Source organism: Salmonella sp. SJTUF14076, assembly GCF_015534835.1.
Taxonomy (GTDB): domain Bacteria; phylum Pseudomonadota; class Gammaproteobacteria; order Enterobacterales; family Enterobacteriaceae; genus Salmonella; species Salmonella enterica.
Window position 1 is genome coordinate 743,382 of the sequence record NZ_CP064674.1, and the last position, 114,787, is coordinate 858,168.

General features: G+C 52.2%; 111 protein-coding genes, 1 tRNA gene, 1 other RNA gene and 4 pseudogenes (2 of these 117 only partly in view). 65 read left to right on the forward strand and 52 right to left on the reverse strand.

The genetic code is table 11. The features are described from left to right. Positions 1-625, forward strand: the final stretch of a protein-coding gene (parE, locus tag HU143_RS03685) for a DNA topoisomerase IV subunit B (RefSeq protein ID WP_000195318.1). Its footprint begins 1,268 nt before the window's first position; only the last 625 of its 1,893 coding nucleotides appear in the window; its start codon lies off the left edge, out of view; it ends in the stop codon at positions 623-625. 124 nt (positions 626-749) lie between these two features. On the opposite strand, the gene HU143_RS03690 is transcribed toward parE, so the two are convergent. From HU143_RS03690 to qseB, 4 genes are all read right to left on the reverse strand, one after another. Beyond that, the gene (locus HU143_RS03690; RefSeq protein ID WP_000958587.1) at positions 750-1,064 is read right to left on the reverse strand and encodes a putative quinol monooxygenase; all 315 of its coding nucleotides are present in this window, start codon (positions 1,062-1,064) and stop codon (positions 750-752) included. A gap of 31 nt (positions 1,065-1,095) precedes the next feature. Next, positions 1,096-1,677: an NAD(P)H-dependent oxidoreductase gene (locus HU143_RS03695; protein WP_000065416.1), complete on the reverse strand. Its 582-nt coding sequence runs from the start codon at positions 1,675-1,677 to the stop codon at positions 1,096-1,098. Positions 1,678-1,783: 106 nt separating this feature from the next. Beyond that, on the reverse strand, positions 1,784-3,133 hold the full coding sequence (gene qseC / locus HU143_RS03700; RefSeq protein ID WP_000779328.1) for a quorum sensing histidine kinase QseC: 1,350 nt from the start codon (positions 3,131-3,133) through the stop codon (positions 1,784-1,786). Beyond that, positions 3,130-3,789: a quorum sensing response regulator transcription factor QseB gene (qseB, locus tag HU143_RS03705; protein ID WP_001221574.1), complete on the reverse strand. Its 660-nt coding sequence runs from the start codon at positions 3,787-3,789 to the stop codon at positions 3,130-3,132. The genes qseC and qseB overlap by 4 nt, the downstream gene beginning before the upstream one ends. A 151-nt stretch (positions 3,790-3,940) precedes the next feature. On the opposite strand from qseB, the gene HU143_RS03710 reads away from it, so the two are divergent. The 10 genes from HU143_RS03710 (at position 3,941) to HU143_RS03755 (ending at position 17,888) form a co-directional block, all read left to right on the forward strand. Further along, positions 3,941-4,333 carry a YgiW/YdeI family stress tolerance OB fold protein gene (locus HU143_RS03710; protein WP_000731552.1) on the forward strand — a complete coding sequence of 131 codons (393 nt, stop codon included), beginning with the start codon at positions 3,941-3,943 and terminating at the stop codon, positions 4,331-4,333. A 71-nt stretch (positions 4,334-4,404) separates the two neighbouring features. Further along, on the forward strand, positions 4,405-5,271 hold the full coding sequence (locus HU143_RS03715) for an AraC family transcriptional regulator (protein ID WP_000998790.1): 867 nt from the start codon (positions 4,405-4,407) through the stop codon (positions 5,269-5,271). A gap of 110 nt (positions 5,272-5,381) precedes the next feature. Then, positions 5,382-7,640 carry a DNA topoisomerase IV subunit A gene (parC, locus tag HU143_RS03720; RefSeq protein ID WP_080229775.1) on the forward strand — a complete coding sequence of 753 codons (2,259 nt, stop codon included), beginning with the start codon at positions 5,382-5,384 and terminating at the stop codon, positions 7,638-7,640. Positions 7,641-7,896: 256 nt separating this feature from the next. Beyond that, positions 7,897-8,634 carry a 1-acylglycerol-3-phosphate O-acyltransferase gene (plsC, locus tag HU143_RS03725; protein ID WP_000965730.1) on the forward strand — a complete coding sequence of 246 codons (738 nt, stop codon included), beginning with the start codon at positions 7,897-7,899 and terminating at the stop codon, positions 8,632-8,634. 73 nt (positions 8,635-8,707) lie between these two features. Beyond that, positions 8,708-10,120, forward strand: coding sequence for a cell division protein FtsP (ftsP, locus tag HU143_RS03730; protein ID WP_000010658.1), 1,413 nt, complete (start codon positions 8,708-8,710; stop codon positions 10,118-10,120). 182 nt (positions 10,121-10,302) lie between these two features. Next, a complete protein-coding gene (locus tag HU143_RS03735; protein WP_129406982.1) occupies positions 10,303-10,875 on the forward strand; it encodes a hypothetical protein in 573 nt (190 codons plus the stop codon). A gap of 876 nt (positions 10,876-11,751) precedes the next feature. Further along, entirely contained in the window at positions 11,752-12,657 is a 906-nt protein-coding gene (locus HU143_RS24745; RefSeq protein WP_306291951.1) for a hypothetical protein, read from the forward strand. Positions 12,658-12,672: 15 nt separating this feature from the next. After that, positions 12,673-14,097, forward strand: a complete 1,425-nt coding sequence (locus HU143_RS03745; protein ID WP_051129146.1) for a hypothetical protein — start codon at positions 12,673-12,675, stop codon at positions 14,095-14,097. Positions 14,098-14,161: 64 nt separating this feature from the next. Continuing rightward, the gene (locus HU143_RS03750) at positions 14,162-15,583 is read left to right on the forward strand and encodes a DUF4459 domain-containing protein (protein ID WP_023226564.1); all 1,422 of its coding nucleotides are present in this window, start codon (positions 14,162-14,164) and stop codon (positions 15,581-15,583) included. A gap of 133 nt (positions 15,584-15,716) precedes the next feature. Continuing rightward, positions 15,717-17,888: a YgiQ family radical SAM protein gene (locus tag HU143_RS03755; RefSeq protein ID WP_023226563.1), complete on the forward strand. Its 2,172-nt coding sequence runs from the start codon at positions 15,717-15,719 to the stop codon at positions 17,886-17,888. Between the two features lie 135 nt (positions 17,889-18,023). Here the strand turns inward: HU143_RS03755 and HU143_RS03760 are convergent, their stop codons facing one another. From HU143_RS03760 to yqhD, 4 genes and pseudogenes are all read right to left on the reverse strand, one after another. Next, positions 18,024-18,479, reverse strand: coding sequence for an HIT family protein (locus HU143_RS03760; RefSeq protein WP_000128238.1), 456 nt, complete (start codon positions 18,477-18,479; stop codon positions 18,024-18,026). A gap of 44 nt (positions 18,480-18,523) precedes the next feature. Further along, a pseudogene (locus tag HU143_RS03765) lies at positions 18,524-20,009 on the reverse strand (DASS family sodium-coupled anion symporter). Between the two features lie 165 nt (positions 20,010-20,174). Beyond that, positions 20,175-21,002, reverse strand: a complete 828-nt coding sequence (dkgA, locus tag HU143_RS03770) for a 2,5-didehydrogluconate reductase DkgA (protein ID WP_000013100.1) — start codon at positions 21,000-21,002, stop codon at positions 20,175-20,177. A 105-nt stretch (positions 21,003-21,107) separates the two neighbouring features. Then, complete coding sequence (gene yqhD, locus HU143_RS03775; RefSeq protein ID WP_023226562.1) at positions 21,108-22,271, reverse strand: alcohol dehydrogenase; 1,164 nt, start codon at positions 22,269-22,271, stop codon at positions 21,108-21,110. A 192-nt stretch (positions 22,272-22,463) separates the two neighbouring features. Between yqhD and HU143_RS03780 the strand changes: the two genes are divergently transcribed. Continuing rightward, on the forward strand, positions 22,464-23,363 hold the full coding sequence (locus HU143_RS03780) for an AraC family transcriptional regulator (protein ID WP_001078198.1): 900 nt from the start codon (positions 22,464-22,466) through the stop codon (positions 23,361-23,363). A 63-nt stretch (positions 23,364-23,426) separates the two neighbouring features. Here the strand turns inward: HU143_RS03780 and yghB are convergent, their stop codons facing one another. Next, positions 23,427-24,086 carry a DedA family general envelope maintenance protein YghB gene (gene yghB, locus HU143_RS03785; protein WP_000268441.1) on the reverse strand — a complete coding sequence of 220 codons (660 nt, stop codon included), beginning with the start codon at positions 24,084-24,086 and terminating at the stop codon, positions 23,427-23,429. Positions 24,087-24,225: 139 nt separating this feature from the next. After that, positions 24,226-25,413: a cystathionine beta-lyase gene (gene metC / locus HU143_RS03790; RefSeq protein ID WP_000130270.1), complete on the reverse strand. Its 1,188-nt coding sequence runs from the start codon at positions 25,411-25,413 to the stop codon at positions 24,226-24,228. A 251-nt stretch (positions 25,414-25,664) separates the two neighbouring features. On the opposite strand from metC, the gene exbB reads away from it, so the two are divergent. Beyond that, positions 25,665-26,399, forward strand: a complete 735-nt coding sequence (exbB, locus tag HU143_RS03795) for a tol-pal system-associated acyl-CoA thioesterase (protein WP_000527859.1) — start codon at positions 25,665-25,667, stop codon at positions 26,397-26,399. 6 nt (positions 26,400-26,405) lie between these two features. After that, on the forward strand, positions 26,406-26,831 hold the full coding sequence (exbD, locus tag HU143_RS03800; RefSeq protein WP_001251476.1) for a TonB system transport protein ExbD: 426 nt from the start codon (positions 26,406-26,408) through the stop codon (positions 26,829-26,831). Between the two features lie 112 nt (positions 26,832-26,943). On the opposite strand, the gene HU143_RS03805 is transcribed toward exbD, so the two are convergent. The 3 genes from HU143_RS03805 to HU143_RS03815 form a co-directional block, all read right to left on the reverse strand. Beyond that, positions 26,944-27,828, reverse strand: a complete 885-nt coding sequence (locus HU143_RS03805) for an SDR family oxidoreductase (protein WP_000019032.1) — start codon at positions 27,826-27,828, stop codon at positions 26,944-26,946. A 123-nt stretch (positions 27,829-27,951) separates the two neighbouring features. Further along, a complete protein-coding gene (locus HU143_RS03810) occupies positions 27,952-28,356 on the reverse strand; it encodes a hypothetical protein (protein ID WP_000665654.1) in 405 nt (134 codons plus the stop codon). Further along, positions 28,343-28,753, reverse strand: a complete 411-nt coding sequence (locus HU143_RS03815) for a hypothetical protein (RefSeq protein ID WP_000936449.1) — start codon at positions 28,751-28,753, stop codon at positions 28,343-28,345. Before HU143_RS03815 ends, HU143_RS03810 begins: the two co-directional genes overlap by 14 nt. 103 nt (positions 28,754-28,856) lie before the next feature. Between HU143_RS03815 and HU143_RS03820 the strand changes: the two genes are divergently transcribed. The 14 genes from HU143_RS03820 (at position 28,857) to HU143_RS03885 (ending at position 41,043) form a co-directional block, all read left to right on the forward strand. Continuing rightward, positions 28,857-29,360, forward strand: a complete 504-nt coding sequence (locus tag HU143_RS03820) for an ESA_00282 family adhesion-associated protein (RefSeq protein WP_001532618.1) — start codon at positions 28,857-28,859, stop codon at positions 29,358-29,360. A 278-nt stretch (positions 29,361-29,638) separates the two neighbouring features. Then, positions 29,639-30,133, forward strand: a complete 495-nt coding sequence (locus HU143_RS03825) for a TIGR00645 family protein (RefSeq protein WP_000439335.1) — start codon at positions 29,639-29,641, stop codon at positions 30,131-30,133. 306 nt (positions 30,134-30,439) lie between these two features. Further along, positions 30,440-32,083: a methyl-accepting chemotaxis protein gene (locus HU143_RS03830; RefSeq protein WP_001238434.1), complete on the forward strand. Its 1,644-nt coding sequence runs from the start codon at positions 30,440-30,442 to the stop codon at positions 32,081-32,083. An 84-nt stretch (positions 32,084-32,167) separates the two neighbouring features. Then, positions 32,168-32,455 (forward strand): DUF2623 family protein, encoded by a 288-nt coding sequence (locus HU143_RS03835; RefSeq protein WP_001059119.1) that lies wholly within the window; start codon positions 32,168-32,170, stop codon positions 32,453-32,455. 189 nt (positions 32,456-32,644) lie between these two features. Continuing rightward, the gene (gene hybO, locus HU143_RS03840; RefSeq protein WP_000145429.1) at positions 32,645-33,763 is read left to right on the forward strand and encodes a hydrogenase 2 small subunit; all 1,119 of its coding nucleotides are present in this window, start codon (positions 32,645-32,647) and stop codon (positions 33,761-33,763) included. A 2-nt stretch (positions 33,764-33,765) separates the two neighbouring features. Then, on the forward strand, positions 33,766-34,752 hold the full coding sequence (gene hybA, locus HU143_RS03845) for a hydrogenase 2 operon protein HybA (RefSeq protein WP_001081721.1): 987 nt from the start codon (positions 33,766-33,768) through the stop codon (positions 34,750-34,752). Beyond that, the gene (gene hybB / locus HU143_RS03850; protein WP_000017678.1) at positions 34,742-35,920 is read left to right on the forward strand and encodes a Ni/Fe-hydrogenase cytochrome b subunit; all 1,179 of its coding nucleotides are present in this window, start codon (positions 34,742-34,744) and stop codon (positions 35,918-35,920) included. The genes hybA and hybB overlap by 11 nt, the downstream gene beginning before the upstream one ends. Then, positions 35,917-37,620 carry a hydrogenase 2 large subunit gene (gene hybC / locus HU143_RS03855; RefSeq protein WP_000083045.1) on the forward strand — a complete coding sequence of 568 codons (1,704 nt, stop codon included), beginning with the start codon at positions 35,917-35,919 and terminating at the stop codon, positions 37,618-37,620. The genes hybB and hybC overlap by 4 nt, the downstream gene beginning before the upstream one ends. Further along, a complete protein-coding gene (locus HU143_RS03860; RefSeq protein WP_001221962.1) occupies positions 37,620-38,114 on the forward strand; it encodes a HyaD/HybD family hydrogenase maturation endopeptidase in 495 nt (164 codons plus the stop codon). The genes hybC and HU143_RS03860 overlap by 1 nt, the downstream gene beginning before the upstream one ends. Next, positions 38,107-38,595 (forward strand): hydrogenase-2 assembly chaperone, encoded by a 489-nt coding sequence (gene hybE, locus HU143_RS03865; RefSeq protein WP_023226560.1) that lies wholly within the window; start codon positions 38,107-38,109, stop codon positions 38,593-38,595. Before HU143_RS03860 ends, hybE begins: the two co-directional genes overlap by 8 nt. Continuing rightward, a complete protein-coding gene (gene hypA, locus HU143_RS03870; protein ID WP_000544945.1) occupies positions 38,588-38,929 on the forward strand; it encodes a hydrogenase maturation nickel metallochaperone HypA in 342 nt (113 codons plus the stop codon). Before hybE ends, hypA begins: the two co-directional genes overlap by 8 nt. A gap of 27 nt (positions 38,930-38,956) precedes the next feature. Beyond that, on the forward strand, positions 38,957-39,205 hold the full coding sequence (gene hybG / locus HU143_RS03875; protein WP_000334889.1) for a hydrogenase maturation factor HybG: 249 nt from the start codon (positions 38,957-38,959) through the stop codon (positions 39,203-39,205). Between the two features lie 75 nt (positions 39,206-39,280). Then, positions 39,281-40,333, forward strand: a complete 1,053-nt coding sequence (locus HU143_RS03880; protein WP_001032010.1) for an ABC transporter substrate-binding protein — start codon at positions 39,281-39,283, stop codon at positions 40,331-40,333. After that, positions 40,333-41,043: a molybdate ABC transporter substrate-binding protein gene (locus HU143_RS03885; RefSeq protein WP_001582361.1), complete on the forward strand. Its 711-nt coding sequence runs from the start codon at positions 40,333-40,335 to the stop codon at positions 41,041-41,043. The genes HU143_RS03880 and HU143_RS03885 overlap by 1 nt, the downstream gene beginning before the upstream one ends. A 67-nt stretch (positions 41,044-41,110) precedes the next feature. Here HU143_RS03885 and yghU read toward each other — a convergent pair whose 3' ends face one another. Continuing rightward, the gene (gene yghU / locus HU143_RS03890) at positions 41,111-41,977 is read right to left on the reverse strand and encodes a glutathione-dependent disulfide-bond oxidoreductase (RefSeq protein WP_000774853.1); all 867 of its coding nucleotides are present in this window, start codon (positions 41,975-41,977) and stop codon (positions 41,111-41,113) included. A 226-nt stretch (positions 41,978-42,203) separates the two neighbouring features. Between yghU and gss the strand changes: the two genes are divergently transcribed. After that, on the forward strand, positions 42,204-44,060 hold the full coding sequence (gene gss, locus HU143_RS03895) for a bifunctional glutathionylspermidine amidase/synthase (RefSeq protein WP_000033690.1): 1,857 nt from the start codon (positions 42,204-42,206) through the stop codon (positions 44,058-44,060). 669 nt (positions 44,061-44,729) lie between these two features. Then, a complete protein-coding gene (locus HU143_RS03900) occupies positions 44,730-45,788 on the forward strand; it encodes a methyl-accepting chemotaxis protein (RefSeq protein ID WP_000475246.1) in 1,059 nt (352 codons plus the stop codon). Between the two features lie 299 nt (positions 45,789-46,087). On the opposite strand, the gene uxaC is transcribed toward HU143_RS03900, so the two are convergent. The 3 genes from uxaC to uxuA all read right to left on the reverse strand — a co-directional run bounded on the left by uxaC (position 46,088) and on the right by uxuA (position 50,279). Further along, entirely contained in the window at positions 46,088-47,500 is a 1,413-nt protein-coding gene (uxaC, locus tag HU143_RS03905) for a glucuronate isomerase (protein ID WP_000190182.1), read from the reverse strand. Positions 47,501-47,511: 11 nt separating this feature from the next. Beyond that, a complete protein-coding gene (locus tag HU143_RS03910; protein WP_064441657.1) occupies positions 47,512-48,984 on the reverse strand; it encodes a fructuronate reductase in 1,473 nt (490 codons plus the stop codon). Between the two features lie 110 nt (positions 48,985-49,094). After that, positions 49,095-50,279, reverse strand: coding sequence for a mannonate dehydratase (gene uxuA, locus HU143_RS03915; RefSeq protein ID WP_000815487.1), 1,185 nt, complete (start codon positions 50,277-50,279; stop codon positions 49,095-49,097). 404 nt (positions 50,280-50,683) lie between these two features. On the opposite strand from uxuA, the gene HU143_RS03920 reads away from it, so the two are divergent. The 6 genes and pseudogenes from HU143_RS03920 to HU143_RS03945 all read left to right on the forward strand — a co-directional run bounded on the left by HU143_RS03920 (position 50,684) and on the right by HU143_RS03945 (position 56,553). After that, positions 50,684-51,988, forward strand: coding sequence for an MFS transporter (locus tag HU143_RS03920; RefSeq protein ID WP_001582357.1), 1,305 nt, complete (start codon positions 50,684-50,686; stop codon positions 51,986-51,988). Positions 51,989-52,383: 395 nt separating this feature from the next. Beyond that, on the forward strand, positions 52,384-53,262 hold the full coding sequence (locus HU143_RS03925; protein WP_000089254.1) for a carbon-nitrogen hydrolase family protein: 879 nt from the start codon (positions 52,384-52,386) through the stop codon (positions 53,260-53,262). 38 nt (positions 53,263-53,300) lie between these two features. After that, positions 53,301-54,224, forward strand: coding sequence for a polysaccharide deacetylase family protein (locus HU143_RS03930; protein WP_023226558.1), 924 nt, complete (start codon positions 53,301-53,303; stop codon positions 54,222-54,224). Between the two features lie 783 nt (positions 54,225-55,007). After that, positions 55,008-55,705 (forward strand): IS1-like element IS1B family transposase gene (locus HU143_RS03935; protein ID WP_095033700.1). Its coding sequence is split into 2 segments (ribosomal slippage): positions 55,008-55,257 and positions 55,257-55,705, totalling 699 coding nucleotides; the frame shifts between segments, so codons are not numbered across the junction. Positions 55,706-55,721: 16 nt separating this feature from the next. Further along, positions 55,722-56,018 (forward strand): annotated as a pseudogene (locus HU143_RS03940) (APC family amino acid permease); the annotation flags it as partial. Then, positions 55,996-56,553 (forward strand): DUF3156 family protein, encoded by a 558-nt coding sequence (locus HU143_RS03945; RefSeq protein WP_023226555.1) that lies wholly within the window; start codon positions 55,996-55,998, stop codon positions 56,551-56,553. The pseudogene HU143_RS03940 and the gene HU143_RS03945, both read left to right, overlap by 23 nt. A gap of 104 nt (positions 56,554-56,657) precedes the next feature. Here HU143_RS03945 and HU143_RS03950 read toward each other — a convergent pair whose 3' ends face one another. From HU143_RS03950 to HU143_RS03965, 4 genes are all read right to left on the reverse strand, one after another. After that, the gene (locus HU143_RS03950) at positions 56,658-57,341 is read right to left on the reverse strand and encodes a helix-turn-helix transcriptional regulator (protein ID WP_001275355.1); all 684 of its coding nucleotides are present in this window, start codon (positions 57,339-57,341) and stop codon (positions 56,658-56,660) included. A 1,702-nt stretch (positions 57,342-59,043) separates the two neighbouring features. Further along, positions 59,044-60,363 carry a ferric reductase-like transmembrane domain-containing protein gene (locus tag HU143_RS03955; RefSeq protein ID WP_051129304.1) on the reverse strand — a complete coding sequence of 440 codons (1,320 nt, stop codon included), beginning with the start codon at positions 60,361-60,363 and terminating at the stop codon, positions 59,044-59,046. A 75-nt stretch (positions 60,364-60,438) separates the two neighbouring features. Continuing rightward, a complete protein-coding gene (locus HU143_RS03960) occupies positions 60,439-60,702 on the reverse strand; it encodes a YdgH/BhsA/McbA-like domain containing protein (protein WP_023226552.1) in 264 nt (87 codons plus the stop codon). Positions 60,703-60,727: 25 nt separating this feature from the next. After that, positions 60,728-61,183 (reverse strand): FMN-dependent NADH-azoreductase, encoded by a 456-nt coding sequence (locus tag HU143_RS03965; protein WP_301270835.1) that lies wholly within the window; start codon positions 61,181-61,183, stop codon positions 60,728-60,730. A 268-nt stretch (positions 61,184-61,451) separates the two neighbouring features. Here HU143_RS03965 and HU143_RS03970 point away from each other — a divergent pair, with 268 nt between their 5' ends. Then, the gene (locus HU143_RS03970) at positions 61,452-62,366 is read left to right on the forward strand and encodes a LysR family transcriptional regulator (protein ID WP_001582341.1); all 915 of its coding nucleotides are present in this window, start codon (positions 61,452-61,454) and stop codon (positions 62,364-62,366) included. Between the two features lie 215 nt (positions 62,367-62,581). On the opposite strand, the pseudogene HU143_RS24420 reads toward HU143_RS03970, so the two are convergent. The 3 genes and pseudogenes from HU143_RS24420 to HU143_RS03980 form a co-directional block, all read right to left on the reverse strand. Continuing rightward, a pseudogene (locus HU143_RS24420) lies at positions 62,582-62,743 on the reverse strand (Arm DNA-binding domain-containing protein); the annotation flags it as partial. A gap of 159 nt (positions 62,744-62,902) precedes the next feature. After that, positions 62,903-62,978 (reverse strand) — tRNA-Phe (locus tag HU143_RS03975). A gap of 105 nt (positions 62,979-63,083) precedes the next feature. Then, the gene (locus tag HU143_RS03980) at positions 63,084-63,791 is read right to left on the reverse strand and encodes a DUF554 domain-containing protein (RefSeq protein ID WP_000234466.1); all 708 of its coding nucleotides are present in this window, start codon (positions 63,789-63,791) and stop codon (positions 63,084-63,086) included. A 425-nt stretch (positions 63,792-64,216) separates the two neighbouring features. Between HU143_RS03980 and HU143_RS03985 the strand changes: the two genes are divergently transcribed. After that, a complete protein-coding gene (locus tag HU143_RS03985; RefSeq protein WP_023226758.1) occupies positions 64,217-66,352 on the forward strand; it encodes an ornithine decarboxylase in 2,136 nt (711 codons plus the stop codon). Positions 66,353-66,413: 61 nt separating this feature from the next. On the opposite strand, the gene HU143_RS03990 is transcribed toward HU143_RS03985, so the two are convergent. From HU143_RS03990 to mutY, 4 genes are all read right to left on the reverse strand, one after another. Next, entirely contained in the window at positions 66,414-67,670 is a 1,257-nt protein-coding gene (locus HU143_RS03990) for a nucleoside permease (protein ID WP_001049804.1), read from the reverse strand. 216 nt (positions 67,671-67,886) lie between these two features. Further along, the gene (gene mltC / locus HU143_RS03995; protein WP_000976289.1) at positions 67,887-68,972 is read right to left on the reverse strand and encodes a membrane-bound lytic murein transglycosylase MltC; all 1,086 of its coding nucleotides are present in this window, start codon (positions 68,970-68,972) and stop codon (positions 67,887-67,889) included. Between the two features lie 112 nt (positions 68,973-69,084). Further along, positions 69,085-69,360, reverse strand: coding sequence for an oxidative damage protection protein (locus HU143_RS04000; protein WP_000091706.1), 276 nt, complete (start codon positions 69,358-69,360; stop codon positions 69,085-69,087). Between the two features lie 27 nt (positions 69,361-69,387). Beyond that, on the reverse strand, positions 69,388-70,440 hold the full coding sequence (gene mutY / locus HU143_RS04005; protein ID WP_001148959.1) for an A/G-specific adenine glycosylase: 1,053 nt from the start codon (positions 70,438-70,440) through the stop codon (positions 69,388-69,390). A 154-nt stretch (positions 70,441-70,594) separates the two neighbouring features. On the opposite strand from mutY, the gene trmB reads away from it, so the two are divergent. The 5 genes from trmB to HU143_RS04030 all read left to right on the forward strand — a co-directional run bounded on the left by trmB (position 70,595) and on the right by HU143_RS04030 (position 74,784). Continuing rightward, entirely contained in the window at positions 70,595-71,314 is a 720-nt protein-coding gene (gene trmB / locus HU143_RS04010; RefSeq protein ID WP_000786890.1) for a tRNA (guanosine(46)-N7)-methyltransferase TrmB, read from the forward strand. Then, a complete protein-coding gene (locus HU143_RS04015) occupies positions 71,314-71,640 on the forward strand; it encodes a YggL family protein (RefSeq protein ID WP_001107574.1) in 327 nt (108 codons plus the stop codon). Before trmB ends, HU143_RS04015 begins: the two co-directional genes overlap by 1 nt. 49 nt (positions 71,641-71,689) lie before the next feature. Continuing rightward, positions 71,690-72,409 carry a DUF2884 domain-containing protein gene (locus tag HU143_RS04020; protein ID WP_000984827.1) on the forward strand — a complete coding sequence of 240 codons (720 nt, stop codon included), beginning with the start codon at positions 71,690-71,692 and terminating at the stop codon, positions 72,407-72,409. 188 nt (positions 72,410-72,597) lie between these two features. After that, positions 72,598-73,644 (forward strand): L-asparaginase 2, encoded by a 1,047-nt coding sequence (ansB, locus tag HU143_RS04025; RefSeq protein ID WP_000394189.1) that lies wholly within the window; start codon positions 72,598-72,600, stop codon positions 73,642-73,644. Between the two features lie 132 nt (positions 73,645-73,776). Next, the gene (locus HU143_RS04030) at positions 73,777-74,784 is read left to right on the forward strand and encodes a DUF1202 family protein (RefSeq protein ID WP_023226759.1); all 1,008 of its coding nucleotides are present in this window, start codon (positions 73,777-73,779) and stop codon (positions 74,782-74,784) included. 91 nt (positions 74,785-74,875) lie between these two features. On the opposite strand, the gene hemW is transcribed toward HU143_RS04030, so the two are convergent. Genes hemW through HU143_RS04055 form a run of 5 tightly spaced genes read right to left on the reverse strand, consistent with a single transcriptional unit; the run spans position 74,876 to position 78,182 of the window. Next, positions 74,876-76,012, reverse strand: coding sequence for a radical SAM family heme chaperone HemW (hemW, locus tag HU143_RS04035; protein WP_001096530.1), 1,137 nt, complete (start codon positions 76,010-76,012; stop codon positions 74,876-74,878). Beyond that, positions 76,005-76,598 (reverse strand): XTP/dITP diphosphatase, encoded by a 594-nt coding sequence (locus tag HU143_RS04040; protein ID WP_001174773.1) that lies wholly within the window; start codon positions 76,596-76,598, stop codon positions 76,005-76,007. Before HU143_RS04040 ends, hemW begins: the two co-directional genes overlap by 8 nt. A 7-nt stretch (positions 76,599-76,605) precedes the next feature. After that, the gene (gene yggU, locus HU143_RS04045; protein ID WP_001277203.1) at positions 76,606-76,896 is read right to left on the reverse strand and encodes a DUF167 family protein YggU; all 291 of its coding nucleotides are present in this window, start codon (positions 76,894-76,896) and stop codon (positions 76,606-76,608) included. Further along, complete coding sequence (locus HU143_RS04050; protein ID WP_001094848.1) at positions 76,893-77,459, reverse strand: YggT family protein; 567 nt, start codon at positions 77,457-77,459, stop codon at positions 76,893-76,895. The genes yggU and HU143_RS04050 overlap by 4 nt, the downstream gene beginning before the upstream one ends. Positions 77,460-77,477: 18 nt before the next feature. Beyond that, a complete protein-coding gene (locus HU143_RS04055; protein WP_000997790.1) occupies positions 77,478-78,182 on the reverse strand; it encodes a YggS family pyridoxal phosphate-dependent enzyme in 705 nt (234 codons plus the stop codon). Between the two features lie 17 nt (positions 78,183-78,199). On the opposite strand from HU143_RS04055, the gene HU143_RS04060 reads away from it, so the two are divergent. Further along, positions 78,200-79,180, forward strand: a complete 981-nt coding sequence (locus HU143_RS04060; protein WP_023226760.1) for a type IV pilus twitching motility protein PilT — start codon at positions 78,200-78,202, stop codon at positions 79,178-79,180. 129 nt (positions 79,181-79,309) lie between these two features. Beyond that, complete coding sequence (locus HU143_RS04065) at positions 79,310-79,996, forward strand: IclR family transcriptional regulator domain-containing protein (protein ID WP_023226761.1); 687 nt, start codon at positions 79,310-79,312, stop codon at positions 79,994-79,996. 46 nt (positions 79,997-80,042) lie between these two features. On the opposite strand, the gene ruvX is transcribed toward HU143_RS04065, so the two are convergent. The 8 genes from ruvX to metK all read right to left on the reverse strand — a co-directional run bounded on the left by ruvX (position 80,043) and on the right by metK (position 87,432). Beyond that, complete coding sequence (gene ruvX / locus HU143_RS04070; protein ID WP_001285491.1) at positions 80,043-80,459, reverse strand: Holliday junction resolvase RuvX; 417 nt, start codon at positions 80,457-80,459, stop codon at positions 80,043-80,045. Further along, positions 80,459-81,022, reverse strand: coding sequence for a YqgE/AlgH family protein (locus HU143_RS04075; RefSeq protein ID WP_001053167.1), 564 nt, complete (start codon positions 81,020-81,022; stop codon positions 80,459-80,461). Before HU143_RS04075 ends, ruvX begins: the two co-directional genes overlap by 1 nt. Positions 81,023-81,237: 215 nt before the next feature. Next, on the reverse strand, positions 81,238-82,185 hold the full coding sequence (gshB, locus tag HU143_RS04080) for a glutathione synthase (RefSeq protein WP_000593248.1): 948 nt from the start codon (positions 82,183-82,185) through the stop codon (positions 81,238-81,240). 19 nt (positions 82,186-82,204) lie between these two features. After that, positions 82,205-82,936 (reverse strand): 16S rRNA (uracil(1498)-N(3))-methyltransferase, encoded by a 732-nt coding sequence (gene rsmE, locus HU143_RS04085; protein WP_001222489.1) that lies wholly within the window; start codon positions 82,934-82,936, stop codon positions 82,205-82,207. 76 nt (positions 82,937-83,012) lie between these two features. Further along, positions 83,013-83,720, reverse strand: a complete 708-nt coding sequence (endA, locus tag HU143_RS04090) for a deoxyribonuclease I (RefSeq protein ID WP_001650639.1) — start codon at positions 83,718-83,720, stop codon at positions 83,013-83,015. Positions 83,721-83,814: 94 nt separating this feature from the next. After that, complete coding sequence (locus tag HU143_RS04095; protein ID WP_000856775.1) at positions 83,815-84,312, reverse strand: SprT family zinc-dependent metalloprotease; 498 nt, start codon at positions 84,310-84,312, stop codon at positions 83,815-83,817. 78 nt (positions 84,313-84,390) lie between these two features. Continuing rightward, positions 84,391-85,785, reverse strand: a complete 1,395-nt coding sequence (gene galP / locus HU143_RS04100) for a galactose/proton symporter (protein ID WP_001113171.1) — start codon at positions 85,783-85,785, stop codon at positions 84,391-84,393. A gap of 492 nt (positions 85,786-86,277) precedes the next feature. After that, positions 86,278-87,432, reverse strand: coding sequence for a methionine adenosyltransferase (gene metK, locus HU143_RS04105; protein ID WP_001062140.1), 1,155 nt, complete (start codon positions 87,430-87,432; stop codon positions 86,278-86,280). Between the two features lie 55 nt (positions 87,433-87,487). Between metK and HU143_RS04110 the strand changes: the two genes are divergently transcribed. The 6 genes and pseudogenes from HU143_RS04110 to HU143_RS24795 form a co-directional block, all read left to right on the forward strand. Continuing rightward, the gene (locus HU143_RS04110; RefSeq protein WP_001543499.1) at positions 87,488-87,787 is read left to right on the forward strand and encodes a hypothetical protein; all 300 of its coding nucleotides are present in this window, start codon (positions 87,488-87,490) and stop codon (positions 87,785-87,787) included. A 59-nt stretch (positions 87,788-87,846) separates the two neighbouring features. Further along, positions 87,847-87,996, forward strand: coding sequence for a hypothetical protein (locus HU143_RS24750; protein ID WP_001751809.1), 150 nt, complete (start codon positions 87,847-87,849; stop codon positions 87,994-87,996). Positions 87,997-88,081: 85 nt separating this feature from the next. Next, the gene (gene yqgB, locus HU143_RS04120; protein WP_000729109.1) at positions 88,082-88,213 is read left to right on the forward strand and encodes an acid stress response protein YqgB; all 132 of its coding nucleotides are present in this window, start codon (positions 88,082-88,084) and stop codon (positions 88,211-88,213) included. A gap of 8 nt (positions 88,214-88,221) precedes the next feature. Beyond that, complete coding sequence (speA, locus tag HU143_RS04125) at positions 88,222-90,198, forward strand: biosynthetic arginine decarboxylase (protein WP_001278580.1); 1,977 nt, start codon at positions 88,222-88,224, stop codon at positions 90,196-90,198. Positions 90,199-90,426: 228 nt separating this feature from the next. Next, the gene (speB, locus tag HU143_RS04130; protein ID WP_000105550.1) at positions 90,427-91,347 is read left to right on the forward strand and encodes an agmatinase; all 921 of its coding nucleotides are present in this window, start codon (positions 90,427-90,429) and stop codon (positions 91,345-91,347) included. 3 nt (positions 91,348-91,350) lie between these two features. Beyond that, positions 91,351-91,435 (forward strand): annotated as a pseudogene (locus HU143_RS24795) (hypothetical protein); the annotation flags it as partial. 12 nt (positions 91,436-91,447) lie between these two features. Here HU143_RS24795 and HU143_RS04135 read toward each other — a convergent pair. Then, a complete protein-coding gene (locus HU143_RS04135) occupies positions 91,448-92,206 on the reverse strand; it encodes a M48 family metallopeptidase (RefSeq protein WP_000701824.1) in 759 nt (252 codons plus the stop codon). A 275-nt stretch (positions 92,207-92,481) separates the two neighbouring features. On the opposite strand from HU143_RS04135, the gene tkt reads away from it, so the two are divergent. Next, positions 92,482-94,473 carry a transketolase gene (gene tkt, locus HU143_RS04140; protein WP_020839033.1) on the forward strand — a complete coding sequence of 664 codons (1,992 nt, stop codon included), beginning with the start codon at positions 92,482-92,484 and terminating at the stop codon, positions 94,471-94,473. Between the two features lie 42 nt (positions 94,474-94,515). Here the strand turns inward: tkt and HU143_RS04145 are convergent, their stop codons facing one another. Genes HU143_RS04145 through HU143_RS04165 form a run of 5 tightly spaced genes read right to left on the reverse strand, consistent with a single transcriptional unit; the run spans position 94,516 to position 97,568 of the window. After that, positions 94,516-95,172 (reverse strand): ABC transporter ATP-binding protein, encoded by a 657-nt coding sequence (locus HU143_RS04145; protein WP_023226762.1) that lies wholly within the window; start codon positions 95,170-95,172, stop codon positions 94,516-94,518. Beyond that, positions 95,166-95,843, reverse strand: a complete 678-nt coding sequence (locus tag HU143_RS04150) for an ABC transporter ATP-binding protein (RefSeq protein WP_001524843.1) — start codon at positions 95,841-95,843, stop codon at positions 95,166-95,168. Before HU143_RS04150 ends, HU143_RS04145 begins: the two co-directional genes overlap by 7 nt. Beyond that, positions 95,831-96,538, reverse strand: coding sequence for an energy-coupling factor transporter transmembrane component T (locus HU143_RS04155; RefSeq protein WP_023193720.1), 708 nt, complete (start codon positions 96,536-96,538; stop codon positions 95,831-95,833). Before HU143_RS04155 ends, HU143_RS04150 begins: the two co-directional genes overlap by 13 nt. After that, the gene (locus HU143_RS04160; protein WP_000124001.1) at positions 96,539-97,117 is read right to left on the reverse strand and encodes an ECF transporter S component; all 579 of its coding nucleotides are present in this window, start codon (positions 97,115-97,117) and stop codon (positions 96,539-96,541) included. A gap of 25 nt (positions 97,118-97,142) precedes the next feature. Beyond that, on the reverse strand, positions 97,143-97,568 hold the full coding sequence (locus tag HU143_RS04165; RefSeq protein WP_000218564.1) for a PPC domain-containing DNA-binding protein: 426 nt from the start codon (positions 97,566-97,568) through the stop codon (positions 97,143-97,145). A gap of 373 nt (positions 97,569-97,941) precedes the next feature. Here HU143_RS04165 and epd point away from each other — a divergent pair, with 373 nt between their 5' ends. From epd to HU143_RS04195, 6 genes are all read left to right on the forward strand, one after another. Further along, positions 97,942-98,988 carry an erythrose-4-phosphate dehydrogenase gene (gene epd, locus HU143_RS04170; RefSeq protein ID WP_000218338.1) on the forward strand — a complete coding sequence of 349 codons (1,047 nt, stop codon included), beginning with the start codon at positions 97,942-97,944 and terminating at the stop codon, positions 98,986-98,988. Positions 98,989-99,009: 21 nt separating this feature from the next. Beyond that, positions 99,010-100,173, forward strand: a complete 1,164-nt coding sequence (gene pgk / locus HU143_RS04175) for a phosphoglycerate kinase (protein WP_000111274.1) — start codon at positions 99,010-99,012, stop codon at positions 100,171-100,173. Positions 100,174-100,274: 101 nt separating this feature from the next. After that, positions 100,275-101,354, forward strand: coding sequence for a class II fructose-bisphosphate aldolase (gene fbaA, locus HU143_RS04180; protein ID WP_000034386.1), 1,080 nt, complete (start codon positions 100,275-100,277; stop codon positions 101,352-101,354). A gap of 232 nt (positions 101,355-101,586) precedes the next feature. Then, positions 101,587-102,447: a small-conductance mechanosensitive channel MscS gene (locus HU143_RS04185; protein ID WP_000389833.1), complete on the forward strand. Its 861-nt coding sequence runs from the start codon at positions 101,587-101,589 to the stop codon at positions 102,445-102,447. 200 nt (positions 102,448-102,647) lie between these two features. Further along, positions 102,648-103,283 (forward strand): arginine exporter ArgO, encoded by a 636-nt coding sequence (gene argO / locus HU143_RS04190; RefSeq protein WP_000626863.1) that lies wholly within the window; start codon positions 102,648-102,650, stop codon positions 103,281-103,283. A gap of 93 nt (positions 103,284-103,376) precedes the next feature. After that, entirely contained in the window at positions 103,377-104,123 is a 747-nt protein-coding gene (locus HU143_RS04195) for an oxidative stress defense protein (RefSeq protein ID WP_023203995.1), read from the forward strand. Positions 104,124-104,187: 64 nt separating this feature from the next. Here the strand turns inward: HU143_RS04195 and HU143_RS04200 are convergent, their stop codons facing one another. After that, positions 104,188-104,379 carry a hypothetical protein gene (locus HU143_RS04200; RefSeq protein ID WP_023203996.1) on the reverse strand — a complete coding sequence of 64 codons (192 nt, stop codon included), beginning with the start codon at positions 104,377-104,379 and terminating at the stop codon, positions 104,188-104,190. Between the two features lie 11 nt (positions 104,380-104,390). Further along, entirely contained in the window at positions 104,391-105,284 is an 894-nt protein-coding gene (argP, locus tag HU143_RS04205; RefSeq protein WP_000828345.1) for a DNA-binding transcriptional regulator ArgP, read from the reverse strand. Between the two features lie 153 nt (positions 105,285-105,437). On the opposite strand from argP, the gene rpiA reads away from it, so the two are divergent. Together rpiA and serA are read left to right on the forward strand one after the other, a co-directional pair. Beyond that, entirely contained in the window at positions 105,438-106,097 is a 660-nt protein-coding gene (rpiA, locus tag HU143_RS04210; RefSeq protein WP_000189741.1) for a ribose-5-phosphate isomerase RpiA, read from the forward strand. 266 nt (positions 106,098-106,363) lie between these two features. Continuing rightward, on the forward strand, positions 106,364-107,596 hold the full coding sequence (gene serA / locus HU143_RS04215; protein WP_001151627.1) for a phosphoglycerate dehydrogenase: 1,233 nt from the start codon (positions 106,364-106,366) through the stop codon (positions 107,594-107,596). Positions 107,597-107,976: 380 nt separating this feature from the next. Here serA and HU143_RS04220 read toward each other — a convergent pair whose 3' ends face one another. From HU143_RS04220 to zapA, 3 genes are all read right to left on the reverse strand, one after another. Beyond that, the gene (locus tag HU143_RS04220) at positions 107,977-108,573 is read right to left on the reverse strand and encodes a 5-formyltetrahydrofolate cyclo-ligase (RefSeq protein WP_031622474.1); all 597 of its coding nucleotides are present in this window, start codon (positions 108,571-108,573) and stop codon (positions 107,977-107,979) included. A gap of 20 nt (positions 108,574-108,593) precedes the next feature. Further along, positions 108,594-108,777: non-coding RNA, 6S RNA (gene ssrS, locus HU143_RS04225), on the reverse strand. Between the two features lie 41 nt (positions 108,778-108,818). Next, positions 108,819-109,148 carry a cell division protein ZapA gene (zapA, locus tag HU143_RS04230; RefSeq protein WP_001276011.1) on the reverse strand — a complete coding sequence of 110 codons (330 nt, stop codon included), beginning with the start codon at positions 109,146-109,148 and terminating at the stop codon, positions 108,819-108,821. Between the two features lie 166 nt (positions 109,149-109,314). Here zapA and HU143_RS04235 point away from each other — a divergent pair, with 166 nt between their 5' ends. The 5 genes from HU143_RS04235 to gcvT all read left to right on the forward strand — a co-directional run. After that, on the forward strand, positions 109,315-109,893 hold the full coding sequence (locus tag HU143_RS04235) for a YecA family protein (protein ID WP_000027236.1): 579 nt from the start codon (positions 109,315-109,317) through the stop codon (positions 109,891-109,893). Between the two features lie 25 nt (positions 109,894-109,918). Continuing rightward, complete coding sequence (gene pepP, locus HU143_RS04240; RefSeq protein ID WP_000193688.1) at positions 109,919-111,235, forward strand: Xaa-Pro aminopeptidase; 1,317 nt, start codon at positions 109,919-109,921, stop codon at positions 111,233-111,235. After that, positions 111,232-112,410 (forward strand): 2-octaprenyl-6-methoxyphenyl hydroxylase, encoded by a 1,179-nt coding sequence (ubiH, locus tag HU143_RS04245; RefSeq protein WP_023226764.1) that lies wholly within the window; start codon positions 111,232-111,234, stop codon positions 112,408-112,410. The genes pepP and ubiH overlap by 4 nt, the downstream gene beginning before the upstream one ends. Positions 112,411-112,535: 125 nt before the next feature. Beyond that, on the forward strand, positions 112,536-113,738 hold the full coding sequence (gene ubiI, locus HU143_RS04250; RefSeq protein ID WP_023226765.1) for an FAD-dependent 2-octaprenylphenol hydroxylase: 1,203 nt from the start codon (positions 112,536-112,538) through the stop codon (positions 113,736-113,738). Positions 113,739-114,192: 454 nt separating this feature from the next. Continuing rightward, positions 114,193-114,787 carry the 5' portion of a glycine cleavage system aminomethyltransferase GcvT gene (gene gcvT / locus HU143_RS04255; RefSeq protein WP_000068738.1) on the forward strand. The gene runs 500 nt beyond the window's last position, so 595 of the gene's 1,095 nt are visible here — the first part of the coding sequence; it begins with the start codon at positions 114,193-114,195; its stop codon lies off the right edge, out of view.

Genomic DNA, 114,787 nt, shown 5'->3' on the forward strand with positions numbered 1-114,787 from the left:
CGGTTCCGCCAAGCAGGCGCGCGATCGCGAATATCAGGCGATCATGCCGCTCAAAGGTAAGATCCTTAACACCTGGGAAGTCTCTTCCGATGAAGTGCTGGCCTCGCAAGAGGTGCATGATATTTCCGTGGCGATCGGTATCGATCCGGACAGCGACGATCTGAGTCAGCTGCGCTACGGCAAGATCTGTATCCTGGCGGATGCGGACTCCGATGGTTTGCATATCGCTACTCTGCTTTGCGCGCTGTTTGTCAGACATTTCCGCGCGCTGGTGAAGAATGGTCATGTCTACGTCGCGCTACCGCCGCTATACCGTATCGATTTGGGTAAAGAGGTCTATTACGCGCTGACGGAAGAAGAGAAGGCGGGCGTACTGGAACAACTGAAGCGTAAGAAAGGCAAGCCGAACGTACAGCGTTTCAAAGGCCTGGGTGAAATGAACCCGATGCAGTTACGCGAAACCACGCTTGATCCAAATACTCGCCGCCTGGTGCAGCTCACCATTAGCGATGAAGACGATCAGCGTACTAACGCGATGATGGATATGCTGCTGGCGAAGAAACGTTCTGAAGATCGACGCAACTGGCTACAGGAAAAAGGCGATCTCGCGGATCTCGACGTGTAACGGTTGTTGCACGCTTTATCCGGTCTGCATGCCGCAGGCCGGATAAGCGAATCCGACATGACGCCGCAGCCTGATGGCGACACTTGCGCATCGCATCAGGGCGACGTCAGACGAGGGTAATAACTTAAACGCCGGATTCCAGAATACGAATATTCATTTCCAGCACATCGTCTTTTACCGCGTCGCTGTAGGCTTTCATATGCGGGGTTTGCAGATGCGCCTCAAGGTGCGCAACGCTTTCCCACTGTTCAATCATCACGATCGAGTCAGGCGCCAGAGTCTGAAAACTCACGCCCGCGGCATGATCCACCATCGGCGCGTAACCGTGGCACCCCTCTTCTTTAAGAACGGTTGGAATAATTTTCGCAAACTGGTCGAGGACGGCCTGACGGTGATGTTGGCCCGGACGTGTGCGAATTTCGGCAATGACGGTAAGCATGGTTAACTCCTTCTAATTCCAGGATGACCAGTTAAGCAAAAATTTCGCTCAGATGCTTGCGATATTCTGCGGTATAGCGCGGAACATCCGGCATTTTAATCACGTCGTTGGCAATAAACGTTGGCAGCGCGTCCATGCCCAGGAACTGGTTGGCTTTATGGAATGGCAGATAGACGCCATCTACGCCTACACCGTGGAAAAACTGATCTTTTTCGGTAAATGCTTCCATCGGCGCGTTCCACGTCAGTGACAGCATATATTTTTTCCCCTGCACCAGACCGCCGGAACCGTACTTTTTAGCGGCATCGGAACGCGTGCGGCCATCGCTGGCATAGAGCGTACCGTGACCTTCGGTAAAGACATCATCCATATATTTTTTTACTGTCCATGGCGCGCCCATCCACCAGCCTGGCATCTGCCAAATCACCACGTCAGCCCAGACGAAATTCTGCACCTCTTCTTTAATGTCATAGTCGCTGTCGGCGCGGACGATCTTAACCTGATGACCCAGATCGCGCAGAAGCCCATCGGCAACTTCGGTCAGGGTGTCATTTAACTGGCCGTTGGAGTGCGCGAATTTTTTCGCCCCGTTGATAATCAGGATGTTACTCATTTTGTGTCCTCAAGAAATGCGTTTGCTGCTGATTCTACGCTGACGGGCGGTGCGGTGAAATTAGCAAAATGTGCAAAGTCTTTTGCGTTTTTGGCAAAAGTCTGTGTTACCAACTTACTACGGCCTCAAATCCACCTTCCGCGGCGTTGCCAAACGACACCGTCATGCCGTGCAGCGTAGCGATGCGGCGGACGATTGATAATCCCAGACCGCTGCCGGTCACACTTTGGCCTGGCGGGCGGTAAAAACGCTCGCCGATATGCGTCAGAATCTCTGGCGCTACGCCGGGGCCATTATCTCTGACGGTGAAGCTGCGGGCATGTAAGGTAACGTCGACGACGCTGCCCTGCGGACTGTAGCGAATCGCATTATCCAGCAGGTTACGCACTAACAGGCTTAAGAGTAGCGGCTGGCCGGTACGTATGACGTCATGGGCGTTAAGCTGTAAACGCACGTCGATATTCGCCTGCTGCGCCGGATGATAAATATCCATTACCGCGGACTGCAGCAGCTCCTCCAGCGAAATCTCCGCTACATCCTGCAAATTATTGAGCGAGTCGAGACGCGATAACGTCAGTAGCTGATCGACCAGCCGTGTGGCGCGATCGATCCCCGCATGGAGCTGGGTCAGCGCTTTATCACGCGATAGCGGATCGTCGCCCGAGAGCTGCGCCACCTCGGTTTGTACTTTCAGCGCGGCCAGCGGGCTGCGCAATTCATGGGCGGCGTCGGAGGTAAATCGCCGTTCGCGCACCATCATGGAGTGGATGCGGCTAAAAAGCTGATTAAGCGCTTCGACCAGTGGGCGAACCTCGCTCGGTACGCCTTTGGCGTCGAGCGGCGTTTCCGATTCCGGCGACCGGAAGCGCAGCGCCTGCGCCAGTTTTTTCAACGGTCTGAGCTCGCGGTGAAGCAGGAGTAATAAAATCAGTAGCATGAAGGGAAGGGCGATCAGCCACGGCGTTAATTGCGCCGCCACGATCGCCAGCGCCATATCTTCGCGGTAATCCCACTCCTGACCGACGACGATACGATACTTACCGTCCGCCGAGTTCAACCACAAAAAACGCCAGAGGTCGTTGTCATCCTTCAGATAGCCATTGTCGAAACCTTCCCGGCGATAGCGATACGGAATATCCTGGCCGTTGTCGCCATCATGCAGCAACATTTTGCCGTCAGCGGAAAAGATGGCAAACGCCAGCGCATCGTCATCGATATGCCCATGTTTTAATTTCTTTGGCGTATGCGCCATGCGCTGCGGGGCGTTGATCTCGTTAAGATCGAGGGTGCTAAGCCGTCTGGCGAACAACATCAACTGTGTGTCAAACAGCTCGTCGACATTATCCGTCGTCTTTCTCCAGGCCACAAAACTGGAAATTGCCCAGGTGATGGAGACCAGAATCAGGAAAATAAGCGTCAGCCTGACGCGCAGGCTGAGACGTTGCGTCAATTTCATGCGTCACCCAGGGTGTAGCCGATGCCGTGTACGGTGCGAATAAATTCGCTGCCGAGCTTGCGGCGTAAATGATGAACATGGACTTCCACTGCATTGCTGGACACGTCGTCATCCCAGTTATACAGCTTCTCTTCAATAAGCTTGCGCGGCAGCACGCGACCTTTGTTGCGCAGTAAGAGTTCCAGCAACGCGAACTCTTTTGGTTTTAAGGCCAGCGGTTCGCCGGCAAGCGTCGCGACGAGATTGCCTGGATTGAGCGTCACCTGGCCGTGGCGCAATTCGCTACTGGCCTGACCGCTGGCGCGGCGTACCAGCGCCTCCAGACGGGCGGCGACCTCAATGAGCGCGAAAGGTTTACATAAATAGTCATCGGCGCCCAGACGTAGCCCCTCGACGCGCTCTGCTAACGCGTCGCGCGCCGTCAGGATCAGTACCGGTTCCTGTTTACCCTTTTCGCGCCATTCGCGCAAAATATCCCGTCCGTCCATGCCTGGCAGCGTCAAATCTAAAATAACCGCATCATAAGGCGCGCTGTAAAGCGCCTCTTTGCCCGGACGTCCCTCGGTAAACCAGTCGACGCTGAAACCCATTTTACTCAGGCCCGCTTTTATGCCATCGCCAATAAGTGTGTCATCTTCTACCAGTAAAATTCGCATCTGTTCTTCCTTGCGGTAACTCGCGTTGCCGTCAGTTAACCTTGTCGCCGCAGGCGATGTACAGAAAAAAAGATTCTTTTTTTGCCTTAAGAAGTTGTTAAGGATTACCTTATTAAATGGATCTGAAACGACATGAAAGGGAAAAGTAATCATGAAAAAATTAGCTGCAATCGTTGCCGTTATGGCACTGTGTTCTACCCCGGTTCTGGCGGCTCAGCAGGGCGGTTTCTCCGGCCCGTCGGCGACGCAAACGCAAGGCGGCGGATTTGTCGGCCCGAACGGCAGCAGCACGACGGTAGAGAGCGCTAAATCGCTGCGTGACGATGCGTGGGTAACGCTGCGCGGGAATATCGTCGAGCGCATTTCCGACGACCTGTATGTGTTTAAAGATGCGACCGGTACTATCAATGTGGATATTGACCACAAGCGCTGGAACGGCCTGACCGTAACCCCGCAGGATACCGTTGAAATTCAGGGTGAAGTGGATAAAGACTGGAACTCTGTCGAAATCGACGTAAAACAGATTCGTAAAGTGAATCCGTAATCCCACATTGCGCAAGATCGGTCAGGATTCACAGCCGCCCGGTGGGCAGAATAGGCCACAAGGAGGCAGTGATGAATGACCTGATCAGCGCGGCTTATTCCGAACGTCTGCGGCGCGTTTGCGACCACATTGAGCGTCATCTGGATGAGCCTCTGTCGATTGAGGCGTTAAGCCGGATGGCGCACAGCTCGCCGTTTCATTTTCACCGGCAGTTTACCACCTGGAGCGGGCTTCCGCTCTATCGCTATATCCAGTGGTTGCGTTTGCGCCGGGCGTCATGGCGGCTGGCGTTTAACCCGCAGGATAAAGTTATCGATATCGCGCTGGATGCCGGGTTTCAGAATCCGGAGTCGTTCACACGTGCTTTCAAAACCGCGTTTGGTCAAAGCCCGCGCCGGTTTCGGCAATCGCCGGACTGGCTGGCCTGGCACCAGCGCGTTCCTAAACTTGCGTTACAGGAGCAGCATGTCATGGACGTAAAAATCGTTGAATTTCCACCTACCCGCGTCGCGATGCTGACGCATCTGGGGCATCCGGATAAGGTCAACGCCAGCGCGGCGAAATTTATTGCATGGCGGCGCGAAACGGGGCAGTCGCCGATTGCCAGCAGTCAAACTTTTGGTATTGCCTGGCACGACCCGCAGACGACGCCGCCGGATCAATTCCGCTTTGATATCTGCGGCAGCGTCCACCAGCCGATAGCCGAAAATGACGTTGGCGTGGTGAATAGCGAGATTCCTGGCGGGCGCTGCGCGGTGGTACGCCATCAGGGATCGCTCGACAGCCTCCCGGAGAGCGTGTGGTATTTATTCCGCGAATGGCTACCGGCCAGCGGCGAGACGCTGCGCGATTTTCCGGTCTTCTTCCAGTACCTGAATTTCGTCCATGAGGTGGCGGAACATGAGCTGCTGACGGATATCTATCTGCCGCTTCGTTAACTTCCTCGTCACCTGGCTCACGGTTTGTGACTCAGACCGTGAGATAGGGTATTATCTGCGGCAATATTGCCGTCCGAACGGTCAGCATGCAGATTGAGGATCCCCTGTTAATGAGCGATATGGCAGAGCGCCTTGCGCTACATGAATTTACGGAAAACGCCTACTTAAACTACTCCATGTACGTGATCATGGATCGTGCGTTGCCGTTTATTGGCGACGGCCTGAAGCCGGTACAGCGCCGCATCGTCTATGCGATGTCAGAGCTGGGGCTGAACGCCAGCGCTAAATTTAAAAAATCCGCCCGTACCGTCGGTGACGTACTGGGTAAGTATCATCCGCACGGCGACAGAGCCTGCTATGAAGCCATGGTGCTGATGGCGCAGCCGTTCTCTTACCGTTACCCGCTGGTCGATGGCCAGGGAAACTGGGGCGCGCCGGATGATCCGAAGTCATTCGCGGCAATGCGTTATACCGAATCTCGCCTGTCCAAATATGCCGAGCTGCTGTTAAGCGAACTCGGCCAGGGGACGGCGGACTGGGTGCCAAACTTCGACGGCACGATGCAGGAACCGAAAATGTTACCGGCGCGTCTGCCGAACATCCTGCTGAACGGCACCACCGGTATAGCGGTGGGCATGGCAACAGATATCCCGCCGCACAACCTGCGCGAAGTGGCGAAAGCGGCGATTACGCTGATTGAGCAGCCGAAAACGACGCTGGATCAGTTGCTGGATATCGTCCAGGGGCCGGATTACCCGACCGAAGCGGAGATCATTACCCCACGTGCGGAAATTCGTAAAATTTACGAAAACGGGCGGGGCTCCGTGCGTATGCGCGCGGTATGGACCAAAGAAGACGGCGCTGTGGTAATTTCCGCGCTGCCGCATCAGGTCTCTGGCGCGAAAGTGCTGGAGCAGATTGCTGCGCAGATGCGCAATAAAAAACTGCCGATGGTGGACGACCTGCGCGATGAATCGGATCACGAAAACCCGACGCGTTTAGTGATTGTCCCGCGCTCCAACCGTGTGGATATGGAGCAGGTGATGAACCATCTGTTCGCCACCACCGATCTGGAAAAAAGCTACCGTATTAACCTGAACATGATCGGTCTGGATGGTCGTCCGGCGGTGAAAAACCTGCTGGAGATCCTCACCGAGTGGCTGGCGTTCCGCCGCGACACGGTGCGCCGTCGTCTGAACTATCGTCTGGAGAAAGTGCTTAAGCGCCTGCATATCCTCGAAGGTTTGCTGGTGGCGTTTCTCAACATCGACGAAGTGATTGAGATTATCCGTAACGAGGATGAGCCGAAACCCGCGCTGATGTCGCGTTTCGGCATCAGCGAAACCCAGGCGGAAGCGATTCTCGAACTGAAACTGCGCCATCTCGCCAAACTGGAAGAGATGAAAATTCGCGGCGAGCAGGACGAGCTGGAAAAAGAGCGTGACCAGTTGCAGGGCATTCTCGCGTCCGAACGCAAAATGAATACCTTGCTGAAAAAAGAGCTACAGGCAGATTCCGATGCCTATGGCGACGATCGCCGTTCTCCGCTGCGTGAGCGCGAAGAAGCTAAAGCGATGAGCGAACACGACATGCTGCCGTCCGAACCGGTGACTATCGTGCTGTCGCAGATGGGCTGGGTGCGCAGCGCCAAAGGTCATGATATTGATGCGCCGGGGCTTAACTATAAAGCGGGCGACAGCTTTAAAGCCGCGGTGAAAGGTAAGAGTAATCAACCGGTGGTGTTTATTGATACCACCGGGCGCAGCTATGCTATTGATCCCATTACGCTTCCGTCGGCGCGTGGGCAGGGCGAGCCGCTGACCGGCAAACTCACGCTGCCGCCGGGGGCGACCGTAGAGCATATGCTGATGGAAGGCGATGACCAGAAACTGCTGATGGCGTCGGATGCGGGCTACGGCTTCGTTTGTACGTTTAACGATCTGGTTGCCCGTAACCGTGCCGGTAAGGCGTTGATTACACTGCCGGAAAATTCGCACGTCATGCCGCCGCTGGTGATTGAAGACGAGCACGATATGCTGCTGGCGATTACCCAGGCCGGACGGATGTTGATGTTCCCGGTAGACTCTCTGCCGCAGCTGTCGAAAGGCAAAGGGAATAAGATCATTAATATCCCCTCTGCGGAAGCGGCGAAAGGCGATGATGGACTGGCGCACCTGTACGTGCTGCCGCCACAAAGCACTCTGACTATCCATGTCGGGAAGCGCAAAATCAAACTGCGCCCTGAAGAGTTACAGAAGGTGGTCGGCGAACGCGGACGCCGTGGCACATTAATGCGCGGCCTGCAGCGTATCGATCGCATTGAGATTGATTCGCCGCATCGCGTAAGTCATGGCGACAGCGAAGAGTAAGACAGGGGCACCCGTAAGCCGGACAAGGCATTTAAGCCGCCATCCGGCGATCTGCCGTTGCCGGATGACGACGCAGTAGCGTCTTATCCGGCCTACGGTTTCAGATCGGATTAACATTAAAATTTCCCGTAAAACCGTTGTTTATTCGTGCATTGCGATTAACAATACGTTTTTCCAGAGAGCCACACTTACCAAAATCCTAACCTGAATTTCAGGTGACGTAGAATGCCGGGCTCTTAGGCCTTCAGAGGTTGTTATGCTATATATTTTTCGTCTTATTGTTACCGTTATTTACTCCATTCTGGTCTGTGTTTTCGGTTCTATTTACTGCCTTTTCAGCCCACGTAACCCAAAACACGTGGCGACGTTTGGACATATGTTCGGCCGTCTGGCCCCGCTGTTTGGCCTGAAAGTGGAGTGCCGCAAACCCGCCGACGCGGAAAACTATGGCAATGCTATCTATATTGCTAACCATCAGAATAATTATGATATGGTCACGGCGGCGAATATTGTGCAGCCGCCAACGGTGACGGTGGGGAAAAAAAGCCTGCTTTGGATCCCGTTTTTTGGGCAACTGTACTGGCTGACCGGTAATCTGTTGATTGACCGTAATAACCGCGCCAAAGCGCATAGCACCATTGCGGCAGTAGTTAACCATTTTAAAAAGCGCCGTATTTCTATCTGGATGTTCCCTGAAGGTACGCGTAGCCGGGGACGCGGTCTGCTGCCGTTTAAAACCGGCGCGTTTCATGCGGCTATCGCGGCTGGTGTGCCGATCATTCCTGTCTGCGTTTCCAACACCTCTAACAAAGTCAATCTAAACCGCCTGAACAACGGACTGGTTATTGTGGAAATGCTGCCGCCAGTCGACGTCAGCGAATATGGTAAAGATCAGGTTCGCGAGCTGGCGGCCCACTGCCGTGCGTTAATGGAGCAAAAAATCGCGGAACTTGATAAAGAGGTTGCGGAACGTGAAGCGACCGGTAAGGTTTAAGCAGCTTTACTCTGTTATTGTAGAAATCATTTTTTCAGGCACAACTCTTTAGCCTGTTTTACATGGAGCTTATATGTCATTCAGTCGGCGTCAGTTTCTTCAGGCATCGGGAATCGCACTATGTGCAGGCGCGATTCCCCTCAGGGCGAATGCTGCCGGTCAGCAACAGCCGTTGCCTGTTCCGCCGTTGCTGGAGTCCCGTCGCGGGCAGCCGTTGTTTATGACGCTACAGCGAGCGCACTGGTCCTTTACGCAAGGCACGCGCGCGCCGGTCTGGGGAGTGAACGGTCGTTATCTGGGGCCGACAATCCGCGTCTGGAAAGGCGATGACGTTAAACTCATCTATAGCAACCGCCTGGCGGAAAATGTCTCCATGACGGTTGCTGGTTTACTGGTGCCGGGGCCGCTGATGGGTGGCCCGGCGCGTATGATGTCGCCGAACGCGGACTGGGCGCCGGTGTTGCCGATTCGTCAGAGCGCCGCGACGCTGTGGTATCATGCTAACACGCCTAACCGCACCGCGCAGCAGGTGTATAACGGCCTGGCCGGAATGTGGCTGGTCGAAGACGACATCAGTAAAACGCTGCCCATTCCGAACCATTACGGCGTGGATGATTTTCCCGTCATTATCCAGGATAAACGGCTGGATAACTTTGGGACGCCGGAGTACAGCGAACCGGGCAGCGGTGGTTTTGTCGGCGATACGCTGCTGGTGAACGGCGCGCAAAGCCCCTATGTCGAAGTGTCCCGCGGCTGGGTGCGGTTACGGTTGTTGAACGCCTCGAACTCGCGGCGCTATCAGCTTCAGATGAGCGATGGCCGGGCGCTGCATGTGATTTCAGGCGATCAGGGCTTTTTACCTGCGCCGGTTTCCGTCAAACAGTTGTCACTGGCGCCCGGCGAGCGACGTGAAATCCTGGTTGATATGACCAACGGCGACGAAGTCTCGATCACCTGCGGGGAAGCGGCCAGCATAGTCGATCGGATTCGCGGTTTCTTTGAGCCTTCCAGTATTCTGGTTTCGACCCTGGTGCTGACGTTACGGCCAACCGGATTGCTGCCGCTGGTGACCGATAATCTGCCGATGCGTCTGTTGCCGACGGAGATCATGAGCGGCGCGCCTGTCCGCAGTCGGGACATCAGTCTTGGCGACGATCCGGGGATTAACGGCCAACTGTGGGATGTGAATCGCATTGATATTACCGCCCAACAAGGCACCTGGGAGCGCTGGACGGTACGCGCCGATATGCCGCAGTCGTTCCATATTGAGGGCGTCTCTTTCCTGATTCGTAACGTCAACGGCGCTATGCCGTTCCCGGAAGATAGAGGCTGGAAAGATACCGTCTGGGTGGATGGGCAAGTCGAATTGCTGGTCTACTACGGTCAGCCGTCCTGGCCGCACTTCCCGTTCTATTTCAACAGCCAGACGCTGGAAATGGCTGATCGCGGCTCGATTGGGCAAATGCTGGTGAATCCGGCGTCGTAAAGGCGAACCAGGGATATTCGATGAGAATCAATGAAGAGGGATGACGGCTGCTGACGTTCTGGATGTTTACTGCAGGCGGCTATCTTATTCTGCTCTTCGTTGTTATTTGCCTGGCTTTTTTGTTCCAAACGCCTCGTCGCGTGTTGCTGTGGATTGCTTTGCCATAGATTGCGCTGGTTCTTTTGCTATGGTTTGCTGCGGATGATGAAACGCTTTTCTTTCCGATTAGTGCAGGGTGGATGCTGGGGCTTAGTTTATTGTTGGCGCTACTGTTTAGCCACCGATTACGCCAACCACACCACCTTTGGGCCGGGTGCCATGTGGTCGTATTGCTGCTGTTGTTGGCGCACATGGGGGATATTCTCGATAGGCATCATCGGCGCGATGCCTATCAGGCACAGCAGGTGGCGGAAGAAACGCTGTTACGAAAAATCGATACGACTGATGACCGCGTTTTTTTAAATCATTTGATGTCGCAAGCCATGCAGCCGCAAAACGCAGGGGATTGGGGGACGAATAGGCGGATTGAGCATCTCGCAAAACGCATTTCCCCTTTTGATATTGCGGGCGGAACTGAAAAAATTTGGTTGGTTTTGGCCATCGACCGGCTTAATCGTTCTGCTGTTGGGACGTTTGCCTCCTGGTTTATTGGCGATTCTGTACAGGCAAAGCAATATCGGCATCAGCTCTTACAAAACAATCCATTATTGGACCTACTGAATCGTGTTTTTAATGATAGTACGGCTGATGAATAAACTTTTCTGCAACAACAACTTTTGGCGCGAGATATTTGTACCAGTTTGATTAGCGTCGTGCCGGAATTATTGACGGACGAACTGTATGCACAAGCCGTTGCCTTTGATAATAGCAACAAACCGGAACCTTTCTCATGGCAGTTTGAATTTGATGTGTTTTATCATCAGAAAAAATAGCGGGCAATAATGAATTTGGGAAACGGATGGAGTTTGTTGTTGATGATAATATCCTCCGTGCCGGGCAATATATACAATCATTGTATTCACTATAGTTATTAGTGCGTTTAGCTCGCTGTGTTATCGGAAAATAGGAACGAGGAATTTGAACTCAGTAATGAGCATGGAAAGTAAGGATACTTTATGGGTGAATCATTTGCGTGGATGATGTGGGATTCAGTAATATTGATGAGCGCGTGGGGTATTTATGGCGTTGTATTATTGAGGTTAATTGTCGGCGCATTTGATTCTTTGCGCTATCGGCGGGTTTTCTTGCGTGTTGTTCTTCCGCAGGTGAGCGTTGTCTGTGTAGTGTGGGGAGGATTATTCTGGATTGATTCAAAAGATATTTATATCGTATATTTATTGATATCAGGATTGCTGCCCTCGATAATAATTGCTATTTTTTCTAGTCGAGAGTCTCCATTTTTTATACTGGGAACTATCGTGTCCCATACTATTTTTTTGTTCGTTTTCGTTTATGTGATGGACGGCCCGCGATTATGGCACCACATTGGTGAAGACTGGGATAACTATAAAATTACCCGACTGTTTGAGCGCGCGAAGGGGGATGTTCAGGTTTTGCAGGATGCATCTTGTTATCAATTGGCAAGTGTTTTGACGCTGGCTGCAGAACACCGCGATACACCGGAAAATTTATTGCGTTATCTGGCTAAAATACGAGGTATTTCGCCATTTTTGACAGCGGCAGAATCTTGCCCTGAAGCGGCGATCCCGAACGCCGAATTTCTTTATACGCCATTTGCTACCGCTCTTCGCCAACATAACGTACCGATAGTACGCTTTTTTAGCCAGCAACTGGTGGGCGAGACATCTTCCGCCAGAGAGAATCGCAATATTGTTGCTCGTAAAGAAAATCCACTGCTGACGCTTTATAAATCTGACTATATATCACCGTATCGCGAGCAGTACAGACTAGAAATTAGTCAGATATTGCTGAATATTATGCCAGAACTGTTGAATGACGCTGTCTATATTTATCCCATTATCCAACGTAACACCGAGTTGGTTGCTTATTTTTGGCAGAAACATCCTCCCACTATTCCTCTGCGCAGGCTCGAAGCGATGGTGTTGTTAGCCAAAACGGAACCGCTAATAAGCGAGGTAACCCATAATCCAGAAATATTGATCACACCGCCGATTGAGAGGTGGGATCGTGAAAACCTGCTCACTTTCATACTGAGCAATGGCGATCTGGTAATGATTCAGTCGCTTATTGATGCAAACGTAGTGGACTGGAAACGAGCAATGGAAGACGGAAATAATGAGCCTCTGCATCAGGCCATATTGCGACTGCGTGGTGGAGCGTTAGAGAACGCATTGCTGATACAGATCATTAAGGCGATGCAAGCACAGAAAGCGTTATCCAACGAGCAAATCGCCCACTATCTTCCCTGGACACCGACGTTTCCTGCCGCTTTTTTACAGGCTGGGCTTTCCTGTGGGCAATTGCGTGAGGTGTTGAATGCCTCAGTAGCGGGGAGCGAACAAGCACTAAACGATACGCGACAAAGGCTGAATGCGCTGTGTCCAGTCGCGAAGTGACTAAAGGAATAGTAAATGGATTATATTAATCGATGGCTTGGCTCTGAACTGCTGACGTTTTGTATTCTGCCGTGGGGGTATGCCGCTGCGGTGGCATCACTACTGATCCTGATGTTTTCCAAAAAACGCTGCCGACAGATTTTGCTGTGGGTATTACTACCACAGTGGGCATTCGTGGTATTGCTGTTACTCACGTTGCAGTACACCCAGTTGTTGAGCCAAACAGGCACGGTATGGATGTTGATGCTCCTGTTGCCGATTCTGAGTTGGGCGGGCTTGCTGCCCGCGCTGCTGGTGGGAACCTGGCTGCGCAAGCCGTGGCCCGCATGGCTACTGTGTCATATTGTGTTCATTGGGGTACTGTGCCCGGTGATGCCGGAGCTGTGGCGTGCTATTAGCCATCAATGGCAACAGCAAAATATTGCGCAGTTGCTCAGGCAGGTTCAGTCTGGCGACCTGCGTCAGTTAGAGAGCATCCATGATAACAGTATGTTGGAACAGACACTGGTTCAGGCGGTAAAAGCGCCAGGCATATCAGAAAAAAACTTGCGCGATCTGACTGCACGTGTGGCATCGCCTTTTAGGTTCTCGCGGGAAGATGGCTATTTCGTCAATGCGCCATTTTTTGCTGCTTTTGAGAGTGGCAATATCACTGCGGTGCGTATTTTTAGCGAGCAGCTCACGGGCGACTCCCCGCAGGCGCAGGCAAATCGCACCATCGTACGGCGGCAAAATCCGTTGGAGTATCTCCCCACGCCCCGTTTTAAACCTGAGGGATTTCGCCAGACTTTTTTTGAGATGGCCGACATTCTGTTACGGGTCATGCCCGATCTCCTCACCGATGAAGCCTATTCGGGGGTGATACAGCTTCAGGATAAAGAGACACTGGCCTTTTTCTGGCAGCGGCGTGAAGCGCAAAATCCGCTGTATCGCGCATATTATTTCTTGTTGCAGGGGCAAACTAAAGCGCTGCTTGCCCAGATAAAACTGACGCCGCAGGTGCTGGGGCAGTCGGTCTATCCGAATAAAAATCTGCTGGCGTCGCTGTTTATTGATGCGGATGGCGAGACGCTGCGTGCGTTGGTGAAAGGGCAGATGCTGAACTGGCAGCACATCCCTCAGGATAAGTTGACGGACGGCTGGAATTTCCTGATTTCACGCACATTGCATACAGCCTCGAAAGAGGACGCGCTGCCGCCGGATATTCTGGCGGGGATACTGCAAAGTATGCAACAGCAACATACGGCGTTGTCGGAAGCCCTTATTGTAGCCAGCCTTGATTACCAGGATGAAAGGCATAGCCTGATGACTGCCTACCGGATGGCCTGGTTGGACTGTAACAAGCTTAACGCAATGATCGATAAGGTGTATCCACCAGAAGATACGCGGCGTACCAATGTGCGTATAAAATTAGCACAGCAGTGCGCCGATTTAGACTGATATGCCGTGCTCTGATAATTAAAATTACATTGATTATTAAGAGAGATACAGGGAGTGGTAAATAATGAAAAAATGTTTTTTATTTATATTTATGTGCCTGTTTATCTTCTCAGCTAATGCGGAACTAAAATTCCGCCCTGAGATCGAAAATAAAAAAATCTATTTTCAGGGCAAGGTCACAGACTACACGCTTAATGACTTTACCTTTTTCGGTGACAGTCGCGAACCCTTTTATGGCAGCGAAAACGATGATTATACCGCCACTGCAGATGAGTGGCTCGGGTTTTACGCTGAGTTGCCCGACGTTCGAAAATGGCAGCGCGTTGTTCCTGACGATTTTTCTATGATGAGTGGCGCGCCGTGGTGTGACATCCAGTTTTTTGAACAAGAGAATGACCATTCGGTGATTACTGGAAGTGAGCATACGCGCTGTATCGATTTTCTCGTGACGCCTAAAAGAAAAGGACTCATTCCCATGGGGACGAAGGGAACGCTGTTGGATTACGGCAGCTATCTTGCTTTTGCACCGCAGATAGAGCACATCACGCTGGAAGGCCGATTTCCTGAAGCCTCGCGGACCTGGCTTCAGGTAAGAAGCGTGCAAACCAGCGCAACCTCGATAGCCGATCTTAAAATTATGCTTAATGAGATTTATGCTCGCCACGGTTATATTTTCAGACCGGGCGGTGAGATGGATCGGTACTTCCGACAGCAGCCGTGGTATCGCCCACGCTATGCGAACGTTGATTACCTCATTACCGAGACAGAGCATCGTAATATCAAACTCCTCAAAGAGCTGCTTTCTCCTGAGTCACAGCGTAAAAAGGCGCTGTATATTCAGAACACAACCGATTTTTGTGAGGCGCTGAAAGCGAATAATATCAAATATGTCATGGACAATACGGCAGAATACCTTACGACTGGTGCAGATCAGCCAATCAATTTAGAAAAAGTATGGCAAAAATACAGAGACTTAATGATCAATGGCGGCGGAAACTGTCAACGCGATATCGAGAGCTATAAGCGCTACTCCTTTTTATACAGCGAACCTTTAGGTATTTATTACAATTCCACTTTTGAGTTTGATGAAAAGAAAGGGAAATATGTTCTCGCTTATGTGAACTTTGATTCTTCCTGCAACAAAGAGGGTGACACGATTGAACTGGAAGGTATGATGGTCAAACGCGAGCACGTCATTGAAGATAATCAAGGCCAACACTCGGATAAAGATCTCGAATTAAAAACAATAAACCTTCAGTGTGTGGCAGGGGCCATGATGGACCAACCTGACTGGGATCGCTATGTCCAGCTCATTCTTCCGCCTGAAAAATACAATTATTATCAACGGTTTATAGGGAAGAAAATCACCCTGCGAGGGAAAGTCATGATTGCAGAATCTATGTATCATGTCACGCCGGTACTGTTGAATTTGCTCGAAGAACAAAATCCTATTATCAAAGTAGCAGATATGCCTGCTCGTCCATAAGTACGATAACCGACGGGGCAGGCAATCGGCCCCGCTACAGAGTGCAGCCTCACCAATCAATTCGATTTCTCTTCCATTCCAGCTTATAATCCCCGACCTTTGATTATTTTTTTGCCAATTTTTTGGAAGCACTATGAGCGCAACATCCCTGATCCAACCGGATCGCGACCTTTTCTCTTGGCCGCAGTACTGGGCCGCCTGCTTTGGGCCGGCGCCGTTTTTGCCGATGTCACGTGACGAGATGGATCAACTTGGCTGGGATAGCTGCGACATTATTCTGGTAACCGGCGACGCCTACGTCGACCATCCGAGCTTCGGCATGGCGATTTGCGGTCGTATGCTGGAAGCGCAGGGCTTCCGCGTGGGGATCATCGCCCAGCCGGACTGGAACAGCAAAGACGACTTTATGCGTCTGGGTAAACCGAACCTGTTCTTCGGCGTCACCGCTGGCAACATGGACTCGATGATCAACCGTTACACCGCTGACCGTAAGCTGCGCCACGATGACGCCTACACCCCGGATAACGTCGCGGGCAAACGCCCGGACCGCGCCACGCTGGTCTATACCCAGCGTTGCAAAGAAGCGTGGAAAGATGTCCCGGTGATCCTTGGCGGCATTGAGGCCAGTCTGCGCCGTACCGCGCATTACGACTACTGGTCTGATACTGTGCGTCGTTCAGTGTTAGTCGATTCCAAAGCCGACATGCTGATGTTTGGCAACGGTGAGCGTCCGCTGGTGGAAGTGGCGCACCGTCTGGCAATGGGCGAAACCATCGATCAGATTCGCGACGTGCGTAACACTGCGATTATGGTTAAAGAAGCTCTGCCTGGCTGGAGCGGCGTCGACTCCACTCGTCTGGACACGCCGGGTAAAATCGATCCAATTCCCCATCCCTATGGCGAAGACCTGCCGTGCGCCGACAACAAACCCGTCGCGCCGAAAAAGCAAGAAGCCAAGGCGATTACCGTGCAGCCGCCGCGTCCGAAGCCGTGGGAAAAAACCTATATCCTGCTGCCATCCTTTGAAAAGGTGAAAGGCGACAAGGTGCTGTACGCCCATGCGTCGCGTATTCTGCATCACGAAACTAACCCTGGCTGCGCGCGGGCGCTGATGCAAAAACACGGCGACCGCTATGTCTGGATCAACCCGCCCGCCATACCGCTCTCCACTGAAGAGATGGATAGCGTGTTTGCGCTGCCGTATCAGCGAGTGCCGCACCCGGCTTACGGCAATGCCCGTATTCCGGCCTATGAGATGATCCGCTTTTCGATCAATATCATGCGCGGCTGCTTTGGCGGCTGCTCTTTCTGCTCGATCACTGAACATGAAGGGCGCATCATTCAGAGCCGCTCGGAAGACTCTATTATCAACGAGATCGAAGCGATCCGCGACACGGTGCCGGGGTTTACCGGCGTGATCTCCGATCTGGGCGGTCCTACCGCGAACATGTATATGCTGCGCTGTAAGTCGCCGCGTGCGGAGCAGACCTGTCGTCGCCTGTCATGCGTCTATCCGGATATCTGTCCGCATATGGATACTGACCATACGCCGACGATCAATCTTTATCGCCGCGCCCGTGAGCTGAAAGGGATTAAGAAAATCTTAATTGCTTCCGGCGTGCGCTACGACATCGCCGTAGAAGATCCTCGCTATATTAAAGAGCTGGCGAGCCATCATGTGGGCGGCTATCTGAAGATTGCGCCGGAGCATACTGAAGAAGGGCCGCTGTCGAAAATGATGAAGCCGGGGATGGGCAGCTACGATCGCTTTAAAGAGTTATTTGACCTTTACTCTAAACAGGCCGGAAAAGAGCAGTATCTGATCCCGTATTTTATCTCCGCGCATCCGGGCACGCGGGACGAGGATATGGTGAATCTGGCGCTGTGGCTCAAGCGCCACCGCTTCCGTTTGGATCAGGTGCAGAACTTCTACCCGTCGCCGTTGGCGAATTCGACCACCATGTATTACACCGGCAAAAACCCGCTGGGTAAAATTGGTTATAAGAGTGAAGATGTGGTGGTGCCGAAGGGAGACAGGCAACGTCGCCTGCATAAGGCGCTGCTGCGTTATCACGATCCGGCGAACTGGCCGCTGATTCGTCAGGCGCTGGAAGCGATGGGCAAAAAGCACCTGATTGGCGGTCGCCGTGAGTGTCTGGTGCCTGCGCCGACCATTGAAGAGATGCGCGAAGCGCGTCGCCAGAACCGCAACACGCGCCCGGCGTTGACCAAGCATACGCCGGTGGAACATCAGCGGCAGGGGCTTGCCGCTAATAAGAAGCGCGGGAAAGGCGCAGGGCGTTAAACGGTTTTACAGGTACCCTGTCAGGCTGGATAAGGCGAAGCCGCGATCCAGCGATTATTTTGCCTGATGGCGCTGTGTTTATCAGGCCCACAGATCGACCCAGGCCGAACACCATCCGGCAGAAGTGCTCCGTATTTATGCCTCACGAATTCTGGCCGCCAGCGCGGCCAGTTTTTCATCATCAGCCCGTTCATGATCGTGTGACGACAGATATCCTTCATACTGTTCGAAAAATTTATTCTGCCGCGATTCAATCGGTTTCCAGTGGGCTAAATCGCCAGTACCGTGCATGGGGCTTAATTTACTGTGCACATGGTCTACGCCGAAACCTTCGAAGAACATTCCCGTACGACTGACATCCGGGAAAGCCTTATCCAGTTTCTTAGCCACTTTTTGGGTCGCCAGCATCAGGTCCGCTAACGCCTGCGGCGGTAGATCGAACGCGTAGCTGGGGTAATGTTTTTTCGGGATCACTACGGTAAACCCATCGGTATTCGGAAAAATCGACAAAAAAGCCAGGTGATGCTCATCTTCCCAAACTTTATGACAAGGTGCTTTACCTTCAACTATTTGACAGAAAATGCAGGTCATTCCATTTCTCCGTTAACCGAGGGGGTTATCGATGCGTTAAGCGTTTAATACAACCCTAACACTTTCCACCATGCGAGGCCGACTGTCAAAAAGACCGCCTGATTAAAGAGGCTGATAATAAATCCCGTTCGCCACCAGACGCCCGTCGGTACATAGCCGGCGCCAAAAAGAATGGGGCCGCGTGCGTGGGTATACTGCGTAAGAGAGCAGTACAGGCTGCTGGTAAACGCCAGCATAAGCGCCATCGGCGCTGCCGGTATATTCAGATGCAGACCGACACCCAGAAATACCGCATACAGCGCGGCGATTTGCGCGTTGCCGCTGGCGAAAAAATAGTGGGTATAAAAATAGGCTGCGTTAAGCAGCAGCAGGATGATTATCCAACTGGTTCCATGCATCGTACTGCCGATGCTGTCGCCAATCAGGTTGCCAAACCAACTGGTGAATCCTAGTTTCTTCAACTGGTTAGCCATCATCAGCAGCGCGGCAAACCAAATCAACGTATCCCAGGCGCCTTTTTCGCTTTTAACGTCTTCCCAGGTGAGCACGCCGCTCAGTAATAAAATAGAGAGACCGACAAAAGAGGCCGTCGTGGCATCCACGCCGAGCGAGCTGCCAAAAATCCATAGCACCAGCAACACGCCGACGGTCGCCAGCATCAGCCACTCGCCGCGCGTCATACTGCCCATTTGCGCCAGCTCTTTGCGCGCCAAATCCGGCGCATCCGGCGTATGTTTAATTTCCGGACGCGTCAGCCAGTAGACCAGCAGCGGGACGATAAGAAAAGAGACCAGGCAAGGCAGGAGCGCGGCGATAAACCAGCTTCCCCAGCTCAACGTAACGCCGGCGTTCGCCGCCAGTTTTACCGCCAGCAGGTTACCCGTATAACCGGTCATAAACAGTGCGGCAGTGACGTCGTTAACATTGCCAATACAGGTGATCAGAAAGGTGCCGATTTTGCTGCGAGACTCATCTTCCGGATGTGAATCAAAGCTGCGCGCCAGCGAGTCGGCGATCGGGTAAATCACGCCGCCGCAGCGCGCGGTGTTACTGGGCATCGCGGGGGAGAGGATCAGATCGGCAAACGCCAGACCATAAGCCAGACCCAGCGTTCGTTTACCTAACAGACGGATCATTTGTAGGGCGATACGCCGACCCAGCCCGGTTTTGATAAACCCACGGGCAATCATAAAGGCGACGACGATAAGCCAGATCAGTGAACTGTTCAGCTCGCTCAAGGCCGTGGTAATCGCGCCGCTGGCCGTTTTGTCGCCGGCAGCATAGGCGAGCGCAAAGACGGTGATACCAATAATACCGACCGCGCCAATAGGCAGCACTTTCGCCACGATAGAGGCGATCGTCGCGACAAAAATAATCGCGGAATGCCAGGCCGGCGCGCTTAACCCGGAAGGGGGCGTTAGCTGCCACAGTCCGGCGGCGATAACCAGAATAAGAATGAATGGGAGCCATTTGACGCCCTGAGATTTTTTTTCCGCCACAATCACACATCCATAAATATTTTATATGCATTAAGTAAATTCATAATAAATATGAATAAATATTCATAAAATCAGAATGATTCTGCGCTTGTGTGTGGGGGAAATATACTGTTAAATGCGCGTAATTGTTTCTTAATGTTTCGGAATGCAAAAAAGCCCGACGACATCGTCGGGCATGGCGTGCGATAAATCCGGCTTAACCGCCGAACTGATCCGGATCGGGGCCGAGGCGTTTTCCTTGATCCAGTTTTGCGATCTCGCCTAATTCATCTTTATCGAGACGGAAATCCCAGACAGCAAAGTTTTCCGCGATACGGGAAGGGGTGACGGATTTCGGAATGACGACCAGCCCGCAGTCCAGATGCCAGCGAATAACAATCTGGGCGGGCGTTTTGCCGTATTTATCCGCCAGTTCGCGAATCACTTTCTGATCGAATACGCCTTCGCCGCCCTGCGCCAGCGGGCTCCAGGACTCGGTCTGGATTTTATGCGTCGCATTCCACGCATGTAGCTGGCGCTGTTGCATCAAGGGGTGAAGCTCGATCTGGTTGATCACAGGGGTAACGCCGGTTTCATCGATCAGACGCTGGAGGTGATGGATCTGAAAGTTACAGACCCCGATACTCTTTACCAGCCCCTCTTTTTGCAGCGCGATCATGCCTTTCCAGGCGTCGACATAGTGATCGATAGCCGGTACGGGCCAGTGCATCAGATAGAGATCGAGATAATCAAGCTGCAGTTTTTTCAGGCTCTCCTGCAGGGCTTCGCGGGGACGTTTTTGATCGTCATTCCACAACTTGGTGGTGATAAACAGCTCTTCCCGCGCTACGCTCGCTGCTTTTAGCGCTTTGCCGACGCCTTCTTCATTCTGATATGCTGTGGCGGTATCAATCGATCGATAGCCCACCTCCAGCGCTTTATGAATCGCCGCGATCACCTCTTCATTGCTTGCTTTCCAGACTCCCAGCCCAAGTTGTGGCATTACGTTGCCATCCTGTAGCCTGATAATGGTTGGATTAGCCATGATGTGTTCCTCTTTTAATTGGCTCGCCGGAGTCGGGTCCGGCGAGACTAAGTGACTTAAGTCTGGACGAAATGGCCAAAAACGAAAGTCAGAGGCGAAAAAACCTTAGCGCGCCGCTTCATAAATCCGACGGCTGACATCCAGCGTAATATCCTGATTTTCACCTAAATTTATGCATCCATGCGCCTCAAGTTTAGCCAGTAGCGCCGGAATAGTGCTGCCATCCAGACCGTAATCGGACAGGTGGGTAGGCACGCCCATCTGTTCGAAGAAACGGCGGGTGGCGGCAATGGCGGCATCAATACGCTCGTCGTCGGAACCGTCGGTGATATTCCATACACGTTCAGCATATTGCAGGAGTTTTGCACGTTTAACGTCTCGTTTTTCGTTCCATAGCGCAGGCAGAATGATAGCCAGCGTCTGGGCATGATCGAGACCGTGCATCGCGGTAAGCTCGTGGCCCAGCATATGCGTCGCCCAGTCCTGCGGAACCCCAGCGCCAATCAGGCCATTTAACGCCTGAGTAGCGGCCCACATCACGTTAGCGCGGACGTCATAGTTTTCAGGCTCTTGCAGCGCTTTGGGACCTTCTTCGATCAGTGTGAGTAAAATACCTTCGGCGAAACGATCCTGAATTTTGCCGTTAACCGGGTAAGTGACGTACTGCTCAACGGTATGGACGAAAGCATCCACGACGCCGTTCGCAACCTGGCGCGGCGGCAATGTATAGGTGTAGACCGGGTCCAGTACGGCAAACACCGGTTGCACGAACGAGGAGTGGAAGGCCTGTTTGTCGCCAGTGGTTTTACGGGAAATGACTGCGCCGGCGTTCGATTCTGAGCCGGTTGCCGGTAGGGTCAGCACAGACCCCATCGGGATTGCGCTACGAATCTCAGTACCGCCGGTTTCCAGAATGTGCCACGGATCGACGCCGTCCGTATACTGCGCCGCTGCGGCGATAAATTTGGTGCCGTCCAGTACGGAACCGCCGCCAACGGCCAGCAGGAAGGTAATATTTTCGTCGCGCACAAGCTGCACGGCCTTCATCAGCGTTTCATAGGACGGGTTCGGTTCAATACCGCCAAACTCCCGAACATCCAGTCCTTTTAACACTTCCTGAACTTGCGCCAGTACGCCGGTCTTTTTCACGCTACCGCCGCCATAGGTAATCAGCACGCGGGCGTCCTGCGGGATTTGATCGCGAAGATCGACGATAGCGCCTTTACCAAACAGAATGCGGGTAGGGGTATGTAATTTGAAATTGTTCATTGCTCATTCCCTTATGTGGGTAAAAAGAGGGCAGGCGGCTGTCTGCCTGATGGTCATCATTGTGGTCTTGTGAGGGATGTCTCTCAATGCACATTTCTGCCAATGTTTTGCCTATTTCTCCAGAATGCTGGAGAAAATCGCTAAAAATGCGCACAATCCAGCGGAGTGGATTTGATGAAAAAATGGCGCATTATGAATCGTGAAGCAATTTGCTTACAGTTGGCGGATAAAATTAATCATTTAAAAAATAATGATAAAATAATCAGCGAGCGGCTGGCGGGCATTCGTCTGTTGTATGGTGTTGAACCGGGGCCGCGCACGCCGGTCATGTATCAGCCTGGCATCATATTTCTCTTTTCCGGCCATAAAATTGGCTATATTAACAAGCGCAAGTTTCGTTATGACGCTAATGAATATCTCTTACTGACCGTGCCGCTCCCTTTTGAATGCGAGACCTGGGCGACGCCGGAGGTACCGCTGGCCGGTATTCGGCTCGATATTGATGTGCTGCAACTGCAAGAGTTGCTCATGGACATTGGCGAAGATGAGCGTTTCCAGTTGCCGATGGCGGCCAGTGGGATTAACTCCGCCACGCTGTCGGACGAGATTTTATGTGCGGTGGAAAGATTGCTGGATGTGATGGAGCGCCCGCTGGATGCGCGGATTCTGGGAAAACAGATTATTCGCGAAATTCTTTATCATGTGCTGATGGGGCCGCGCGGCGGGGCGCTGCTTGCGCTGGTTAGTCGCCAGACGCACTTTAGCCTGATCAGTCGCGTACTTAAACAGATCGAAATGAAATACACCGAGAACCTGAATGTTGAGCAACTGGCGGCAGAAGCGAACATGAGCGTGTCGGCGTTTCACCATAATTTTAAGGCGGTCACCAGCACCTCGCCGTTGCAGTATTTAAAAAGCTACCGACTGCATAAAGCGCGGATGATGATGATTCACGATGGTATGAAGGCCAGCGCCGCGGCGATGCGGGTCGGCTATGAGAGCGCATCGCAGTTTAGCCGGGAGTTTAAACGTTATTTTGGCGTTACGCCGGGCGAAGATGCGGCAAGAATGCGGACAATGCAAGGGAGCTAAGTGGGGCATCCCGCCACGGGTCAACGAAGCGTAACCGGGCCATCCTGGCCGATTATGGATACGTCAGGCGTTACAGTATTTCTTTTTAATCACCACGACCAGCGTACCTAACAGCCCGGCGACCAGTAGCGCGACGGGAAGGATCATTAAAAATGTCATTACCTGGTCTTCATGGCGCTTAACAAACGGGATCATACTGAGCGCGTAGCCGAAGCTGGTCACGACAGTCACCCACAGCAGGCCGCTTAACCAGTTAAAAAACTGAAACCGGCGGTTGGACAGGCCGGAAATACCCGCCATTGTTGGCAGCAGCGTGCGGACAAACGCCAGAAAGCGCCCGGCAAGCAACGCTAACAAACCGTGACGGTCAAACATGCAGGTGGCGCGCTGATGATATTTTGCCGGAAGCTGCGCCAGCCAGCCTTTGACGGTACGCGTATTACCGAGCCAGCGTCCCTGGATATAACTTAGCCAGCAGCCGAGACTGGCCGCGGCGGTGAGAATGCCAATCGTCGGCAAAAAATGCATCACATCCTGGGCGATCAACGCGCCTGCCAGTAGCAGCAGACTATCGCCAGGTAAGAATGATGCTGGCAGCAGACCGTTTTCTAAAAATAGCGTGGCGAACATGACAAAGTAGACGACGCTAACAACGTGTGGATTCGCCAGCGCGGCAAAATCATGTTGCCAGAGCGCAGCGATAATATCTTGAATGACAGCCATGAACTTTCCTGTGGAACAGCATTTACGCTTTTATCTGCCTATTGTACTCCTGAATCGTCCGGGATGCCTTGATCCCGGACGCAACAAACGCAGACTTTTCCACGGAAATTGTCTGCATATATGTCCATCCCCGGCAACTTTACACAATTCTGGCGAAGCCGGCGGCTAAATCAGCGATCAAATCATCAACACTCTCTAAACCAATATGCACCCGAACCAGCGTACCGGTAAAATCTACGCCGCCTGCGGGACGAATCGCGGCGATCTGTTCCGGCTGATTAGCAATAATCAGCGATTCGTAGCCTCCCCAAGAGTAGGCCATACTGAACAGCGAAAAGTTATCCAGATAGGCTGATAATTCTGCCTCGGTCAGCTTTTTATTGAGCACAAAGGAGAACAGACCGCTGCTGCCTGTAAAGTCTCGTTTCCAGAAGGCATGACCTTTGCTACCCGGCAGGGCCGGATGATTAACGCGCGCGACCTGAGGATGGTTCGCCAGCCATGCGGCGATTTTGAGGCTGCTTTCTTGATGCTGGCGCAGTCGGACGCCGAGCGTGCGCAGACCGCGGCTGGTCATATAAGCCGTGTCGGCGTCGAGCATTTGCCCCATCAGATAGGCGTTTTCCCGCAATTGTTCCCAGCAGCGCGCATTTGCAACGGCAGTCCCGACCATCGCATCAGAATGACCAATCAGATACTTAGTGCCCGCCTGAATAGAGATATCAATATCGAACTCCAGAGCTTTGAACAGAACGCCAGCCGCCCAGGTATTATCAATCATGATGACGGCTTCTGGCGCGACGCGTCTGACCGCACTGACAATGGTCGGAATATCATGTACTTCCATGGTAATAGAACCGGGGGATTCCAGAAAAACGACTTTCGTGTTCGGCTGAATATGTTGCGTGATATCAGCGCCGATGAGCGGGTCGAACCAGCTTGTCGTCACGCCCAGTTTGCCGAGAATTTTGCTGCAGAAATCCTGGCTGGGTTCATAGGCTGTGTTGGTCATCAGGATGTGGTCGCCCTGCTCAACGAATGCCAGAATGGTGTTGGCGACCGCCGCCGCGCCGCACGGGAAGAGCGCGCATCCGGCACCGCCTTCCAGTTCACACATGGCTTCCTGGAGCGAAAAGTGGGTCAGCGTTCCCCGGCGTCCGTAAAATAATTCGCCGTTGGCGCGATTGCGGGTAGCGTGTTTTTTGGCCTCGACGGTGTCAAACACCAGTGAAGAAGCGCGTTGAATCACACTATTCACTGAGCCAAGCGTGTACTTTTTGCTGCGTCCTGCGTTTACCAGTTTGGTATCCAACTGTTTATCCGTCATGTTGCGTTTCCTGATTTTAACCGTCTGGATGTCTAAACTAGCATGAATATAACCATCTGCACCCTGGCGACGTGTGATACAGATGAAAATTTTGCCAAAATAAAAACAGGTGGCTTTTTTAATGCGTAAGCGCAAAGAAAAAGCAGTAAAGGTGCGGCAGTATGTAAATAGTAATGAGAACGACTATCAATTCGACGTTGTTTTGATATTATTATGCTCAGATTTTGTGATTTGCGTCCTGGAGATACAGAGTGGGTAATAATTTGATGCAGACGGATCTTTCCGTCTGGGGCATGTATCAGCACGCCGATATTGTCGTGAAGTGCGTGATGATTGGTTTGATTCTGGCGTCAGTCGTCACCTGGGCTATCTTCTTCAGTAAAAGCGTTGAATTTTTCACGCAAAAGCGCCGCTTAAAGCGCGAACAACTGCAATTAGCCGATGCGCGCTCTTTAGATCAGGCTTCCGACATTGCGGCAGGTTTCAGCGCAAAAAGCCTCAGCGCACAGCTCATCAATGAAGCGCAGAATGAACTGGAACTCTCTCAGGGCAGCGAAGATAACGAAGGGATTAAAGAACGTACCGGCTTCCGTCTGGAACGTCGCGTCGCAGCGGTTGGCCGCTACATGGGACGAGGCAACGGTTATCTGGCGACGATCGGCGCCATTTCCCCCTTCGTCGGGTTGTTTGGCACCGTATGGGGCATTATGAATAGCTTCATCGGTATTGCGCAAACGCAGACCACCAACCTGGCGGTGGTCGCTCCTGGTATTGCGGAAGCGCTGCTGGCGACGGCGATTGGGCTGGTAGCCGCGATCCCGGCGGTCGTCATTTACAACATCTTCGCACGTCAGATAGGCAGTTACAAAGCGACGCTGGGCGACGTGGCGGCGCAGGTATTGCTGCTGCAAAGCCGCGATCTTGATCTGAATGCGAGCGCCAGTGCGCAGCCGGTACGCGCCGCGCAGAAATTACGGGTAGGGTAATGCGTCATGGCAATGCGTCTTAACGAGAACCTGGATGACAACGGCGAAATGCATGAAATCAACGTGACGCCGTTTATCGATGTCATGTTGGTTCTGCTGATTATCTTTATGGTGGCTGCGCCGCTGGCGACGGTGGACGTCAAGGTGAATCTGCCCGCTTCTACCAGTACGCCACAGCCGCGTCCGGAAAAACCGGTTTATCTGTCGGTGAAAGCGGATAACACCATGTTTATTGGTAACGATCCGGTGACGGATGATACGATGATTGCCGAGCTAACGGCCCTGACGGAAGGGAAAAAGGATACTACGATTTTCTTCCGCGCGGATAAAACCGTAGAGTATGAAACCCTGATGAAAGTGATGGATATGCTGCATCAGGCGGGCTATCTCAAGATTGGTCTGGTCGGCGAAGAGACCGCGAAAGCGAAATAAATATTCGCTGATACTGTAGGCCGGGTAAGGCGAAGTCGCCACCCGGCTTTTTTTATTGCCTAAGATGGCGCCTTGCTTAACAGAATTGCGCCATCGTAATCGACTTCATGCGTTAGCCTAAATGCTCCCCGCCGCACACGCCGTGCACTTCTGCGGTAACGTAACTGGATTCCTGGCTTGCCAGATAGACATACACCGGCGCCAGCTCTGCCGGTTGGCCGGCCCGCTTCATTGGCGTCTGCTGACCAAACTGCGGAATTTTATCCTGGGTTTGACCGCCGGAAATTTGCAGCGCTGTCCAGATAGGGCCAGGCGCGACAATATTCACACGAATTCCTTTTTCCGCCACCTGTTTCGCCAGGCCACGGCTGTAATTGAGGATTGCCGCCTTGGTTGCCGCATAATCCAGCAGGTGCGGACTGGGCTGATACGCCTGGATAGACGACGTTGTGATAATACTGGCGCCTTTTGGCAGCAGCGGAATCGCTTCCTGGGTTATCCAGAACAGAGCAAAAACGTTAACGGCGAAGGTTTGCTGAAATTGCTCGCTGGTCAGATCTTTTATCTCCGGGATTGCCGTCTGTTTACCGGCTACCAGCGCCAGAATGTCCAGCCCGCCCAGCGCTTCACGCGCCTTATGGACCAGCGAACGTGCGAAGGATTCGTCGCTAAGATCGCCTGGCAATAACACCGCTTTACGGCCGCACTCCTCGATCAGCGCTTTAACCTGCTGGGCGTCCTCTTCTTCCGCTGGCAAATAGTTGATCGCGACATCTGCGCCTTCACGCGCGTAAGCGATAGCGGCAGCGCGCCCAATCCCGGAGTCGCCCCCTGTCACCAGCGCCTTACGATCTTTAAGGCGACCACTGCCGACATAACTTTTTTCACCACAGTCAGGAACAGGCGTCATTTTCGCCTGGACGCCGGGCGCCGGCTGTTTTTGCTTAGGATACTCGCCGGTGTAATACTGCGTGGTAGGGTCGTATAGATGAGACATTGAGCTTCTCCCTTCAGGTTGAACACCCTTTAAGCGTAGACACTTTTACTACCGTAAGAGGGAGAATCAGAACGATCCTTATGCTTCGCCCGTATTCACAACAGAGTTAACTAGCCATGAAGGTTATTTTTCTTGCCGTGCGACGGTGGTGACGTTGCGCGTCCGGTAGTCGCCATCGGAAAGCTTACGCGTCAGACGTAAGGTTGCCGTCTCGCGAGCCAGCAGATGCTGCCAGTCACTTTCAAGATGAGACATAATTTTGTCTCGTAATTCAGGATGCTGCTCGATAATAGCATTGATGGTCGCGCCATAAATCTCCTCTTTGACCTGTAACGCATACATCTCTCGTCGGTTTTGCCACTTCAGGCGCACTAACGCCGCCGGTATGGATACCACTTCCTGCGTTACCTTTTCCAGGGTGGCATTTTTACTGGCGATTAGCGCTGCAAGATTTTGCTTTAAGATAAATTCATCACTTTTATGGTTGTCTAAAGCCAAATAAACGTTATTGTCTTCAACTTCTTTCATCTTTATCTTCCAGTGAATAAAATAGCGGCATATTGGTTTCGCGAGTGATTAAATTAAGCCAAATGGCATTACCTTTTTCATTTATCATTGCGGTTTTATCCGCCAGTATTTTACTTAGCGTTTGGGCATCAATATCGCCTTCTGCCTGTAATGCGTTTATCAGGCGGGCAAACGTTTCAATTTTAGCCACACAATACAGACGTTCTTTAATATGACGGTCGCGTTCTTCAAATAATACGTTTCTGTGTTGCCCGGTTGCGTTAGCGCAAATTAAAATATCGGGCTCGTAATCGCTGAGTTTTGTCTTTCCCTGAGGCAAATTTTTACTGTTTTCTGTGGCTTCAGGGGGCGGCGATGACAGGCGAAAATGAGAGGAAACCAGATGCTCAGGAAGCATGACTAAATATCCTTTACGATCAGTGGCATACTATTTTTAATAGTGTAGGTTTCGTTGACAATAACATGCTGTAATTTTAAAATCAAAAAAAATGGAGCCTGCTATGAACAGTATTTTTTATTCTGTTATTATATTGCTATTACTGACCGGCGCGATACTCTTCCTGATGTGGGAGGTTAATAAAAAACGTCCTGGTGGAAAAACCGTAAATTTAAATCAAACTGAACCCATGACAAAGGAAGAGGGCGAAGATCATTTCTCAGTATTAATGAATTCGATAACGCCGGTATGGTACTGGCGCGTTAACCATGAATATATCGATTTCCTTCATGCAACGATAAAACGAATGACAATGACTGAGTTGAATGAAACGCCTGGATTATTTGACGCACAGCGTCGTTGCAGCGACCTTAACTCTGCCGTTTATAAGTATTACGACAATATAAAGAAGCGTTGTCTGAACGGAGAAAAGGTGCCGTATTCGGATTTGGACGTCCTTAATTTACGCCAGTGTTTTCGTGAGTTCAGTCTTGAAGCCTACCCGGCGTTGGTCGCGCTGGTATGGCCGGAATATCAGCGACCACAGGTTAAACCGGATGAGATTTAGAGCCTATCCCATTAGGGCTATTTTACTTGCCATTTTGGACCTGGGCAGTGCTCGCCAAAACGCGTTAGCGTTTTGAACGCCGCTTGCGGCGGCCCGAAGGGCGAGCGTAGCGAGTCAAACCTCACGTACTACGTGTACGCTCCGGTTTTTGCGCGCTGTCCGTGTCCAAACTGGCTGCGCCAATAACGCCTGGTGGGATAGGCTCTTAACTGCATGTTGATCTGATGTTGCATGGTTGAGATATACTGTTGCTGGTTTTAGTTACCTGACAGGTCCCTATGGAACGCTTTCTTGAAAATGTAATGTATGCGTCTCGCTGGCTGCTCGCGCCGGTGTATTTTGGCCTCTCTTTGGCGCTGATCGCTTTAGCGCTAAAATTTTTCCAGGAAATTCTACACGTTCTGCCGAACGTTTTTGCCCTGGCGGAGGCCGATCTGATCCTGGTGCTGTTATCGCTGGTTGATATGACGCTGGTTGGTGGATTGCTGGTAATGGTCATGTTCTCCGGGTATGAAAACTTTGTCTCTCAGCTGGATATCTCTGCGGGCAAGGAGAAGCTGAACTGGCTGGGGAAAATGGATGCGACGTCGCTAAAAAATAAGGTGGCGGCATCGATAGTCGCTATCTCTTCCATTCACCTGTTACGCGTGTTTATGGATGCGAAAAACGTCCCGGATAACAAATTAATGTGGTATGTCATCATCCATCTGACCTTTGTCCTGTCGGCGTTCGTGATGGGCTATCTGGACAGATTGACGCGACATAACCATTGAGCCGCCGTCCACGGCGGGGCAGTCGGGCAAAGGACGCTGAGCCCGGCTGTAAAACAGCGCTTCTTTAACGGCGGATAACCGTCTCCCTGCAGCCTTACGCAATATTTTTACTACATCTATTCATTTACTCAGTAATAACACTGAAAGATTTTCTCTGCGTTCACAGATATATAACATCTGCGGGTACGTAAACGGCGATAACTGTAAAAAAATGGAGAATGCATTATATATTCTCCGCGCCTTGCCGATAACGAGAGTGCGTCATCGTCTGATGACTAATCTCTTATATTCAGCAAGGAAATTCATATGCGTTTGCTGCAAAACTTTACTATTCGTATGGTCATGCTGACGATACTGGGACTTTTTTGTCTACTCTGGTCGGGGGTGGGGTTATACAGCGTCCATGCTTTATCCGAAGTTTCGGAAGGAAATGATATTGACCGGCATCTTGTGCGGCAAATGACGGTGCTAAGCCAGGGTAACGATCAATATTTCCGCTTTGTTACCCGCCTTAGCCGCGCGATGGATGTAAAAATCGGCGGCGGCACGCCCGATTTTGCGCCTGCCCGGCAGTCGCTCGAGAATATGCGTCAGAAGCTGGAGGAGATGAAAGCGCTATCGCCAGGGCCGATGAACCCTGATATCTCAAGGGAGGTGTTGTCCAACTGGCAGGCCTTGCTGGAGAAAGGCGTCGTTCCTCAAATGCAACTGGCGCAGCAAGGATCGCTAACCGCCTGGAGCGAACATGCCAGTACGGTCACGCCCGCACTCAGTCGCGCGTTCGGCGCCAGCGCGGAGCGGTTTAGTCATGAAGCTGGCGCCATGCTGGATAACACCCGCGTGATGGTCGATGGTAAAACCTATACCATCCGCATCCTGCTTATCACGGCGGTGATTCTGGGCATTGCCATCCTGATTTTTACCGATCGCTATCTGGTTGCAATGATGGTGAAACCGCTGGAGCGCATCCGTCAACAATTTCAGCGCATCGCGCAAGGCGATCTTAGCCAGCCGATTGAAGCGTTGGGGCGTAACTGCGTAGGCCGGTTGGTGCCGCTACTGCGCGCGATGCAGGACAGTTTACGCGAAGCCGTCAGTACGATCCGCGCCGGAAGCGACAATATCTGGCGCGGCGCGACGGAAATTTCTACCGGTAATAACGATCTCTCTTCCCGAACGGAAGAACAGGCCGCCGCGCTGGAAGAAACTGCCGCCAGCATGGAACAGCTTACCGCAACGGTGAAGATGAACGCCGAACACGCTCGCCAGGCGAGTCAGCTTGCGGATGCCGCCTCGCTAACGGCAGGAAAAGGCGGTGAACTGGTTTCCGATGTGGTAGAAACAATGAACGGTATTTCCGCCAGTTCGCAGCAGATCGCGGAAATTACTACCGTAATTAATAGTATTGCTTTCCAGACCAATATTCTGGCCTTGAACGCAGCGGTAGAAGCGGCCAGAGCGGGCGAGCAGGGACGCGGCTTCGCGGTGGTCGCCGGTGAGGTACGTAACCTGGCCAGCCGCAGCGCGGGGGCGGCGAAAGAAATTGAAGCCTTAATTGGCGAATCGGTACGTCGCGTAGCGCAGGGCGCGCAGTTGGTCCAGGAGACCGGCGCGACGATGGACGCCATCCTGCGCGGCGTCACGGAAGTGACGACGATTATGAAACAGATCGCGTCCGCCTCCGAAGAACAGAGTAAAGGTATTTCTCAGGTTGGTGTGGCGATCACGCAAATGGATAGCGTTACGCAACAAAACGCCGCGCTGGTTGAGCAGGTTTCCGCGGCGGCGGCGGCGCTGGAACGGCAGACGGAGGATTTGCAACGCTCCGTACAGCAGTTCCGGCTTTCCGCTAGTGAGCCGCAACAACGCGTAACGGCGAAAGCGGCGCCTGGCGTTCAGAGAATGGCGTCGGCTCCCGCACAGTCTACTGATGAATGGGTTTCCTTCTGATGTGAAGCAAAAAAGTGCGTAATGCGCTGGCCTTCATTTAATCAGTCGCTATATAATTTATTATATAGCGACTAAGGAGGTCAGATGAATAATCATTTTGGGAAAGGGTTAATGGCTGGGTTGCACGCGCCATATGCATATAGCGCGCATCATGCGGTGAATTTCTGTTCTGAGTATAAACGTGGCTTTGTATTGGGTTTTACACACCGTATGTTCGAAAAGACCGGCGATCGTCAACTTAGCGCGTGGGAGGCCGGAATTCTGACGCGTCGCTATGGTCTGGATAAAGAAATGGTGATGGATTTCTTTAAAGAGAATCATTCCGGGATGGCGGTTCGCTTCTTTATGGCCGGTTATCGACTCGAAGGTTGATCCAACAGGGGTATTATCTTGCTTTAATTAATTACACTATCGCCTCTTCCCTTCGTTTTACTGTTCCGTCGAAGTATTATGGCGCACATAACCATAAAAAAAGTGTGGTAAATGGCGTACCGATCGCAATAACTTCTTCGCGAACAGTGCAAAATAAAAGCCAGGTCTTCGTAACGGAATAACTATAAAATGACTGGAGATAATACTCTCATCACTTCTCACGGCATTAACCGTCGTGATTTCATGAAGCTTTGTGCAGCACTGGCCGCTACTATGGGGCTCAGTAGCAAAGCCGCCGCAGAAATGGCAGAATCGGTATCCAATCCACAGCGTCCGCCCGTTATCTGGATTGGCGCTCAGGAGTGTACCGGTTGTACCGAATCACTGCTTCGTGCTACACACCCAACCGTTGAAAACCTCGTTCTGGAGACCATCTCTCTGGAATACCACGAGGTGCTTTCCGCCGCATTCGGTCACCAGGTCGAAGAAAACAAACATAACGCTCTGGAGAAGTATAAAGGGCAATATGTTCTGGTGGTGGATGGTTCTATCCCACTAAAAGATAACGGTATCTACTGCATGGTTGCCGGCGAGCCGATTGTGGATCACATCCGCAAAGCCGCCGACGGCGCAGCCGCGATTATCGCTATCGGTTCCTGCTCGGCATGGGGCGGCGTTGCTGCGGCTGGCGTAAACCCAACCGGCGCTGTCAGTCTGCAGGAAGTCTTACCGGGCAAAACGGTTATCAATATTCCAGGTTGTCCGCCAAACCCGCATAACTTCCTGGCGACCGTCGCGCATATCATCACTTACGGCACGCCGCCGAAGCTGGATGCGAAAAATCGTCCAACCTTTGCCTATGGCCGTCTGATTCATGAGCATTGCGAACGTCGTCCACACTTCGACGCAGGCCGTTTTGCCAAAGAATTTGGCGACGAAGGCCACCGTCAGGGCTGGTGTCTCTACCATCTTGGCTGTAAAGGGCCGGAAACCTGGGGCAACTGTTCTACGTTACAGTTCTGTGACGTTGGCGGTGTCTGGCCAGTGGCGATCGGTCATCCTTGCTATGGCTGTAACGAAGAAGGTATCGGCTTCCATAAGGGCATTCACCAGCTTGCTCATGTCGAAAACCAAACTCCGCGTTCAGAGAAACCTGACGTCAATATGAAAGAAGGCGGCAATATCTCTGCGGGCGCTGTCGGTCTGCTTGGCGGCGTAGTCGGTCTGGTTGCCGGCGTCAGCGTGATGGCGGTACGTGAACTGGGGCGTCAGCAAAAGAAAGATAACGCTGACTCACGGGGAGAATAACCGTGAACAGACGTGACTTTATTAAAGCAGCCTCCGGTGGAGCATTGCTGTTGGGCGCCGCGCCGTCTGTCAGCCATGCGGCTGCAGAAAACCGTCCGCCGATTCCAGGTTCGCTGGGCATGCTGTATGACTCCACTCTGTGCGTGGGCTGTCAGGCCTGCGTCACAAAGTGTCAGGATATCAACTTCCCGGCGCGTAACCCGGAAGGGGAGCAGACCTGGTCGAACAACGACAAGCTGTCGCCGTATACCAATAACATTATCCAGGTATGGCGTAGCGGCACGGGCGTGAACAAAGATCAGGAAGAGAACGGCTATGCCTACATCAAGAAACAGTGTATGCACTGCGTCGATCCTAACTGCGTTTCCGTTTGCCCGGTGTCGGCGCTGAAAAAAGATCCGAAAACCGGCATCGTCCACTATGACAAAGATGTCTGCACCGGCTGCCGTTACTGTATGGTCGCCTGCCCGTACAACGTACCTAAGTACGACTACAACAACCCGTTTGGCGCGCTTCACAAGTGTGAGTTGTGTAACCAGAAAGGCGTTGAGCGTCTGGATAAAGGCGGTTTGCCTGGGTGCGTGGAAGTTTGTCCGGCAGGGGCCGTCATTTTCGGTACTCGTGAAGAGCTGATGGCGGAAGCGAAAAAACGTCTGGCCCTCAAACCAGGCAGTGAATATCACTATCCGCGCCAGACGTTGAAAACGGACGACACCTATCTGCATACGGTGCCTAAATACTACCCACACCTCTACGGTGAAAAAGAGGGCGGTGGTACTCAGGTGCTGGTGCTGACAGGCGTTCCTTATGAAGATTTGGATCTGCCGAAGCTGGATGACCTTTCAACCGGAGCGCGCTCCGAGCATGTTCAACACACGCTTTATAAAGGTATGATACTACCCCTGGCTGCGCTGGCGGGCTTAACCGTGCTGGTTCGTCGTAATAGCAAAAACGACCATCACGATGGAGGAGACGATCATGAGTCATGATCCAAAACCGCTGGGCGGAAAAATCATCAGTAAACCGGTCATTATTTTTGGACCGTTAATCGTCCTGTGTATGCTCCTTATCGTGAAGCGTCTGGTCTTCGGGTTGGGCTCCGTTTCCGACCTGAACGGCGGTTTCCCGTGGGGCGTCTGGATTGCCTTTGACCTGTTGATCGGCACCGGCTTTGCCTGCGGCGGTTGGGCGTTGGCATGGGCGGTGTATGTCTTTAACCGTGGGCAATACCATCCGTTGGTGCGCCCGGCGTTGCTGGCAAGCTTGTTTGGTTACTCGCTGGGCGGCCTGTCGATCACTATCGACGTCGGTCGTTACTGGAACCTGCCGTACTTCTACATTCCAGGTCACTTCAACGTGAACTCGGTACTGTTTGAGACGGCGGTCTGTATGACCATCTACATCGGCGTGATGGCGCTGGAGTTTGCGCCTGCCCTGTTTGAACGTCTGGGCTGGAAAGTGTCGCTCAAGCGTCTGAATAAGGTGATGTTCTTTATTATCGCGCTGGGCGCGCTGCTGCCGACGATGCACCAGTCCTCAATGGGGTCATTGATGATCTCGGCGGGCTATAAAGTGCATCCGCTATGGCAAAGCTATGAAATGCTGCCGCTGTTCTCGGTTCTGACCGCGTTTATCATGGGCTTCTCCATTGTCATATTTGAGGGTTCGCTGGTTCAGGCAGGCCTGAAAGGAAACGGTCCGGATGAGAAAAATTTGTTTGTTAAGCTGACGAATACCATCAGCGTGCTGCTGGCGATTTTCGTCGTCCTGCGCTTTGGCGAACTGATTTATCGCGACAAGCTGTCCTATGCGTTTGCCGGCGATTTTTACTCCGCTATGTTCTGGATTGAAGTCGTCCTGATGGTCTTCCCGTTAGTGGTGCTGCGTGTGGCGAAACTGCGTAATGACTCTCGTATGCTGTACCTGTCGGCGCTGAGCGCGCTGTTGGGCTGCGCGACGTGGCGTCTGACCTATTCGCTGGTGGCATTCAACCCGGGTGGCGGCTACCACTACTTCCCAACCTGGGAAGAATTGTTGATTTCTATTGGTTTTGTGGCCATTGAGATTTGTGCATACATCGTACTCATTCGTCTACTGCCGATACTTCCTCCTTTAAAACAAAACGATCATAATCGTCATGAGGCGAGCAAAGCATGAGCCAGAGAATTACTATTGATCCGGTAACCCGTATTGAGGGTCATTTACGCATTGACTGCGAAATTGAGAACGGCGTCGTATCCAAAGCATGGGCGTCCGGCACCATGTGGCGCGGTATGGAAGAGATCGTGAAGAACCGCGATCCGCGCGATGCGTGGATGATTGTGCAACGTATTTGCGGCGTTTGTACGACAACTCACGCGATCTCCTCCGTTCGTGCGGCGGAAAGCGCGCTGAATATTGATGTTCCCGTCAACGCGCAGTATATCCGTAATATTATTCTGGCGGCGCATACCACCCATGACCACATTGTCCATTTCTACCAGCTCTCTGCGCTGGACTGGGTGGACATTACCTCTGCGCTGAAAGCCGATCCGGAAAAAGCTTCTGCGATGCTGGATGGCGTGTCGAGCTGGCACCTGAACAGCGCGCAAGAGTTCACGAAAGTTCAGAACAAGATCAAGGATCTTGTCGCCAGCGGTCAGTTAGGTATTTTCGCCAATGGCTACTGGGGGCACCCGGCAATGCAGTTACCGCCGGAGGTCAACCTGATTGCGGTCGCCCACTATCTGCAGGCGCTGGAATGTCAGCGTGACGCTAACCGCGTGGTGGCGTTGCTGGGCGGTAAATCGCCGCATATCCAGAACCTGGCGGTCGGTGGGGTGGCGAACCCGATCAATCTCGACAGCATCGGTACGTTGAACCTCGAACGCCTGATGTACATCAAATCGTTTATCGATAAGCTGAGCGATTTTGTCGAGCAGGTGTATAAAGTGGATACCGCAGTCATCGCGGCCTACTATCCGGAATGGCTGGAGCGCGGCAAAGGCGCGGTGAACTACCTGAGCGCGCCGGAATTCCCGACCGACGGTAAAAACGGCAGTTTCCTGTTCCCGGGCGGTTACATTACCAATGCCGATCTGTCGACATACCGTCCGATCACCTCTCACTCCGACGAATTCCTGATTAAAGGTATTCAGGAGAGCGCGAAGCACGCCTGGTATAAAGATGAAGCGCCGCAGGCGCCGTGGGAAGGCACCACGATTCCGGCTTACGACGGTTGGTCGGATGACGGTAAATACTCATGGGTCAAGTCGCCGACATTCTACGGCAAAACCGTCGAAGTCGGGCCGCTGGCGAACATGTTGTGTAAACTGGCCGCAGGTCGTGAATCCACGCAGACCAAGCTCAATGAAATCATTGCGCTTTATCAGAAGCTGACCGGCAAAACGCTGGAAATGGCGCAACTTCACTCTACGCTGGGTCGTATCATCGGGCGTACCGTTCACTGTTGTGAACTGCAAAACGTATTGCAGGATCAATACAACGCGCTGATTGTAAATATCGGCAAAGGCGATTACACCACGTTTGTGAAGCCGAACATTCCGGCGACGGGCGAGTTCAAAGGCGTGGGCTTCCTGGAGGCGCCGCGCGGTATGCTGTCTCACTGGATGGTGATTAAAGACGGCATTATCAGTAACTATCAGGCGGTGGTGCCATCGACCTGGAACTCAGGTCCGCGTAACTTCAACGATGACGTGGGGCCGTACGAACAGTCGCTGGTCGGTACGCCGATCGCCGATCCGGCGAAGCCGCTGGAAGTGGTACGTACCATCCACTCCTTCGACCCTTGCATGGCGTGCGCGGTACACGTGGTGGACGCCGATGGCAATGAAGTGGTCTCGGTGAAGGTTTTGTAATGCGGATATTAGTCTTAGGGGTCGGCAATATTTTGCTGACCGATGAAGCCATCGGGGTGCGTATTGTTGAAGCGTTAGAGCAACGATACACCCTGCCGGATTTCGTTGAGATTCTGGATGGTGGTACGGCGGGAATGGAACTTCTTGGCGATATGGCGAGTCGGGATCATTTGATCATTGCCGACGCCATCGTGTCGAAAAAGAACGCGCCGGGAACCATTATGGTACTGCGCGACGATGAAGTTCCGGCGCTGTTCACCAACAAAATCTCCCCCCATCAGCTTGGACTGGCCGACGTATTGTCGGCCCTCCGCTTTACCGGCGAGTTTCCGAAGAAACTGACCCTGGTCGGCGTTATTCCACAGTCGCTGGAACCGCACATCGGCTTAACGCCAACCGTCGAGGCGATGATTGAACCTGCGCTTGAGCAGGTTCTTGCTGCGCTGCGAGAATCCGGCGTCGAAGCAATTCCTAAGGAGACGGCGCATGTCTGAAACGTTTTCCGGATTCGACACGGCGCCCGTCGCCCGGGTTCAGGCGGCGTTTGAAGAGATAGCCCATCGTTCGATGCACGATCTTTCGTTTCTGCATCCGACTATGCCGGTGCATGCCTCTGATTTTACGTTGTTTGAAGGACAATGGACGGGCACGGTAATTACGCCGTGGATGTTAAGCGCATTAATCTTCCCTGGCCCGGACCAGATCTGGCCCGGGCGTACCATCGGTGAAAAACTCGGGCTGCAACTACCTTATGGCACGATGACCTTTACCGTTGGCGAACTGGAAGGCGTTTCACAATATCTTGCCTGCTCGTTGATGTCGCCGCTTTCCCGTAGCCTGTCGCCGGAAGAGGGCGTCCGGCTGGCGGATGACTGCGCGCGGATGCTGTTATCCCTGCCGGTAAGCAATCCTGATGCGCCGCAGACAAGTCGACGTGCGTTGCTGTTTGGCCGTCGGAGCTGTGAGAATGCATGAGCTGTCTCTTTGCCAAAGCGCCGTTGAAATTATTCAGCAGCAGGCAGAACAGCACGGCGTGGCGCGCGTCACCGGCGTATGGCTGGAGATAGGCGCGCTTTCGTGCGTTGAAGAGCGCGCGGTTCGTTTCAGCTTTGACATCGCCTGCCAGGGGACTTTAGCGCAAGGGTGCGAATTGCACATCGACTACAGACCGGCCCAGGCATGGTGCTGGGATTGCAGTCAGGTGGTGGAGATTCTCAGGCATGACGCGCAATGTCCGCATTGTCATGGCGATCGCCTGCGGGTGGATACCGGCGATTCGTTGAAAGTAAAAAGTATTGAGGTCGAATAACCCGCATTTTATTTCAGGTGGTTAATTATGTGTATTGGCGTCCCCGGTCAGGTGCTGGCCGTCGGAGATGATATTCACCAGCTTGCGCAGGTGGAAGTGTGTGGCATCAAACGTGATGTCAATATTGCTCTGATTTGTGAAGGTAAGCCAGCCGATCTGGTAGGGCAATGGGTATTGGTACACGTTGGTTTTGCGATGAGCATCATTGACGAAGACGAAGCGAAAGCCACGTTAGATGCGCTGCGCCGCATGGAGTACGACATCACCAGCGCGTGATCCCTTAATCACCTCTATTATATCGCTCTATAATCGTTGTATAATTATTTATATATCGATTGTGGGGCGAAACCTATGAATAAATTTTTGCGCCAGCTCTCTCTGCTGGCGTTGCTTTTTTGCTGGCCGTTAATGTCACAGGCGGCGCGTACTTTTACCGATCAAATTGGCCGCCAGGTCACGGTTCCGGACACCGTCGACAGAGTGGTGGTGCTCCAGCATCAAACGCTCAATCTCCTTGTACAGATGAATGCCACTGACAAAATCGTTGGGGTCATGGCGAACTGGAAACAGCAATTAGGCGACGGCTATGCGCGTCTGGCGCCGGAACTGGCACAAAAAGTCTCGCTGGGCGATCTAACGCACGTTGATCCTGAAAAACTGGTGGCGCTGCGCCCGCAGGTGGTGTTTGTCACGAATTACGCTCCGCAGGAGATGATCGACAAGATCAGCCGTCTTGGCATTCCGGTGGTGGCGATTTCGCTGCGCCATGATGTTGCTGGCGAGCAGGCTAAAATGAACCCGACCCTGGCCGATGAAGAGCAGGCTTATAATCGCGGGCTGCGTGAAGGAATAACGCTGATTGGCGATATCGTCAATAAACCGCAGGAGGCGAAAGCGCTGATTGAGGCGATGGATAAAGGTCGCAAGATGGTCAGCGACCGTTTGCAGTCGGTTCCTGAAAATGAGCGGGTTCGCGCTTATATGGCGAATCCGGAGCTGACCACCTACGGTTCCGGTAAATATACCGGTCTGATGATGGCCCATGCGGGGGCGCTGAATGTAGCGGCATCCACGGTGAAAGGCTTTAAGCAGGTGACAATGGAGCAGGTGATTGCCTGGGATCCACAGGTGATCTTTGTCCAGAATCGCTATCCAAAGGTCGTCAATGAGATCCTGCACAATCCCCAGTGGCAGGTCATTGACGCGGTGAAGCATCATCGGGTTTACCTGATGCCGGATTATGCCAAAGCCTGGGGATATCCGATGCCGGAGGCGGTGGGAATCGGCGAACTGTGGATGGCGAAAAAACTCTATCCGGAAAAATTCCACGATATTGATATGCAAAAGGCCGCTAACGACTGGTATCAACGTTTTTACCGTACTGACTATCAGGGCGTACAGTGATGCGAATACTGGCTGCGGGGAGCTTGCGCGTCGTCTGGCCGCAGCTAATGACGGCGTTTCAGGCGGATGCGGTATGTGATTTCGGTCCGGCGGGGCTGTTACGTGAACGCATCGAAGCGGGCGAAGCATGCGACTTTTTTGCTTCGGCGAACCTGGCGCATCCGCAGGCGCTGCTGGAAAGCGGGCGGGCACTGCGGGTCGCGCCTTTTACGACGAACCGTTTGTGTCTGAGCGTGCGGGCGCAGGCGATGCGTGAAGGCGAGGACTGGCTGTCGCTGTTAACCCGGCGGGATCTGCGGATCGGCACCTCAACAGCAGGTTGCGATCCTTCCGGCGATTATACGCAACAGCTTTTTTCGCGGATGGGCAAGGAGGGCGAAGCGGTCCGAAAACGCGCGGTAGCGCTGGTTGGCGGCAGGCAGACTTTGCCGTTACCGGCGGGCCGGCTGGCAGCGGAATGGCTCATCAATCATGATTACACCGATATCTTTATCGGCTATGCCAGCTATGCTCCCAGGCTACGGCTGGTTAATTCGCTGCGAGTGGTTGATATCCCGGAACCTTATAATCCCGTGGCTGAATATGGCTTTGCCTGCCTGAGCGAGCAGGGAAAAACGCTTGCCGACTTTTTACTATCAGCACGGGCGAGGTTGATTCTCATGCAACATGGGTTTAGTGAAGCGCCGAATATGACACACTCGCAGAACTGATAAGCGAAGCGTCAGCAGGGAATACCATGCCGGATGACGACATTACTACCTCATCCGGCATCATGGTTTAACTTTGACGTTTATCTTCGGTATTGTTTTCGAAGTCGCTGGCGTCATGGCGTTCGTGAAGCTGTTCGTTCAATGGGCCGTTGGTCCGGTTGACAATGCGCCCCCGCTTTACCGCCGGACGTTCGGCTACCTGTTTCGCCCAGCGTTGTACGTTTTGATAACTTCCGGCATCCAGAAACTCCGCTGCATCATAGACATTCCCCAGCACCACGTTGCCGAACCACGGCCAGATGGCCATATCGGCAATAGTGTACTCTTCTCCCGCGACATACGGGTGGTGAGCTAACTGCTTATCCAGCACGTCCAACAGACGCTTGGCTTCCATGGTGAAGCGATTAATGGCGTACTCAATTTTTACCGGCGCATAATGATAGAAATGACCGAAACCGCCGCCGAGGAACGGCGCCGCGCCCTGTAGCCAGAACAACCAGTTAAGGGTTTCTGTGCGCTTAGCCAGATCCTGCGGCAGGAAATGGCCAAACTTATCCGCCAGATAAACAAGAATTGCGCCCGACTCAAAAACCCGAATCGGCGGGTTGTGTGAGTTATCGCGCAGCGCCGGGATTTTTGAGTTCGGATTGATGTCAACAAAGCCGCTGGAGAACTGATCGCCCTCGCCGATGCGAATCAACCAGGCGTCATATTCGGCGCCGGTCACGCCCAGCGCCAGGAGCTCTTCCAGCATAATAGTCACTTTCTGGCCGTTAGGCGTCCCCAGCGAATAAAGCTGTAACGGATGTTTGCCGACGGGCAGCGTTTTGTCGTGCGTCGGGCCGGAAACCGGGCGATTAATGTTAGCGAACGCGCCGCCGCCGGATTTATCCCACGTCCAGACTTTTGCGGGTTGATAAGTATTATCTGCCATATTGACCTGCCTTCACAGTGGTGGTGTTGAAGCAGTGTAGCAGCTTGCTAGTCGGACATTTAACCGATTGGGACATTCCGGCGAGTGAAATTTTAACCTTCTGGCCTCAGTGTGCCTTATTGAGGTGTATGATTATGTCGACCTCTGTCCGGTTAGTGTCACAGAGCAGACAATCAGAGCGAAATCACGCCAGGCTGCTCAGGCGGTCTTGTTTTGAGGTAAGTGCATGAGCAAAGGAACCACCAGTCAGGATGCCCCCTTCGGGACATTATTGGGTTACGCCCCCGGCGGCGTAGCGATCTACTCTTCAGATTACAATTCCCTCGATCCGTGGGACGACGATGACGCAGCTTTTCGTAGCTACATCGACGATGAATACATGGGGCATAAATGGCAGTGCGTGGAATTTGCCCGCCGTTTTCTCTTTCTGAATTATGGCGTTGTTTTTACTGACGTCGGCATGGCCTGGGAAATCTTCTCGCTGCGTTTTCTGCGCGAGGTCGTGAATGACAATATTTTGCCTTTGCAGGCCTTCCCGAACGGTTCGCCGCGCGCGCCGGAGGCCGGGGCGCTGCTCATCTGGCAAAAGGGCGGCGAGTTTAACGAAACCGGGCACGTCGCGATTATCACCCAACTCCTGGATAACAAAATTCGTATTGCTGAGCAAAACGTTATCCACACGCCATTGCCGCCAGGGCAGCAGTGGACTCGCGAACTGGAAATGGTCGTAGAAAACGGGTGTTACACCCTGCGCGACACCTTTGATGACACGACGATTTTAGGCTGGATGATCCAGACTGACGACACGCAATACAGTTTGTCACAGCCTGACATCGCGAATCAGTCGCTGGCGATTCGCGGCGCAAGACTGCCAGAGAAAGGTCAGTTTGACGGTCAGTGGCTGGATGAGCGCGATCCGTTACAAAAAGCCTATGTACAGGCGAACGGACACGTTATCAATCAGGACCCGTACCAGTATTTTACCATCACCGAGAGCGCCGAACAGGAGCTTATCAAAGCGACCAATGAGTTGCATTTGATGTACCTGCACGCCACGGACAAAGTTTTAAAAGACGATAATCTGCTGGCGCTATTCGATATCCCCAAAATTCTTTGGCCGCGCCTGCGTCTCTCCTGGCAGCGCCGTCGTCACCATATGATCACCGGTCGTATGGATTTCTGCATGGATGAACGCGGGCTGAAAGTTTATGAATACAATGCCGATTCCGCATCATGCCATACCGAAGCGGGATTAATTCTCGAAAAATGGGCTGAGCAGGGCTATACCGGTAAAGGGCATAACCCGGCGGAGGGCTTAATTAACGAGCTGGCAGGCGCCTGGAAACACAGTAAAGCGCGTCCTTTCGTCCATATCATGCAGGATGATGATATCGAGGAGGACTATCACGCGCAGTTTATGCAGCAGGCGCTGCATCAGGCCGGTTTCGCGAGCAAAATTCTCCGCGGGCTGGGCGAGTTGCGCTGGGATGACGCCGGGCAGTTGATCGATGGCGACGGACGGCTGGTGAATTGTGTCTGGAAAACCTGGGCGTGGGAAACGGCAATGGAGCAGATACGCGAAGTCAGCGAGACGGAGTATGCCGCAGTGCCTATTCGTACCGGGCACCCGGAAAATGAAGTCCGGCTGATTGATGTATTACTGCGCCCGGAAGTGTTGGTGTTTGAACCGCTGTGGACGGTGATCCCGGGTAACAAAGCGATCCTGCCCATCCTGTGGTCGCTCTTCCCGCATCATCGCTATTTGCTCGACACGGATTTTACCGTTAACGATGAGCTGGTGCAGACCGGCTATGCGGTAAAACCGATTGCCGGACGTTGCGGTAGTAATATTGATTTGGTGAGCCATCAGGAAGAGCTCCTGGATAAAACCAGCGGCAAGTTCGCCACGCAGAAAAATATCTATCAGCAGTTGTGGTGCCTGCCGAAGGTCGCCGGGAAGTATATTCAGGTCTGTACGTTTACCGTGGGCGGTAACTACGGCGGTACGTGCCTGCGCGGCGATGATTCATTAGTCATTAAAAAAGAGAGCGATATTGAACCGTTAATCGTCATCAAAGCGTAACGGGGTCATTCTCGTCGGGATATCGGCGTGGGTGCCGATATCCCGCCTGTTGTGTTTACCAGCGAACGGCTATCAGCCTGCCATTTACTGGTAACATATGAGAAATAATATCACAAATTATTCTTAACTTTTCTGACGCAGGCGGTGACGCTCGCCGCGTTGGCGCATCCGTTTCCTGATTTTCGACTAATCGATACTTTTTGCGGCTGGTTACGCTGCCCCCATTCCTTTGGATTTAGGTCATGCCTGTTTGGCTGGTAAACGGACAGCATAATATATTGATGAGTCCAAATGATATTATTGGTCATATAAAAAGTTTACGTTAGGTTATTTTTCTATTGCAAAAGTTTGCGTTTAAACCCTGTCTGCAATCTTCGTGGCGAGATATAGCTACACCTAAGTAAATGCAGTTAATTATTATTCAGCTATTGTTGTCAGCCTTGTAAATAATATTTCCGTATAAAGCGAAGCGACTTCCATCATGACTATTAATGGTATTGTTGAATAGTTTACCTTGTAATTATTTAAGTTTGGTGGACGTTTTGTCTTATTCTGGTGAGCGTATGGTTATGGCAGATGACAGCCGATTTTTCCTTATGTTAGCATGAGTCGATAATACTTTATCCAGGCATAGATCAGGATGTCCACATATAATAAGGAGAATGGTATATGTTTAAAAAAGTATTAGGCTTGCGCCACTGGAATAATAATGTTGTAAAAATACCGCCGCCAGCAGCAGAATCTGGCGCTAATGCGTCTGACGTGGTGGTGGATACTCCTGAGCCTTATGAGCGGATACTGTGTCAAAAAATTCTGATGGGGATCTCGACGATCGATATCATTCGTAATGCCATCATTAAGTCCTGTGAGCAGCTCAACATTGAAAAAGAACGCATTAATGAACTTAACGAACAGAATGATAAAGCCAGAAGTTCATTAAAATCGCTCGTGGAATTTATCACCGAAATTGGCACGACTTCATCGGATATTGGCTGTCGTATGGGCGACTTAAATACCTCCTTAACGCAAATTAATGCGTGTATTAAAGAGATACAGAAGATCGCTAACCAGACCAATTTGATAGCGATTAACTCCGCGATCGAGGCCGCGCGCGTAGGGGATGCCGGGCGTGGTTTTAGCGTTATTTCGAAAGAAGTGAAAAACCTGTCCGAAGATGTTAAACACAGTTCGAAAAGCGTTAGTACGTTAACCTCTGTAATCAAAGATAATACGGCCAGAGTGAGTGAGGTGCTGGATAACCAACAGCCGGTTATTGATAATATTACGACTAACATAAATCAAATTGTGGAGTCTATTGGCATTGTCATTGATAAATCGCTGAGCATGAAATCGGTCATGCAGTACATCTCTACGGTGCAGTTTTTGAATATTGTTAAAGTTGACCATGTTATCTGGAAAATGGAAGTCTACAAATTACTCTTAAATAAAGACATAAACAGTAAAATAACGATGCACGATCAGTGTCGGCTGGGGAAATGGTACTACGGTTTTGAAGGGCAGCAGTTTAGCAATTACTACAGTTTCCGTAGTCTGGAAGCGCCGCATAAAGAGGTGCATACCGCTGGTCACTCTGCGCTGAACTATTTTGCCGCAGGCGATATGAATGCGATGTCGCAAGAACTCGACAGAATGGAGCGATCCAGTAATGAGGTGGTTAACCAGCTGGAAATGCTGGCTGTCGATTTATTAAAAGAAACCACACTGTGAAGTCATGAGTTATTACCGTATAACCAACAGGAGCCGTCATCAACAGGACTGATGTATCACACTTTCTGCACTGGAGTTATTCCGGACAGAGAAAAAAAGCATGACGCAGAAGATGGCTGTGTTTGTTTACCCGAATCACTTACCTTAGTAAGTGATTCGGGATTAATCAGCAACCTCTTTGCTTTTTATCGGTGGCCAGACTTTGGCTGGAAAAGTGCGTTACTACTAAATTTCTCACTCTCTTACCGCCTTCCTGCCCCTCGAAATACCTGAAACCTGTGCTCACAGATTAATAGCGATTATTTAATCGTGAAATAACGCTGGGCATTATTGAAGCAGATATCCTGAACCATACGGCTTAGCATCGCTTCATCATCAGGAATCTCTCCGTCCTGCGCCCACTGTCCCAGCAGGTTACAGAGAATACGACGGAAATATTCATGTCGCGTATAAGAAAGGAAACTGCGGGAGTCGGTCAGCATCCCGACAAACTGACTTAACAGTCCCATTTGCGACAGTTGCTCCAGTTGGCGCAGCATCCCGTCTTTCTGATCGTTAAACCACCAGCCGGAACCAAACTGCACTTTTCCGGCAATTCCCGGCCCCTGGAAGTTACCGATCATGGTCGCCAGGACTTCGTTATCACGTGGGTTCAGGCAATAGAGGATAGTCTTGGGCAGTTCATTGGTCACATCCATACTGTCGAGCAAACGGGAGAGCGCCCAGCTAATGTTATTATCGCCAATGGAGTCAAAGCCGGTATCCGGCCCCAGCAGGCGGAACATCCGGGTATTATTATTACGGATCGCGCCAATATGTAGCTGCATCACCCAGCCGCGCGCGGCGTACTGACGGCCCAGCCAGACCAGCACCGCCGTGGTAAACTGGGCGATCTCAAGTTCGCTCAGCGTTTCGCCAGCCAGACGTTTGCCCAGAATGGCGTCAAGCTGCGCGTCGTCGGGCACCGGCGCAAATCGCAGCGTTTCAATGCCATGATCCGACGCGCGGCAGCCGCAGGCGGCGAAATGGTCGAGGCGGCGAGTGAGCGCCTGACGTAAATCGTCGAAACGGGTAATGCTGACATCTGCCGCCGCTTCCAGTTTCCTCAGGTAATCGACAAAGCCGTCCAGTTCGATTTTGAAAACTTTGTCGGGGCGCCAGCTTGGCGCGACTTCAATATCAATGCTGTCGTCGGCGGCTATCTGGCGGTGATATTCCAGAGAATCTATCGGGTCGTCGGTGGTTCCGACCATCCGCACATTCATCTGCTGCATAATACCGCGCGCGGAAAAGGCCGGCGTCGCCAGTTTCTCATTACACTGCGTCCAGATACTTTCCGCGGTATCCGGTCCGAACAGCGTACCTGTAATACCAAATGGACGGCGTAGTTCAAGGTGCGTCCAGTGATACAGCGGATTGCCCAGCGTTTTTGGTACGGTATTGGCCCAGGCCATATATTTTTCATAATCGCTGGTCTCTTTGCCGGTGATCAGCGACTCATCCACGCCTGCGCTTCGTAGCGCTCGCCATTTATAGTGGTCGCCTTCCAGCCAGATCTGACCGAGGTTATCGAAACGGCGATCGTCGGCGATTTCCTGCGGACTTAAATGGCAGTGGAAGTCATAAATCGGCATGGGCGCGGCGTATTTATGGTACAGCGTGCGGGCAATGTCGTTTTTAAGTAGAAAATCTTCAGTCATAAACGTAGCCATGATTTATCTCCTTACTTAGCCAGCGCTTCTACCGTGGCTTTCGCGCCATTCTGCAATAGCTGTTGGTAAGCGTCGGTAACGGCTTGCACAAATTCGTGGTTCTTCGGCAGGTCGTTGCCAAAGATAGACTCGATGGCCAGTAGCCCGCGAACGCGTTCTTCCGGCGTCTGATATTGCTGATGAATCGCCTGATACTGCGCGAGCAGCGGATCGACGACATCAATGGTTTTACCTTGCTCATCGACACCGCCGACGTAACGCATCCATCCGGCGACGCCCAGCGTCAGGCGGCGATAGTCATCGCCCTGTTGCAAGTGCAGGCGCACCGGGTCCAACAAACGCTGCGGCAGTTTCTGACTGCCATCCATCGCGATCTGCCAGGTGCGGTGTTTCAACGAGGGGTTAGTGAAACGCGCGATCAACAAATTCGCATACCCTTCCAGATCGGTGCCTTCCGGCATTGATAACGTCGGTGCTTGTTCATCAAGCATCAGCGCCAGCGCCGCGCGACGGTAAGCCGGGTTAGTCATAGTATCGGCGATAGTGTCATACCCGCCGAGATAACCCAGATAGGCGAGGAAAGAGTGACTGCCGTTAAGCATACGCAGCTTCATCATCTCAAACGGTACGACATCTGCAACGAATTGCGCGCCGACGGTATCCCAGTCCGGGCGACCATTCACAAAGTTATCTTCGATGACCCACTGGCGGAAGGGTTCGCAGGCGATAGCGCAAGGATCATAAACCCCTAACTGGTCGGCAACCAGTTGTAGCGTCTCTTCGGTCGCTGCCGGAACAATGCGGTCAACCATGGTGCAGGGGAAGGTCACATTGTCGGCAATCCATGCGGCGAGGGCGGCATCGCGAGCTTTTGCCAGGCCGAGGACGGCAGCCTTCGCGACGTGACCATTCTCGCGCACGTTATCGCACGACAGCACGGTAAAAGCTTTCAGTCCTTGCTCCCGGCGCATGTTTAGCGCTTCGACAATATAGCCAATGGCGGATTTAGGCTGCTGTGGATGGGCAAGATCGTTTTGGATCAGCGGGTTATTGACATCAAGCTCGCCGCTGGCGGGGTCGGTGCAGTAGCCTTTTTCGGTCACGGTTAAGGAGACGATGGCGGTTTCCGGGCGCGCCATTGCCGCCAGAATCCCTGCATGACCGTCGAATTCAGGGTGTAGCGCTTCTTTCATTGAACCGATAATTTTCAGTTCGGTGCTTTCTGCGCCGCGTTCTGCAACGGTGTACAGCAGATTTTGCGCTTTCAGGTTCGCGATCAGCCGCGCGTCGTTACCCGGCATCAGGTTCACTTCACAAATGCCCCAGTCGCTGTCGCTCTTTTCCAGTAGATGATGGGTAAAGAGCGCCTGGTGCGCGCGGTGAAACGCCCCGCAGCCCAGATGCACAATACGGGATACCAGACGTGATTTGTCCCAGTTTGGGCGGGCGACGGAAACCTGGGCGGTGGTGATATTCTGTTCCATTGCAAACTCCTGTCATTCGACGTCTTCGCCCGCGATCTCCGGGGCGAGGCATGTTGCTATTGCATTGAGTAGGGGAAATCGCATGACGCGTCGCGCCATGCGAAAGAAGGTTATTTGCTAAAGAAAGCGCGCTGGATAGCCAGTTCGACGCCGCGGACTTCCGCAAGCCCTTTCAGACGGCCAATGGCGGAATAACCCGGATTCGTTTTCTTCTTCAGATCGTCCAGCATCTGATGACCGTGGTCCGGGCGCATCGGGATCAGATCGTCGCTACCTTCGGCTTTACGACGGTGCTCTTCTTCCACAATCGCTTTAACGACTTCATACATATCCACATCGCCGTGCAAATGGGCGGCCTCGTGGAAGGTCTTCGGATTCTCTTCGCGCAGCGTAGAACGCAGATGCGTAAAGTAGATGCGCGGACCAAATTGCTTGATCATATCAACCAGATCGTTGTCGGCGCGCACGCCGTAAGATCCGGTACACATGGTGAAGCCGTTCGCCATGCTATTAACGGTTTCCACCATCCATTGCATGTCTTCAATGGTAGAGACAATGCGCGGCAGGCCGAGAATAGGGCGCGGCGGATCGTCAGGGTGAACGGCCATACGCACGCCAACCTCGTCGGCAACCGGAATAATGGCTTTCAGGAAATAGGCAAAATGTTCACGCAGTTTTGCTTTATCGATATCTTTATACGTCGCCAGGTGTTGACGGAACTGATCCAGCGTATAGCCTTCTTCCGCGCCAGGTAAACCGGCAATAATGTTGCGGGTCAGACGTGCTTTGTCTTCCTCGCTCATGGTGGCGAAACGCCGCTCTGCCTGAGCAATCTCTTCTGCCGTATAGTCGGCTTCTGCTCCCGGACGCTTCAGGATGTGCAGTTCGAACGCGGCGAATTCAATCTGGTCAAAACGCAACGCTTTGGAACCATCCGGCAATACGTATTCCAGATCCGTACGTGTCCAGTCCAGCACCGGCATAAAGTTATAGCAAACCGTATAGATACCGCATTGCGCCAGGTTACGTAGCGTTTGCTGGTAGTTTTTGATCCATAAATCGTACTGACCGGTGTGGGTTTTGATGTCTTCGTGGATAGGTACGCTCTCTACCACAGACCACTCCAGACCCGCCTCTTCAACGATAGCTTTACGTTTCTGGATCTCGTCTACCGACCAAATTTCTCCATTCGGGATATGGTGTAACGCCGTTACCACGCCGGTTGCGCCAGCCTGGCGTACATCTGACAGCGTTACCGGGTCGTTAGGTCCGTACCAGCGCCAGGTTTGTTTCATATCTCGTTTCCTCTTCTTGCGATAACGTCTTCGTGGTTGACCCATTGCCAGCCAACATCGAAACGTGCTTTGTAAACCCGTTCTGGCTCCTAAATTCAACCAAAATTTTTCTCATGTCAACCTTATTGTCTAAATTGGCTAACCAAATCACAAATGTCATCATTCACGGTCTGCCAATTTTATTTATTTGATCTGTGTCAATTTTTGCTGGGTGAAAAGCATTCACCATTCAACTTGAAATGAGTTGATGTATTTATTTCAAGAATATTAAGTGCGGGAGTTGCCGCCAGATTTTGACCGGTCCGGATGAGAAAATATTGATTGGTCAACCAATTTTTGTGATTTCAGTTTTCCCGCTACAGGTCAGACGGCGCGGAGCTAATGTTTTTTAACGAGGCTTTATCATGAAGATGACAAAATTAAGATGGTGGATTATCGGCCTGGTCTGCGTGGGGACCATCGTAAACTACCTGTCCCGTAGCTCGCTTAGCGTTGCGGCGCCAGCGATGATGAAAGAACTCCATTTTGATGAGCAACAATATTCCTGGGTGGTGAGCGCCTTCCAGCTTTGTTACACCATTGCGCAGCCGATCACCGGCTATTTGATGGATGTCATCGGACTGAAAATCGGCTTCTTTATCTTTGCCTTGTTGTGGTCGCTGATCAACATGGCGCACGCGCTGGCCGGCGGCTGGATAAGCCTGGCATTTCTGCGTGGTCTGATGGGGCTAACCGAAGCGTCAGCGATTCCGGCCGGGATTAAAGCCAGCGCCGAATGGTTCCCGACGAAAGAACGCGGTATTGCGGGGGGACTGTTTAATATCGGTACTTCGATTGGCGCGATGCTGGCGCCGCCGCTGGTGGTCTGGGCGATGCTGACCTTTGCTGATAGCGGCATCGGTACTGAAATGGCGTTTGTGATTACCGGTGGGATCGGCGTGCTGTTCGCCATCACCTGGTTCCTTATTTATAACTCGCCAAATAAACACCCGTGGATCACCCACAAAGAGCTGCGTTATATCGAAGACGGCCAGGAAAGCTATCTCCAGGACGATAACAAAAAACCGGCCGTTAAAGAGATCGTTAAAAAGCGTAATTTCTGGGCGTTGGCGATTACCCGTTTTCTGGCTGACCCGGCATGGGGAACGCTGAGTTTCTGGATGCCGCTGTATCTGATTAACGTGATGCATCTGCCGTTAAAAGAGATCGCCATGTTTGCCTGGCTACCGTTCCTGGCGGCGGACTTTGGCTGCGTTGCAGGCGGTTTCCTGGCGAAGTTCTTCATGGAAAAGATGCACATGACCACGATCAATGCGCGTCGTTGTAGCTTTACCATCGGCGCTGTTTTGATGATTTCGATCGGTTTTGTCAGCATTACGACTAACCCGTATGTCGCTATTGCATTGATGAGTATTGGTGGTTTTGCGCACCAGACGCTGTCTACCGTTGTGATTACCATGAGCGCTGACCTGTTCAAGAAAAATGAGGTCGCGACGGTTGCCGGTCTGGCAGGATCTGCGGCATGGATGGGACAGTTAAGCTTCAACCTGTTTATGGGGGCGTTGGTCGCTATTATCGGTTATGGCCCGTTCTTCATTGCGCTCAGTCTGTTCGATATTATCGGCGCCATCATCCTGTGGGTACTGATTAAAGATCCAGAAAAGCACCACCCGTCAATGACGGAACAGCCGCTGGCGTCTCACCGCTAAAGCTGTCTCGGTTTCACTGGCCTGATAAGCGAAGCGCTACCGGGTTCTAACGGCCACCTTCGGGTGGCCGTCTTCATTACCCTTATCGGTAAAAATACGCGTTGGTTTTATACCAGCGCGTTATCATTTAGTTTGCCTGATTATTTTCAGATGCTGAAAATAATATTGTGGTAAGGGTTATTGTTTTTCGCCTGGATTTTTATCGACTCTCTGTCTCGCTGCGATCATCGATAAAGTCCCCTTTATGTAAATAAAGGTTCAATGCTTCTACTCTTTTCTCCATATATTTTGCGCAGCTTCACAAAAAATAACCTGATGTCGTAATGCCCACTCCCTAATATTCTCCATGCGTTATACGTTAATTTAAGTTTAAATTTCATGCGGGGGATATCACGATGTCACGTAATTTTACTGTTTCAGCCTGTCAGTATATTGTTACTGAAATAAACACTTTTGAAGATTTCATAACAAAGGTAAGGATACTTCTTAATAAAAGTCAGGGGGCTGATGTCGTTATCTTCCCGGAGCTATTTACCATTGAGTTATTTACATTATTGAAAAAATGGCAAGAAAGACCCATTTCACACCTTACTTTAATTGATCAGTTTACGGATGCCTATAAGCAGCTTTTTCAACAGGAAGCGAAAGAAAGAGGACAGTTCATTATTGCTGGCTCTCATCTGGAGCAGACTGGAGCAGATCGCTATGAGAATGTTGCGCATATATGGGGACCCGATGGCGAACATTATGCTCACAGTAAGACGCATATCTTCCCGGCTGAACGGGGTTGGTATACTCAGGAAGGCGATAAAATGGCTGTTTTTCAACTGCCATTTGCTAAGGTGGGTTTTAATATTTGTTATGAAGCAGAAATACCGGAGTGTGCTGCGACGCTGGCGGAACAGGGTGCGGAGTTAATTTTAACGCCTTCCGCTACGTTTACTGAACAGGGATTTTGGCGAGTCAGGCATTGTTGCCACGCACGTTGTATTGAAAATCAAATTTATCTTGTTCACTGTTGCCTGGGCGGAAACCCGGGCGGGCCACTGCCTGGCTGCTGGGCCCGAAGTTCAATTTTAAGCCCCTGTGATGTCGTGTGGAAAAATCCACAAGGTATTATCGCAGAGGCGCACGTCAATCAAGAGGATGTCATTTCAGGAGAAATTAACCTCGATGTTCTATATGAAAATAGACTTGGGGGGGCAGCAACAACGTTCAAGGACAGACGCAGAAAAGCAGGCATATATAATATCTGGCCATCACACATTAAATAACAGAATGTGTCCCTTCTATGTATTAGCTGGAGGTCGTTATGGGATATTTAAAATTACCTCAGGGTAAAAGGATTGCGGTCAATCTTGGTGTTGATGTAGATGCTCAGTCTTTATGGCTGGGCGGATTTAATCAACCGTCGCCATCCTTTATGTCACGAGGAGAGTTTGGTGCTCAAGTTGGTGTACCAAGGCTTCTGAAATTGTTTAAAGAAAATAATATCAAAACCACCTTTTTTATTCCCGGACACACTGTAGACACCTTCCCGGAAATCAGTAAAGCGATTTTTGATGCCGGGCATGAAATCGCTCACCATGGCTACTATCATGAAAATCCGACTCTGGTGAATCGTGATACAGAACGCCGACTTATGGATCTGGCGTTCGCCTGTTATAAAAGACATTTCGGCATACGTCCTGTGGGATACCGTTCTCCCTATTGGGATTATAGCGAGAATACGCTGGATCTTCTGGAGGAAGCCGGTTTTCTCTATGACAGTAGCCTGATGGCGAGAGATCTTGTGCCTTACCATCCTCAACGTTGGCAGGTGAATTGGGAGACGGGAAATATCGCAGGCCCGGCCAGCGCGATTCTGGAAATTCCTGTTAGCTGGTATCTGGATGATTTTCCCGCACTGGCGTATACCGGCAACCAGGAGGGGATGAGCGATACTGACGGTGTTCTGCGACGCTGGAAGGATATTTTTACCTATGCTTATAACCATCAGGAAAACGGCTTATATGCGATGGCTCTTCATCCGCAGATAATCGGTCATGGGCATCATATGATGATGTTGTCACGTTTGATTGAACATATTAAAGGGCATGATGGCGTATGGTTTGCAACCTGTGAAGAGATAGCCAGTGTCTGGGTGGATGACGAAGAGGATCGACAAAAAATGCTCCGTCCTGATGTTCGTGGCGTAGCGCCGGTTCCGGATGATTATGGCTGGCCAGGCAAATGATATCACCTCATGACAATGTTAATATCAGTCGGGTAACGGATTACCCGGGCAGAAGTTACCTGTTTGCCCGCTCGTTAATGCATATTGTCCATCAGAAAGGGAGACTATCCCGGGACGTATAAAATCTTTTTTATTTCGGTCAAAACGTTAATCAACGAGAATAGTTTGTTTTTTGATTTAAATCATTTTTTAGTGTTCACAGGAAAATAATCAAATAACATTTGTAATGTGAGTATTAAGAAAAATAAAATTTCCATAGTGATTAATTTTTATGTAACGCTTTGATTTTTAATGTTTTATGTGTGTTAATTGATGTAAATCAATTTGGGTTTTTTTATTAAATAAGTAAAAATTAAGTTGATATTTGCTTTTTGATGTGTTTTTTATATATAGCTGATTATTATTCTGAAATGTCAATTTTTGAATAACGACGCTGTGATACCGGCACCAGGGATACTTTGCGATAAAAGGGATTGAATATGGCAGAGAGCGTTCAGTATAACCTCAATTGTATTTGGCCACAGCGGGCCAAAAACCTCTATTGCATTGCAACCAGCGGAATAACGTTTATCAGACGTGGGTAAACGTTGGCAAAATCCCTGCAAACCTGGCGCTTTTCACGCTGTGTTTTTTGGTAGTTGCGCTTTTAATAAGAGTCACAAGCGTTGGCCGCCGGTATTCGTCTGGCTGCTGAACTGCCACCTGATCAACAAGGAGATAAATCATGGGGTGATGCTGCCAACTTACTGATTTAGTGTATGATGGTGTTTTTGAGGTGCTCCAGTGGCTTCTGTTTCTATCAGCTGTCCCTCCTGTTCAGCTACTGACGGGGTGGTGCGTAACGGCAAAAGCACCGCCGGACATCAGCGCTATCTCTGCTCTCACTGCCGTAAAACATGGCAACTGCAGTTCACTTACACCGCTTCTCAACCCGGTACGCACCAGAAAATCATTGATATGGCCATGAATGGCGTTGGATGCCGGGCAACCGCCCGCATTATGGGCGTTGGCCTCAACACGATTTTCCGCCATTTAAAAAACTCAGGCCGCAGTCGGTAACCTCGCGCATACAGCCGGGCAGTGACGTCATCGTCTGCGCGGAAATGGACGAACAGTGGGGATACGTCGGGGCTAAATCGCGCCAGCGCTGGCTGTTTTACGCGTATGACAGGCTCCGGAAGACGGTTGTTGCGCACGTATTCGGTGAACGCACTATGGCGACGCTGGGGCGTCTTATGAGCCTGCTGTCACCCTTTGACGTGGTGATATGGATGACGGATGGCTGGCCGCTGTATGAATCCCGCCTGAAGGGAAAGCTGCACGTAATCAGCAAGCGATATACGCAGCGAATTGAGCGGCATAACCTGAATCTGAGGCAGCACCTGGCACGGCTGGGACGGAAGTCGCTGTCGTTCTCAAAATCGGTGGAGCTGCATGACAAAGTCATCGGGCATTATCTGAACATAAAACACTATCAATAAGTTGGAGTCATTACCGCCACGCGCTTACCGGGCCCCCTGGTTTCCCTTACCTCAGATTATTTCGAGCGTGGGTATTATTATCGCCATTATTAATATCGCGCCTCCAGGAATGAACAGTCGGGATGTACTTATACCATTCGGTATTATGCTTGGATTGACTGCCGCCTATGCCTTATTCTGGACATTATGTGTGCAACGGGTTAATCCTTTCCTCCCACTTCCGGTAGAAGAGGTCGTGGAGCGGGCGATGGGCAATTATGAAAAGCGAAACAATGAAGAGATGACGCCAGATGTCCTCCGCCCCCTGGTTTAAGAACGCATTAATGAATATGGTGTTACGTGATTTGAGCGGCTGGCGTTGTGAAAAATTGACCGAACATAGCGCCGTGCTGCATCTGAATGCATTTACCCAGGTTATCTGCCATGTTCAGCAAAAACGGTTATTCATGGCCAGTATTCACAGTTGTGAATTCAGGGTGAAAGGCACAATCAATTATCCTTTGCAGGGCAAAATTCGCGTTCATCAGCCCGGATGGCTGAAACGTTATCCCGTCATTTTTACTGGCAGCAAAAGTACCGCCGGGCTGATTAACTATCTTAATTGTTTCCCCAATTTACAACAGGCACTGAGTGAACTGGATTATCGTCGGTTTACGCTGGTTTTACATCATAAGGAATGGTATTGCAGCATTGAGCTATGGGCTGCTAGCGAAGTGGTTTGTAAAATGCCGCCGCTGCGCCGTTATCTGCGGCTTGAGCGGCACCAGCGTGTTCTTCTGCTTAGTGTGATAAATATGATCAATCAGGCCATGAATCAATGGCTGCAACAGGATACCGACGCCAGATAATATGAAATTTTATTGCGGCATCAGCTCAGAGGGTGGTATTAATTCAGGCATATATGACATATGGGGAAAAGACCCGCAATTGACGCGGGTTAAAAAGCACGCTTTCACATATGCTGTGAATGTTGTACCGAGGACATTCTGGTTCGGGAAACCAGTTCCGTGCGATTTATCACTTCTGTTTTAGCAAAAATATTACGTAAATGCGTTTTCACTGTTGAGAGAGAAATATTCAACTGACGGGCAATCAATTTGTTGCTGGCCCCTTCGCAGACCATTCCCACAATTTCACGCTCTTTGGCGGTCAATATTGACGCCAGATCGTTGTCTTCCTGAAGAGAATCATGAATTGCCAGTCCCAGTAATGGTTGTACTGCCTGGGCTCGCAAACGCTCTTCGCTGGAAAAAGGTATATCGCGCATTAATGAAATGCCCGCGATAATACGATGGCCCCGACGAATAAAGATCTCAATCATGTCGCACACATGATTAGGTAGCATAAATTCATGATAATAATGGCGATGACGGGCACAGATACCGGGCGTCATCGTCGCTACTGTAATAACCTGTTGGCCGAATCGGGAAGGCGATAGCGGGTCTAATGGTTGAAAATGCTCCAGATATTGTTGGTGTGTGCTATTAGAAATATTATGTAAAACATAGGCTTCCGGCTTTAAATAAGCATTAACACGATAAAAAACCGCCGACGACAGAGGAATGAGTTGCGCAATGCTCTGTAAGCAATGGAGAGTGATCCCGTCATTATGGCCAGTAGTTGATAAGGCTGACATGTTATCTCCTTCCATCCGGATGAGCGCGCCGGGACGCAGTAAAATAGTGGTATGTTGAAACATACAATTTACATTCGGTTAACACAATCATTCACATGTTAATAATGTGACGTATGTTGCGGTATTTTTTATAACATATTGAAAATAAATGATTTTAATTTAAATCCTGTCTGGTTATTCTAAAAAATAATTTAAAATTATTAATATAATTTTTTCTGTCGCGGTTGACTCATCTCCTGAAAATGCCGTGAGTTCTCGTCCTTCAGGACGATATTCTTTTGAGACGCCTGTTCTATGATTTTCTGTAATAGCGCAGGTTAACAGAGACTTAATTTCTGGTTCAGACAGGATTTACTAAATAACGTTTCAATAGCGTCATGCGCTATGCAGAAAACTGGCGTTTTTACCCACAAAAAGCGGTGGCTGCCAGTATATTTTAATGAACAGTAGTGAACATGAAGAGCGGAGTAACCTGTTGATTTTATAAATAAAAACGGACGACATAGGGCGTCCGCATCTGAATGGTTGGTGCCCGGACTCGGAGAAGTCCTTTGGGCTAATGGACTGTTAAAGCTATTTTTGACCGTTTATCAAGACCACCACAAAACTAACCCTTACAGAATTATCTACGTGATTTGCCTGGTGTGGGTTCGATTCCTGCTACTGTCTGATAATTGTTAAACCAGTTCTTCTATATAGGGTATCAGCAGAGCAGACTTTCGAAATTTGACACCCAGTGAGAATCGGTGTGAGGCACTCACGGTTTTTTCCTGCCGTCTATTCATCATTGAAAAATGATAGTATTTTTATGAGAATAAGAGCCAAAAATATAGAGGCGCCTATATAAATCCCTCGTTCTGTCCAGGTATCCAGACGAAATAACCAATAGACACATAAAAAAACAAGTAGCCCACCAATAATTGACGCGAGAGCGCCAATGATTTTTTTTGAGCATATATTTAAAAGTACCTTCATTATATTCCATGGTTTTTCTTTTTGTGTCGCCACTTAAAAAGTCTGATAATACGTTTCACCATTTGATAGAATACATATATAAATAGTAAAGGGCGTAAAAATACAGAAAAACGCGCAATTATATTTCTAATGGGTTTTTCTGCTACCTGATAGCAAACCGGCTCTCTTAGGATAGTATCATTTTGGGGTGGCCGTTTTCTGTGACCAATGTTGAAAATGTAATCTCATTAGTGTTTAAACTATTGTGTATATTTTTTACTTCCCCAGATATAGGCAAGCACTGGAAACCATAATTATCATATGGTGGTTCACCATTAATAGCATCAATTCTATCATATACCATTAATCTTTTCCCGCATTAAGTGCGGGGGGATGGTAATCTGTGAACTCATCAAAAGTTCGATTTATTCAACAAAGCCGAAGATAACCCGTCTTTATCGATCATTACGTAGTAATGGAAACGGTGTGGAGGGACGCGACCTCTTTTTCATATCTAAGGGACGCCGCAGTGGCGCCCCTTAATTATTTACATAATCCCTTTTCTGACCAGAGGAGTATTAACCCACTCATGAGCTTCTTTACTTATCTCAACATCCGTAGCGCATTGTGCCAGTAGTCCGGAAAATGAATTACAGGGCTATTTCTGAGATTCGGTTTCTTCGATTTGTTGTAAACCAATGCCGAGGTGGCCTGCGAAAAATATGTATATGAATTTTCTCATCAATAATTAACGCATATTAAAACGATCATAATGAAAGGCTTTCTCTGATATCCCGTACTTTTGTAGTCCGGATAATAGACTTTTCGCAAAGCCTGCGGGTCCGCAAAACCAGACGTGAACGTTTTGGCTATTATCGCTTTCCATCATAATATGTTTGGCTTCCAGTTTCATCCCGGCATCGATACGGTGTAAAGTCACACCTGCCGCTGTACATAACAAATCGAGATTTACAGGGTACTGCAAATCATCATGCTGACCAACGCAATACCATAAATCAATAGGGCAGAGTGGGTGGCCTGAGTATTTTAAATATTCCAGCTGAGATATAAAAGGAGTGATACCGATCCCTCCCGCAACCCAGACCTGACGCTCAGATTGAATATTAAAGTCTAAATAACCCCAGGGGCCCTCAACAATCACGTCCTGTCCAATTTTTAATTCTTTCTTTAGTGAATGTGTATGATCCCCTAATGCTTTAATGGCAAAACGCAAGTGTTTTTTATCCTGGTAATAAGAGGCTATAGTGAATGGGTGTGCCTCTGCATCATGTTGAAATGTTAAAAATGAAAACTGCCCTGGTGTATGCAATAGAGGGGTGTCAGTATGTAGAGTTATTTCTATAATATCATTTGGGTAATAGTCGATGTTTGTGATGATCGCAACGCGTTTGTTTTTATAAGCAATCATATTAAATAGCGAAAGGCCGGCAGCATAAATACCAGGGATACTCACTATTACCAGCAGAATGCCCGCAGGTGAATTCCACCAATATGTTTTAAATAGAACGGTAAAAATATGGAAAGCAGTAGCCAGGTAAAAAACAGGAAACAGACGATGTATAAAATGGAAAATGTTATAAGGGATTTTTTTTACAAGAGAAACCAGCACCAACCCTATCATCAGGTATGCAGACCATTCAGCAGCTAACAATCCTGCATAGATCAGTTGAGATTGCCATGAGCTTATCTGAACACTTCCCAGTGATCCTGGATGAGCAAGCCAGCCATTTTGCACCAGCCAGTGAGGTATTTTTTCGTCCAGCCAGTGCGCCAGCGTAAAGACTGTTGCGATAATACCAGCTTGTTTGTGTAAACCCCACGATTTATCCAGACCTTTCAGAATTCGATTCAACCAAGGTGAACGCAAAATCAGACACATAGCTAATGTCATAAAACACCATGCGACACACCCACTAAAAAAGAGAAAGTTTTGCTGAAACAGCCAAAAGATTTTAGATGTTTCAGAGTGGAATATTTCACCTGATAAGACAAAAATAAGACTTGCTGTGAGTAATGTTAAGCTACTCACAAAATACGTTATTTTCATAATGGCCTGTTTTTAAAGCAGGCACGGGCAATTACCCGTATCCTGGCTAATAATTACGATTGATTGTAATTGTGATTATTTATAAAGAATAGCGGTGGCGTGTGATTGATTATCGATATGAAATGAAGTGATTCGATAATAATGAGCACCTGACGCTTCAGTTTTATTCTGAAGGAGTTGTATGATACTTTCAGGATTTGTATTTATGGATGATACACTAACATGAGCAATTTCTTTCATGTCTGCTTCTGGATGACTAATTTCTGTTGCTGCTATGGATGTCTGCCCAAATAAAGAGAGTAAGAAAAAAGAGGTGGCAATTTTTTTACTGATATTCATAAGGATTCCTTTCATATTAATAAACTTATCGATTAAAAGCATGAGCCAGCATACAGGGAATTTGCGCCAGCGAGTTTTTTTCTGCCAGGGATCTGCCTGGTACGGTTTTATCCACTCCTTCGGTGGGCAATATATGGACGTTAGTGATCCCCATCAAATTTAACGTTGACCGCAGATAGCTTTCCTGATGATCCAATTCCCGATGCCTGGTATCTGAATAAATTCCACCACGCGTGGAGACAATAAATGCTGGCCTGTCGGTCAGTAACCCCGTTGCACCCGCAGAGGTAAAACGAAATGTCAGACCTGCCTGGCAAACCTGATCTATCCAGGTTTTCAGACCCGAAGAGACAGAGTGGTTAATCATCGGTGCACCTATTACTAATATATCGCAGAGGCTCAACTCCGCGATCGCGTTTCTGATACCCTCCACTTCACTTTGCGTTTGTGCGTCTGTAGACATTAACTTTCCCCCAAGCACCAGAAATGTCTCTTCGCGTAAGTGGGGTGGCGGTGTCCGTCCGAAATCGCGTTATGTCACGCTGGCATTCGGAAAGCGCTGGCAGATAGCTTTTGTCAGCGCCAGGCTCAGCTTTCGTGAGCTGGAGTTGCAGAGCATAGGGCTGCTGTCAATGTGGAGGATTTTCATGGTGTTCGTCTCATTTAAAACGTGTGGCTAGTTTAACCGTTCTTAAAATGGTGTTTAAATAGACGAAATTGAACTTCATTGTTGCGATAAAAGAACAATCATGATTGACTGGAATGATTACTGGTATTTTGCCTTGATTGCAGAAGAAGGAAGCTACAGCCGGGCGGCAATACGTGCGCAAGTGTCCAAATCGGTGTTAAGTCGGCGGATGTCGGCATTAGAGGAACAGCTTGGTGTACATCTGATTCAGCGGACAACCCGACGCCTTGCGCTGACCAAAGTCGGCGAGCAATTTGCGCAGGAGTGTCAGAAGCTGGTAAATCAAAGTGAGCGAGCCCGCGCTGTTGTTCAGGCAGTACAGGAGTATCCACAGGGGACATTACGGATCAGTGCGCCGGTATTCATGGCAGAAACGTGGCTGGGAGCACTCATCAACGAATTTATTGCCCGTTGGCCACTGGCAAATGTGCAGCTCCTTGCTGTCAATCGCCCGGTGGATATGATTGCAGAAGGCATTGATATTGCGCTATCAGTAAGTTCAGGGGCATTGCCTGACTCTTCATTGCACTATAAAAAAATCAATACGCTATACGATATTTTGGTTGCCAGCCCTCAGTGGGTCGAGCAACATCCTGATTTAAAAACCATTGGAGATCTTCACAGGGCTCCGGCAATGGTGAGACTGGCCGACGGTCGTATGCAATCGTGGCATTTAATCAATGGGAGTCAGGAAATCACCCTGTCACTTTCCCCCCGTTTGTATTCCAATAATCTGCGGGTTCTGTTACAGGCAGTCGCTGGCGGCAATGGTGTGGCTTTGTTACCGTTTCCGGCCTGCAAGGAAGAATTGCAAAACGGGGGACTGGTACAACTTTTCCCCGAGTGGTCTGGCCAGCCAAGACAGATTTATGCACTATTCCCAGCGAACAAAGGAATGCCCGCAGTTGCACGCTATTTTATGGACGAGTTAACCATGCGGCAGGAGAAACTAAATTCAGGACATCAAAAATGTTAATTCATAGCGGCAGGAAACTGTCGCCGTGTTGTTGTAACAAATGACCAGACATGACTGTGGCAGATAATCCCGGCTTAGACATTCTGCAATCAGTTCATAAGTCTTAAATATACGCTATGTTGCCGGGCATAAATATAGGGCGCAACGTCCCCCCTCGCGGCTCACGTCCAGATAATCTGACCACCACTGCATCATCTCCATACGCGCCTCCATGTACTAACCTGCGGATAGGGGCCGAAAGTCAGACGATTTTCTTTACCGCCGAAGCGATAGCGGAAATACCATAGCTTAGAGCCGTCAGGTACAGAATTTGTGAATCGGTGATTTTTGTAGGGTTTTTCGAGGGGCGCGGCGCAGATCTTGCTATCAGTTAACATGAGGGTCTCTCCGTTCATCGAACTGAATGAACCCTTAATCTGACCCACAATTTTCCGGATACGTAGGGATAAATCAAAACGCACCTGAAAAGATTTTCACGCTAACTCATTGAATTAAAAACACATGGGGATTTTTAAGGAAGCATAAAAAAGGGAAGGTGGTGCCCGGACTCGGAATCGAACCAAGGACACGGGGATTTTCAATCCCCTGCTCTACCGACTGAGCTATCCGGGCAACGAGGCGCATTAAACCGTAATCGCCTCGCTTCGTCAACGAAATTTCTTCAAATCAACGTAGACTGCACAATCTATCACCACTTTGTTGTTATTGCACGCAGAATCAGGCAAAAAACATCGCCCATGCGGCGGAAATCGGCATCGCCAGCAACAGCGCCGGGAGCATATTCACTACCGGAAACATTTTGATTCCACATACACGCAAGCCGGTCGCCACCAGCAGCAGTCCGCCCACAGCGCTAAAGTCGCCCATCATTGCCGGCGTGGTCAGCGGAAGAATGAGAGTGGCGCAGGCGGCAAGCGTTAACTGGATAATCAACATCGGCGCGCAAATCGCCGAAACGGCGATGCCAAGCGAACAGGCGAAAATAATGGCAGTGAAAAAATCCAGAAAAGATTTAGCGATCAAAATGTTTGGATCGCCGGTCATCCCTTCATGCATCGCGCCGAAAATACCGGTGCCGCTGGCGCAAAAAAGTACAATGATAGCGACGTAACTTTGAATAAATGAGTCGTGTGTCGGCTTCTTACCCGATGCCATAAATAATTGTTGGATTTTCGCGACTGCGCCATTAATGCCTTTTTCCAGCAAACAAAACTCGCCGATAAGCGCGCCGACCAGCGTCGCCAGCACCATCACCGGAAGATTAGCGCACTTCATCACCAGCAGAATACCAATTCCCAGAGAGCACAGACCAAAAATAGACGTCATTGAGACGCGAATCCGTTCTGGCAGACGCTGACTTAACAGCGCGCCAATAACGCCGCCGAATAAAATTGCGCCAGCGTTAATAAAAGGTCCAATTACCACAATGACTCCTGTTATTTGTCTTTCAAATTGCCTTATTATCACGCGATTAAGCTGTTAATAGCTTGATTATCTGTGACGTATAGAGCGCTGATTTTACCTTGCGCCGTCTGGTGAAAGGTGCCATGATTGCGCAAAATTTCTCCTGCCAGCATGGGGCTCGCCGGGATGAACATAGCGCCTTTATATTGTTTTCACTGTCGCCTGACTGCGCGAGGTTTGCCCCTTTCTTTCCTTTTTTTTGTCGTCCCCGCTATGCGGTGAGGGCAGCGCACGCTCACTGCAGGACAACAGTAAAATCAGAAACAGTCTGTTTTTACTGATGTCTGGCGGTCGGAGCTGGTATCCAGTTTGACCCGGCATCTCGTTGGGCAAGGCATCGGGCTTTGTCCGGGGTTACTCTACTCCCGAAACGGGTATTTGCGCTTATGAAATCAATGAATATTGCCGCCAGCGGTGAACTCATCCCCCGTCTCTCCACCCACCGAAACGTAGTGGCGCTGGACAGTACCGACTTTACCGATGTGGCCGCAGTCGTCATTACCACTGCCGACAGCCGTAGCGGTATTCTGGCGTTGCTTAAACGCACCGGTTTTCACCTGCCGGTGTTTATGCTTGCGGATGAACCCGTCAGCGCGCCTGTCGGCGTTACGGCGGTAATAGGCGGGAACGCGCAGGAATGGCTGGAGTTGGAAAACGCCGCCAGTCGCTACGAAGCGGAACTTCTGCCGCCCTTTTATGACACCCTGACCCAGTATGTCGACATGGGGAATAGTACCTTTGCTTGCCCGGGGCACCAGCATGGCGAGTTTTTTAGAAAACATCCCGCAGGCCGCCATTTTTATGACTTTTTTGGTGAAAATCTGTTTCGTGCGGATATGTGTAACGCCGATGTGAAACTTGGCGATCTGCTAATACATGAAGGTTCTGCCAAACACGCGCAGAAATTTGCGGCAAAAGTGTTTAATGCGGATAAAACCTACTTTGTGCTGAATGGAACTTCGGCGGCGAATAAAGTGGTCACCAACGCCTTGCTGACGCGCGGCGATCTGGTGCTGTTTGATCGTAATAATCACAAATCCAACCACCACGGCGCCCTGATTCAGGCCGGGGCGACGCCGGTCTATCTTGAAGCGGCGCGCAACCCGTTTGGTTTTATCGGTGGTATTGATGCGCACTGTTTTGATGAAACGTACCTGCGCGACCAGATTCGTGACGTGATGCCGGAAAGCGCCGATGCGTCGCGTCCGTTCCGCCTGGCGATCATTCAGCTTGGTACCTATGACGGCACTATTTACAACGCCCGTCAGGTGGTGGATAAAATCGGGCATCTCTGCGATTACATTCTGTTTGACTCCGCGTGGGTAGGCTATGAGCAGTTTATTAATATGATGGCGGATACCTCGCCGTTGCGGCTGGAGCTTAATGAAAACGACCCAGGGATCTTTGTGACCCAATCGGTACATAAGCAACAGGCGGGGTTCTCACAAACCTCGCAGATCCACAAAAAAGATAACCATATTCGCGGCCAGGCGCGTTTTTGTCCGCACAAACGCCTGAACAACGCCTTCATGTTGCACGCCTCGACCAGTCCGTTCTACCCGCTGTTTGCGGCGCTGGATATCAATGCCAAAATCCACGAAGGGGAGAGCGGTCGCCGCCTGTGGGCGGAGTGCGTTGCGCTGGGCATTGACGCGCGTAAAGCCATTCTCGCCCGTTGCAAACTGCTTCAGCCCTTTATCCCACTGGTGGTTGACGGCAAGCCGTGGCAGGCATATCCGACGGAGACCATTGCCAGCAATCGTCGTTTCTTCAGTTTTGAACCCGCGGCGAAATGGCATGGCTTTGAGGGTTATGCGGATGACCAGTATTTTGTCGACCCCTGTAAACTGTTACTGACCACGCCAGGTATTGATGCCGATAGTGGGCGGTACACCGAATTCGGCATCCCGGCGACCATTCTCGCCCACTATCTGCGTGAGAACGGTATTGTGCCTGAGAAATGCGATCTCAACTCGATTCTGTTCTTGCTGACACCCGCCGAGAGCGAAGAGAAACTGGCGCGGCTGGTCGCGATGCTGGCGCAATTTGAACGGCACATTGAAGACGATACGCCGCTTGCGGATGTATTGCCGACGGTTTTTGAGAAATACCCGGTGCGCTACCGCGATTACACCCTGCGTGAGCTATGTCAGGAGATGCACAATCTGTACGTTAGCTTTGACGTTAAGGATCTGCAAAAAGCGATGTTCCGCAAAGAAAGCCTGCCGCATGTGGCGATGAACCCACAGGATGCCAACAGCGCCTTTATTCGCGGCGATGTAGAGCTGGTGCGTATCAGCGAGGCGGGCGGGCGTATTGCTGCCGAGGGGGCATTGCCATACCCGCCGGGCGTACTGTGCGTGGTGCCGGGGGAGATTTGGGGCGGCGCGGCGCAGCGTTATTTTTTGGCGCTGGAAGAGGGCATCAATCTGTTGCCCGGTTTTTCGCCGGAATTGCAGGGGGTATATAGCGAGACCGATGCCGATGGAATTAAACGCTTGTATGGATATGTTTTAAAGTAACGTTGCCTGCAGGCCGGATAAGGCATTTACGCCTTATCCGGCCTGCGAAACAGGGCAAGGATTAATGTGCAACGGGTTGCGAACTTGCCGGAACGCGAACGTGTTTGTATTTGAACAAGGCTACGAACGCAAAGGCCAGCACCAGCGAGTAGCCTGCGAAGATGAGCCACACGGTCTGCCAGTCGGTAATGCCGTTTTGAGTGTAATACTCCACCACTTTACCGCTCACAATGCCGCCCAGGATACAGCCGAAGCCGTTGGTCATCATCAGGAACATCCCCTGCGCGCTGGCGCGGATTTCCGGGCGTACTTCTTTTTCGACAAACACCGAGCCAGAAATGTTGAAGAAGTCGAAGGCGCAGCCGTACACAATCATCGACAATACCAGCAGAACGGTACCGAACGGCGTTGGGTCGCCATAAGCGAACAGGCCGAAACGCAGCATCCACGCCACAATACTGATAAGCATAACGTTCTTAATACCATAACGGCTCAGGAAGAACGGAATGGTCAGGATGAATAACGTTTCAGAAATCTGCGAAATCGACATCATCACCGAGGCGTGCTGCACGATAAAGCTACTGGCGAATAGCGGATCTTTATCAAAGCTATGCAGGAAGGTGTTGCCAAACATGTTAGTGATCTGCAGTTCCGCGCCCAGCATCATGGAGAAGATGAAGAAAATCGCCATCCGCTTATTTTTAAACAGCGCAAAAGCGTCAAGGCCCAGCATTGATGTCCAGCTCTGGTTTTTCTGTTGGTTCGCCACCGGAATGTGCGGCAGGGTAAAGGTAAACAGTACCAGCAGAACGGAAAGCGTCGCGCCGATATAAAGCTGCATATGGCTCAGCTCGAAACCGGAGAAACTCACGCCCCACATCGCCAGAATAAAGCCGATGGTGCCCCAGATACGGATAGGCGGAAAGTCAGTCACAATATCCATGCCGGCAGACTGCAGGCGGTAATACGATATGGTATTGATCAAGCCCAACGTCGGCATATAGGCCAACGAGTTAAGCAGGATCACAAAGAACATCGCCCCAGGCGTAGTGACTTCCGCGGCCATGAATAGCGTGATGGCGCCGACGACATGACACAGGGCATAGACCCATTTCGCGCTCAGCCATTTGTCAGCCACAATGCCTAACAAGGTCGGCATAAAGACGGCGGCAATCCCCAGTGAACTATAAACTGCGCCAATAGATGCGCCGTCAAATTTTAAGGTGACGAACATATACGAGCCCAGGGTAGTGAGCCAGCTTCCCCACAGACAGAACTGCAGAAAAGAGAGTATTTTAAGCTGCAGCTTAAGATTCATGTTAATTTCCTCACACCTGAGAGCGGATGAATGTTTTAAAAGGCACATTTGCCGTTGTGATTTGGTGTGATTCTATCAATGAGAGGCGGGTTTTTTTTGTTACCTGTGACAAATATTTGCAAACAATTTCTGATTGCAAAGCAAAAGGGTGACGGAGTTAACACTTTTGCCTTTCCCGCCTCTGTCATTTGCCAGCCAGAGGCGGGATGCGATGGTTTATCGGCGGCGATACGATCGCTGGGCGGAATTCACCTTATACAGATAGCGGCGCGACTCCGCAGATGGATGTCGGGTGGTTAATATCTGGTACACATCCCCCGGCGACATGCGGTTAATCATATTCGCGGCCTGAATCTTATCGTTCGAGAATACGCGTAATACGCTGCCTGCGCCGCCATTATAGGCAGTAATGACCGCATAGCGCCGCGACGTCGGATTCTCAATACCGCTTAGATAGACATTATTCAACATCGCCAGATACGCTGTGCCGGTATCGATATTGCTGGCGGGGTCGAACAGGAAGTTACGGCTTGGCGTGCCGGACTTACCCTGAGAACGGAAAACATCTTTCCCGGCGCTGTGTTGCACCACCTGCATCAGGCCCAGCGCATCCGCATGGCTGACCGCATACGGGTTAAACGAGGACTCCGTTTGCATAATCGCCAAAATCAGCGACTCGTCAACGCCGTATTTACGGGAGGCCTGGCGTACCATGCCAATGTATTTATGCGCGCGTTTATCAAGGTGGTTCGGCACCAGATTAATGGTGACGCTGTAAATAATACGCAGGCCGTTACTGCGGCTTTTGAGCCGCGTTTTCAGCAAGTAATCCGCGAATGTCGTGGCACGGCCTTCCCAGCGAATAGGCTGGCCGGTATTGTCGAGGACCTGACCATACAGGAAGGGTTCTTTAGAAATTTTTATGTCATCGACATCGGAGTAAAGATCGACGGAGGTTGGGTCGTCACCCATGAGCAACGTTTTAATAATGGCCCGGCGCAGATGTGCGGTAGGTTCCGTCCCGGCGATGGTTTCAACGGTAATGGTCCCATCATCAAAGTTGATGTGGCTACGGGTCTGGAACTGATCGGTATATTTGACGTAGTCTTTCGGCCCGGCGATCAGGACTTCCTTATATCCCCACAGATTTTCAATATTGTTGGCAAATTGCCCCATCAAAATATCAAAGCCGTTGGTATCCTTGACCCAGGCTTCATTATACGTCTCGCCTTTTTTGGTCGAACTGGAGCAGGAGATGAGCAACGGCGCAATAACAGCAAGCGCGAGTAATTTTTTCATCATTCCGGGAGTGCATGTTGTGTTGTCGTTATGCCATGTTGCCGGGCAGCGGTGCTAAGAGCTTATCCGGCATAACTCACAGGCCGAATAAGCGCAGCCTCATTTAGCAACGGGCCTATTTTTTATCTTCCGGCGTATAACCTTCGATATGAACGTCTTTGCCTTCGAACAGGAAGCTCACCATCTCCTGTTCCAGCAGCTTACGGTGCTCGGCGTTCATCATGTTGAGCTTTTTCTCGTTAATCAACATGGTCTGCTTATGCTGCCACTGCGCCCACGCGTCCTTAGAGATCTCGTTATAGATACGTTTTCCCAGTTCGCCAGGGTAGAGCTGAAAATCTTGCCCTTCAGCGTCGCGTTGCAGGTAAGTACAAAAAATCGTTCTGCTCATAAGTCATCCTCTTCATCGACCGGGGCGTTAAACTGGCGCTCCGGTACGTAACTGCTGTAACAAGCGCTCCACGGGGGCCGCCAGTCCGACTGACGGCGGTTGCGCTAAGTTATACCAGAGCGCGCTGCCTTCATCCATGCAGGCGTCCAGTGACGACACGGGAAGCCACATAGGCACAATATCCAGGTGGAAATGGCTAAATGTGTGGCGAAACGCGTTAAGCTGGGTCAAATTATCAGCGTTAACATGCCGTTGCGCCAGCCATTCACGTAATTCATCTTCGCTGGCGAACTGCGGGAAGCAGTAGAGTCCGCCCCATAAACCGCTGGGAGGGCGCTGCGCCAGGAAAATCTCCTGATTATGCTGTAACAATAAAAAGTAACCCGTCCGCTCCGGCAACGTCTGTTTCGGTTTCTTGCCCGGATAGCGTGACCAGCTTTCATGCGCAGCGGCGATACAACCGTTTTGCAGCGGACACAGGGTGCACTTTGGCTTTGAGCGCGTACAAACCATCGCGCCCAGATCCATCATCGCCTGATTAAAACGCTCCACGCCGCGTGCGGGCGTCACTTGCTCGCTCAACGTCCACAGCGTATTCTCCACCTCTTTTTTTCCAGGCCAGCCGCTAACAGCATAACAGCGAGCCAGCACACGTTTAACGTTTCCATCAAGAATCGGATAATGTTTACCTAACGCGAGGGAGAGAATTGCGCCAGCGGTTGAACGCCCGACGCCGGGTAGCGCGGCGATTTCGGCAAAAGTTTGCGGGAATTCTCCACCGTGAAGCGTCGCCACCTGTTGCGCCGCTTTATGCAAATTACGCGCGCGGGCGTAATAGCCGAGCCCGGTCCATAAATGGAGCACTTCATCAAGCGGCGCATTCGCTAAATCCGTCACCGTCGGAAAGCGCGCCATAAATCGCTCAAAGTAAGGAATCACCGTCGTCACCTGCGTTTGTTGCAACATGACTTCCGAGAGCCATACTTTGTAAGGCGTCTTGTTAATTTGCCAGGGCAGCGTTTTCCGCCCGTATTTGTCGTACCAGTCCAGAACCTGGGCTGAAAATTGAGACGCTTGCATGGAAACTCATTCATTATTGCCGGGGGCAAGATTGCAGCACAGAGGCCGCAGGGTGTAAACCGGAACTTTCCGCAGTGCGCTTCATGCTTGCATCCGGCAACTAACTTTGGATAATGCCCGTTTTCAGAACTCAAACACAGCAGACTACACTTTTATGAAAAACGACGTCATTTCACCGGAATTTGATGAAAACGGTCGCCCGCTGCGCCGTATTCGTAGTTTTGTTCGTCGCCAGGGGCGACTGACAAAGGGGCAAGAGCACGCGCTGGAAAACTACTGGCCGGTGATGGGCGTCGAGTTCAGCGAAGCGCCGGTAGATTTCGCCACGTTGTTTGGTCGCGAAGCGCCGGTGACGCTGGAGATTGGTTTTGGCATGGGGGCGTCACTCGTGGCGATGGCGAAAGCGCGCCCGGAGCAGAATTTCCTCGGCATTGAAGTGCATTCACCCGGTGTCGGCGCGTGTCTGGCGTCCGCTCATGAAGAGGGCGTTGAAAACCTGCGTGTCATGTGCCACGACGCGGTAGAAGTGTTGCATAAAATGATTCCTGACAATTCTTTATCGATGGTTCAGCTCTTTTTCCCTGACCCGTGGCATAAAGCGCGTCATAATAAACGCCGTATCGTTCAGGTGCCGTTTGCTGAACTGGTATTGAGCAAGCTGAAATTGGGCGGCGTTTTCCATATGGCGACCGACTGGGAAGCGTATGCGGAACACATGCTTGAAGTCATGTCTTCTATCGACGGGTACAAAAATCTGTCAGAGAGCAATGATTATGTACCGCGCCCGGAATCGCGCCCGGTAACGAAATTTGAACAACGTGGCCATCGTCTTGGTCATGGCGTATGGGACTTAATGTTCGAGAGGGTGAAATAATGGCAAAGAACCGTAGTCGTCGTCTGCGTAAAAAAATGCACATTGACGAATTCCAGGAATTAGGATTTTCGGTGGCATGGCGTTTTCCGGAAGGTACATCTGAAGAGCAGGTCGATAAGACTGTCGATGACTTTATTAATGACGTTATTGAGCCTAATAAACTGGCGTTTGACGGCAGCGGCTACCTGGCCTGGGAAGGGCTGATTTGTATGCAGGAAATCGGTAAATGTACCGAAGAACATCAGGCGATTGTGCGTAAGTGGCTGGAAGCGCGCAACCTTGAAGAAGTCCGAACCAGCGAACTTTTCGACGTTTGGTGGGACTAATAAGTACAGGGTCGGCAAATGCCGGCCCGCTTTGTCTTGAGGGAAAGTTATGATGCGCAAAACGCTGCTGGCGGCAGTGCTAACGTTTACGGCGATGGCCGCTCATGCAGATTACAAATGCAGCGTCACGCCGCGTGACGATGTGATCCTGAGTCCACAAACGGTGCAGGTGAAAGGTGAAAACGGCAACCTGGTGATCACGCCGGACGGCAATGTGATGTACAACGGTAAGCAGTACACCCTTAGCGCCGCGCAGCGCGAGCAGGCGAAAGATTACCAGGCGGAACTGCGAAGCGCGCTGCCGTGGATTGATGAAGGCGCCCGATCGCGCGTCGAAAAAGGCCGCGTGGCGCTGGATAAAATCATCGCTAAAGAGGTGGGCGAAAGCAGCAACATGCGTAGCCGTCTGACGAAGCTTGATGCGCAATTAAAAGCGCAAATGAACCGCATTATCGAACATCGTACGGACGGCCTGACGTTCCACTATAAGGCTATCGACCAGGTGCGTGCCGACGGTCAGCAGTTGGTGAATCAGGCGATGGGCGGTATTTTGCAGGACAGCATTAACGAAATGGGCGCCAAAGCGGTGCTTAAAGGCGGCGGCAATCCTTTACAGGGTGTGATGGGCAGTCTCGGTGGTTTGCAAACCGCTATCCAGAATGAATGGAAAAACCAGGAGAAAGATTTCCAGCAGTTTGGCAAAGATGTCTGTAGCCGCGTAGTGACCTTAGAAGATAGCCGCAAAGCGCTGGTTGGCAGCCTGAAGTAATCTTTCCTTTTTAAACAATGGCGTAGATCGTATCTGCGCCTTTTTATTCTGTTTTTTCCTGCATTTTGTTATCCATCTCTAAAAAATACTCTCTGTCGGATATATATCGCTGGTTAATCGTATGGCGTCACATTATTCGTCTGCAATATAGGGATAATGCGACCAGTTGACATAACTGGAGATATAACATGGAGTTTTTCAGGAAAACGGCATTAGCTGCTCTGGTAATGGGTTTCAGCGGCGCAGCGTTCGCTTTACCGAATATCACCATCTTAGCGACCGGCGGAACGATCGCTGGCGGCGGTGATTCAGCAACAAAATCAAATTATACGGCAGGTAAAGTCGGTGTCGAAAATCTGGTGGATGCCGTTCCTCAATTGAAGGACATTGCGGTAGTGAAAGGCGAGCAGGTCGTTAACATTGGCTCGCAGGATATGAACGATGAAGTCTGGCTCACGCTGGCGAAAAAAATCAATACCGAGTGCGACAGCACCGACGGTTTCGTGATCACCCACGGTACTGATACGATGGAAGAGACCGCTTATTTCCTCGATCTGACCGTGAAATGCAATAAACCAGTGGTACTGGTCGGCGCGATGCGTCCTTCCACGTCAATGAGCGCAGATGGCCCGTTCAACCTCTATAATGCGGTAGTAACAGCGGCTGATAAACAGTCTGCCAATCGCGGCGTGCTGGTGGTAATGAATGATACCGTCATGGACGGACGCGACGTCACTAAGACCAATACGACTGACGTGGCGACGTTTAAAGCGGTTAACTACGGCCCGCTGGGTTATATCCACAACGGTAAAATTGACTACCAGCGTACGCCAGAGCGTAAACATACCACCTCCACCCCGTTCGACGTGTCGAAGCTGACCGCGTTGCCGAAAGTCGGTATCGTTTATAACTATGCGAATGCGTCCGATCTGCCGGCAAAAGCGCTGGTAGACGCGGGTTATGACGGGATCGTGAGCGCAGGCGTGGGTAACGGCAACCTGTATAAAACGGTCTTTGATACCCTGGCGACCGCCGCGCACAACGGTACGGTAGTGGTGCGTTCTTCACGTGTGCCGACTGGCGCAACCACGCAGGATGCGGAAGTTGACGATGCAAAATACGGCTTTGTCGCCTCCGGCACGCTGAACCCGCAAAAAGCGCGTGTCTTACTGCAACTGGCGTTAACCCAGACTAAAGATCCAAAACAGATCCAGACGATGTTCAATCAGTATTAAAGATAATGCCCCGGTCGGAAGGCCGGGGCTATCTTTGGAAGACCTCTCGCACAATCAACACTATTATCTTGCTAATTATCATCCTAGTTATGATAATCGTGGGCGTCATGTCTCTGGACGGGAGGTCCACAAGTGGTTCGACAATGGATTGCTGGCGCAGCGCTGTTTGCCCTGATTTCAGGCTATAGTTGGGCAGAGGTTGCTCAACCCTCCGATAACATCTTAAAAGAACAGTTTAGTAAGCAGTACCACGACATACTTAAACTGGATTCCATTACCTTAAAAAATCTTGATTCGACGGGCAATCAGGCCACCTGGTCTGCCGAAGGGGATATTTCTTCCCGTGAAGATATGTATACCGGCGTCGGTATGGCGGCGGATTATTATTTTGTTGAAAAAACCTGGACCAAAGATCGTCCCGTTAAATTTTCTGCCATGTTAACCAGCAAAGGGACGCCAGCCTCTGGCTGGACGGTGAGCTATTACTCATTACAAATGGCAGCCAGCGATCAGGGCCGGGCTATTGACGACATTAAAACGAATGATAAATACCTGATCGTCAACAGTGATGACTTTAACTATCGGTTTGGCAACATTGAAGCCTCCTGGCGTGCGCAGAAAGCGTCGATCCCCGGTCTTGAAGAACAACTCTCTGCCCTGGATAAGAAAATAGCGGTAGCTAAAAAAGAAGCGGACGCATATTGGGGAAAAGGCGCTGATGGGAAGCCGTTGACCCGCGCCGAGGCGTTTAAAAAGACGTTAAAAGAGCGCGATGATTATGTAAAAGCCAACGATAGCAGCGTATATGCCGAGAAATACGAAAAAGAGGTCTATCAACCGGCATTAGACGCGTGCCGTCAGCAGAGTGAGCCGTGCAATGAAGCGGCTATTCAGCAGAAAAGGGATTTAGACATACACGAGCAACGGCGGCAGGTATTTTTGAAATCAGAAGAGCTGCGTCGAAAAGCGCAGAATGACTGGATATCGTTAGAGAAAGGACAATATCCGCTGAATATAGCGGTACAGAAACTTCAGATGCAACAGAGTGATATCCGCATGAAAATTATGGATATTAATAACGGTTACGAGCGCTGGAAAAAAGATACGGACGATTTGCGTCGTAAAGGAGTTATTAAATAATGCGCTCGCCGGCGGCGCATTAACCGCCACAGGTCGGTAAGCGGCGCGCCATCAGGTATTTTACCCGCTGGCGCGACAGGCTTATTCCTTGTTATTCCGCGAGAAACAACTCAAGAAGAGAGTTTAAAAACAGTTTTCCGTGCCGGGTAATCTGCCAGTATTGCTCGCATTCGGTCAGGTAGCCCTGGGCAATAGCCTCGTCGATTGGCTGACGAATAACCGCTTCCGTAAGCCCGGTGTAGTCGACAAATTCGGCGCGAGGCGCACGCTCCAGCAACCGAAAACGGTTCATAAAGAACTCAAAGGGTTTATCGTCATCACTCACGTCACGCTGGCTTTCCAGGTAACGTCCCTGCATATAACCGCGTGGGTGACGGGTTTTGGTGGTGCGCAAGATCCTGCCGTCCGGGAAGGTGACTTTACCGTGGGCGCCGCAGCCAATACCCAGATAGTCGCCAAAGCGCCAGTAGTTCAGATTATGCTGGCACTGATAACCGGGTTTGGCATAGGCCGACGTTTCGTATTGCTGATAGCCAGCGGCGGTTAATAACTGGTGGCCCTGCTCAAAGATATCCCACAGAGCGTCATCGTCCGGTAAAACCGGCGGACGCGAACCGAACAGAGTGTTGGGTTCAATCGTCAATTGATACCATGAGAGATGCGGCGGATTAAGCGCAATCGCCTGTCGCAAATCATTCAGCGCCTCTTCCAGCGTTTGATCCGGCAATCCATGCATCAAGTCGAGGTTAAAGCTGCGTAGTCCAAGCCCATTTGCCAGTCTTGCTGCCCGCATCGCCTCTTGTGGACCGTGAATACGGCCAAGACGTTTCAGCTTAGGCTCACTAAAGCTCTGTACGCCAATGGAGATCCGGTTTACGCCGGCGCGCTGATAGTCGATGAAGCGGTCGGCTTCGACCGTGCCGGGGTTCGCTTCCATAGTAATTTCCGCATCCGCCGCCAGATTCAGGCGCGCACGCACGCCGTCCAGCAGCGTTTGCATCGCCGGCCCGGAAAGCAGGCTTGGCGTACCGCCGCCAATAAAGATGGTCTTTACTTCACGCCCTTGCGCCCAGGCGACGTCGGCATCCAGATCGCTTAACAGATGCTGGACGTAGTCGTCATGCGGCACCTCGCCCTTCAACGCATGGGAATTGAAGTCGCAATATGGACATTTTTGTACACACCAGGGAATATGAATATAAAGACTGAGCGGCGGTAGTTTAGCCATTGCGTAACGCATCCAGCAGCAGCTTGAGCGCTTGTCCACGGTGGGAAATCGCGCTTTTTTCTTCACGGGTCAGTTCTGCGGCGGTTTTGCCTTCAGACGGTACGAAGAAAATGGGATCATAGCCAAATCCGCCATTTCCGGCCGCCTGGCGAGTAATGACGCCAGGCCAGCTACCGTGACAGACTATCGGTGTGGGATCTTCGGCATGACGCAAATAAACCAGTACACAATGGAATCGCGCCTGGCGTTTGTCGTCCGGAACATCTCGTAGAGTATGCAGCAGTTTTTCCAGATTTTGCTGATCTGTCGCGTTTTCGCCAGAATAGCGCGCGGAATAGATACCCGGCGCGCCGCCTAAAACGTCAACGGCCAGACCGGAGTCATCGGCAATGGCGGGCAGACCGGTCATTTTAGCGGCATGGCGCGCTTTGAGAATCGCGTTTTCAATAAACGTCAGGCCGGTTTCTTCCGCAGAGTCAACGCCCAGTTTCGTTTGCGCTACCACATCAAGCCCAAAATCGCTTAACAGCGACGCGAGCTCGCGCACTTTACCGGCGTTGCCGGTTGCGAGAACAACTTTTTGCATGGAATACCTACTCAGTTAACGCCGCAATTTCCGGCGGGATCTGTTGCGGGTGAATAATTTTTACCTGTTTGTGACGGCCCAGCTCGCCTTTTTCGATGACGATCTGACTTTTCGCCACGCGAAACTGTTTACCTAGAAACTTGATCAGATGGCTGTTTGCCTGGCCGTCAACCGGCGGGGCGGTAATGGCGACTTTCACCTCGTCGCCATGTAAGCCCACAATACTGTCGCGGCTGGCTTTCGGCTGAATATAAAGCCGTAACACCAGACCGTCTTCGCAGCGAGTCACAGCACTCATAACGCCATCCACAGCCCCGGCAGCAACATGTTGCCTGTTGCTTGTAAGACTTCAGCGATCCCCATATTAACGACATACAGCAGCAGCACCAGAACCATCGGCGAGAAGTCGATGCCGCCCATCGCAGGCAGTATACGGCGAATCGGGCTGAGCAGCGGCTCGGCAAGCTGAATCAATACATATTCAATTGGGCTACGACCCTGGCTCACCCAGCTCATGATAGCCATGACCAGCAGCACCCAGAAGATCAGCAGGCCGATTGTTTTAAGTAAGATAAGCACCGCGGCAATCCAGATAATCGCCTGAAACGTAATTACCTTAAACAGCACTATCGCCTTAATAACGCTAAGAATAAACGCCACCAGCAGGGAAGCGCTGTCAATCGGCCCCATTGGTGGGATAATACGACGCAGCGGTCCGATGATGGGCTGCGTAATTTTCACCACGAACTGGGAGAAAGGGTTGTAAAAGTCACAGCGGGCCCACTGCATCCACACGCGCAATAATAGCACCATGGTATACAGCTCAATTACCGTTGAGAGCAGGAAGGTCAACGTATTCATGGCGTTCCTCAGTTTTCCTTAATTTTTTGTGTAATCACGAGCACCAAAGATAGCGGTGCCGATGCGCACCATTGTGCTACCTGCCGCAATCGCGGCTTCCATATCGTCGCTCATACCCAGAGATAGGGTATCAACGTCAGGGTAGCGCGCTTTCAGCCCGGCAAATGCTACAGCCATTTGACGTGCGACTTCAAACTGCCTTACATAATCTGACTCTGGTGCCGGGATCGCCATCAGCCCGCGAAGCCGCAGACGCGGCAGTGTTGCCACCGCCGCGGCCAGCTCATCCAGTTCCGCCAGCGGAATGCCTGATTTGCTGTTTTCATCGCTGATATTAATTTGGATCAGAACATTTAGCGCCGGCAGATTATCCGGACGCTGTTCGCTCAGCCGCGAGGCGATACGCAGGCGATCGATGGTATGACACCAGTCAAAATGCTCGGCCACCAGCCGACTTTTGTTGGACTGTAAAGGGCCAATAAAGTGCCAGTGCAGGCCTTCCACTTTCGCTTCCTGAAAGTGGCGGATTTTTTCCACCCCCTCTTGTACATAATTTTCACCAAATGCCCGTTGTCCGGCGGCAATGGCTTCTGCGATGTCGCTCGCAGGTTTGGTTTTACTCACTGCAAGCAACGTAACTTCTTCTGAAGAGCGGCCGCAACGCGTCGCCGCGGCGGAGATTTTGTCCCGGATGTGTGCCAGGTTATGCGCGATATCGTTCATTTTCCGAGGATGTTTATATGAATATGGAAGAAATTGTGACGCTTAGTGTAAAGCATAACGTCTCGGATCTACACCTGTGTAACGCCTGGCCTGCGCGATGGCGCAAACAAGGACGCATGGAGACCGCGCCTTTTACCGCGCCTGATGTCGACAGGCTTCTGCTTGATTGGCTTAATGACGCGCAACAATATCAGTGGCGAAAGCACGGCCAGCTTGATTTCGCCGTCTCGCTGTCTGGCACGCGGCGCCTGCGCGCCAGTGCGTTCACACATCAACAGGGAACGTCGCTGGCGCTACGGCTATTGCCCGAGCGTTGTCCTGATCTGGCGGAAATCCAGACGCCGCCGATAGTACCCGCACTGCTTGCCAGCGAGAACGGACTGATTCTGGTCACTGGCGCTACTGGCTGCGGGAAATCCACTACGCTGGCGGCGATGGTGGGACATCTTAATCAACATGCCGATAAACACATCCTGACGCTGGAAGATCCTATTGAGTACCGTTACACCAGCAAGCGTTGCCTGATACAGCAGCGGGAAATCGGCCAGCATTGCGCCACTTTTGCCGCCGGGCTGCGCGCGGCGTTACGTGAAGATCCCGATGTCATTTTACTGGGAGAGCTGCGTGACAGCGAGACCATTCGCCTGGCGCTGACGGCGGCGGAAACGGGGCATCTGGTACTGGCAACCCTGCATACTCGCGGTGCGGCGCAGGCGGTGGAAAGATTAGTGGATAGTTTTCCGGCGCAGGAAAAAGAACCAGTACGCAGCCAACTGGCGGGTAGTCTGCGCGCCGTACTATCACAAAAACTGGAGGTCGACAGACAGGATGGGCGCGTGGCGTTGTTTGAATTACTGATTAATACGCCAGCCACAGGGAATTTGATCCGTGAAGGCAAACTCCATCAGTTGGCCCACGAGATACAAACCGGGCAGCAGCAGGGGATGATGACATTCGCCCAGAGCGCGCAATGGCGTCAGGCGCAGGGACGGCTGTAGCGAAGATGGCGGCGTAGGGAAGGGGAAGTGTTGACTGGCGCGGTGGATTGAACGGCATACAGGCTTGTATCCTGGCGAACCGGCGTTAAAATCGCAGCTTTGTTAAAACCACAGCGAAGTCATTTAACGATGTCATCACAACCGAATCAAAGCCTGATAGATGGCATTCGCTGTCTGCAATATCTGGTTTCCAGCGACCGTGCTATCGGATGTCGCGAGCTTGCCCGGCTGATGGATATTAATACCACGCGCGTTAATCGCCTGTTAATGACGATGGCCTCTATTGGACTCACGATGCAGGATGAGCACCGACGCTATTTACCCGGGCCAGGCATTCATGCTTTGGCGGCGCAGGCGATTCGCGGTTCAGCGCTGTTCTCCCATGCGTTGCCTATCCTTGAACGCCATGCGCCCAAAGACATCGTGGTGGCATTAGGCGTGCTATGGGAAGACCAGATTATCTATATTTATCACTCTACGCCGGGGTCGCAGGGAAGTCAGGCGCTGGCGGGGTTTCGCATGTGCCCGGCCTGGCAGTCGGTACCAGGGGTGGCGTTACTGGCGGCAGAAAGCGATGAGGCGCTAATGCAGCGCTTTACTCCGGAGCAGTGGCGTAATCTGGCGCCGCATGTGGCGCAGCAGCGCCAGCGGGGATACGTGCTGTGGCATCACGCTGATGGTGAAGTTTCTATGGCGCAACCGCTAGGCAAGCACGCCGCAGCGCTGGCCTTTGCGGGAATGTGGCGGATTGATGAGGCGGAGGCGGCTGCGCGTTTACAGGCGTTGAAGGCATTAAACCAGCTTATTGCCCAGTAAGCCTGGCAACCGTGACCGCGTTATCCGCCTGCTGACAAAAACGGCTTTAATACCCCTGTTCAAAATAGCTTTCGAGGATAATCACGGCGGAGGCCGAGTCCACTTTGCCTTTGTTCAGTGCGCGATACCCACCTCGTTCAAACAGACCGGAGCGTGCTTCAACGGTGCTGAGTCGTTCATCGTGCAGCGTGACAGTTACCCCGAAACGCCCATGAATACGGTTGGCGAATTTACGTGCGCGCGCCGTCAGCGGCTGTTCAGTGCCATCCATATTGAGCGGTAGCCCGACAATAATTTCGTCCGGCTGCCACTCTTTCAGCAAACGTTCAATGAGCGTCCAGTCGGGCGTGCCGTCCTGTGCTTTGATTGCAGGAAGCGGACGGGCGGTGCCGGTAATGCGTTGTCCTATTGCAACGCCGATGCTTTTTGTGCCGAAGTCAAAGGCCAGTAAGGTGTCGCTCATCAGGCGTGCCCCGCAACGCCAGGCATGGTCAGAATATCAATGCCAATAAGTTTTGCCGCTTCGCGCCAGCGCTCGGCAATGGGCGTTTTGAACAAAATATTGAGATCGGCGGGCGCGGTAAGCCAGGCGTTATCAAGCAACTCTTGTTCAAGCTGGCCTTTATCCCAGGAGGCGTAGCCCAGCGCGACCAGCACATCGGAAGGCTGTTGTTGGGTACCTAACGTTTCCAGCACATCGCGGGAGGTGGTAATCACGGTATTGTCTGAGATACGAATGCTGGAGGCGAAACGTGACGGCGGAGTATGGAGAATAAATCCGCGATCTTCCGCCAACGGGCCGCCGAGCATCACGGCTTTATCAAGACGAATTGCCGAATCGCGCGGTTCCGGCGTAATTTTTAGTTTTTCCAGAATCCCTTCAATTTGCAGATTTTCCAAAGGCTTATTAATAATAATCCCCATAGCGCCGTCCTGGTTATGCTCGCAAATATACACTACGGAACGGCGGAAAATCGGGTCCTGGAGCGCAGGCATGGCAATAAGAAAGTGATGCTGTAAATTCATTGTCAGAGGTTCTGTTTCCTGGTTCAAAAAAACGACAGCGTTCAGTATGTGGGGAAAGCGGACGGTTGTCACTCATATAAGCCGTCTTTTGCCAAAGGACGGCGGCCTTATCGGGCAATAGACTGCCGGATGGCGATGCTGACGCGCCGCCTTATCCGACCGGGGCGGCGTGATTGCTCAGGCCCGGTAAGCGCACGCCACCGGGCAATAAACGTCTACTTCGCCAGACGCGCTTCGATGGCGTCCATCAACATCCCGGTGATAGAGATCGGGTATTCCGCTTCGATTTCACGCACGCAGGTTGGGCTGGTCACGTTAATTTCCGTTAAGCGGTCGCCGATAATATCCAGACCGACGAAAATAAGCCCTTTGGCTTTAAGCGTTGGTCCAACGCGGCGGGCGATTTCCCAGTCGCTTTCGCTCAACGGACGGGGTTCGCCGCGACCACCAGCCGCCAGGTTGCCGCGGGTCTCGCCGCCCTGCGGAATACGCGCCAGGCAGTAAGGCACCGGCTCGCCGTCGACGACCAGTACGCGCTTATCGCCATCTTTGATCGCGGGCAAATAGTTCTGCGCCATGCAGTAGCGGTTGCCCAGCTCGGTCAGCGTTTCGGCAATAACGCCTATGTTAGGATCGCCTTCCTTAACGCGGAAAATGGACGCGCCGCCCATACCGTCCAGCGGTTTCATAATGATATCGCCGTGCTTTTCCCAAAACGCTTTGAGCTGCGCTTTATTGCGCGTTACCAGCGTTTCCGGCGTCAGATCGGCAAACCAGGCGGTATACAGTTTTTCATTACAGTCGCGCAGGCTTTGCGGTTTGTTGACGATAAGCGTCCCTTCTTCTTCAGCGCGTTCCAGAATATAGGTCGCATAAATAAACTCGGTATCAAACGGCGGATCTTTACGCATCAAAATGACGTCCAGATCGGCGAGTTTAATCTCCTGCTCGCTGCCGAACTCGTACCATTTATCGTAATTTTGCTCCACGCTCAACGTTCGCGTGCGGGCGCGGGCTTCGCCGTTAATCAGATAAAGGTCGGCCATCTCCATATAATGAAGTTCATAACCACGACGTTGGGCTTCCAGCAGCATAGCGAAACTGGTGTCTTTCTTGATGTTGATGTGTGCGATGGGGTCCATCACGATGCCGAGCTTGATCATTATTTTCTCCGTTAACGCTTCATCCTAAGTCGCCAAAACGCACCTGTAGCGCGGTAATGGCGGTGAGCGCGGTTGTCTCAGTACGCAGAACGCGAGGTCCTAACAGAATATCAGTAAACTGATAGCGCGCGGTCATCGCGATTTCGTCCGCCGACAGCCCGCCTTCCGGGCCGATTAGCAGTCGGACGCGTTCAACCGGCAGCGGCAGAGTGTTAATGCTGGCATGGGCGCGCGGATGAAGATTGAGCTTCAGCCCGGAATCTTGCTCGGCGCACCAGGCTTCCAGCGCCATCGGCGGGCGAATTTCCGGCACCCGGTTACGCCCGCATTGTTCGCAGGCGGCGATGGCGATCTTTTGCCACTGCTGGCGCTTTTTGTTCAGACGTTCACTATCCAGTTTAACGCCGCAGCGCTCAGAGAACAGTGGCGTAATGAGGCTTACACCTAGTTCGATCGATTTCTGGATAGTAAATTCCATTTTTTCACCGCGCGACATCACCTGGCCCAGATGGATATGCAGCGGCGATTCACGATCGTCGATTTCGCCTTTCATCACTTGCACTTCAACGCTTTTCTTACTGGCGCTAATGATTTCAGCATCGAATACCTGATTACTGCCGTCAAACAGCTGTAACGCTTGTCCCGGTCCCATGCGCAGTACACGACCAATATGGTTGGCCGCATCTTCGCATAACGAAATCTGCGTACCGGACGTCAACAATTCAGGGTGATAAATGCGGGGAATACGCATAATAAAAAAATCCGCGTCATGGCCCCGGCGTTTGGCTATCCAGGGCATGGGTTAACAAGAATCCCGCTAGTGTAGGTTAGCTCTTTCGCGCCTGGCAAGCGCGTTGCACATAGGGATTATGATTACCCTGGACCTTCGCGATACGCGCATCGCGCTCGCATTCCCAGGCGGTAACGGGGTACTGCTTATCCCAGACGTTAAAAAGTTGCGTTTGTTGGCGGGAAAGTTTCAGTTGGTATTGGTCGCGCATATAAAAATAAGTGCGGGCGATTGCGCCACGGGCGCGGGCGGGCGGCTCGGCGAGCTTCGCTTTAAAATCCACTTTCATGGCGCACTGCCCGTACTGACCTTCGCCGCCGTTCCACTGGCTATACATAAAGTTGCCGCGATCGCCATTCACTTCGCCAATCGCGGGTTGCAGGTTATGCATATCGCTTTCCATTTTGCGGTAGACCGGGTCTTTAGCGCAGTTTTTTCGCCCGCCGTCCTGCCAGCACTGGCGCTGATGACCGAATTGCCAGGCGGGGACAACGTGCTCCCACTCAATGCGTCTGGCGCGATTCTCGTTTTTACGCACCTTATAGCCGCAGGACTCCAGGTCTACGACGCCTTTTTTACCCTGCCAGCGGATTTGGCACCCGCAGTAAAAGCTGCCGGGCGCGTCGGCATTGACTTTGACGCTCGCCGCTTTGGCCTGAGAAAAATTGTTAATGCCGTCGGCCAGGGCATGGCCTGAAAACGCTGCGGCCAGCAACGCAGCGGCAAAAGAAAAATTACGGTACATTGCACACTCCATAGCAAAACGAGCCCGCAACGTAACGAAAGTTGTGTCTGTATGCAATCAGTCCGCTCAGGAAAGTTCCCGGACGTTTCGGGAACTACCCGGCGACCAGTGGTTCGCCGCAGTGAACGCAACGATAAACCGCTTCGCCGCGTACTACCCGATTATGACGGCGGACGGTGAGTTGATGTTGCTGGCATTGGCAATGGTAGGGAAAGGTATTGCGCCGTACGGATTGCAGCGCAAATTGATGAGTACGTCTGGCCGGAACGCCCAGCACGCTTTCCATCATCCACTTCCATTCCTTGCCATGCGGAGCCTTGCGTCCGAAGTGCTTCCACACCAACAGATGCGCCAGTTCATGCGGCACGACCTCTGCTATAAAGGTGTCGATGTTTTCCAGCAGTAACACCGGGTTGAGGCGGATTTCGTAGCTCTCCAGCCAGGCGGTGCCAGCCGAGGTGCCGCGTTGCGTATACACCAGTTTCGGCTCCGGATAATGTCTATCGAGCTTGAGGTTCGCCTGGGCGAGATTTTCCCGCAGACGGCGCATCACGGCCTGCTGGATAGCGATAGGGAGACGAGGGGTTTTCATAGCGGCAGAGAATAGTGCGACGGAAGAGGGACTGCAAGAAAAACGCTTCCTCCTGTGGCAGGAGGAAGCGTGGAGGGATTAGTCGTGGGCGCCGATTTCGCGCAGTTTACGACCTTTCATCAGGTTACGTTCAATGTGTTCCAGCGAAACGTGTTTGGTTTCCGGCACCAGCCACAGGGTCAGCAGGATAAACAGTACGTTCAGGCCAGCGTAGACCCAGAAGGTGTTGGCGTTACCCAGATTGTTCAGCATGGTCAGGAACGTTGCGCCGACGATCATATTGGCGATCCAGTTGGTCGCGGTGGAGCAGGTGATGCCGAAATCACGGCCTTTCAGCGGTTGGATTTCGGAGCACAGTACCCAAATCAGCGGACCAGCGCTCATCGCAAATCCAATGATGAACATCAGCAGCATAGCGATAGCGAAGTATTGCGCAGACGGCGAATGGATGCCGATGTGCATCATCGTACCCAGAATCCCCATACCAATCGCCATGACCAGGAAGCCCAGCGTCAGGGTCGGCTTGCGGCCCCAGCGGTCAACCAGGCCGATAGCGATGAAGGTTGCCAGCACGTTAGTCAGACCAACAATAACGGTGCCCCACATCTGCTCCGTGGTATTCGTGTACCCCGCCAGTTCGAAGATTTTCGGCGCGTAATACATGATGACGTTCATCCCGGTAAATTGCTGCATTACCTGCAACAAAATGCCAAGAAACACGGCGCGGCGGAAGTTGCTGTTCTCTTTGAACAGCGCCCAACCGCTCTGTTTAACCTGCAAACTTTCGCGAATTTCATCGAGCTCACGTTTTGCTTCCGCACTGGTGTCACGCAGGCGCAACAGGACGCGTTCAGCATCATGGAAACGGCGTTTCGCCGCAAACCAGCGCGGGCTGTCCGGCAGGAAGAAGACGCCGATCAGCAGCAGAATGGCCGGGATGATGATCACGCCGAGCATCCAGCGCCATGCGCCGCTGTAGCTGAACGCGGTATCGGACAGATAAGCGCCCAGAATCCCGATGGTGATCATGAGTTGGTACATTGAGATCATACTGCCGCGAATTTTTTCCGGCGCGATCTCGGACAGGTACAACGGTGCAGTGTAGGAAGCGACGCCGACGGCCAGACCCAGCAGCACGCGAGAAATAATCAGGACTTCAACGTTAGGCGCCGCAGCGGAGAACAGCGAACCGGCGACGAACAGGATAGCGCCGATCATCAGGCTTTTTTTACGACCCAGCTTAAAGGAGAGCCAGCCGCTGCCGACAGCGCCGACGGCCGCGCCAAACATCATGGAGCTGACCACCCATTCCTGAGTGTGTGCGGTAATCTGAAACTCGTCGGTAATGAAGGGTAAAGCACCGGCGATAACGCCGATATCCAGGCCAAAAAGTAATCCTGCCAGGGCTGCAAGAAAGCAGACAAAAAATGTCATGGCCTTGTTGGAACGCCCTTGTTTTTTATTGTCAGGCATTATGCCCTCCGGTTGGGTTAGCAATTTTATCGATGTTAAGAGTAGGTGAGTACGCCGTAAAAAGATGTGAGGCTAATCACAATGGTGTAATCGTTTACACTACTATTTATCTCGGTGATTATTTAATTATCTGAAAAATAATAGTTTTAATAATCTTATAACCCTATCAATCGCCTGGTATTCAGACAAAACTGAAAAACTATGTAACATTTTCATCGCAGAGTTAGCATACCGACAGTGATGCGGTCAGTTCTCAATGAAAATGAATGTAACCGCTTTCATGATGGCTGAAACTGAATGATAAAAAGTGTAGTCGAAGAAACGAAAGGGGAGAGCGGATTGTGCTGCGCATCACAAAAAGGTCAGTATAAATACACGCTGGAACATCTGATAACGTTGCGTGTATCAGCAATGATAAAGGCCAGCAGGGCGCTGGCCTTTATAAGTACGGTATGGTTTACCTGACTGAAAAACAGCGTCAGGCGCGGGCGATTATTTCAGACCGGCAGCATCGCGCAGCAGTTGCGCTTTGTCGGTTTTTTCCCATGGGAAGTTTTCGCGACCGAAGTGGCCGTAAGCCGCAGTTTCTTTGTAGATCGGGTGCAGCAGATCCAGCATCTGAATCAAGCCGTACGGGCGCAGGTCGAAGAATTCGCGTACCAGCAGAATCAACTGTTCAGCAGGCACTTTTTCAGTACCGAACGTTTCCACCATGATGGACGTCGGCTCCGCTACGCCGATAGCGTAGGAGACCTGGATTTCACAGCGATCCGCCAGACCTGCCGCCACGATGTTTTTCGCGACATAACGCGCAGCGTAAGCTGCAGAACGGTCAACTTTAGACGGATCTTTACCGGAGAAGGCACCGCCGCCGTGACGCGCCATACCGCCGTAGGTATCAACGATGATCTTACGACCGGTCAGACCGCAATCGCCCATCGGGCCGCCGATAACAAAACGCCCGGTTGGGTTGATAAAAAACTTAGTGGACGTATTTAACCATTCAGACGGCAGAATGGGTTTGATGATCTCTTCCATCACCGCTTCTTGCAGCGATTTTTGGTCGATATCTTCTGCGTGCTGCGTAGAGAGAACCACGGCGTCGATACCGACGATTTTGCCGTCGTCATACTGGAAAGTGACCTGGCTTTTTGCATCCGGACGCAACCATGGCAGGGTGCCATTTTTACGCACTTCAGCCTGACGCTGTACCAGACGGTGCGCGTAGGTGATTGGCGCAGGCATCAGTACGTCGGTTTCATTTGTCGCGTAGCCAAACATCAGGCCCTGGTCGCCCGCGCCTTGTTCCAGCGGGTCTGCGCGGTCAACGCCCTGGTTGATATCCGGAGACTGTTTGCCAATTGCGCTCAGTACCGCGCAAGAGTTGGCGTCAAAGCCCATGTCGGAATGCACATAGCCAATTTCGCGCACCGTATTACGGGTAATCTCTTCGATATCGACCCAGGCGCTGGTGGTGATCTCACCGCCAACTAAAACCATGCCGGTTTTAACGTAGGTTTCACAGGCGACGCGTGCTTTCGGATCCTGTTGCAGGATTGCGTCCAACACGGCATCAGAGATTTGGTCTGCGATTTTGTCAGGATGCCCTTCTGATACGGACTCAGACGTAAAAAGGTGTTTTGCCATATTTAATTTCACCTAAGGAGAATTTAGTTAGCTCAAACTGTTGTGCGGAATAGTCATGACAGAAGATTCTACCATGAGTCTGAAGGTTACTGACACTGGCAGTCTGAGTGTTAATCAGTATGGATGGATTAACATCTGGACGGCTATTTTAGGTCACTTCTTCGCCCAATTTCCAGCTTTTTTTGAAGGCCGTCGCAATGTCGGTCAAAATCAGGCGGTAAACGTTTCTGATAATGCTGACATTATGCGCATTTATGCTTTGCTTTTTTTCTGCGTTCTGGGTATAAAACGCGACGCGCGGCTCATACAAAAGCACACGACGTTTTCTTCGTGTCGCCACTTCCAGCCGGGTTAAAACGTTGCTTTGGCTTGTGGGTTCGTCTTACGAGGCGGCCGTGGAGGTGATACGAGATAATGAACCGTTGTATTCTGCTGAATCTGTCGCATCGTTCTGGTGCGCGCATGTCCCCCGCAATCTGCATCTCTGCTTTGCATACCTGCCGATGTTATACCCATCTCGGCGCTTCTCAGGATTCCAGAGCCGGCAATGGCGCTGAAGACTGAACAAGGGCGCTCTTGTTAACGCAAGAGTTTTCTCGTGGTTTCGCCGAACCGTTATCTGTGAGTTCGGTTACGTGTTTACAATGATATGAAAAAGAAACCGGTCGCGCAGGCGGAGCATCAGCGCTATCTGCTGGAAAATCCGCTTGTCTATGGGTTGTTATCGCGTCTTCGGATTGCGATAGTAGTCAACTGTTTTACACTTGCTAATAAAAATTGAGGTTCGCTATGTCTGACGACATGTCTATGGGTTCGCCTTCGTCAGCAGGCGAACAGGGTGTACTACGCTCCATGCAGGAGGTTGCAATGAGCTCCCAGGAAGCCAGCAAGATGCTGCGCACTTACAATATTGCCTGGTGGGGCAATAACTACTACGACGTCAACGAGCTGGGCCATATTAGCGTATGCCCCGATCCCGACGTACCGGAAGCGCGTGTCGATCTTGCCAAACTGGTGAAAGCGCGCGAAGCGCAAGGCCAGCGTCTGCCGGCGCTGTTCTGCTTCCCGCAGATCCTGCAACACCGTTTGCGTTCAATTAACGCGGCGTTTAAGCGTGCGCGTGAATCTTACGGTTATAACGGCGACTACTTCCTCGTTTATCCGATTAAGGTCAATCAGCATCGCCGCGTGATCGAGTCCCTTATCCATTCCGGTGAACCGTTGGGGCTGGAAGCGGGGTCGAAAGCGGAATTGATGGCGGTGCTGGCGCATGCCGGCATGACCCGTAGCGTGATCGTCTGTAATGGTTATAAAGACCGTGAATACATTCGGCTGGCGTTGATTGGCGAGAAGATGGGCCATAAGGTTTATCTGGTCATCGAAAAGATGTCTGAAATCGCGATTGTGCTGGAAGAAGCTGAGCGCCTGAACGTGGTTCCTCGTCTGGGCGTACGTGCGCGTCTGGCCTCTCAGGGGTCCGGTAAGTGGCAATCCTCCGGCGGCGAAAAATCAAAATTCGGCCTGGCGGCGACCCAGGTGCTGCAACTGGTGGAGACCCTGCGTGACGCCGGGCGTCTGGACAGTCTGCAACTGTTGCACTTCCACCTGGGATCGCAGATGGCGAACATTCGCGATATCGCGACCGGCGTGCGCGAGTCCGCGCGTTTCTATGTTGAGCTGCATAAGCTGGGCGTTAATATCCAGTGCTTCGACGTGGGCGGCGGTCTGGGCGTGGATTATGAAGGTACCCGCTCGCAGTCCGACTGTTCGGTGAACTATGGCCTGAACGAATATGCCAATAACATCATCTGGGCGATTGGCGATGCCTGCGAAGAGCATGGTTTACCGCATCCGACGGTGATTACCGAGTCTGGCCGCGCCGTCACTGCGCACCATACGGTACTGGTCTCTAACATTATCGGCGTGGAGCGTAACGAATACACGGATCCGACTGCCCCTGCTGAAGATGCGCCGCGCGCGCTACAAAATCTGTGGGAAACCTGGCAGGAGATGCATAAACCTGGCACCCGCCGCTCGCTGCGTGAGTGGTTGCATGATAGCCAAATGGATCTGCACGATATTCATATCGGCTACTCTTCCGGCGCGTTTAGTTTGCAGGAGCGCGCCTGGGCGGAGCAACTTTATCTCAGCATGTGCCATGAAGTGCAGAAGCAACTGGACCCGCAAAACCGTGCGCATCGTCCGATTATCGACGAACTGCAAGAGCGGATGGCGGACAAAATGTACGTCAACTTCTCGCTGTTCCAGTCAATGCCGGACGCGTGGGGAATCGATCAGCTCTTCCCGGTGCTGCCGCTGGAAGGGTTAGATCAGGTACCGGAACGTCGCGCCGTGCTGCTGGATATTACCTGTGATTCCGATGGCGCTATCGACCACTATATCGATGGCGACGGTATCGCCACGACGATGCCGATGCCGGAATACGATCCAGAGAATCCGCCGATGCTCGGCTTCTTTATGGTCGGCGCCTATCAGGAGATCCTCGGTAACATGCACAACCTGTTTGGCGATACTGAAGCGGTTGACGTGTTTGTCTTCCCGGATGGTAGCGTCGAGGTTGAGCTGTCGGACGAAGGCGACACCGTTGCGGATATGCTGCAATATGTGCAACTGGACCCGAAAACGCTGTTAACGCATTTCCGCGACCAGGTAAAACAGACGGATCTGGACGATGCGTTGCAGCAGCAGTTCCTTGAGGAATTTGAAGCGGGACTGTACGGTTATACTTATCTTGAAGATGAGTAGCCGTTGATGCCCGGTGGCGCTGCGCTTACCGGGCCTATGAATGCAGGCTGGATAAGGTAAAGCCGCCACCCGGCAGAATGCTATACTCACTTGAACCCGTATGAATTAACGGCGATAATTCGCCGCAATAGCGATTTACAAATCAATCCCTTCCTCGTCGGGTTTAACGACGCGGAGGGGATTTTTTTTCATCTGTTTTAATGCAACGACTCTAAAAGAGGTCAGGACATGAGTACCTTAGGTCATCAGTACGATAACTCACTGGTTTCTAATGCGTTTGGTTTTTTACGTCTGCCAATGAACTTCCAGCCGTATGACAGCGATGCCGACTGGGTGATCACTGGCGTACCGTTTGATATGGCAACGTCCGGTCGCGCTGGCGGTCGTCATGGCCCGGCGGCGATCCGTCAGGTGTCGACCAACCTCGCCTGGGAACATCACCGTTTCCCGTGGAATTTTGACATGCGCGAGCGCCTGAACGTCGTGGACTGCGGCGATTTGGTGTATGCGTTTGGCGATGCCCGTGAAATGAGCGAAAAATTACAGGCTCACGCTGAAAAACTGCTGTCTGCAGGCAAGCGTATGCTCTCTTTCGGCGGCGACCACTTCGTCACGCTGCCGCTGCTGCGCGCCCACGCGAAACATTTTGGCAAAATGGCGCTGGTACATTTTGACGCGCATACCGATACCTACGCTAACGGCTGCGAATTCGATCACGGCACGATGTTCTACACCGCGCCGAAAGAAGGCCTGATCGATCCGCATCATTCGGTACAGATCGGTATTCGCACTGAGTTTGACAAAGACAATGGCTTTACCGTGCTGGATGCCTGCCAGGTCAACGATCGCGGCGTGGATGATATTCTCGCTCAGGTGAAACAGATCGTCGGCGATATGCCGGTCTATCTGACCTTTGATATCGACTGTCTGGACCCGGCGTTTGCGCCTGGCACCGGTACGCCGGTGATCGGCGGTTTGACCTCCGATCGCGCCATTAAACTGGTACGCGGTCTGAAAGATCTGAACATTGTCGGTATGGATGTAGTGGAAGTCGCGCCGGCTTACGATCAGTCGGAGATCACCGCTCTAGCGGCCGCGACGCTGGCATTAGAAATGCTCTATATCCAGGCGGCGAAGAAAGGCGAGTAAGTTGTTTTGCCGGATGGCGCTGCGCTTATCCGGCCTACAGCTGATTGATGCTTGTAGGCCGGATAAGGCGTTCACGCCGCCATCCGGCACTGTTCGGGGATTATTTGATCCCGTCCGCGCTCATACGATCGCGCACATGCTGTGCGCGTGCTGCGGACGCCGGGTGATCGTCGAACATCGAGCTTTGACGACCCGCTTCCAGTTTTGCCAGTTTCTCAAAGCTGGTGGCAAGTCCTGCCGGACTGATACCGCGTTTGCGCAACAGATCGTAAGAATAATCATCCGCTTCGGACTCCTGACGCTGGGAGAACTGCGAGTTCACCAGTTTTTCGCCAAGATCGCCAAGCTGTGATTGCGACAGGCTGCCGACAACGCCTCCTGCCGATGCCGCCGCGACGCGCACGGCGTTAGTGCCCAGCGCGACCTGCATCCCTTTCTTTACATGACCCAGCGCGACATGGCCCATTTCATGGCCGATCACGGCTTCAACTTCGTTGTCGGTCATCATATCCATCAGTCCGCTGTAGACGCGGATACAACCGTTCGCCATGGCAAACGCGTTGACGTCTTTCGTCTCGTAAACCTTATAGTTCACCGGCTGGCCGTTAATGTTATCCCCCAGCGCGGCGGCAATTTTTGCCAGTCGTTTAGCGTATTCGCTGCTCGCCGGCGCGATTTTCGCTTTGCTGTCGAGCTCTTGACAGGATTGATCGCTCAGCGCTTTTACCTGCGCATCGCTTAACGTATAGGCCTGAAAAGCTTCAGCGCCCGAAGAAAGCAGTCCATTAGAGTCCATATTCTGGCAACCGGTCAGCACCGTCGCCATGCCCAAAGCAAGCAGTAAAGCGCGAATTTTCATTTTAATCTTCCATACGAATCAATATTGTTTTGAAATGCGCCCGTTGCAGATGAATTAGCGCCTGGGTTAAGTATAAAGAAAAGCGTGGCAGGCAAGTTAGCTAATTGCGCAACATGCGAGCACGATCCGGAGATTTCTGAAGCGGTAAAAGGATGTTCCATGTACATGACGCGCGGCTTGGGGTAAATTGTTGGCAAATTTTCCGGCGTAGCCCAAAACGCGCTGTCGTCAAGTCGTTACGGGCATGGCCTTTCAACATCCGATCTGGAGTCAAAATGTCCTCACGTAAAGAGCTTGCCAATGCTATTCGTGCGCTGAGCATGGACGCAGTACAGAAAGCCAAATCCGGTCACCCGGGTGCCCCGATGGGTATGGCTGACATTGCCGAAGTCCTGTGGCGTGATTTCCTGAACCACAACCCGACCAACCCGTCCTGGGCCGACCGCGACCGCTTTGTGCTGTCCAATGGCCACGGCTCAATGCTGATTTACAGTCTGCTGCACCTCACCGGCTATGACCTGCCGATGTCCGAACTGCAGAATTTCCGTCAGCTACATTCAAAAACCCCGGGTCACCCGGAAGTAGGCTACACCGCTGGCGTTGAAACCACTACCGGCCCGCTGGGTCAGGGTATTGCCAACGCCGTCGGGATGGCGATTGCCGAGAAAACTCTGGCGGCGCAGTTTAACCGTCCTGGCCACGACATCGTTGACCACTTCACCTACGTCTTTATGGGCGACGGCTGCATGATGGAAGGCATTTCTCACGAAGTGTGCTCTCTGGCTGGTACTCTGAAACTGGGCAAACTGATCGCGTTCTATGATGACAACGGTATCTCTATCGATGGTCATGTTGAAGGCTGGTTCACCGATGACACCGCGAAACGTTTTGAAGCCTACGGCTGGCACGTTATCCGTGGCATTGACGGTCACGATGCCGACGCCATTAAACGCGCCACGGAAGAAGCTCGCGCCGTGACTGACAAACCGTCCCTGCTGATGTGCAAAACCATCATCGGTTTCGGTTCGCCGAACAAACAGGGTACCCACGATTCCCACGGCGCGCCGCTGGGCGACGCGGAAATCGCGCTGACCCGCGAACAGTTGGGCTGGAAATACGCGCCGTTCGAAATCCCGTCTGAAATCTACGCCCAGTGGGATGCGAAAGAAGCCGGCCAGGCGAAAGAGTCTGCATGGAATGAGAAATTCGCGGCTTATGAGAAAGCCTTCCCGCAGGAAGCTGCTGAATTCACTCGTCGTATGAAAGGCGACATGCCGGCTGACTTCGATGCGAAAGCGAATGAGTTCATCGCTAAACTGCAGGCGAATCCATCCAAAATCGCCAGCCGTAAAGCGTCCCAGAATGCCATCGAAGCCTTCGGTCCGCTGTTGCCGGAATTCCTCGGCGGCTCCGCTGACCTGGCACCGTCTAACCTGACCCTGTGGTCCGGTTCTAAGGCTATCAACGAAGACGCGGCGGGTAACTATATTCACTACGGTGTGCGCGAATTCGGTATGACCGCTATCGCCAACGGTATCGCCCTGCACGGCGGTTTCCTGCCGTACACCTCCACCTTCCTGATGTTCGTCGAATATGCCCGTAACGCAGTGCGTATGGCAGCGTTGATGAAACAACGTCAGGTGATGGTGTACACCCACGACTCCATCGGTCTGGGCGAAGATGGCCCGACGCACCAGCCGGTCGAGCAGGTGGCAAGCCTGCGCGTAACGCCGAACATGTCCACATGGCGTCCGTGCGACCAGGTGGAATCCGCGGTGGCGTGGAAATATGGCGTAGAGCGTCAGGATGGCCCAACCGCGCTGATCCTCTCCCGTCAGAACCTGGCGCAGCAGGAACGTACTGAAGAGCAACTGGCGAATATCGCCCGCGGTGGTTACGTACTGAAAGATTGTGCGGGCCAGCCGCAGATTATCTTCATTGCGACCGGTTCTGAGGTTGAGCTGGCGGTTGCCGCCTACGAAAAACTGACTGCCGAAGGCGTGAAGGCGCGTGTGGTTTCCATGCCGTCCACCGACGCGTTCGACAAGCAGGATGCGTCTTACCGTGAATCCGTGCTGCCGAAGGCGGTCTCTGCGCGTGTGGCGATTGAAGCGGGTATCGCTGACTACTGGTTCAAATACGTCGGCCTGAACGGCGCTATTGTCGGTATGACCACCTTCGGTGAGTCTGCTCCGGCAGAGCTGCTGTTTGAAGAGTTTGGCTTCACGGTGGACAACGTGATCGCCAAAGCGAAAGCGCTGCTGTAATCCTTAATACGGCATAAAACGGGTCGCTTCGGCGACCCGTTTTTATTCCCCCTTTGACAACCTGCCGTTTTCCAGCCGTACCACCCGTGAAAAATGACGCTGGGTAAACGCAGCGTCATGGCTAATCGCCACGACGCTGGTTCCCCGTGCCCGGCATGTCGCCAGCCAGTGTTCAAATACGGTTAGCCAGTGGGCGTCAAAATCCCGGCTGGGTTCATCCAGCAATAACACAGGCGGCGCCATCGCCTCCAGACTGGCGACCGCCACCATCCGGCGCTGCGCGGCGTGCAGATCAAGCGGGTGTGCCTCGGCGACGTCCGTTAGCTGGCATAACCTCAGCGCGGCCTGCGTGCGCCGTAAAATTTCCTCTGCCGATAAGCGTTGTAGTTTCAGCCCAAAAGCGACCTCTTGCGCGACATTGCTGTGGAAAATCTGGTTTTCCGCTTCCTGAAAGAGTACGCCGATAGCGGCGGCGCGTTGACGATTTTTAAGCTGCGCAATCGGCCCTCCATTAAGCGTTACCGAGCCGGAAGTGGGGGAAAGCAGGCCGGCCATAATCCGTAACAGTGTTGATTTTCCCGCGCCGTTATCGCCGGTCAACGCCAGCCATTCGCCGTCACGAAGTTCAAGCGAGATAGCGTGCAGACAGTCGGCTGCGGCATCCGGCCAGCGATAAGCGACCTGATTTAACGTCAACATAATGGGGTTAGCGCTCCGTCGCGCAATTGCCATACCCGCTGGCATCGCGTCAGAAAAGGAAAATGGTTACGCTCAAAAAGCACAATGAGAGAATGACGTTCCAGCGCCCACTGTTGTAGCCGTTCCAGCAGCATCCCGGTGGCCGCTGACGTCAGCCGACTGAAGGCTTCATCAAGAATTAACAGTCTGGGCTGCATGGCAAGCGCGCTGGCAATTACTACCCGCTGCGTTTCGCCGCCGGAGAGCGTGCCGGGATGGCGATGGCGTAACGACTGGCAGTTTGTCAGGGTCAGCGCCTCGTCAATGCGCCGTAGAATTTCCGCTTCATGGAGGCCGAGATTCTCCGGGCCAAACGCCACCTCTTCCTCTACGCTAAAGGTACAGCCGGAAAGCTGTAAATAAGGCGATTGCTGCACCAACTGGATGGTGGGCGACTGTTCTACCAGCGGGAGCTGCCCGATAGGGACGCCAAGCAGTAAGCCTGTGCCGTCAATATCACCGGGAAGATAATCCGGATACCAGCCAGCCATCAGTTGCGCCAGCGTACTTTTTCCGCTGCCGTTATCGCCGACTATCGCCACTATTCCGGGTGTTGAATAGTGGAAATCAAAACATGCCGGCGGGCGTGTCGCATCGGACGGAAGATAACGAAACTGCTCTAACGTAACCATATCCATACTCCCGCTTCCGCCAGTATTAGCAGTACCATGCCATACCGCGCAACCCGTTGTAACATGCTATCTTTCGGCGCCCACAGCGTGGTTCGGGCTCGATGCAGCCGAAACCCCCGCATATCCAACGCCGCGCCGCGTATTGTCAGATCGTTAAGCGCATTTTGCGTAAGCGGCACGATCAGCGCAGGCATAGCCCGTAGCCGCTGATACCAGCCTTCATCCAGCGGTACGCCGCGCGCGCGCTGGGCTTCATGAACGATCGTCAGTTGTCGTTTGAGCTGTTCGACGACCAGCAGCGGGCCAGCGAACAGGTAAGCGATGCCGGGCGGCAGACGTGAAGCGAACAGGGCGCGAATAAACCGCTGAACCGGCACATACTGCATCCATAGCTGCGACGTCGACACGATCGCCAGCAGACGTAGCCATAGCGTAACGGCATATACCCAGCGCTGCGGATCGCGAGGCTGCCCGCTTATCCATTCTGTTAGCCAACCGCCATGTACCAGCCATAGCCCAAACCCTAAAGACAGCATCAGCCAGGCGACATACTTCGCCCGCCGCCGCGTTGATTTCAGCGCCAGCAGACAGAGGAAGGCCGCCGCGCTATAAATCGGGAGCACGGTCTGCGCAGGGAGTAGCAGCGTGGTGCAGGCCGCCAGCGCCCATAAGGTTAACGAGGTAAACGGATGCATTTAGCGTACGGCTGACATCGCAGGAAAATGCCGTGTCGTACGTAACGGTAGCTGACGCAGCAGCACCCAAACGATGATCGCCGTCAGAATTTTATCGACCAGATTAGCGCCTATGACGGTAATCGCTACCGACTCCACCAGGTTTTGGCCCATTGAATGCATCCAGGCGACGAATAAATCAGCGCCGCTGCCGGTAACGCCGCCAAAAAGCGCGGTACGAAGCGGTACGGCGACCAGCGTCACCGCTAACGTAATGACGACCCCGCTGACGATCACCTTGGGCAGGGTACGAAACCAGCCTGCGCGCGCCAGCCACCCGGCGACCAGACCGATAACCATCGCTACCGGGGCAAACGCGGCAGCGATAGGATCGGTAAGCAGCCCCCACAGCAAGTTGGTCAGAAGCCCAGTCAACATGCCGATGAACGGCCCTAACAGTACCGCGCTAATTAAGGTGCCGATCGAGTCGAGAAAAATAGGCAGCTTCAACATGCTAATAAGCTGTCCGCCAATCATATTGATGGCAATAGCGATGACAATCAGCACCAGAGACTGGCTGGAAAACGGGCGACGCGCCATAAAGTACCTCTTAAAGAGTCGTCAATTAACGGGAAGAAATATGCAGTTCGTCATAACCGGAAATGGCGCACGGTTGACGGCTGAACGTCAGCGCTGGCAGCTCGCCGATAACCAGTTCCAGCGTGGTACGCACGGTACACCCTGGCATCATATGGCCGCCGAGCATGGCCCCGTAGGGATCTGATACCGCGAGATGCAGATGCTCGCCGGTCAATTCAAGTGTGCCGTTTAGCGAGATAACTTCAAACGTGCCGGTGAGCGATGTGGTCGCCTCTTGCCCGGCATAACGCAGCGCAACGTCGGTCAGACTGCCAGTACACCCTGCAATCCAGGCGGCATGTAATTGGTTCTGTTGCACAAAGGCGTGTAATTGGGAAAACACTTCCTGGCCGGGAAGCAGACGAAGCGCGTAAAAGCGCGCTGTAGAGGCGTTGTGGTGAGATACAGTCATCGTTACAGGACTCCGAGACTCGGACGTGGCGCTGATAATATAGACGCTGGCGGCAGCGCTTTCTGATATAAATCAGTATTTGTGACGCGACGATGAAAAGATCTGACGGATGTACTGGTGATTCTTAAATATGGAATAAATTGCAGCGTAAGCGGCCATGAAATGTGATGCAGGTCAGATAACTGTCTTCTTCGACTGGACAAACATTCCTTTTATTCCCCGTTTCGCTTATTCTAGCTGAAGCGTTTCAGTTAATTAAATGTTCGACAATTAACCAATCAGTCGCAGTTTGCGACAGGTGAGGTTTTACTCGACGATGAGCTGCATTACTCTGTCAGCCTCATCTGAATCGGGATAGCCTTGCAGGAGACCTATGACCGTACGCATAGCGATTAATGGCTTTGGTCGCATCGGACGTAACGTGGTTCGTGCTTTGTATGAATCCGGACGTCGGGCGGAAATTACCGTGGTGGCCATCAACGAGCTGGCGGATGCCGCAGGCATGGCGCATTTGTTGAAATACGATACCAGCCACGGGCGTTTTGCATGGGAGGTTCGCCACGAGCGCGAGCAGCTTTTTGTCGGCGACGATGTCATTCGTATTCTGCATGAACGAACGCTGGCGGATCTGCCGTGGCGCGAACTGGGCGTGGATGTCGTGTTGGATTGTACGGGCGTATATGGCAACCGGGAGCATGGCGAGGCGCATATTGCCGCTGGCGCGAAGAAAGTGCTCTTTTCTCATCCGGGCAGCAACGATCTTGACGCCACCGTCGTTTTTGGCGTGAACCAGAATCAACTGCGTGCGGAACATCGTATTGTCTCAAACGCATCCTGTACCACGAATTGCATAATTCCCGTCATTAAATTGTTGGATGATGCTTACGGCATCGAGTCTGGTACCGTCACGACGATCCACTCCGCGATGAACGATCAGCAGGTGATCGACGCGTATCACTCCGATCTGCGGCGCACGCGCGCGGCCAGCCAGTCGATTATCCCGGTAGATACAAAACTGGCGGCAGGCATTACGCGTATATTCCCGCAGTTTAACGACCGTTTTGAGGCGATTGCCGTGCGCGTTCCAACCATTAATGTGACGGCGATCGATTTAAGCGTGACGGTGAAAAAACCAGTAAAAGCCAGTGAAGTCAACCAGTTGCTGCAAAAAGCAGCACAAGGTGCATTTCATGGTATAGTTGACTATACGGAATCACCGTTGGTCTCGATAGATTTTAACCACGACCCGCACAGCGCCATTGTTGATGGCACGCAAACCCGGGTCAGTGGCGCCCACCTGATCAAGACGCTGGTCTGGTGCGATAATGAATGGGGCTTTGCTAACCGGATGCTCGACACCACGTTAGCGATGGCCGCAGTTGGTTTCAGGCTCGACGCGTCAGCGTCGACAAAACTTTAAGCATCATTGAGAGGATTCACCATGTCTGTAATTAAGATGACCGATCTGGATCTGGCCGGGAAACGCGTTTTTATCCGTGCGGATCTGAACGTACCTGTTAAAGAAGGGAAAGTGACCAGCGACGCGCGTATCCGCGCCTCTCTGCCGACCATCGAACTGGCTCTGAAACAGGGCGCGAAAGTGATGGTAACTTCCCACCTGGGTCGTCCTACCGAAGGCGAGTACAACGAAGAATTCTCTCTGCTGCCGGTTGTTAACTACCTGAAAGACAAACTGTCTAACCCGGTTCGCCTGGTCAAAGATTACCTGGACGGCGTTGACGTGGCCGAAGGTGAGCTGGTGGTTCTGGAAAACGTTCGCTTTAACAAAGGCGAAAAGAAAGACGACGAAGCGCTGTCTAAAAAATATGCCGCCCTGTGTGACGTATTCGTGATGGACGCCTTTGGTACTGCGCACCGCGCGCAGGCTTCTACCCACGGTATCGGCAAATTTGCTGACGTCGCGTGCGCAGGCCCGCTGCTGGCCGCTGAACTGGATGCGCTGGGTAAAGCGCTGAAAGAGCCGGCTCGTCCGATGGTGGCTATCGTTGGTGGTTCTAAAGTATCTACCAAACTGACTGTTCTGGATTCCCTGTCTAAAATCGCTGACCAGCTGATTGTCGGCGGCGGTATCGCCAACACCTTCGTTGCCGCTCAGGGCCACAGCGTCGGTAAATCCCTGTACGAAGCTGACCTGGTTGACGAAGCAAAACGTCTGCTGACCACTTGCGATATCCCGGTTCCGACCGATGTTCGCGTTGCCACCGAGTTCTCCGAAACCGCACCAGCGACTCTGAAATCCGTTAACGACGTGAAAGAAGACGAGCAGATCCTGGATATCGGCGATGCTTCCGCTCAGCAGCTGGCTGAAATCCTCAAGAATGCCAAAACCATTCTGTGGAACGGCCCGGTTGGCGTGTTTGAGTTCCCGAACTTCCGTAAAGGGACTGAAATCGTGGCGAATGCCATCGCTGATAGCGAAGCGTTTTCCATCGCTGGCGGCGGCGACACCCTGGCGGCAATCGACCTGTTCGGCATTGCTGACAAAATCTCCTACATTTCTACTGGCGGCGGCGCATTCCTCGAATTCGTGGAAGGTAAAGTTCTGCCAGCCGTAGCGATGCTCGAAGAGCGCGCTAAGAAGTAATCGTTACGGGCAGGGATTCCTGCCCGTTGATTTATCGCCGATCTGACATTCAGGGCGGCCCGTGTTTTTTCCCAAAGCCCGACGATACAGGACAACGAAACATGTCTAAAATTTTTGATTTCGTAAAACCAGGCGTGATCACTGGTGATGACGTACAGAAAGTGTTCCAGGTAGCAAAAGAAAACAATTTTGCTCTGCCGGCAGTTAACTGCGTGGGCACTGATTCCATCAACGCTGTTCTGGAAACCGCTGCAAAAGTTAAAGCGCCGGTCATCGTTCAGTTCTCCAACGGCGGCGCGTCCTTCATCGCGGGTAAAGGCGTGAAAACTGACGTACCTCAGGGCGCGGCAATCCTGGGCGCTATCTCTGGCGCGCATCACGTTCACCAGATGGCTGAACATTATGGCGTTCCGGTTATCCTGCACACTGACCACTGCGCCAAGAAACTGCTGCCGTGGATCGACGGTCTGCTGGACGCGGGTGAAAAACACTTCGCAGCGACCGGTAAACCGCTGTTCTCTTCTCACATGATCGACCTGTCTGAAGAGTCTCTGCACGAAAACATCGAAATCTGCTCCAAATACCTGGCGCGCATGTCCAAAATTGGCATGACTCTGGAAATCGAACTGGGTTGCACCGGTGGCGAAGAAGACGGCGTGGACAACAGCCACATGGACGCTTCTGCCCTGTACACCCAGCCGGAAGACGTTGATTACGCGTACACTGAGCTGAGCAAAATCAGCCCGCGTTTCACTATTGCCGCTTCCTTCGGTAACGTACACGGCGTTTACAAGCCGGGTAACGTGGTTCTGACCCCGACCATTCTGCGTGATTCTCAGGACTATGTTTCTAAGAAACACAACCTGCCGCACAACAGCCTGAACTTCGTTTTCCACGGCGGTTCCGGTTCTACTGCTCAGGAAATCAAAGACTCCGTAAGCTACGGCGTAGTGAAAATGAACATCGATACCGATACCCAATGGGCAACCTGGGAAGGTGTTCTGAACTACTACAAAGAAAACGAAGCGTATCTGCAAGGTCAGCTGGGCAACCCGAAAGGCGAAGATCAGCCGAACAAGAAATACTATGACCCGCGCGTATGGCTGCGTGCTGGCCAGACTTCGATGATCGCTCGTCTGGAAAAAGCATTTAAAGAACTGAACGCGATTGACGTTCTGTAATATAGTCTGCTGATTGAAATGGCTTCCCTCGGGAAGCCATTTTTTTATCGTTATTTCCGGAGAGCGGCGTTAGTTAGCGCTTTCATCCGGCCAACTCACAGTGTACCTGCCTTTTTTGGTTTTGGGATGATGCCGAAAAATGGCATATTCCTCTGTTTTTGTTTACCTTTAAAAAGTTCTTTTCGTGAGAATGATCTCATTTGCTTGTTTTGCTATGACCAAGGAATATTGAATGGAAGATTTGAATGTTGTCGACAGCATAAATGGTGCGGGCACCTGGCTGGTACGCAACCAGGCGTTATTGCTCAGCTATGCTGTGAATATTGTTGCGGCTATCGCTATTATCATCATCGGCTTGATTGTAGCGCGCGTGATTTCCAATACGGTAAATCGTCTGATGCGTGCGCGTCATATTGATGCGACAGTGGCCGACTTTCTTTCTGCGCTGGTGCGCTATGGGGTTATCGCTTTTACGCTGATTGCGGCTCTGGGTCGCGTGGGGGTTCAAACCGCCTCGGTTATTGCCGTACTGGGCGCCGCTGGTTTAGCCGTTGGCCTGGCATTACAGGGATCGCTTTCTAACCTTGCGGCTGGGGTATTGCTGGTTATGTTCCGTCCGTTCCGCGCCGGTGAGTATGTCGATTTGGGCGGCGTTGCCGGTACGGTACTGAACGTGCAAATCTTTTCCACGACAATGCGCGCGGTAGACGGCAAAATTATTGTGATTCCGAATGGCAAAATTATCGCGGGAAATATCATCAACTATTCTCGTGAGCCGGTTCGCCGTAACGAATTCATTATTGGTGTGGCCTACGATTCGGATATCGATCAGGTGAAACAGCTGCTAACGACGATTATCGAGTCCGACGATCGTATTTTAAAAGATCGCGAAATGACGGTGCGTTTGAATGAGCTGGGCGCCTCATCGATTAATTTTGTGGTGCGTGTCTGGAGTAAAAGCAGCGACCTGCAAAATGTCTACTGGGACGTGCTGGAACGTATTAAACGTGAATTTGACGCCGCTGGTATTAGCTTCCCGTACCCGCAGATGGACGTCAATTTTAAACGCGTGAAAGATAACGCCGCGGAGTAATTTTCCTCCCGTGCTGCCTGCCGGTGCTGCGCTTATCCGCCTCCAGTATTCTCTGGTTATTGAGCGGATAAGCGTAGCCGCCATCCGTTATTCAGTCTCTTTATTAGCTTTTCTTATTAGTGATTAAAATTATCAATTTCCGCTAATAATATTCCCGCGCTATAGTCTGCCTTTAAGAAAAACAGCTCAGGGTAGTTAACGTGATATCTTATTATTTTCAAGGGTTTGCCCTTGGCGCCGCCATGATCCTTCCGCTTGGCCCGCAAAATGCGTTTGTGATGAATCAGGGAATTCGTCGCCAGTACCACCTCATGATAGCGCTGCTTTGCGCGTTAAGTGATTTAGTCCTGATTAGCGCCGGTATTTTTGGCGGTAGCGCGTTGCTGATGCAGTCGCCGTGGCTGCTGGCGCTGGTCACATGGGGCGGGGTTGCGTTCTTGTTATGGTACGGTTTTGGCGCGCTGAAAACGGCAATGAGCAGTAATCTGGAGCTGGCCAGCGCCGAGGTTATGAAGCAGGGGCGCTGGAAAATTATTGCTACGATGCTGGCGGTAACGTGGCTGAATCCGCACGTTTATCTGGATACGTTTGTCGTGTTGGGCAGTCTCGGCGGGCAACTGGCTATGGAGCCAAAGCGCTGGTTCGCCCTCGGCACGATTAGCGCGTCGTTCTTGTGGTTTTTTGGGTTAGCGCTACTGGCGGCCTGGCTTGCGCCTCGACTGCGTACGGCGAAAGCTCAACGTATTATCAACATTCTGGTTGGGGTGGTGATGTGGCTTATCGCTTTCCAACTGGCGCGGGAAGGCGTCGCGCATATGCACGCGCTTTTCAACTAAGCGTTGTCTGATGGACAACAGGCCGATATCCGCTAAGCTTGCCTGCATGCGCCCTGTATATCAGGGCAATGACTGCAATATGGAGGAGAGACTGTGAAGTTCAAAGTGATGGCCCTGGCGGCATTAGTGGGTTTAAGTGCAATGTCGGCGCAGGCAAGCGAATTGCCGGAAGGCCCGCACATCGTGACTTCCGGTACGGCAAGCGTCGATGCTGTGCCTGATATCGCCACCTTAGCGATTGAAGTGAACGTCGCGGCGAAGGATGCGGCGACGGCGAAGAAGCAGGCCGATGAGCGCGTGGCGCAATATCTTTCCTTCCTTGAGCAAAATCAGATTGCGAAAAAAGACATTAGCGCGGCGAATCTGCGCACGCAGCCGGATTATGATTACCAAAACGGTAAAAGCATTCTGAAAGGGTATCGTGCGGTGCGAACCGTTGAGGTGACGCTGCGTCAGTTAGATAAACTTAATTCTCTGCTGGACGGCGCGCTGAAGGCGGGTCTGAACGAGATTCGTTCGGTATCGCTGGGCGTGGCGCAACCGGACGCCTATAAAGACAAGGCCCGCAAAGCCGCCATCGATGACGCGATTCATCAGGCGCAAGCGCTGGCAGCCGGTTTTAACAGCAAATTGGGGCCGGTTTACAGCATTCGTTACCATGTCTCTAATTATCAGCCGAGTCCGGTGGTGCGAATGATGAAAGCCGCGGATGCTGCGCCGGTATCTGCGCAGGAAACTTACGAGCAGCCGACCATTCAGTTCGACGATCAGGTCGATGTGGTCTTCCAGCTTGAACCTGGAACAGGGCAGACGTCGACAACGGCCGCCAGCACGCAGTAATCTCGCCCGGCCTGGGCGCTTCCAGGCCGCGTTTTCTCCCGGTGTTCTCATTTTTTGCTCCGTATTACGCAATGAAATGAAGATTTGCTAATACGGTGTGAGCGTTTTGAATCGTCTTGTCGCCAGCAAAAAATAGCCAATGGCGCGTCGTTTTTTGCCGCCTGAACGCAATGATTTTGTGATCAATTTCAAAGAAACGATGGGGGAATAATGGGTCATGCAGGCCGGATAAGACGTTCACGCCGCCATCCGGCATTCATAGAGAGGCTAATCCTGACGCAGCACCTTGTGCCCGTACTCCAGCAGCGCGTCGGTCACTTTGCGCATCATCCGGCTTTCCGGGGCAAAGCGGTGCCAGTAAAGCATCCGGCGCTGTAGCAAACCAGGCGTTAAGTTGATCAACTCGCCGCTTTCCAGCTCTTTCTCAATCTGCAGGTGAGGGATCATGCAGCAGGTCGTGCCCTGACGCGCAAGCTGTACAAACGCTTCGGATGAATTAACGATATGGCACGGCACGCTGCCGGGCGGTAGATCGAAATTCTGTTGCAAAAAGGCCTGATGCATATCATCCAGATGGTCGAACGCGACGGCGGGCGCTTTCAGCAGCGACGACCGGGTAACGCCATTGGGGAAATAGCGCTCGGCAAACGGCTTTGACGCGACAAACAGATAGTCGAGCGCGCCAAGTTTGTCTACCAGGCAACTGGGCAGCGCCTGATGCTGGATACTCACCGCGCCCACCACCTCGCCGCGACGCAGACGTTCTTGCGTGCGCGTTTCATCTTCCACCTGTAAATTGAGACGGATAGGGGAGTCCGCCAGCACCGGCGCCAGCGCCGGAAGCAGCCAGGTCGCCAGACTGTCGGCGTTAACCGCCAGCGACAGCAGCAGCGGCGTAGAGCCGGTTTGTTCATCGCCCAGCCACTCTTCTTCCAGCAGTTCAACCTGACGCAGCAGAGCCAGTAATTTTTGCCCTTGCTCCGTGGGGCGAGGAGGAACGGTACGCACCAACAAAGGTTGTCCGAACATATTCTCAAGCTGTTTTATGCGCTGTGAGACGGCGGATTGCGTGATGCACAGCTTCTGGGCGGCGCGCTCGAATCCTCGTTCACGTATAACGGCATCCAGCGCCTGTAGTGTTCTGTAGTCCGGACGTTTCATTGTTGTGTCATGCTCCTGTTATTTTTTTCCGCACTATGACATAAATTTGCCGTCGGTACAGATGAAATCCGTAGCCTGTGTACGGACACGGAGATTTTTCCCGACAATGTTCTATAATGCGGCTGTATTTTCACACCACAGGCGAAACGATCTATGACGCAGGATGAACTGAAAAAAGCGGTAGGATGGGCGGCACTTCAGTATGTACAGCCCGGCACCATTGTGGGCGTTGGTACAGGCTCAACGGCCGCACACTTTATTGATGCGCTGGGCACAATGAAAGGCCAGATTGAAGGCGCGGTCTCCAGCTCGGACGCCTCGACTGAAAAACTCAAAGGCCTCGGTATTCATGTGTTTGATCTCAACGAAGTGGATAGCCTGGGTATCTATGTCGATGGCGCGGACGAAATCAACGGTCATATGCAGATGATCAAAGGCGGCGGCGCGGCACTAACCCGTGAGAAAATTATTGCTTCCGTGGCGGAGAAATTTATCTGTATTGCGGATGCCTCTAAACAGGTGGATATTCTTGGCAAATTCCCGTTGCCGGTCGAAGTGATTCCGATGGCGCGCAGCGCGGTCGCTCGTCAACTGGTGAAGCTGGGCGGGCGTCCGGAGTACCGTCAGAACGTGGTCACGGATAACGGCAACGTGATTCTGGATGTTTATGGTATGGAAATCCTTGATCCCATCGCGCTGGAAAACGCCATTAACGCGATTCCGGGCGTCGTGACCGTAGGGTTGTTCGCCAACCGTGGCGCCGATGTCGCACTGATCGGCACGCCGGACGGGGTGAAAACCATCGTAAAATGATCCCGCCAGGCGTATTTCCTGCCGCGTAAAAAATTCGGTCAGGGCAAATTTGGTGACATGTATCACGTTTAATCGTTTGCCCTGCCGATCCCTCCAAAGAAAAAGTTATTCCCGGTATTTTCATCTGCTATTTCCCGCTGTATGCGATTCCTTCACGACGCTGGCGCAAACGTTCATATTGCCGTGATAATTTTTTTTGATATGTTGAAGGACGGATGCAAATCCACACACAACATCAGATGGCAAAAAAAGACAGGATCGGGGAAATGGCAAAGGTATCGCTGGAGAAAGATAAAATTAAATTTCTGCTGGTTGAAGGGGTGCATCAAAAGGCGCTGGAAAGCCTTCGTGCGGCAGGTTACACCAACATTGAATATCACAAGGGCGCGCTGGACGCTGAACAGTTGAAAGCGTCCATCCGCGATGCCCACTTCATCGGTCTGCGATCCCGTACTCATCTGACAGAAGAAGTGATTAACGCCGCAGAGAAGCTGGTGGCGATTGGCTGTTTTTGCATCGGCACCAACCAGGTGGATTTAAATGCGGCGGCAAAACGCGGTATTCCGGTCTTTAACGCGCCATTCTCGAATACCCGTTCCGTGGCGGAGCTGGTGATTGGCGAGCTATTGCTGCTGCTGCGCGGCGTGCCGGAAGCGAACGCCAAAGCGCACCGCGGCGTATGGAATAAACTGGCGGCGGGATCGTTCGAAGCGCGCGGTAAAAAGCTTGGCATTATCGGTTACGGCCATATCGGAACGCAGTTGGGCATTCTGGCGGAATCGCTGGGGATGCATGTCTATTTCTATGATATTGAAAATAAACTGCCGCTTGGTAACGCAACTCAGGTGCAGCACCTGTCTGAATTGCTGAATATGAGCGATGTGGTCAGTCTGCACGTACCTGAAAACGCCTCCACCAAAAACATGATGGGCGCAAAAGAGATAGCCCTGATGAAGCCGGGTTCGCTGCTGATTAACGCCGCGCGCGGTACGGTGGTGGATATCCCGGCTTTGTGCGACGCGCTGGCGACGAAACATCTGGCGGGGGCGGCTATCGACGTCTTCCCGACGGAACCGGCCACTAATAGCGATCCGTTTACCTCTCCGCTGTGCGAATTCGATAACGTGATCCTGACGCCGCATATCGGCGGCTCGACGCAGGAGGCGCAAGAAAACATCGGTCTGGAAGTCGCAGGAAAACTGATTAAGTACTCGGATAACGGCTCGACGCTGTCCGCCGTGAACTTCCCGGAAGTGTCGCTGCCGCTGCACGGCGGTCGTCGCCTGATGCACATCCACGAAAACCGCCCGGGCGTATTGACCGCGCTTAACCAGATCTTTGCCGAGCAGGGCGTTAACATTGCCGCACAGTATCTGCAAACCTCCGCCCGAATGGGGTATGTGGTAATTGATATAGAAGCCGATGGCGATGTGGCGGAGAAAGCGCTGCTGGCGATGAAGGCGATTCCGGGCACCATTCGCGCCCGTCTGCTGTACTAATTTCCTCTAAATGGGCAGGAGATGACCTGCCCATCCTTTCTCTGGTTTCCCTGCCTCAACATCTCTTCGTGTAACGCATACATTCTGTTTTCGAGCCTTGCCGCAATTGGTAATTAAAGGCAGCGTTGCGTGTTGTACAGCAATAAAAGGAATTTACGATAAGGGCTCAGCATAGCGCTGAAACGGGAAAGCCCCTACCGAGGCAGGGGCTCTAAAAAGGAAAGGGACGATGATGAGATACGTCATCATGCTGCTGATCCTGTTAATCATCGCTACGCCAGCATATTAACAGAGAGTACGCAGGAGGGAGGTTCGCCTCCCTCACCCTTCACCGAGAAATCTAGGTCAAAAAAGCGACGCTGTCAATCGACAAAACACGGCTACCACTCCCAAATTTTGGACGGCGTCACCACCGCAGGCAGCGGGATATCCCACTCTTCAACTGGCAGTTTTTCTACTAACTGGCAATCATGCGCGTAGCCCACGGGTAGGATCTTATGCTGCTGCCAGTTTTGCAACGTACGGTCATAAAATCCGCCGCCCATCCCCAGGCGCTGCCCGTCTTCGTCAAACGCGACTAACGGCGTTACCAGCACATCCAGCTTTGCCAGCGGTAATACGTCGCGGACATCAAGCCGTGGCTCCTGGATCTTTAAGCGGTTGGTCACCAGCGCACTCTGCGGATGATAGTGCAGGAACAGGAGGTTGCCAGGGCTAAAGGGATGAAGAACCGGAAGGTAGACGCGCTTGCCCGCTTGCCATAGCTGTTCTATCAGCGGCTGGGTGTCGAGTTCGCCATCAAAGGAGAGAAACACGGCGACAGTGTGCGCCATCACGACGGGAGGAAAGCTGAGCATTCGGGCGGCGGCCTGTTGACCAAAGCGGCTTTGCTGCTCTGGCGTCAGCGCACGGCGACGTTGCCGAATCATTCGGCGGATTTCTTGTCGTGATAAAGAGAGTTCGGGAAGTTGCGTCATGGCTGTCGCCAGTCAGAAGGGGAATCTCCGAGATGCCGCCGCAGGCTGTAACCCTTGAACCCTTGGTTCAAGGTGAATGTGTCGTCACAGTTTTAAGGCTTCTCGGACGAACCGAGCATGCTCACCAACCGCGGAGCGCCACATTCTTGTGGTATGAAATATCGGCTCAGGGGACTGGCCCGCTTGCAAACATCTCAGAGAAATTCTGTTTTCACAATCACTTTACCATAGTAAAGCGAAAAGTGTTATTCAAAGTTTTGGCCCGTTTTTTCGGTTATGCGACCTTGATCAAGCAACGCCTGTTCGATGGTCTGTTGTAGCATCCGAATACGTTGTTCCATGCTCGCCGCGTAATCGCGGGTCTTCGCTTTTTCCTGAGTTAACTCATAGCTGATATTCAATGCGGCAATGAAAACCAACTGCTCAGTATTTGTGACTCTAGTGCGAACTTTCAGATCTTGCAACCGCTGATTCAGATCGTCCGCAGCCTGATTCAACGCATCCCTTTGGTCAGGCGGGCAATTCACTCGCAGTGAACGGCCAAATATTTGGATATCGACGGGTTGTGCAGACATGCCACCTTCCTGCTGATTGACTGCGCTGCCTTCGTCTCCAGACCCAGGGTCCGCGAAGGGGCGACACTATAGCTACCCTGGTGTGAAGATACAAGCCCTTTTCTGGTTCACCAGGGTCCAAAGTGGTAGCATATCATGAATATCCTCCCTTTGATGACGAATGCTTATGTCTATACAGAACGAAATGCCTGGTTACAACGAAATGAACCGGTTTTTGAATCAACAAGGGGCCGGTCTGACCCCGGCTGAAATGCATGGTTTAATCAGCGGGATGATTTGCGGCGGCAACAACGACAGCTCATGGCAGCCGCTGTTGCATGACCTGACGAACGAAGGTCTGGCCTTCGGGCATGAGCTTGCTCAGGCGCTGCGCAAAATGCACGCGGCGACCAGCGACGCGCTGGAAGACGACGGCTTTCTTTTTCAGCTTTATCTGCCTGAAGGCGACGATGTCAGCGTATTCGATCGCGCAGATGCATTAGCCGGGTGGGTTAACCACTTTTTGCTTGGCCTCGGCGTAACGCAGCCTAAACTTGATAAAGTCACCGGCGAAACGGGTGAAGCGATTGACGACCTGCGTAATATTGCGCAGCTTGGTTATGATGAGAGCGAAGATCAGGAAGAGCTGGAGATGTCGCTCGAAGAGATCATCGAATATGTCCGTGTTGCGGCGCTGTTATGTCATGACACTTTCACGCGCCAACAGCCGACCGCGCCGGAAGTGCGTAAACCGACGCTACACTAAGAAAAAACGAAATGGAGGCCATGTCATGACTCAGCAGGAATACCAACGCCGTCGCCAGGCATTACTGGCGCAAATGCAGCCCGGCAGCGCCGCGCTGATCTTTGCCGCGCCGGAGGCGACGCGCAGCGCAGACAGTGAATATCCGTATCGCCAGAGTAGCGACTTCTGGTATTTCACCGGTTTTAACGAACCGGAAGCCGTGCTGGTACTGATTAAGAGTGATGACACCCACAACCACAGCGTTTTGTTCAACCGCGTTCGCGACCTGACGGCGGAAATCTGGTTTGGTCGCCGTTTAGGACAGGATGCCGCGCCGGAAAAACTGGGCGTTGACCGGGCGCTGGCGTTTAGCGAAATCAACCAGCAACTCTTTCAGTTGCTTAATGGTCTGGATGTGGTGTACCACGCGCAGGGCGAATATGCGTATGCCGACGAGATTGTTCTGGCTGCGCTGGAGAAGCTGCGTAAAGGCTCCCGCCAGAATCTGACCGCGCCGGCCACCATGACTGACTGGCGACCGATCGTCCATGAGATGCGCCTGTTCAAATCGCCGGAAGAGATTGCGGTCATGCGCCGCGCCGGGGAAATTAGCGCTCTGGCGCATATCCGCGCGATGGAAAAATGCCGTCCGGGGATGTTTGAGTATCAGCTGGAAGGAGAAATTCACCACGAATTTAATCGCCATGGCGCGCGCTATCCCTCCTATAACACCATTGTCGGCAGCGGCGAAAATGGCTGTATCCTGCATTACACTGAAAACGAAAGTGAAATGCGCGACGGCGATTTAGTGCTTATCGACGCGGGCTGTGAATATAAAGGTTACGCGGGCGACATCACGCGTACTTTCCCGGTGAACGGGAAATTTACGCCAGCTCAGCGTGAAATTTATGACATCGTTCTGGAATCGCTGGAGACCAGCCTGCGACTGTTCCGTCCTGGCACCTCTATTCAGCAGGTGACCGGCGAAGTCGTGCGCATCATGATAACCGGGCTGGTGAAGTTGGGGATTTTGCAAGGAGAGGTTGATCAACTGATTGCCGAGAATGCGCATCGTCCTTTCTTTATGCATGGCTTGAGCCACTGGCTGGGGCTGGATGTTCATGATGTCGGCGTTTATGGGCCGGATCGCTCCCGCATCCTGGAGCCGGGCATGGTGCTGACCGTAGAGCCAGGCCTCTATATCGCGCCGGATGCCGACGTGCCGGAAGCGTATCGTGGCATTGGCGTTCGAATTGAAGATGACATTGTCATTACCGAAACCGGTAATGAAAACCTGACCGCTGGCGTTGTGAAGAAGGCGGATGACATTGAAGCATTAATGGCGGCGGCGCGGCAGCAATGAGCGTCATTATCGTTGGCGGCGGCATGGCAGGCGCGACGCTGGCGCTGGCCATCTCTCAGTTCAGTCATGGGACGTTGCCGGTACACCTGATTGAAGCGAAAGCGCCTGAAGCCGACGGTCATCCCGGCTTTGACGCCAGAGCGATTGCGCTGGCGGCGGGCACTTGTCAGCAACTGGCGCGAATTGGCGTCTGGCAGGCGATTTCCGATTGCGCAACGGCAATCAACACCGTACACGTCAGCGATCGCGGTCATGCCGGATTTGTGACTCTCGACGCGCAGGATTACAGCCTGGCAGCGTTGGGTCACGTTGCGGAGCTGCATGATATCGGGCTGCGTCTGTTTGCGCTCTTACGTAAAGCGCCAGGCGTTACGCTGCACTGCCCGGAGCGCGTAGCCAGCGTGTCGCGTACCCAACAGCAGGTTAACGTCACTCTGGAAAACGGCAATGTGATAGCTGGCAGCGTGCTGGTGGCGGCTAACGGTACCCACTCCGCGCTGGCGTCAGCCTGCGGCGTTGACTGGCATCAGGAGCCTTACGAACAGTTAGCGGTGATAGCGAATGTCGCGACCGCTATCCCGCACCAGGGACGCGCCTTTGAACGTTTTACCCCCAATGGCCCGCTGGCGATGTTGCCGATGTCGCATGGCCGATGTTCGCTGGTTTGGTGTCACCCGCTCGACCAGCGCGATGAGGTGCTGAGCTGGTCCGACGCGCAGTTTTGTCATGCGTTGCAGGCCGCGTTCGGCTGGCGGCTGGGGCGAATTACTCAGGCCGGTAAGCGCAGCGCGTATCCGCTTGCCCTTACTACGGCGGCGAAAGTGTTTACTCACCGGACTGTCGTGGTCGGCAATGCGGCGCAGACGTTGCATCCTATCGCCGGACAAGGGTTTAATCTCGGTCTGCGCGATGTCATGAGCCTGGCGGAAACGCTGGTCGTGGCACAGGACGCGGGCGAGGATATTGGCGCCTGGCACGTGTTATCGCGCTATCAGCAGCGTCGTCAGGTTGACCGGGATACGACGATTGGCGTAACGAACGGTCTGGTCCATCTGTTTGCAAATCGTTGGGCGCCGCTGGTTATTGGGCGCAATATCGGTTTAATGGCGATGGAATTATTACCGCCTGCGCGCGATGCGCTGGCACAGCGGACCTTAGGTTGGGTTGCGCGTTAAGCAGATCTGTAGGCCGGATAAGGCGTTTACGCCGCCATCCGGCATCGTGTTCGTAAAAATGCCGGATGGCGGCTTCGCCTTATCCGGCCTACGGTTTTGATTGTTCCGGTTTCCAGGAGTAAATAGTGCAAAGTGTTGATGTAGCAATAGTTGGCGGAGGCATGGTGGGACTGGCTGTCGCCTGCGGCTTGCAGGGGAGCGGTTTGCGCGTTGCGGTACTGGATCACGTTGTCCCCCAGCCGTTGGCGAACGATGCGCCGCCTCAGCTTCGGGTGTCGGCGATTAATGCCGCCAGCGAAAAACTGCTTACCCGTCTTGGCGTATGGTCAAACATTGTGGCGCGACGGGCAAGTTGCTACCACGGTATGGAAGTCTGGGATAAAGACAGCTTTGGCCGTATTACGTTTGATGACGCAAGCATGGGATATAGCCATCTGGGGCATATTGTTGAAAACAGCGTCATTCACTATGCACTGTGGCAAAAAGCGCAGCAAGCGGCGGATATCACCTTAATGGCGCCAGCGGAGTTACAGCAGGTTGCCTGGGGAGAGAACGACGCCTTCCTGACTTTAAAAGACGGCGCGATGTTAACCGCGCGTCTGGTGATTGCCGCGGATGGCGCCAACTCCTGGCTGCGTAACAAAGCGGAAATTCCCTTAACTTTCTGGGACTACCGTCACCATGCGCTGGTAGCGACTATCCGCACCGAAGAGCCGCACGGCGCGGTTGCTCGCCAGGTGTTTCATGGTGAAGGTATTCTGGCGTTTTTGCCGTTAAGCGATCCGCATCTGTGTTCCATTGTCTGGTCGCTTTCTCCGCAGGATGCGGAGCGTATGCAACAGAGCGGCGACGAGGCGTTTAACCAGGCGTTGACTATCGCCTTCGATAATCGGCTGGGCTTATGCCGCCTGGAAAGCGAACGGCAGGTTTTTCCGCTGACGGGCCGCTATGCTCGCCAGTTTGCCGCGCATCGTCTGGCGTTGGTCGGCGATGCCGCGCACACCATCCATCCGCTGGCAGGGCAGGGCGTCAACCTCGGCTTTATGGACGCGGCCGAACTGGTGGACGATCTGCGCCGGCTTCAGCGCCAGGGCAAAGACATTGGCCAACATCTTTATCTCCGTCGTTATGAGCGTAGCCGTAAACATAGCGCGGCGATGATGCTTGCCGGGATGCAAGGTTTTCGTGACCTGTTTGCCGGCGAAAACCCGGCAAAAAAATTGCTGCGCGACATCGGGCTGAAACTGGCGGATACGCTCCCCGGCGTCAAACCCCAACTGCTTCGCCAGGCAATGGGGCTAAACGACCTTCCGCAATGGCTTCGTTAAGTGTCTGACTGCACGCCAGCAAGAGTTTGAAACCCGTCACACTTTGCTTTCCCGGCTATCGCGCCGGGGGGCTTTCCTCGTTTGAAATAATCTAATTTCACCGCTTATTTCGCATTATATTTTCTAATGCCGCTATTTTTGGCGAACGCGATTTTCGACATTTTTTCCGCATTTAATATTAATTTATGTTGTAGTAAATCGTATCAGCTTCCTTTTTATGACGGTTATTTAGCGTAATAGTGGTTTTTTGTGCTGATGGGATTTTAGCGTTTTTTAGTCATAAGCTAATGTGATGGTAAATTCAGCCTTATGGTTTAGCGTCTGGTTCGGTGGTAAGTTCAGGAGCAAGAGAACGTTTGCGTCGGCGCAGGAAAAAGGGCGTCGATGCCTGGTTTCGTGGCGAAGATTTCCCATGAAAATGGTTGTTAGCCCCCGCTAATTCAACGAGGAAAAGATGGCCCAACAGACGCCTTTGTACGAACAACACACGCTATGCGGTGCCCGCATGGTCGATTTTCATGGCTGGATGATGCCCCTGCATTACGGCTCTCAGCTTGATGAACACCACGCTGTGCGCACCGATGCCGGGATGTTTGATGTATCGCATATGACCATTGTCGATCTTCATGGCAGCCGTACACGAGAGTTTCTACGTTATCTGCTGGCAAACGACGTCGCGAAGCTAACGAAGACGGGTAAAGCCCTCTACTCCGGTATGCTTAACGCATCGGGCGGCGTGATTGATGACCTTATCGTCTACTACTTCACTGAGGATTTCTTCCGTCTCGTTGTTAACTCCGCCACCCGCGAAAAAGACCTCTCCTGGATTACCCAACACGCTGAACCTTATGCCATCGACATCACCGTTCGTGACGACCTGTCGCTGATTGCGGTACAGGGGCCGAATGCGCAGGAAAAAGCGGCGACTCTGTTTACTGACCAACAGCGCCATGCAGTAGAAGGTATGAAGCCGTTCTTCGGCGTTCAGGCGGGCGATCTGTTTATCGCCACCACTGGTTATACCGGCGAAGCGGGCTATGAAATCGCCA

What these genes read in the sequence shown, in the direction of transcription:
- HU143_RS03690 (WP_000958587.1), bottom strand. Translation starts at nt 1,064, where the DNA reads ATGCTTACCGTCATTGCCGAAATTCGCACACGTCCGGGCCAACATCAC.
- HU143_RS03695 (WP_000065416.1), bottom strand. Translation starts at nt 1,677, where the DNA reads ATGAGTAACATCCTGATTATCAACGGGGCGAAAAAATTCGCGCACTCC.
- qseC (WP_000779328.1), bottom strand. Translation starts at nt 3,133, where the DNA reads ATGAAATTGACGCAACGTCTCAGCCTGCGCGTCAGGCTGACGCTTATT.
- qseB (WP_001221574.1), bottom strand. Translation starts at nt 3,789, where the DNA reads ATGCGAATTTTACTGGTAGAAGATGACACACTTATTGGCGATGGCATA.
- HU143_RS03710 (WP_000731552.1), top strand. Translation starts at nt 3,941, where the DNA reads ATGAAAAAATTAGCTGCAATCGTTGCCGTTATGGCACTGTGTTCTACC.
- HU143_RS03715 (WP_000998790.1), top strand. Translation starts at nt 4,405, where the DNA reads ATGAATGACCTGATCAGCGCGGCTTATTCCGAACGTCTGCGGCGCGTT.
- parC (WP_080229775.1), top strand. Translation starts at nt 5,382, where the DNA reads ATGAGCGATATGGCAGAGCGCCTTGCGCTACATGAATTTACGGAAAAC.
- plsC (WP_000965730.1), top strand. Translation starts at nt 7,897, where the DNA reads ATGCTATATATTTTTCGTCTTATTGTTACCGTTATTTACTCCATTCTG.
- ftsP (WP_000010658.1), top strand. Translation starts at nt 8,708, where the DNA reads ATGTCATTCAGTCGGCGTCAGTTTCTTCAGGCATCGGGAATCGCACTA.
- HU143_RS03745 (WP_051129146.1), top strand. Translation starts at nt 12,673, where the DNA reads ATGGATTATATTAATCGATGGCTTGGCTCTGAACTGCTGACGTTTTGT.
- HU143_RS03750 (WP_023226564.1), top strand. Translation starts at nt 14,162, where the DNA reads ATGAAAAAATGTTTTTTATTTATATTTATGTGCCTGTTTATCTTCTCA.
- HU143_RS03755 (WP_023226563.1), top strand. Translation starts at nt 15,717, where the DNA reads ATGAGCGCAACATCCCTGATCCAACCGGATCGCGACCTTTTCTCTTGG.
- HU143_RS03760 (WP_000128238.1), bottom strand. Translation starts at nt 18,479, where the DNA reads ATGACCTGCATTTTCTGTCAAATAGTTGAAGGTAAAGCACCTTGTCAT.
- dkgA (WP_000013100.1), bottom strand. Translation starts at nt 21,002, where the DNA reads ATGGCTAATCCAACCATTATCAGGCTACAGGATGGCAACGTAATGCCA.
- yqhD (WP_023226562.1), bottom strand. Translation starts at nt 22,271, where the DNA reads ATGAACAATTTCAAATTACATACCCCTACCCGCATTCTGTTTGGTAAA.
- HU143_RS03780 (WP_001078198.1), top strand. Translation starts at nt 22,464, where the DNA reads ATGAATCGTGAAGCAATTTGCTTACAGTTGGCGGATAAAATTAATCAT.
- yghB (WP_000268441.1), bottom strand. Translation starts at nt 24,086, where the DNA reads ATGGCTGTCATTCAAGATATTATCGCTGCGCTCTGGCAACATGATTTT.
- metC (WP_000130270.1), bottom strand. Translation starts at nt 25,413, where the DNA reads ATGACGGATAAACAGTTGGATACCAAACTGGTAAACGCAGGACGCAGC.
- exbD (WP_001251476.1), top strand. Translation starts at nt 26,406, where the DNA reads ATGGCAATGCGTCTTAACGAGAACCTGGATGACAACGGCGAAATGCAT.
- HU143_RS03805 (WP_000019032.1), bottom strand. Translation starts at nt 27,828, where the DNA reads ATGTCTCATCTATACGACCCTACCACGCAGTATTACACCGGCGAGTAT.
- HU143_RS03810 (WP_000665654.1), bottom strand. Translation starts at nt 28,356, where the DNA reads ATGAAAGAAGTTGAAGACAATAACGTTTATTTGGCTTTAGACAACCAT.
- HU143_RS03815 (WP_000936449.1), bottom strand. Translation starts at nt 28,753, where the DNA reads ATGCTTCCTGAGCATCTGGTTTCCTCTCATTTTCGCCTGTCATCGCCG.
- HU143_RS03820 (WP_001532618.1), top strand. Translation starts at nt 28,857, where the DNA reads ATGAACAGTATTTTTTATTCTGTTATTATATTGCTATTACTGACCGGC.
- HU143_RS03825 (WP_000439335.1), top strand. Translation starts at nt 29,639, where the DNA reads ATGGAACGCTTTCTTGAAAATGTAATGTATGCGTCTCGCTGGCTGCTC.
- HU143_RS03830 (WP_001238434.1), top strand. Translation starts at nt 30,440, where the DNA reads ATGCGTTTGCTGCAAAACTTTACTATTCGTATGGTCATGCTGACGATA.
- HU143_RS03835 (WP_001059119.1), top strand. Translation starts at nt 32,168, where the DNA reads ATGAATAATCATTTTGGGAAAGGGTTAATGGCTGGGTTGCACGCGCCA.
- hybO (WP_000145429.1), top strand. Translation starts at nt 32,645, where the DNA reads ATGACTGGAGATAATACTCTCATCACTTCTCACGGCATTAACCGTCGT.
- hybB (WP_000017678.1), top strand. Translation starts at nt 34,742, where the DNA reads ATGAGTCATGATCCAAAACCGCTGGGCGGAAAAATCATCAGTAAACCG.
- hybC (WP_000083045.1), top strand. Translation starts at nt 35,917, where the DNA reads ATGAGCCAGAGAATTACTATTGATCCGGTAACCCGTATTGAGGGTCAT.
- HU143_RS03860 (WP_001221962.1), top strand. Translation starts at nt 37,620, where the DNA reads ATGCGGATATTAGTCTTAGGGGTCGGCAATATTTTGCTGACCGATGAA.
- hybE (WP_023226560.1), top strand. Translation starts at nt 38,107, where the DNA reads ATGTCTGAAACGTTTTCCGGATTCGACACGGCGCCCGTCGCCCGGGTT.
- hypA (WP_000544945.1), top strand. Translation starts at nt 38,588, where the DNA reads ATGCATGAGCTGTCTCTTTGCCAAAGCGCCGTTGAAATTATTCAGCAG.
- hybG (WP_000334889.1), top strand. Translation starts at nt 38,957, where the DNA reads ATGTGTATTGGCGTCCCCGGTCAGGTGCTGGCCGTCGGAGATGATATT.
- HU143_RS03880 (WP_001032010.1), top strand. Translation starts at nt 39,281, where the DNA reads ATGAATAAATTTTTGCGCCAGCTCTCTCTGCTGGCGTTGCTTTTTTGC.
- HU143_RS03885 (WP_001582361.1), top strand. Translation starts at nt 40,333, where the DNA reads ATGCGAATACTGGCTGCGGGGAGCTTGCGCGTCGTCTGGCCGCAGCTA.
- yghU (WP_000774853.1), bottom strand. Translation starts at nt 41,977, where the DNA reads ATGGCAGATAATACTTATCAACCCGCAAAAGTCTGGACGTGGGATAAA.
- gss (WP_000033690.1), top strand. Translation starts at nt 42,204, where the DNA reads ATGAGCAAAGGAACCACCAGTCAGGATGCCCCCTTCGGGACATTATTG.
- HU143_RS03900 (WP_000475246.1), top strand. Translation starts at nt 44,730, where the DNA reads ATGTTTAAAAAAGTATTAGGCTTGCGCCACTGGAATAATAATGTTGTA.
- uxaC (WP_000190182.1), bottom strand. Translation starts at nt 47,500, where the DNA reads ATGGCTACGTTTATGACTGAAGATTTTCTACTTAAAAACGACATTGCC.
- HU143_RS03910 (WP_064441657.1), bottom strand. Translation starts at nt 48,984, where the DNA reads ATGGAACAGAATATCACCACCGCCCAGGTTTCCGTCGCCCGCCCAAAC.
- uxuA (WP_000815487.1), bottom strand. Translation starts at nt 50,279, where the DNA reads ATGAAACAAACCTGGCGCTGGTACGGACCTAACGACCCGGTAACGCTG.
- HU143_RS03920 (WP_001582357.1), top strand. Translation starts at nt 50,684, where the DNA reads ATGAAGATGACAAAATTAAGATGGTGGATTATCGGCCTGGTCTGCGTG.
- HU143_RS03925 (WP_000089254.1), top strand. Translation starts at nt 52,384, where the DNA reads ATGTCACGTAATTTTACTGTTTCAGCCTGTCAGTATATTGTTACTGAA.
- HU143_RS03930 (WP_023226558.1), top strand. Translation starts at nt 53,301, where the DNA reads ATGGGATATTTAAAATTACCTCAGGGTAAAAGGATTGCGGTCAATCTT.
- HU143_RS03945 (WP_023226555.1), top strand. Translation starts at nt 55,996, where the DNA reads ATGTCCTCCGCCCCCTGGTTTAAGAACGCATTAATGAATATGGTGTTA.
- HU143_RS03950 (WP_001275355.1), bottom strand. Translation starts at nt 57,341, where the DNA reads ATGTCAGCCTTATCAACTACTGGCCATAATGACGGGATCACTCTCCAT.
- HU143_RS03955 (WP_051129304.1), bottom strand. Translation starts at nt 60,363, where the DNA reads ATGAAAATAACGTATTTTGTGAGTAGCTTAACATTACTCACAGCAAGT.
- HU143_RS03960 (WP_023226552.1), bottom strand. Translation starts at nt 60,702, where the DNA reads ATGAATATCAGTAAAAAAATTGCCACCTCTTTTTTCTTACTCTCTTTA.
- HU143_RS03970 (WP_001582341.1), top strand. Translation starts at nt 61,452, where the DNA reads ATGATTGACTGGAATGATTACTGGTATTTTGCCTTGATTGCAGAAGAA.
- HU143_RS03985 (WP_023226758.1), top strand. Translation starts at nt 64,217, where the DNA reads ATGAAATCAATGAATATTGCCGCCAGCGGTGAACTCATCCCCCGTCTC.
- HU143_RS03990 (WP_001049804.1), bottom strand. Translation starts at nt 67,670, where the DNA reads ATGAATCTTAAGCTGCAGCTTAAAATACTCTCTTTTCTGCAGTTCTGT.
- mltC (WP_000976289.1), bottom strand. Translation starts at nt 68,972, where the DNA reads ATGATGAAAAAATTACTCGCGCTTGCTGTTATTGCGCCGTTGCTCATC.
- HU143_RS04000 (WP_000091706.1), bottom strand. Translation starts at nt 69,360, where the DNA reads ATGAGCAGAACGATTTTTTGTACTTACCTGCAACGCGACGCTGAAGGG.
- mutY (WP_001148959.1), bottom strand. Translation starts at nt 70,440, where the DNA reads ATGCAAGCGTCTCAATTTTCAGCCCAGGTTCTGGACTGGTACGACAAA.
- trmB (WP_000786890.1), top strand. Translation starts at nt 70,595, where the DNA reads ATGAAAAACGACGTCATTTCACCGGAATTTGATGAAAACGGTCGCCCG.
- HU143_RS04015 (WP_001107574.1), top strand. Translation starts at nt 71,314, where the DNA reads ATGGCAAAGAACCGTAGTCGTCGTCTGCGTAAAAAAATGCACATTGAC.
- HU143_RS04020 (WP_000984827.1), top strand. Translation starts at nt 71,690, where the DNA reads ATGATGCGCAAAACGCTGCTGGCGGCAGTGCTAACGTTTACGGCGATG.
- ansB (WP_000394189.1), top strand. Translation starts at nt 72,598, where the DNA reads ATGGAGTTTTTCAGGAAAACGGCATTAGCTGCTCTGGTAATGGGTTTC.
- hemW (WP_001096530.1), bottom strand. Translation starts at nt 76,012, where the DNA reads ATGGCTAAACTACCGCCGCTCAGTCTTTATATTCATATTCCCTGGTGT.
- HU143_RS04040 (WP_001174773.1), bottom strand. Translation starts at nt 76,598, where the DNA reads ATGCAAAAAGTTGTTCTCGCAACCGGCAACGCCGGTAAAGTGCGCGAG.
- yggU (WP_001277203.1), bottom strand. Translation starts at nt 76,896, where the DNA reads ATGAGTGCTGTGACTCGCTGCGAAGACGGTCTGGTGTTACGGCTTTAT.
- HU143_RS04050 (WP_001094848.1), bottom strand. Translation starts at nt 77,459, where the DNA reads ATGAATACGTTGACCTTCCTGCTCTCAACGGTAATTGAGCTGTATACC.
- HU143_RS04055 (WP_000997790.1), bottom strand. Translation starts at nt 78,182, where the DNA reads ATGAACGATATCGCGCATAACCTGGCACACATCCGGGACAAAATCTCC.
- HU143_RS04060 (WP_023226760.1), top strand. Translation starts at nt 78,200, where the DNA reads ATGAATATGGAAGAAATTGTGACGCTTAGTGTAAAGCATAACGTCTCG.
- HU143_RS04065 (WP_023226761.1), top strand. Translation starts at nt 79,310, where the DNA reads ATGTCATCACAACCGAATCAAAGCCTGATAGATGGCATTCGCTGTCTG.
- ruvX (WP_001285491.1), bottom strand. Translation starts at nt 80,459, where the DNA reads ATGAGCGACACCTTACTGGCCTTTGACTTCGGCACAAAAAGCATCGGC.
- HU143_RS04075 (WP_001053167.1), bottom strand. Translation starts at nt 81,022, where the DNA reads ATGAATTTACAGCATCACTTTCTTATTGCCATGCCTGCGCTCCAGGAC.
- gshB (WP_000593248.1), bottom strand. Translation starts at nt 82,185, where the DNA reads ATGATCAAGCTCGGCATCGTGATGGACCCCATCGCACACATCAACATC.
- rsmE (WP_001222489.1), bottom strand. Translation starts at nt 82,936, where the DNA reads ATGCGTATTCCCCGCATTTATCACCCTGAATTGTTGACGTCCGGTACG.
- endA (WP_001650639.1), bottom strand. Translation starts at nt 83,720, where the DNA reads ATGTACCGTAATTTTTCTTTTGCCGCTGCGTTGCTGGCCGCAGCGTTT.
- HU143_RS04095 (WP_000856775.1), bottom strand. Translation starts at nt 84,312, where the DNA reads ATGAAAACCCCTCGTCTCCCTATCGCTATCCAGCAGGCCGTGATGCGC.
- galP (WP_001113171.1), bottom strand. Translation starts at nt 85,785, where the DNA reads ATGCCTGACAATAAAAAACAAGGGCGTTCCAACAAGGCCATGACATTT.
- metK (WP_001062140.1), bottom strand. Translation starts at nt 87,432, where the DNA reads ATGGCAAAACACCTTTTTACGTCTGAGTCCGTATCAGAAGGGCATCCT.
- HU143_RS04110 (WP_001543499.1), top strand. Translation starts at nt 87,488, where the DNA reads ATGACAGAAGATTCTACCATGAGTCTGAAGGTTACTGACACTGGCAGT.
- HU143_RS24750 (WP_001751809.1), top strand. Translation starts at nt 87,847, where the DNA reads ATGAACCGTTGTATTCTGCTGAATCTGTCGCATCGTTCTGGTGCGCGC.
- yqgB (WP_000729109.1), top strand. Translation starts at nt 88,082, where the DNA reads ATGAAAAAGAAACCGGTCGCGCAGGCGGAGCATCAGCGCTATCTGCTG.
- speA (WP_001278580.1), top strand. Translation starts at nt 88,222, where the DNA reads ATGTCTGACGACATGTCTATGGGTTCGCCTTCGTCAGCAGGCGAACAG.
- speB (WP_000105550.1), top strand. Translation starts at nt 90,427, where the DNA reads ATGAGTACCTTAGGTCATCAGTACGATAACTCACTGGTTTCTAATGCG.
- HU143_RS04135 (WP_000701824.1), bottom strand. Translation starts at nt 92,206, where the DNA reads ATGAAAATTCGCGCTTTACTGCTTGCTTTGGGCATGGCGACGGTGCTG.
- tkt (WP_020839033.1), top strand. Translation starts at nt 92,482, where the DNA reads ATGTCCTCACGTAAAGAGCTTGCCAATGCTATTCGTGCGCTGAGCATG.
- HU143_RS04145 (WP_023226762.1), bottom strand. Translation starts at nt 95,172, where the DNA reads ATGTTGACGTTAAATCAGGTCGCTTATCGCTGGCCGGATGCCGCAGCC.
- HU143_RS04150 (WP_001524843.1), bottom strand. Translation starts at nt 95,843, where the DNA reads ATGGTTACGTTAGAGCAGTTTCGTTATCTTCCGTCCGATGCGACACGC.
- HU143_RS04155 (WP_023193720.1), bottom strand. Translation starts at nt 96,538, where the DNA reads ATGCATCCGTTTACCTCGTTAACCTTATGGGCGCTGGCGGCCTGCACC.
- HU143_RS04160 (WP_000124001.1), bottom strand. Translation starts at nt 97,117, where the DNA reads ATGGCGCGTCGCCCGTTTTCCAGCCAGTCTCTGGTGCTGATTGTCATC.
- HU143_RS04165 (WP_000218564.1), bottom strand. Translation starts at nt 97,568, where the DNA reads ATGACTGTATCTCACCACAACGCCTCTACAGCGCGCTTTTACGCGCTT.
- epd (WP_000218338.1), top strand. Translation starts at nt 97,942, where the DNA reads ATGACCGTACGCATAGCGATTAATGGCTTTGGTCGCATCGGACGTAAC.
- pgk (WP_000111274.1), top strand. Translation starts at nt 99,010, where the DNA reads ATGTCTGTAATTAAGATGACCGATCTGGATCTGGCCGGGAAACGCGTT.
- fbaA (WP_000034386.1), top strand. Translation starts at nt 100,275, where the DNA reads ATGTCTAAAATTTTTGATTTCGTAAAACCAGGCGTGATCACTGGTGAT.
- HU143_RS04185 (WP_000389833.1), top strand. Translation starts at nt 101,587, where the DNA reads ATGGAAGATTTGAATGTTGTCGACAGCATAAATGGTGCGGGCACCTGG.
- HU143_RS04200 (WP_023203996.1), bottom strand. Translation starts at nt 104,379, where the DNA reads ATGCCGGATGGCGGCGTGAACGTCTTATCCGGCCTGCATGACCCATTA.
- argP (WP_000828345.1), bottom strand. Translation starts at nt 105,284, where the DNA reads ATGAAACGTCCGGACTACAGAACACTACAGGCGCTGGATGCCGTTATA.
- rpiA (WP_000189741.1), top strand. Translation starts at nt 105,438, where the DNA reads ATGACGCAGGATGAACTGAAAAAAGCGGTAGGATGGGCGGCACTTCAG.
- serA (WP_001151627.1), top strand. Translation starts at nt 106,364, where the DNA reads ATGGCAAAGGTATCGCTGGAGAAAGATAAAATTAAATTTCTGCTGGTT.
- HU143_RS04220 (WP_031622474.1), bottom strand. Translation starts at nt 108,573, where the DNA reads ATGACGCAACTTCCCGAACTCTCTTTATCACGACAAGAAATCCGCCGA.
- zapA (WP_001276011.1), bottom strand. Translation starts at nt 109,148, where the DNA reads ATGTCTGCACAACCCGTCGATATCCAAATATTTGGCCGTTCACTGCGA.
- HU143_RS04235 (WP_000027236.1), top strand. Translation starts at nt 109,315, where the DNA reads ATGTCTATACAGAACGAAATGCCTGGTTACAACGAAATGAACCGGTTT.
- pepP (WP_000193688.1), top strand. Translation starts at nt 109,919, where the DNA reads ATGACTCAGCAGGAATACCAACGCCGTCGCCAGGCATTACTGGCGCAA.
- ubiH (WP_023226764.1), top strand. Translation starts at nt 111,232, where the DNA reads ATGAGCGTCATTATCGTTGGCGGCGGCATGGCAGGCGCGACGCTGGCG.